This window comes from Roseovarius sp. PS-C2 (assembly GCF_018862045.1).
GTDB lineage: Bacteria > Pseudomonadota > Alphaproteobacteria > Rhodobacterales > Rhodobacteraceae > Roseovarius.
This window is the reverse complement of record NZ_JAHKSQ010000006.1, coordinates 173015-283166: the sequence shown is the minus strand read 5'-3', so window position 1 is coordinate 283166 and position 110152 is coordinate 173015. Positions and strand designations below refer to the sequence as shown.

Below are 110152 nucleotides of genomic sequence, written 5' to 3'. Positions count from 1 at the left end.
GGGCTGGACCCGTCGATCATGGGTGTCGGTCCGATCAATGCCAGCCGCAAGGCCCTGGAAAAGGCCGGCTGGAAGCCCGAGGACTTGGACCTGGTGGAAGCCAACGAAGCCTTTGCCGCGCAGGCCTGCGCCGTCAACAAGGACATGGGTTGGAACCCCGAGATCGTGAACGTGAACGGCGGCGCCATCGCCATCGGCCACCCGATCGGTGCCAGCGGCGCGCGCATCCTGAACACGCTGCTGTTCGAAATGAAACGTCGCGACGCCAAGAAGGGCCTTGCCACGCTGTGCATCGGCGGCGGCATGGGCGTGGCCATGTGCCTTGAGCGCGACTGAGCCATGCGAGCCTGAGCGAACATCATTGAAAGGCGCCATCGGGCGCCTTTCTTTTTGTCGCCGGATGCGGTGTATTTTAAAAAATAGCTGCGCTGCGGCAAATTCTTCGCGCAATAATATTGCGCATCTTGCGGATGAATAGTAACAGAGTTACCAACGCATACTTAGCCAGATTGGAGGATAACATGGCTCGAACAGCTCTCGTCACCGGCGGCTCGCGCGGAATCGGCGCGGCCATCTCGAAAGCACTCAAGGCCGAAGGCCACAACGTGGCCGCAACCTATGCCGGCAATGATGAGGCCGCCGCCAAGTTCACCGAAGAAACCGGCATCAAGACCTATAAATGGAATGTCGGCAGCTACGAGGAATCCAAGGCCGGCATCGCCAGGGTCGAAGAGGACCTGGGCCCGATCGACATCGTTGTCGCCAATGCAGGCATCACCCGCGACGCCCCCTTCCACAAGATGAGCCCCGAACAGTGGCACGAGGTGATCGACACCAACCTCACCGGCGTGTTCAACACCATTCACCCGATCTGGCCCGGTATGCGCGAACGCGGCTTTGGCCGGATCGTGGTGATCAGTTCGATCAACGGCCAGAAGGGTCAGTTCGCTCAGGTCAACTATGCCGCCACCAAGGCCGGCGATCTGGGTATCGTCAAGTCACTGGCACAGGAAGGCGCGGCCAAGGGCATTACGGCGAACGCCGTCTGCCCCGGCTATATCGCCACGGAAATGGTGATGGCCGTGCCGGAAAAGGTGCGCGAATCGATCATCGGCATGATTCCCGCTGGACGTCTGGGCGAACCCGAGGAAATCGCGCGCTGCGTGACATTCCTGAGTTCGGATGACGCGGGCTTTATCAACGGTTCGACCATCTCGGCCAACGGCGGGCAGTTCTTCGTCTGATCCCTGTTTCGGGTGGAACGACATGAAAAGGGCCGGTCCTGACGACCGGCCCTTTGATTTTTGCGGACCCCTTGCACCGATTGTCGGCAGGGTGTGCCGTAGCAGTGTGGAAACACAGCCGCATATCGTGAGTTCAGCTCACGGCTGTGGACCCGGACGATCATGGATCACAGCCATGATCGTCCTCATGATTCGACAAATGCGGCGAGTGTCTCGCGCGCAGTATGTTAAGCCTGCTCGCTCAGCTTTTCGATTTCTTCCTTGAGCCGCAGTTTCTGCTTTTTCAGTTCGGAGATATGCAGATCGTTAGACCCCGGCGCGCGCTGCGCCTCTTCAACCTGTTCCGAGAGGGCCTGATGTTTCTTCTTCAATTCCTCGACATGCGACGTCAAGCTCATGGGCAGTCTCCTCTCTGAATAATGTGAACGTGTCCAGTGCAGCATACTTTTACAATTCTGTCACGCTGCACACGCAACATAAGCTGATTTTTGCATGCGGTATTTGAGGTAAATCAGACCGGAAAAGGTAATGCCGCACCACGGCGCAGGATCGCGCCTGTGGCCGTGGTATAGTTTTCGCAATCCCGGTCATGTCTGCTGCCTTCGTGCAGAACCCAGCCATCGTGCATGCGAAACGCCGCGCGCCCGCCCTTTCGCCCGCGCAGCAAAATCAACCGTGCCGGCCTGCCGCGGCGGGGTATGAAGGGCAACACCTCGATGCTGCCAAGGTGGCGTTGCGCCTCTTGCAGCAGGTCAGGCAAGCGGTCGGGCCGCTGGATAAAGGTGACGTACCCCTTCGGCGCGGCGCGGCGCGCGGCGGCGCGAACCCAGTCGGACAGCGGCGTGACCTCGCCCAGGGCCCGTTCCCGCCCGGCGTCACTGGCCGCCGTGCTGGCATTCCTGTCGAAATAGGGCGGGTTGGCTATGACATGGGTGAACTGCTTTTGCAGCAAATCATCCGGCATTTGTGTCAGATCACCTGTCATAACCTGTAGCCCGATCCGGTTCTCGACTGCGTTGCGCCGCGCCAGATCGGCATAGGCGGGCTGCAATTCCAGCCCCGTCAGGTGCAGACCGTCGATCCGGCGGCCCAGACATAACGATGCCACCCCGGCCCCGCATCCCAGTTCCAGCACCGTGTCGCCCGCACGCGCCGGAACGCTGGCCGCCAGCAGCACGGGATCGACACCGGCGCGATACCCCTGGCGCGGCTGCCAGACCTGCAACTGCCCGCCAAGAAAGGCATCACGGGTCAGTTCCGCCTCGGGCCAGGTTCCCGGCTCACTCATTCAGGTCGATTCCGTTGTCGGTGAGAACGGTCGACGCCCGCTCGAAATCCGCCTCGGCCACCATCAGGCGGCGCGGGAATATCCCGATCGAGCCTTCGAGGATGCTCATATTTACGTCCATTTCAAAGCAGTCTATACCCTCGCCCTGAAGCAGGGCGTGGGCGAAGGCAATGATTGTCGGATCGTTCGTGCCAAGCAACTGTTTCATGAGGATGACATAAGGGCACCGGCGACGGTTTGTCGACCAGTGTGACGGGAGTGTGATGGGATTGGACCGCGCCGCAACGAAGCCGCACGAACAACTGGCCCGGCATCTTGCAAACGATCTGGAGTCTGTGAACGCCCTGATCCGGCAGCGTATGGCCTCGCGCCATGCCCCGCGCATCCCCGAGGTCACCGCCCATTTGGTCGAGGCCGGAGGCAAACGCCTGCGGCCCATGCTGACGCTGGCCAGTGCCGATCTGTGCGGCTATGACGGCGCGTTTCACGTTCATCTGGCGGCCACGGTCGAATTCATCCACACCGCCACGCTGTTGCATGACGACGTGGTGGACGAAAGCCAACAGCGCCGGGGACGGCCCACCGCGAACCTGTTGTGGGACAACAAATCCAGCGTTCTGGTCGGGGATTACCTGTTCGCCCGCGCCTTTCAGTTGATGGTCGAGCCCGGAAACCTGCGGGTGCTGGACATCCTGTCGAACGCCGCCGCCGTGATCGCCGAGGGCGAGGTTCTGCAACTGAGCGCGGCGCGCGACCTGAAAACCGACGAAAGCGTTTACCTGCAAGTGGTTCGCGGCAAAACGGCGGCGCTGTTTTCCGCCGCCACCGAAGTGGGCGGCGTGATCGCGCAGGCCCCCGAAGAGCAGGTCAAAGCCCTGTTCGACTATGGCGATGCCCTCGGGATCGCGTTCCAGATCGTCGATGACCTTCTGGATTATCAGGGGGACAGCAGCGCAACCGGCAAGAACGTGGGCGACGATTTCCGCGAACGCAAGCTGACCCTGCCGGTGATCAAGGCCGTCGCCGCCGCCGATGAAGACGAACGCGCATTCTGGAAGCGCACCATCGAAAAGGGCGATCAGCGCGACGGCGACCTGGAACATGCGCTCGACCTGCTGAACCGGCACGGCGCGCTTGAGGCGACGCGGCAGGATGCCCTGGCATGGAGCGCCAAGGCGAAAGCGGCCATGCAGGCGCTGCCCGAACATCCGGTGCGCCAGATGTTGATCGAACTTGCCGATTACGTGGTGGCGCGGGTCAGCTAGCGGCGTTCAACACCGTCGCGACCACCCACCAGGACGGATAGGCCTCTTGCAGGCGCCCTGCGGCGGAAAAGGCCGTTTCGGCATCTCCGTAGAGCCCGAAGCAGGTTCCGCCAGAGCCCGACATCCGGGTCAGCAGGCAACCGGGCGTCACTTTCAGCGTATCGAACACCTGGTTTATAACCGGTTGTGCGGCAATTGCCGGGGCCTCCAGATCGTTGCGCATCCCGGCCAGCCATTCGATAAAAGCGGCGGTTGACGTGAAATCCGGCAACGGATCGGGCATCGGCGGGTTCGTCCGCTCCGCCAAGCCCGCAAATACCTGTTGCGTCATCACCGGCAGGCCCGGATTGACCAGAACGGCGTGCAATTCGGGCAGGCCGGGCAGAGGTGTCACATCTTCCCCGACCCCGCGCATCCGCGCCGTGGATTGCTGAAGACAAACCGGCACGTCGGCCCCAAGGCGCAACAAATCGCCGGCGTCGGGCAGCGGTTGCCCTGTCAAACGGGCAAGCGCCGAAACGGTCGCCGCCGCATCGCTTGATCCACCGCCAAGTCCTGCGGCGGCAGGCAGGTGCTTGTCCAGATGGATATCCGCAGCCACGTCCATAAGCCGCGCGGCCTTCATCACCAGATTGCTCCGATCCGTGGGCACACCTGCCGCCATCGGACCGCCGACTGTCAAACTGGACTTTTCAGCGCGCGAAACCCGTACAGTATCGCCAATCCCGGCAAAAACGACCAATGAGTCGAGCGCGTGATAGCCATCGGCGCGCTGACCGGACACATGCAGCGTCAGGTTCACCTTTGCGGGTGCGAGAACCTCAATCGTTGTCATCGGCCACTTTCAAAGGCGGCGCGCCCTCTTCGGCAAGGACGCGATCCAACCCGACCTCGATCTTGCGGCGAATGCGGTCGGGCTCGATATCCGGCGAGGGATTTTCCTTGTCCACGAAGGACAAGGCGCGTTTCCACTGAAATTCGGCCTCGGTGTGACGCCCGACGGCCCACAGGACATCGCCCAGATGATCATTGACCACGGGATCCACCGGCATCAGCTCGGCAGCGCGTTCCATATGGCCGATGGCCTCGTCATAGCGGCCAAGGCGGTAGAGAACCCAGCCCAAGCTATCCACGATATAGCCGCTGTTGGGTTGCGAGGCGACGGCCTGTTCGATCAGCGACAGCGCCTCGTCCAGCTTGATCTGTTTCTCGACCAGAGAATATCCGAGGTAGTTCAGCACCTGCGGCTGTCCGGGATTGAGTTCGAGCGCCTTGCGGAAATCCGCCTCGGCCTCGGGCCAGTTGTCCAGGCGTTCGTGGCTGATCGCACGGGCGTAATGCACGAACCATTGTTCGGTTTCGCGTTCCGCATAGAGATCGAGCGCACGGTCATACGCGGCAACCGCCGCGTCAAACCGTTCCAGTTGCCGGTAAAGATCGGCCAGTGCGACATGAATCGCAGGCAGGTCGCCATGGGTTTGCGAAAGCTGGACCAGAACCTCGATGGCCGCATCCGTCTTGTCGGCGCGGCGCAGGGTTTCCGCACGGCCCATTTCGGCGGCGTGGAAGGACGGATCGTCACGCGGAACGCGGCGATAGGTTTCCGCCGCCAATTCCAGGCGGTCCAGACTTTCCAGCAATTCCGCGGACATGATGATCGCGTCCACGAAGCCGGGGTTCAGATACTCGGCCGCACGCGAATAGAGCAGCGTGTATTCCCCACCCGTGTCGGACATCAGCGCCCGCCCCAGCGAATAGAAAACCTCGGCCAAACCGTCCTTTGCGCTGCCGATCCGGGCGAAAGGCACCTGTTCGCCAGCCGCCAGACGGTCCCGCAACTGCGCGACCTCCGGGTCGAGATCGCCGCCGAACATCTCGTCGATCCGGGCAATGGCGTCGTCGTTGCGCTCGAGTTGGCTCAAGACTTCGGCCCAGGCCAGAATCCCTCGGCGGGTCTGCTGCAGCGGGCCTTCATCCCCATCGGAGAAAATGGCTTCGGCACCTTCGAAATCCCCGACCGAGGCCAAGGCAAGCGCCTTGTGATAGAGGGCGAAACTGCGCAAACCACGCTGATCGGCCACCTCATCGAACTTCTCGAGCGCGGTGCGCATGTCCCCCTTGCCCAGATAGGACCATGCGGCGATCAGACCATCGGCCAGCGGGCCCATCCCGCGCTCGTCTTCGATCCGGGTCAGCAGGGCATCGTAATCTTCCTGCACGGCGGATTCCGCGATCAGGGCCATATGCGAAATCTGGCTTTTCAGATCGTCCGCTTCCATCTTGTGAGCGATCGGGAGGGCGCGATCGAACTGACCAAGTGCCATATGGGCCACCACGGCGTTTTCAAGGATCGCCGGATTGGAGGGATCTTCGGTCAGGGCCTGGGTGAAATAACGTGCGGCGGCGGCGAAATCGTAATCGTAGCGCGCCTGCCGTGCCGCCAGGTATGATCCGACAGCCTCGTCCGCTACGGCAGGCAGCGGCAGAACCTGAACGAGTGCGGCAAGGAAAAGGGCGGAAAGGGGTTTGGATGTCACGGGGCCTGCCTCTGCTGGTGTGTTGGCGCAAACCTAGTATGCCCGCCCCCCCAAAGCAATGCGGGGCGGCCCAAAGACCGCCCCGCACGCCGCTTTTCGCGGATCGTTTACATATTCGGATAGTTCGGCCCGTCGCCGCCCTGCGGCGTGACCCAGTTGATATTCTGGCTGGGGTCCTTGATGTCGCAGGTCTTGCAGTGGACGCAGTTCTGGAAGTTGATCACGAACTTGGGTTCCTTGCCCTCTTCGCGCACCACTTCGTAAACCCCTGCCGGGCAATAGCGCTGCGCGGGTTCGTCGAACTTGGGCAGGTTCACGTCGATCGGAACACTGGGGTCCTTCAGTTGCAAATGACAGGGCTGGCTTTCTTCGTGGTTGGTCATCGAGAAGCTGACATTGGTCAGCCGGTCGAAGCTCAGCTTGCCGTCGGGTTTGGGGTAAGCGATGTCCTTGTGCTTGTCGGCGGGCTCGGTCGCCTCGGCGTCGGTCTTGCCGTGGCCGATGGTGCCCAGCAGGGAAAAACCGAGCGTATTGGTCCACATGTCGAACCCGCCAAGCGCCAGTGACGCCCCAAGGCCGAATTTCGACCATAGCGGTTTCACGTTGCGCACCTTTTTCAGGTCCTTGCCGATGGCGCCGTCGCGCACTTCGGTTTCGTAGTCGTTCAGCTCGTCGCTGCCCCGACCGGCCTCGAGCGCCTTGTGCGCAGCCTCGGCCGCCGCCTTGCCCGAAAGCATCGCGTTGTGGTTGCCCTTGATGCGCGGCACGTTGACCATGCCCACCGAACAGCCCAGCAGGGCCACGCCCGGCGCGACCATCTTGGGCATCGACTGAAACCCGCCTTCGGAAATCGCCCGCGCGCCATAGGCCACGCGCTTGCCGCCCTTCAGCAACTCGGCCACCATCGGGTGATGCTTGAACCGCTGGAATTCCATGTAGGGGTACAGGTGCGGGTTCTTGTAGTTCAGGTGAACCACGAAACCGACATAGACCTGATTGTTTTCAAGGTGATAGATGAACGACCCGCCCCCGGCATTCTTGCCAAGCGGCCAGCCCATCGTGTGGGAGACTTCGCCTTCGTTGTGCTTGGCCGGGTCGATTTCCCAGATTTCTTTCATGCCGATGCCGAATTTCTGCGGCTCTTTACCGGCGCTCAGGTCGTATTTGGCGATCACTTCCTTGGCGAGGCTGCCGCGCACGCCTTCGGACAGGAACACGTATTTGCCAAGCAGTTCCATGCCAGGCTCATAGGCCGGGCCGGGGGTGCCATCGGGGTTCTTGCCGAATTCGCCCGCCACGACGCCCTTGACCTCGCCGTTCTCGCCATAGACCAGTTCCGAACAGGCCATGCCGGGGAAGATTTCAACGCCCAGTGCCTCGGCCTGTTCGGCCATCCAGCGGCAGACATTGCCCATCGACACGATGTAATTGCCGTGGTTGTTCATCAGCGGCGGCATCGGCCAGTTGGGCACGCGGATCTTGCCGCCCTCGCCCAGCAGATAGAAATTGTCCTGCCGCACGGGCGTGTTCAGTGGCGCGCCTTTTTCCTTCCAGTCGGGGATCAGCGCATCCAGCCCGCAGGGGTCCAGAACCGCCCCCGAGAGGATATGCGCGCCGACCTCGCTGCCCTTTTCGAGAACGACCACTTCGCGCGAGGGGTCCAGCTGTTTCAGGCGGATCGCCGCGCTCAGGCCCGCAGGTCCGGCCCCCACGATCACCACATCGTATTCCATCGCTTCGCGCGTCATGTCGGACATGTTGAGCATCCTTTCTCAGGGCGTGGCTATTGTGTAACAAAGTTGCGGATGTGGTTAGCCTGCCCGCGCCGTGAAGGTCAATTGAAACACGACGTGAAACAGGGGCTAAAACGGCAATTTTCCACTTTCCGTGGCCGGATTGCGCGGCATTGCAGCATCCCCTATTGCAATATCGGCCCTGCTCGGGGCAATCTGGCGCGAACCTGAGGAATTCCTGACGGGGCGGCCCGCAACCGGCCCCGCAATAACAGTGGACAGACGTAATGGAAAAGATTCCGATGACCCGCATGGGCCACGCGGCGCTTGAGGCAGAGCTGAAACACCTCAAATCCGAGGAACGCCCGGCCATCATCCGCGCCATTTCCGAGGCCCGCGAACATGGGGATTTGTCCGAAAACGCCGAATATCATTCGGCCAAGGAAAAACAGTCGTTCATCGAGGGGCGCATCAAGGAGCTGGAAGGCGTGATCAGCCTGGCCGATGTCATTGACCCCGCCAAAATGAAAGGCCCGATCAAGTTCGGCGCGACCGTTACGCTGGTTGACGAGGATACCGACGAAGAGAAGACCTACCAGATCGTCGGCGAGTATGAGGCCGATATCGAAAACGGGCTGCTGAACATAAAATCGCCCATCGCCCGCGCCCTGATCGGCAAGGAAGAGGGCGACAGCGTCGAGGTGCGTACTCCCGGTGGCGAACGGTCCTACGAAGTGCTAAAGGTCGACTATATCTGACAGGTCAGCACACATGCCCGAGCGCAAGGATTCGCCCCCGACACCCCTGGGGATTTATGACCGCCCCGGCAACGAGCGGATCACCGTAATCGAATTGACCGCCCTGATCCTGTCCGCCTTGTGGCTTTTGGGCGCGGCAGTGTTCTTTGTGGTTCTCGACCCGACCAGCAGCGGCGCCGATGCCGGCGGCGCGCTGCGGTTCATCATGGTGATGCTGGCGGTGTTCCTGCCCGTCGGCATGATCTGGGTGGCGGCGACGGCAGCACGATCTTCGCGCGTGATGCGCGAAGAAAGCCAACGCCTGCAGACCGCCATCGATGCGATGCGCCAGACATATGTTGCACAGGCCCAGAGCCGATCCGGTACCGATGAGCCCTCGGTCACGCGCAAGCTGGATGAAATCGCGGCCGCCCAGAGAAAGGCGGAAACCGCGCTGGCGATGTTCACCTCGACGCGCGACGCCATCCCGCCGCAACTGCCGGTGCGGGTCGAACCGGTGCAGGCCGATGACAGCGACGATCAGGTGGTCTTGCCGCTTGGCACCCCGGCCGAGGACCTGAACCCGCCGCTGGAACGGGCGGATTTCGTGCGGGCCATGAATTTCCCCGAAACCGCCGACGACCGGGAAGGGTTTGCCGCGCTGCGCAAGGCGCTGAAGGACCGCAACAGCGCGCAGTTGATTCAGGCGGCGCAGGACGTTCTGACGCTGCTGTCGCATGACGGCATCTACATGGACGACCTGCGCCCCGACATGGCCCGCCCGGAACTGTGGCGCCGCTTTGCCGCGGGAGAACGCGGGCGGGCGATTGCCGCGCTTGGCGGGGTGCGGGACCGGTCGTCGCTGGCGTTGTCGGCGGCGCGGATGAAGCGGGACCCGATCTTTCGGGATGCAGCGCATCACTTCCTGCGATTGTTCGACCGGATGTTCGCGCAGTTCGCGGAGTCCGCCAGCGATGCGGAAATCTCGGAACTGTCCGACACCCGCACCGCCCGCGCCTTCATGCTTCTGGGCCGGGTGGCGGGCACTTTCGATTAACGAAATCCATTTATTTTCAATCACTTGACTTCAATCATTGCCCTGACCATCTTTCCCGGCCATGATGCCGACCTGAGGAGAATGTGACATGCGCAAGTTTCTGGTGGTGTTGGACGATAGCCGCGAATGTCTGAATGCGATGCGCTTTGCGGCGATGCGGGCGGCGCATACGCAGGCGGGGGTCGAGATTCTGGCGGTGATCCCGCCCGAGGAGTTCAATCACTGGATCGGTGTGGGCGACATCATGCGCGAAGAGGCGCGGGAGCGGATCGAGGCGCATTTCGAGGTGTTCGCGAAATGGATGCGCGACAAGCAGGGTGTTGATCCCGAACTGGTCATTCGCGAGGGCGAGGCCGTGTCCGAAATCATCGCGCAGGTGCAGGACGACCCGGCAATCGGCGTTCTGGTGCTGGGCGCGGGGACCGGGAAGAAGGGACCGGGACCGCTGGTGACACAGCTTTCGCGCAGCTCGGGGAGCCTGCCGATTCCGATCACCATCGTGCCCGGCGACCTGAGTAAGGAACGGCTGGAAGCCATCACCTGACCCGCCCCGCCGCGTTTCGTACGTTTTGTACGATGTGTACGCGGGTTTTGTACGAAAATCGGGCCATTTCCGGAAAGTTGCATCCATGATGGACGCATCGCCGCGCGGCGCGCGCCCGGTTTTCCCGCTGTTAACCCGCTGCGGGCAGGCTGACCGTCGTCATGCCAAAGGAGCGCCGATGTTCATCCGGATCAACAGCCGCAAACTGCGCGAAAACTGGGGTGCCTATCTGGATCACGTCATGGCGACCGGCGACCGCGTGATGATCACCCGCCACGGGCGCGAACAGGTGGCGCTGATCCCGGCAGGGGATTTGCACCGGCTGGAGGAGGTGGAACCCGAGACATCGGGCGAGGCCGATGGATGACCCTGATCACGAAACAGAAACCGGAGGCCGCCGCGCAATGCCATGCGGAGCGGGAGAGGCGGCGATTGGGGAGGTATCGAACCCATGCTTCGGTTCGCAACGATGATCGAGGGCCTGAATGGGGTCGAAGGGCTGTTTGAAGCCGGCCTTGCAGGCCCGACGATGGGGGAGGTGGTGTTTGGGTGGCGGGGTTAGAGGGCGGATGTGTGGAGTGAGGCCAAAGCGACCGAATGCTGCAGGGCGTATGAATGTCGGGTATCTCTGCATTTCCAATCTGGCGTCAGGTTTCTGGCGTGAGTCTCTTGAGCCAGTCTCGCAGCATCGTTTTGAACAGAGCAGGACGTTCCCAACTCAACGAATGCCCCGCAGTATCGAGTAGTCCGTAGGTGGCTCGCGGATAGGACTCAATCATCGCCATCGTGTCGGCATAGCCGGAAATCGAGTCCTGCCGGCCCGAAAGAACCAACGAAGGCTTGTCGAACCGCGATGCCAACATTTCGTCGTGATATGAAAGCAAGAACTTGTCTGTCACTCGCGCTTCCAGATTGACGTCGTGGAGGGCGGCGGCAGGCACCTTCGTTTGTCGGATTTTCTCGATGATTTCGGGCGTCTGGATCACCAATTTTTCCGCTCGACCTGTCACTGAAGACGGCTGACCGTTGAGCAAATCCGGTCGCGCAACGATAGGGCGGGCTTCGGGCTTTGGGGTCTGCGGGTCTGTTGGGAATCCCCCAGGAACAATCAGACAGAGGCCTGCGATCAGTTCCGGATCGCAATAAGCAAGGCCCTGCGCGATGTAGCTGCCACGCGATTCACCGATCACCGCGACGCGGTCGGAAATAGAACGCGCGAAATCAAGCACCCGACTTGCAACATCATCTTGTGACTGCACATCATTGAATCCGCTTGACTGCCCACATCCCGGCAAGTCCAAATAGACTCTGCGCCACCCATCCAAACCCTCAAAGCACGGTTCGACCGCATCAACCATGTGACGGTGGTCCAGCTTGCCTCCATGAAGGACAAGCAACGGAAAACCGGAGCCGAATTCAACATAATTCCAGTTAGCCATCGCAAATCTCCTGTCGATTCAAAGCTAGACTCTGGACAATTTGATGTCACGTCGCGAATCTTGGAGGCGAAATGGCTGCGAGGTCAGTTCGCTCATGGCGTCCGAATTGTCTGTCCAAGACTAACTGGTCGGTCAAAAAGCAGACCTTGGCGCAGCCGCAGCGAAGCTCGCTCCGTCCCGCACAACTGCCATCGGCACCATGTTCGGCCGTTGTCTGGATTGAACCCGCAGAGGTCTTTCCACTTGCGCGAAACAGCGCCGAAGGCGCCGCGCATCGCCGGGCCGCCTGCACGGGCTGGCGATTGGGTGAGGATGGTGCGCCGCTTTGATCTCTTTCGGATTTGGCAGGCATAAACCGCAAAGAATGGCCGTTTGATCGCCATCCCGCGGCCCGACGATGCGCGGCTTGCCTGACGACCACATCCTACCCCAGCAGGTACAGCCCGCCATAGAGCGTGGATGCGCCCAGGAAGATCGCCAGCAGCATGTTGCGCGTCACGATGCCCGCGATGATCGTGACCAGCGCCGCCGCCATGCGCGGCGCATCCGGCACGCCGCCCGTCGCCTCGGGCCAGACCACCAGCGGGGCCACCAGCCCCGGCAGAACCGCCACCGCCGTATAGCGCAGGTGCCGCAGAATCCACGGCGGCAGGGGTCGGTCTCCGATCAGCCCGAGAAAGGCAAAGCGCAGCGTGAAACTGCCCAGCCCAAGCAGGATCATCAGCAGCCACAATTCTCCCTTGTCGATCATGACCCGCTCCTTTCTGCCCGGCGGCTGTCGATCAGTTCCACCTGCGCCCCGGCCATCATGCCCAACAGCCCCGCCACCAGCAGGCCAAGGTTATAGGGCAGAAAGGCAAAGATCAGCGCCGTCGCCACCGAAACGAATCCCGCCGCGACATGGGCGCGGGTCCGCATCATCGGCCCGATCAGCGCGAGGAACATGATCGGAATTGCGAAATCCAGCGCGAAACTTTCCGGGATCGCCTGCCCCACCACCGCACCGACACCGGTGAACAGATACCACGGCGGACAGACCGGCGCGGCGACGCCGAAGAAATAAATCAGCCGCTGCTTCACCGTCCATTCGCGCCGCGCGTCGAATTTCAGGATCGAGCAGGCATAGGTCTGATCGACGATGAAATAGGCCGCCCAAGCGCGCTGTGCCAATGTTGCCTTGCCGAGGTAAGGCACCAGCGACGCCGAATACATCGCCATCCGCAGGTTCACCGCCAGCGCCGAAATCAGCACGATCAGCGTCGGCGCATCGTTGCGCATCAGCTCGATCGCCGTGAACTGCGCCGCGCCCGCGATCACCAGAAACGAAAACGCCACCGCCTCGACGACGTTCAGGCCCGCTTCGGCGGCGACGACCCCGAACAGGGTTGAAAACGGGACCATCACCAGAATGAACGGCGCACTGTCCCGAACACCCTGAAAGAAGATGGATTTCGAACTTTCCGTCGGCACGGCATCGTCCTAGATTGGTTGCAATGCCAACGGCCTAGACCGAACCCGCAGGAGATGCAATTGGCCACCACCGACGATCTGTCCGGCTACATCATCGCGCCCGATCCGAACGCCCCGCGCCTGACCCGCGCCGTCGATGGCGTCGATCACGAGGGCCGCCCCGCGCATATTTCCGTGGTCGAGGAACGCCCGCTGACCATTTTCCTCAACGGGCAGGAAATCGTCACCGCCATGACCATCGGCGATTACCCGGAATACCTGGCGCTCGGCTTCCTGCGCAATCAGGGCATGTTGCGCGCCGATGAAACCGTGCATCGCGTGGATTTCGACGAAGACCTCGAAACCGTCGTCGTGCGCACCGACGGGCAGACGACATACGAGGAAAAGCTCAGGAAAAAGACCCGCACCAGCGGCTGCGCCGTGGGCACGGTGTTCGGCGACATGATGGAGGGGCTGGAACAGGTCACGCTGCCCGATATGCAGGTGAAGACCTCGGACCTCTACGCGCTGGCTGCCACCATCAACCGCACGCCATCGCTCTATCTTCAGGCCGGGGCGATTCATGGCACCGTGCTGTGCGCGGGCAACCGCCCGCTGGTCTACATGGAGGACGTGGGCCGCCACAACGCCGTCGACAAGATCGCCGGATGGATGTTTTCCGAGGGCGTCGCGCCGGGTGACAAGCTACTTTACACCACCGGGCGGCTGACCTCGGAAATGGTGATCAAGACGGCGCTGATGGGCATTCCCGTTCTGGCCTCGCGCTCGGGGTTCACCGCATGGGGCGTCGAAATCGCGCGGCAGGTGGGGCTGACCCTGATCGGCCGGATGCGCGGCAAACGCTTTGTCTGCCTGTCCGGCGAAGAGCGCCTTTTGCGCGACATCGACCCGGCAAGTGTGCCAGACGAAGACAAGAAACACCGCCGCAAAGGCGCCCCGACATGAGCCGACCGCTTGGCGTGATCCTGGCCGGGGGGCAGGCCACCCGCATGGGCGGGGGCGACAAGGGGCTGTTGCCGCTTGGCGACGGCACGATCCTGTCCCATGTGATCGACCGGCTCGCGCCTCAGGTGGCGGGGCTTGCGCTCAACGCCAATGGCGACCCGGCGCGCTTCGACGGCCTGAACCTGCCCGTCCTGCCCGACAGCATCGCCGATTTCCCCGGCCCGCTGGCCGGTGTCCTCGCCGGGCTCGACTGGGCCGCCGCTCAGGGGGCCGAGACCATCGTCACCGTCGCCGCCGATACGCCGTTTTTCCCTTGTGACCTGGTCGCACGCCTGCTCGAGGTGGCGCAGGGCATGACCCACCCGCTGGTTCTGGCCGCCACCCCGCGCCCGGAAAACGAACGCACGAAATCGCTCAGCCGCTCGGGCCTGATCCGTCACCCCACCTTCGGCCTCTGGCCGGTGGCCCTGCGCGACGACCTGCGCGCCGCGCTGAACGACGGGCTGCGCAAGGTGGTGCTGTGGACCGACAAACACGATGGCCGCGAGGCCCTGTTCGAAGATCCCGGCGATCCTTTCTTCAACGTCAACACCCCCGAAGACCTGCAACAGGCGCGGGCCATGCGAAAGGACAGCGCATGAACGTCTACGGCGTCGTCGGCTGGAAGAACGCCGGCAAGACCGGGCTGATGGAACGCCTCGTGACCGAGATCACCGGGCGCGGGATCAGCGTATCCACCGTGAAACACGCCCATCACAGCTTTGACGTGGACCACCCCGGCAAGGACAGCCACCGCCACCGTATCGCCGGCGCGACCGAGGTATTGCTGGCCTCGCGCAACCGGTTCGCGCTGATGCATGAATTGCGCGACGAGGCCGAACCGGCGCTGAGCGCGCTGTTGCAGAAACTCGCCCCCGTCGATCTGGTGCTGATCGAAGGCTACAAGCGCGACAGCCATCCCAAGATCGAGGCCCACCGCGCCGTCACCGGCAACCCGCTGATCGCGCCCGGCGATGCCACCGTGCGCGCCGTGGCCAGCGACACACCGCTCGATCTGGACCGCCCCGTGTTCGACCTGAACGACACCGCGGCGATTGCCGATTTCATCCTGTCCGAGGTCGGGCTTTGACCCGGTTCGACCGCGTAGCCTTGCCCGCTTGCCCCGGCCCGCGCTGCGCGCCATGCTGGACATAACCGCACCCGAGGAGGGCTGGATCATGGGCCTTGGTCCCGAGGATACGCCGAACCGCGCCGCAGGCACTGACCGCCTGCAACCTCCGCCCCTGCGCGACGATTGTTTCGCCCTGCCCGCCGGGGTGGACTGGACCCCGGTGGACGACGCGCTGGCGCTCTTGCGCGACCGGCTGCACCCGGTGGTGGGCCGCGAGGTTCTGCCGCTCATGCAGGCGCAGGGCCGCGTTCTGGCCGAAAACGTGATCGCGCGCCGCTCAAATCCGCCGCAGCCCAACACGGCGGTCGATGGCTATGGCTTCGCTCATGGCACGCTGCCGCCGGGCGATCCGGTTCTGCCGCTGGTGCAGGGCCGCGCCGCCGCCGGGGTGCCCTTCGACGGGGCCGTGCCGCCCGCCCACGCCATCCGCGTGCTGACCGGCGCGGCGCTGCCCGATGGGGTCGATACCGTCATCCTTCAGGAAGACGTGACCGCGTCAGAAACCGAAATCGCCTTTCGCGCCGGCATCAGGCCCGGCGCCAACACCCGCAACGCGGGCGAAGACGTGGCGGAGGGCGACACGATCCTGAGCGCGGGCCGCACGCTGACGCCCGCCGATCTGGCGCTGGCCGCCGCCACCGGCCTGTCGGACCTGCCCGTGCATCACCGGCTGCGTGTCGCAGTGATCTCGACCGGCGATGAACTGGTCGAGCCGGGCAACCCCGCCGCACCGGGCCAGATCTTCGACGCCAACCGCCCGATGCTTCTGGCGCTGGCGCGGCAATTCGGGTTCGACACGCTCGACCTGGGCCGCATCCCCGACGATCGCGCGGCCCTGCGTGCGGCGTTCGATCGTGGCGCGCAACAGGCCGACCTTATGCTGACCTCCGGCGGCGCCTCCGCGGGCGACGAGGATCACGTCTCGGCCCTGCTGAACGAAACCGGCGCAATGGCCGAATGGCGCATCGCCGTCAAACCGGGCCGCCCGCTGGCCCTGGGGATGTGGGCCGGAACCCCGGTCTTCGGCCTGCCCGGCAACCCGGTGGCGGCGCTGGTCTGTACGCTGATCTTCGCCCGCCCCGCCATGGCCCGCCTTGCCGGGGCGGGCTGGCACCGCCCGCAGGGCTTCACCCTTCCCGCCGCCTTCACCAAGACCAAGAAACCGGGACGGCGCGAATACCTGCGCGCCCGCATCCGCGACGGCCGCGCCGAGGCGTTCAAATCCGAAGGCTCCGGGCGCATCAGCGGCCTCAGCTGGGCCGAAGGCCTGATCGAACTGCCCGACGGCCCGCTGGAGATCACCCCCGGCACCCCGGTCACCTTCCTGCCCTTCACCAGCTTTCTGTAAAAGGTCGGGCCCCTTCTTCTTGCCGGAAATATCCCGGGGGAGTCGCCGCGCAGCGCGCGACGGGGGCAGCGCCCCCGCATTGCTCAGACCCCGACGTAACGCTCCACGATCCCGTGATCCGCGCGCAGGGCGTCGGCCTCCATCACTTCGCCGTTGCGGCCATTCTCGATGAACGCCACCCGGTCGGCCACCGACAGCACCGCATCGACGCGCTGTTCCACCAGCAGCACCGCCACGCCCGCGTCGCGCATCTGCACGATCACCTGGCGGATCGCCTCGATCATCGAGGGCTGCAGGCCCTCGGTCGGCTCGTCCAGCAACAGCACCTTGGGCCGCAGGCACAGGGCGCGGGCGGTGGCCAGCATCTGTTGTTCGCCCCCCGACAGGGTCTGCGCGGGCTGCGTCATCCGTTCGCGCAGGCGCGGGAACAGCTCCAGCACCTCCTCCAGCGTGTCCCGCCCGGACCCGCGCGCACGCAACCCGATCTCAAGGTTCTGCGCCACGCTCAGCCCGGCAAACAGCCGCCGCCCCTGCGGCACGTATCCGATCCCGGCCTTCGGCACCTCATGGGCAGGCAGCCGGCCGATCTCCTGCCCGTCCAGCATCACGCGCCCCGCCATCAGCGGCAACAGCCCCATGATCGCCTTCATGCAGGTGGTCTTGCCCGCGCCGTTGCGGCCCAGCAAACAGACGATCTCGCCCGCCGCCACGTCCAGCGAAAAGCCCTGCAGCACCCGGCCCCCGCCATAGCCCGCGTCGATCCCCTCAAGCCTCAGCATCAGCCCGCCTCCGTGCCCAGATAGGCCGCCTGCACGGCGCGGTTTTCGTGAATCTCCTGCGGCGTGCCCTCGGCCAGAACCTCACCGAAATTCAGCACCGTCACCCGGTCGGCCACGTCCCAGACGACGCGCATGTTGTGCTCGATCAGCAAAACGGTGGTCTGGCCGCGCAAGCCCTCGATCAGCCCGGTAAAGCGTGTGATTTCCCCCTCGGACAAGCCTTGGGTCGGCTCGTCGAGGATCAGCAGGCGCGGGGCCTGCGCCAGCCCCATGGCGATTTCCAGCAGGCGCTGGTGCCCGTAGCTGAGGTTGCCCGCCTCTTCCCCGGCGCGCTCTTCCAGCCCCACCTGTTCCAGCGCCTCGCGCACGGCCCTGTCGACATCCCCGCCCGCCAGCCGCCGCCGCGCGGCCAGCGCCACGTTCTCGCGCACGCTCAGCCGTGCGAAAACCGAGGTGATCTGGAACGTATAGGCCATGCCCAGCCCGATCCGTTTATGCGCCGGCAGGGCGGTGATGTCGCGCCCGTCAAAAGCCACCGTGCCCGACGATGGCGCGATGCGCCCGCAGATCATGCCGACCAGCGTCGTCTTGCCCGCACCGTTGGGGCCGATCAATGCGCGCACCTCTCCCACCGTCAGGTCAAGGTCCACATCCGAGACCGCGACCAGCCCGTCGAAATGTTTCGACAGCCCGCGCGTGGACAACAGCGCGCTCATGGCAGCCCCCTCCAGACCCGGCGGCGCACCTCGCCCGCCAGCCCCTGCGGCGCGAACAGCGTCAAAGCCACCAGAACCACGCCTGCAATCAGCATATAGGCGGTGGTCACGCCGGAACTCAGGTCGATCAGGTAGAACATGAACAACGCGCCGATGAACGGGCCCAGCACCGTGCCCGCCCCGCCCAGCAACACCCAAAGCAGCGGGAAGATCGAATATTGCACGCTGGCGAAACTCGCCCCCGCATAGCCGAACAGCAGCCCATAGGCCGCCCCCGCCGCGGCCGAAATCGTTCCCGAGATCACCATCGCGCCCAGCTTGTGCACATAGGTGTCATAGCCGAGCATCTGCACGCGGTCCTCGTTTTCGCGGATCGCCACCAGAACCCGGCCAAAGGGCGCGCGCACCAGCCACAGGCTCAGGCTCAGGCAGATCGCGAACAGCCCGAAGGCGGCGAAATAGCGGTTCACCGGATCGCTCAGGTCGATCCCCCACAGAACCCGCTGCGCGGTCTGGATCACGAACCCCTCGTCGCCGCGCGTGTATTCCCCGAAATAGAGGATCGTCAGGTATCCGGCCTGCGCGAACATCAGCGTCACGATCATGAAGGCCACGCCGGTCGTGCGAAGCGCCAGCAGCGCCAGCGCACCCGATACCACCGCGCCCGCCACCACCCCGGCCAGCAGCGCCGGGGCCGGGGACAGCCCGCCATACTGGATGCCAAGCCCCATGCCATACATGCCAGCGGCAAAGAACAGGGCGTGCCCAAGGCTCAGCAGGCCGGTATAGCCGAACAGGATGTTGTAGCCGATGGCATAGCTGGCCAGCACCATGATCCGCGCCAGATTGCCGTGATGATAGGCGGGCAGGACAAACTGCGCCACGAACAGCACCGCCAGCAGCCCGCCATGCAGGGCAAGGATGCGCGCCGTCTGCCGGGTCATGGCGCGCGCGTCCCGAACAATCCGTTGGGCCGGAATACCAGCACCAGCCCGACCAGCAGCGTCGCGAGGATCTTCGCCAGCGTGGGCGAGAAGAACACCGAGATGATCCCGTCGCTCAGCCCGATCAGAATGGCGGCGACCACCGTGCCGGGCAACGATCCCAGCCCGCCGATGATCACGACGATGAACGACAGCAACAGCGGATCGGCCCCCATCAGGTAATGCGCCTGCTGGATCGGCACGATCAGCACGGCCGCCAGCGCCGCCAGCCCCGCGCCGATGCCGAAGACCAGCGCATAGACCTTTTCCACCGGGATGCCGAAGGCCAGCGCCATGTCGCGATCCGCCTGCGTGGCGCGCATCAACAGGCCGATGCGCGTGTGCGCCATCATCGCCCAGACCCCGCCCAGCACCGCCGCCGCCGCGCCGATCACCGCCAGCTTGTAGGTCGTGGTGGACAGCCCCCAGGGGTAATACATCTCCCAGCCGGTTTCGGTCCGCTCGATCCACGGCAGGGCGAGACGCTGGTTGAACGGGGCCTCGACGGGCCGGGCCTCGGGGCCATAGGTCATCAGGGTCAGTTGTTGCAGGATATAGAGCAGCCCGATGGTGGCGACGATGGTGCGCTCGGGGTCATAGTCCAGCCGCTTGAGGATCGTCATGTCGGCAGCGGCGGCAATCGCCCCCACCGCCAGCGGCGCGATCACCAGGGCGGCGGCAAAGCCCATCGCGGGATGCCCGCCGATACTGTTGGCCACCCACCACGCAATCACCGCGCCCAGCATGAAGAACTCGCCATGCGCGATGTTCACCACCCGCATCACGCCGAACACCAGCGACAGCCCGACAGCGGTCAGCGCCAGCACGGCGGCGGTGACCGCCCCTTCGAGGCTGGCGAGCAGGATATAAGGGCCCAGTTCCATATCGCGCCTAGGGATGCCCCGGTCCGCGCGTCAGGGCAAGGGCAAAGGCGGGTTGCGGACGGTTTGGCGCGGATCGTGCTGGAAAATCGCGCGGTTCGGAGGGGCCTTGCCTTTGCCCGGGCTCAAGGCGCGCCCTGCGCGCCGCCGGGCATCGCCCGACCGCCCTCCCGCGGTCGGGCAATGCCCGGCTCATAAGGTCGGCCTCTGCCTCCAGACAAACCCATGATGTTGCATACCCCGTCCCGGTCGGGTCAGCCGCCCTGCCGCAGCATGCGGAACGCCGCCGAGGCGCCCCAGCCCGCCGCAATCGCGATGGCCAGCGACATCAGCCCATAGGCCAGCGGCTGCTGGTGCGACAGGGTATAGAGCCAGCGTTCCAGCCCCACCTTGCGCACGTCGATCACGGTTTCGAACTGCGATATCACATTGCCGCCGCGCGTCAGGAAGATGCGCGTCTGGTATTCGCCCTCGGTCAGGTTCGCGGGCAGGCCGATCTCGGTCCGAAACAGGGTCTGTTCATCCAGCACGACCTCGCCTTCGAGCATCTGATAAGTGCCGTTGGCCTGCCGGATACGGATCAGCGCATCGGTAAAGGCCTGCGCATCCGCCACGTTGCCCGGTGCCCCGACCGAGCGGATCGCGCGCCCGATGCTCACCTTGTGGCGCAGGTCCTCGACATTCGACAGAACCTGCCGCATCGGCCCCGTCGTGGCCACCGCGTAGAAACTGGGGGCCGAGTCGATCCCCACCGCATCGGTATTGGCCCAGATGCCCAGAACCCGCTCCTTGCGGCGCACCACCAGCGGCTTGGACGGCCCGGCGATGGCGACGACCACGTCGAGCGGCTCTTCGGGGATGGGGGCCTCGCGCTTGATCGCTCCGAACACCAGAATTTCAGACCCCTCGAAGGTGGCGGTGATGCGCACCCGGTCGCTTGACAGGCCCAGAACCACCTCTTCGGCCCGCAGGGGCAGCGCGGCAAGACACAGGAAAAGGACCAGCCGCAGCATCTCAGCCGCCCCCGACTGCGGTGATGGAATACAGCTCGGACGGCTCGATCAGCAGATCAAGCGCCAGCTTGGAACACACGATCAGCACCATCAGCGCCAGCAGGACGCGCAACTGCTCGGCCTTCATGCGCATGCCGATCTGGGTGCCGAACTGCGCCCCGATCACGCCGCCCACCAACAGCATCACCGCCAGCGCGATATCGACGGTAAAGTTCGTCGTGGCATGCAGAAGCGTGGTAAAGCCGGTGACGAAAATGATCTGGAACAGCGAGGTGCCGACAACCACCTTGGTGGGCATGCCCAGCAGGTAGATCATCGCGGGCACCATGATGAACCCGCCGCCCACACCCATGATCGCGGCCAGAACCCCCACCGCGACCCCCACGATCAGCGGGGGGATCACGCTGATATACAGGCCGCTGGTGCGAAACCGCATCTTCATCGGCAGGCCATGCACCCAGTTGTGCTTCTTGCGCTTGGGCAGCGGGCCGCCCTTGCGGGCGCGGCGGATGGCGCGCAGGCTTTCGATCAGCATCATGGCGCCGATCACGCCAAGGAACACGACATAACACAGCGTCACCAGCAGATCGACCTGGCCCAGCGATTTCAGGTAGTTGAACACGAAAACGCCCGCGCCCGCGCCCAACAGGCCACCGACCAGAAGAACCGTTCCCATACGCAGATCGACCGTTTTCTTGCGCAAATGCGCCAGCAGCCCGGAAAAAGAGGCCGCCACGATCTGCGCCGCGCCAGTCGCCACGGCCACCGCCGGGGACACGCCGATAAAGAACAGCAGGGGGGTCATCAGGAACCCGCCGCCAACCCCGAACATGCCCGAAAGAACGCCCACCAGCCCCCCCAGCCCCAGCAAGAGGAAGGCATTGACCGAAACCTCGGCTATGGGCAGGTAGATTTGCATGGCTGTTCCTAGCCGCAGTTTCCGCCCGTTTGCAAGCCGCCTGCCATGCCAGAGCGGCTCAGGCCTGATCAAATCTTGTTATCTGGACTTATCTTTCGTGATTTCGGGATGGTCCGCCCTGCCGATGCAACGCCTTGCGCAGGATCAGGGCATCCGCCGCCGACCCGTTGGCGCGCGGATAATACCCCTCGCGCCGGGCGGCCTGTTCATAGCCCGCCTCCGCATAGAGCCCACGGGCGGCGGTGTTGTCTTCGGCCACCTCCAGAAAGACGGTGTCGGCCCCGCGCGCCACCGCTTCGGCCTCGAACAGAGTCAGCGTGCCGCGTCCCACGCCCTGACGGCGGGCCTCGGGATCGGTGGCGATGGTCAGCAACTCGGCCTCACCGGCAATCACCCGGCCCAGCGCAAAGCCCCGCGCATCGCCCACGGCAAACACAAGCGGGCTGTCCAGCAGACCGGCGAACTCCCCGGCGCTCCACGCCCGCCCCTGCCCGGCAAAGGCCCGGCCATGCAGGCGGGCCAGCGCCTCAGGCGTCATCCAGGATCACCGGCGGCGCATCGCGCGACGGGGCGGCATCGGCGGGTTTGACGTAAAGCGGCGCAGGGGCCTCATCGAGGCCGCCCTCCCGTTTCGCCGCCACCCGTGCAATCGCCTCGGCCAGTTTCACAGGTGCGGGGCGTTCGGCCAGTGGCAGGCCGAACCCGGCGATCTCTTCGGGTATGGCCAGACGGGGGGCCTCCCCCGCGGCCTGAACATAAGACATCCCGCGCGGGCCGGGGATGACGGGCAGATGCGGCCCTGGGGTCACATGGGCAATCGCCTCGAACCCCGACACGCCCAGCGCCGGGATTTCCAGCGCCAGCGCCAGACCGCGCGCCGCCGAAACCGAAATGCGGATGCCGGTGAAGTTGCCGGGGCCGGTGCCCACGCCGATCCGATCCAGATCGGCCCATGCCGCGCCGCCCTCGGCCAGCACCTCTTGAAGCAGCGGCATCAGCCGTTCGGCCTGCCCGCGGCCCATATCCTCGGCGCGGGCCGCCAGAATCCGGTCACCGCACAGCAAAGCGGCCGCGCAATGCGCGGCCGATGTATCGAATCCCAGAACCAAAGGCGCGTCACAGGCCAACGGGGCGCACCTCGGTCACCTCGGGGATATAGTGGCGCAACAGGTTCTCGATCCCCATCTTCAGCGTGATGGTGGACGAAGGGCAGCCCGCACAGGCCCCCTGCATGTGCAGGTAAACCACGCCCTTGTCGAAGCCGTGAAAGGTGATGTCGCCACCATCCTGCGCCACGGCGGGGCGCACGCGGGTGTCCAGCAATTCCTTGATCTGGCCGACGATCTCGGCATCCTCGCCGTCATGCTCGGCATGGCCCGAGGCCGCATCGGCCTCGCCCGTCATGATCGGCGCGCCGGATTGGTAATGCTCCATGATCGCGCCCAGAATGGCGGGCTTCATGTGATCCCACTCGGTGCTGTCGTCCTTGGTGACGGTGACGAAGTCATTGCCGAAGAACACGCCGGTCACGCCGGGCACTCCGAAAATCCGCTGCGCGAGCGGCGATTTTCCGGCCCCCTCGGCACTAGGGAAATCGGCGGTCCCGGCTTCGAGCACGGTCTGGCCGGGCAGGAATTTCAGCGTCGCGGGGTTCGGCGTGGATTCGGTCTGGATGAACATGGGCGGCCTTTCTCATCTGTCCCTTCGGATATGCGCGCCGCAACCCTGCCTGTCAAGGTTTGGAATGATTCTAAACTTCGGCAAGGTGGGACTGCAGGGGGCAGGGAGCTGGCCGGATTGGGGGTGTTTAAGGTTTCGGATACAGAGCCGCGCATCGTCGGGCCGCGGTGCGGCGATCAAACGGTCGTTCTTTGCGATTTATGCCTGCCAAATCCGAAAGAGGCCTGAACGGGGTGCCGTCCTCACCCAATCGCCAGCCCGTGCGGGCGGTCTGGCGATGCGCGGCGGCCTGCGGCCGCTGTTTCGCGCAGGGGGAAAACCTCTGCGGGTACAATCCAGATAACGGCCGGACATGGTGCCAAAGGCTGCTATGCGGGACAGAGAGAACATTGCCTTGCCCGGTCTCAAGGCGCGCCTTGCGCGCCGCCGGGCATCGCCCGACCGCCCCCCGGGCGGGCGATCCTGCATCGGTCGTCCCCCGAACCACCGTTGGATGTGACCTCACCATAAATCGCCATCGAAAGGCCGTCGGTCGCCCACCCGCGGCCGGGCAATGCCCGGCGCACAAATCCGCCGTCAGGCTCACAGCGGTCATTCACTCTGCGTCCCGCAAACATCCGCTGTCAGCCCCGGCGCAAACCGGGTTGCTGGCGATCCGCAAGCGATCATGATTTCGGAAAACGGGAGACCGGGACAGGATCAGCCGTCGGTCGCCTGTTTGGCGACGGCGGTATCCTGTTCGGCGGCGGCCTTGCGGTTTTGCGCGTAGCGGGTCGGGTCCCATTCCTCGAGGACCTTGGAATTGTCGTCGCTGTCATATTCGCGCAGGCGCTGTTCGCTCACGTTCGGCAAAGTGGCGAACTGTTCGGCCAGCTTGACCGGCGACCACGTGGCCGAGACGTTCTGCGGGAACACCTGCGACAGGATCGTCGAGGTCGACCGCGCGCATTGCGCCGGAGGCACCGCGCCATAGGATTGCGCCAGTTGCATCACCTGCTCCGCCGTTTGCGGCGACACGTCCAGTTTCTGCACCTGAACGTGATAGGTTTCGCGCGCATGATAGCGGGTATAGACATCCTCGACCGGGGGCGTGATGCCATAGACCACATCGTTTCGCTCGGGCAGGGTTTCGTGTTTGAAAGACCCGGCGGGATCGAAGATCACCCGCTGCGAGCCGTTGATCATCAGCGAGGAATGCGCGCCCGCGCCCGTCCTGTTGTTGATCATGGTGTAGAGCGTCAGGCGCGTGGGCCCGTCATGGCGATAGGCGGCGCGTTGCACCGCCTCGTCCGGGGCCCAGACGGATTGGCCGGTGCACCCGGCCAGAGAAACGGCGGCGCACAGCGCCAGAACCCAACCACGCATGCCTGCACCCCTTTAGTCCAAGATGAACAAACCGAAATTCGTTCAGCCGTTCACCAGCGCGATGAAGACCAGAAAGAAAAGGATGACAACGGACGACCATGTCACGGCTTTGACAAAGCCGCTGAAGGTTTTTTCCTGAACGTCGATATTCATTTCGCCATGCTTGTGGTCAGCCATGTTGTCCGTTCCCTCGTGTTCGCGCGCTCGGCGTCATCCTGAAAAGTCCGGGATTGGATAGCGCATATCCGGGGGGCTGTCACCCTCTTAGCTGCGCCCGGACCGTGGGGTTTCGATCAGCCTTGTTCGAGGTCCTGCACCAGCCGGAAACCGATGCGGCGCGGGGCCTCCTGTTCGGCCTGTTTGGGCAGGGCGCGCAACAGGACGCTGAGCTGGCTGACATGCTGCACGAGCTGGGTTTTCGCGCCGGTCGCGTCGGCGCCGTAGAAGGTCACGATATCGGGGTCGAAAAAACCCATCCCCTCGATCCGCAGCACCCCCGCATCGCCGCCGGTAAAGCCCATCGCGACCTCGTGTTCGTTATCGAGCGTTTCCTCGAAATTCCTGATGTAGAGAATCAGCCGCTCATAGGCCCATTCGGCGGGGCTTTTCTGATCGACGGGTTTGCGGCGCAACTCCTCGGGGACCTCATCGCAATCGCGCGCCTCCGGGTTGGCGTGAACCTCATGGCGGCGCGGCAGGGCGTCGGCCTCGTGTGCCTCGGCCGATGTGGCGATTTCGTCATCCATGGTCACTTATCCCTTCGACTGCCACAACCACGCACCATCCGCGCGGCGGGTGCGGGATATTTCGCCCGCCTGATGCAGATGATTGAGATGCGCGACCGCTTCGACAAGGGCCAATCCGTAGGAGTCGCCATCAATTTTCCGTTTGAACAGGGCCGGAAAGCACTCTGCCGCGGTTTTCGGGCGGTCCAGAAACGCGCGCAGGCGGTCCAGCGCGCCGTGGTGATTCTCGATCAGTTGCCGCATCCGCACCGGCAGGCCGGTGAAGGGCAGCCTGTGGCCGGGCAAAACGAGGTGGTCCTCATGCGCCAACCCGGCGAGGCGCGAGCAGGCCTCGAGCCATTCGGCCACCGGATCGGCCTCGGGCTCGGTGGGATAGACGCCGAGATTGGGGCTGATCGAGGCGATGATCTGATCGCCCGCGATCACGAGAGTGTCGTCGCGGCTCCAGAGCGTGAGATGTTCGGGGGCGTGACCGTTGCCGATATGCACGTCCCAGTCCCGCCCGCCCGCGCGGATCGTGTCGCCCTGCTGAACGCGGGTATAGCCCACCGGGATCGGATAGGAGGTATCGGCGAAATTATAGGGGCGCGCGGTTCTGCGGTTTTCGTAAATTTCGGGGTCCATGCCCGCGCTGCGCCAGAAGTCCAGCGCCTGACGGGTCGGGCGTTCCTCGACATCGAGGATCAGCATGCGCGCCAGCAGCCATGCGGTGCGGGTGGTGACCAGTTCGGCATTGAAACGCTCCATCAGCCAGCCCGCCATGCCGATATGATCGGGGTGGTGATGGGTCAGGATCACGCGGCCTACCGGCCTGCCCTGCAAGGGGCCGCTCAGCACCTTTTCCCACAGCGCGACCGCCTGGTTCGAGTGGATGCCGGTATCGACGATGGTCCAGCTATCGCCGTCGTCCAGCGCGTAGACATTCACATGATCCAGCGCCATCGGCAGCGGCAGGCGTATCCACAACACGCCCTGCGCCACCTCGATGGCATCGCCGTGATCGGGCGGGGTATCCCACGGGTAGCGCAGAATGCTTCCGGCGCCGTCCATCATGCCGACAGGTCCGCAGCTGTCAGCGCATAAAGATCATCCGCCCCGGCGGTGGCATGGGCCAGAAGCCCCTCGTGTTCGGGCAGGAGCCGGGTGATATAGAACCGCGCCAGACGGGTGCGCGGGCCGTCGCCGCCCTCGGCGATGGCCGCGGCCAGGTGATAATGCCCGCCCAGAACCCGCGCAAAGGCGCGCAGGAAGGGCACCGCCCCGGCGAAACGCTGGTTCAGGTCGGATTGCGCCAGCATCCAGTCGAGCCCCTCGCGCAGGGTTTCGGAGGCCTGCCAGACCGGCTCGGCCAGTTCGGGCAGTTTGGCGCGTGCGCCTTCGGCCTGTGCTTCGATCTCGTCGATCAGGGCGTGGGCGGCCTCGCCCCCGTCCATCAGCTTGCGCGCGGTGAAATCCATCGCCTGAATGCCGTTGGTGCCCTCGTAGATCGCGGTCACGCGCACGTCGCGCAGGTACTGGGCGGCGCCGGTTTCCTCGATATAGCCCATGCCGCCATGCACCTGCACCCCCAGATCGGACACGGCGATGCCGGTATCGGTGCCGAAGGCCTTGGCAATGGGCGTCAGGAACGCCGCACGCGCGGCCCAGTCCGCCGCGCCGGTGGCGGTTTGCATGTCGATGGCCACGGCGCAGGCCAGCGCGATCGAGCGCGCGGCATAGGTTTCGGCCTTCATGGTGGTCAGCATGCGGCGCACATCGGCATGGTCGATGATGGTGCCGGTGCCGTTCTCAACCGGGCTGCGGCCCTGTTTGCGTTCCTGCGCGTAGGCCAGCGCATGTTGCAGCGCGCCTTCGGCGGCGCCGATCCCCTGCCCGCCCACACCGAGACGGGCGTTGTTCATCATGGTGAACATGGCGCGCATGCCGTCATGTTCCTCGCCCACCAGCCAGCCGGTGGCGCCGTCATATTGCATCACGCAGGTCGGGCTGCCGTGAAGGCCGACCTTGTGTTCAAGGCTGACGACCGACAGATCGTTGGCCCGGCCCGGAGCGCCGTTTTCGTCGGGGATGTATTTCGGCACCAGAAACAGGCTGATTCCCTTGGTGCCGGGCTTGCCGTCGGGCAGGCGCGCCAGCACGAGGTGACAGACGTTTTCGGCAAAGTCGTTGTCGCCCCAACTGATGAAGATTTTCTGCCCGGTGATCGCATAGGTGCCGTCGCCATTGGGTTCCGCCTTGCTGCGCAATGCGCCCACGTCGGAGCCTGCCTGCGCCTCGGTCAGGTTCATGGTGCCGCACCATTCGCCGCTGACCAGCTTGGGCAGGTAGAGCTCCTTGATGGCGTCGCTGGCGTGGTGTTCCAGCGCCTCGATCTGGCCCTGGGTCATCAGCGGGTTGAGTTGCAGCGACAGGCAGGCGGCGCTCATCATTTCGTTGACGGCGGTGGTCAGGGTCATGGGCAGGCCCATGCCGCCATGCGCCGGATCGGCTCCGATCGAGACCCAGCCGCCCTCGGCGATGGCGCGGTAGCCTTCGGCAAAACCGGGCGAGGTGCGCACGACCCCGTTTTCCAGATGCGCCGGGTGCAGATCGCCGTTGCGTTGCAGCGGGTGCAGCACCTCTTCGCACATGCGGCCCGCTTCGGTCAGGATGGCCGAGGTCAGGTCGGGCGTGGTTTCGGAAAACCGGTCGGTGGCGGTGACCTGAGCCAATCCGACCACATGATCGAAGATGAACTGGTAATCCTCTACCGGGGCGCGATATGGCATCTGATTGCTCCTGATCTGTCACTTTGCCGGGCACGGCTTGGCAATGCCGCCGCGCCCCTATATGCCTTTCGTTCGATCCACAGACTAGTCAAAGATCGCCCACCAGCAACCGAAACGCCGCGTCAGAGCCATTTATGCCCGAAGCAACAGAACATCTTGCCGCCGATACGGAAGGCTATGCCCGCGCCGGGCAGCTTCTGCGCGAGGGCGGGCTGGTCGCGTTTCCGACGGAAACGGTTTACGGGCTGGGGGGCGATGCGCGCAACGACATGGCGGTGGCCGGGATTTTCGAGGCCAAGGGCAGGCCGCGCTTCAACCCCTTGATCGTGCATGTGGACAGCCCCGAAACCGCGCGGCGCTATGTCGAGTGGCCGGATACGGCGGACCGGCTGGCCAGCGCGTTCTGGCCCGGACCGTTGACTTTGGTGCTGCCGCTGCGCCCCGATGCGGGCCTGTCGCCGCTGGTGACGGCAGACCTGCCGACACTGGCGATCCGGGTGCCCGCGCATCCCGTGGCGCGGGCGCTGCTGCGCGCATTCGGCGGACCATTGGCCGGGCCATCGGCCAATCCGTCGGGGCGGATCAGCCCGACGACGGCAGCGCATGTGGCTGCCGGGCTGGACGGGCGCATTGCGGCGATTCTGGATGGCGGGGCCTGTGAGGTCGGGGTGGAATCGACCATTCTGGGCCTGGCGGACGGCCCTGCCCTGCTGCGCCCCGGCGGATTGCCGGTGGAGGCCATCGAAGCGGCGCTTGGCGGGCCGGTGGCGCGGCGCGGCGCGAACGATCCGCTGACGGCCCCCGGACAGATGACATCGCATTACGCGCCGGGAGCGCGGGTGCGGCTGGAGGCCTCCGAGGCCCGCGAAGGCGAGGTTCTGCTGGGGTTCGGCGCGGTGGAGTGCGATCTGAACCTGTCACCGGCGGGCGATCTGCGCGAGGCGGCGGCCAACCTGTTTCACCACCTGCATGCCCTGGATGCGACAGGAGCCAAGGGCATCGCCGTATCGCCGATTCCGCAAACCGGGCTGGGCCTTGCGATCAATGACCGCCTGCGCCGCGCGGCGGCCCCGCGCGACTGATCCGGGGATAGCGAAAGCCTGCGCAATCGCAGTCAGGTCACGCGGAATGAGGGGCGATGCCCCTCGGATTCCCCGGAATATTTCTCAACAGAAGAAAGCCGCGTCACTGACAGCGCTTTTCGGCCTCATCCAGCGCGGCGGTATAGCCCAGCAGCGAGAACGTGTCCTTTGTGGTCGTCCCGCGTGACGAGCGCGCGGTCAGCACCGCGTCGGCGCCCCGCTTCATGGCGGCGATGATCTTGGCATCGTCCGATGCATTGGCGGGCCACGCCCATTCGCCATCGGTAAAGAGTTCGAACTCGGTTCCGCTGATATTGACGTTGACGGTCGATCCGCCCGCGAACGGGTAGCCACCGGTAAAGGCCACCTGCCCCTTGACGCCCGCTTCGGGACGGAAGAACGTCATCAGCAGGATGTCCCCGCGCCGCACGGCCACGACGCGCCCGTCCTTCATGTTCACCGTTTCCGTGGGCGAAGACACCGCCCAGCATTCGCGCGGGTCCTTGTCTTCGAAAACGCTCCAGGCGGTTTCCGCGGCGACCTGATTGGTGCTTTCTTCCTGCGCCCAGGCGCCTGTGGCCACCAGAGCCAGAAGAGCGCCAGCACACCCGCGTGCAATTCGTGATACCATATGTCCAGCCTCCAAGCTGTCCTTAGCCTCAATCCTGCTGGCTGCGCGCCTCCGTTCGCGGGAGTTGTATATTGCGCCGCCATTTCGTACTCGACATAGCAATATTAGCCTGAAACAGGCGAGACATGAAAGACGCAATTGGCGGAAAACCGCACAGACCCGCCAACCGGAGGCCATATGACCAACGCTGTTCCCCTGACTGAAATCTGGCGCGGACCGATGGCCGAAAGCCTGCATCGCGGTCATGCCGTGATTTGCGACGATACCGGAGCGATTGTCGAGGCCTGGGGCGATCCGAAGGCCACGGTGCTTCCGCGCAGTTCGGCCAAGATGATTCAGGCGTTGCCGCTGGTGGAAAGCGGGGCCGCCGATGCCCGCGGATTGAGCAGCGAGCACCTGGCGCTGGCCTGTGCCTCGCATAACGGGGCGGCGATCCATACCGACCGGGTGCGCGCGTGGCTCGGCGATCTGAACCTGCAAGACGACGATTTCCGCTGCGGCGCGCATATGCCCAAGGACAAGACCGCGCGCCATGCGCTGATCAGGGCGGATGAGAAGCCCTGCCAGGTGCATAACAACTGCTCCGGCAAACATGCGGGTTTCCTGACGCTGACGCAGCACATGGGATGGGGACCCGAATACGTCGAGCCGACCCACCCGATGCAGCGGGCCTGCCTCGAGGCGTTCGAGGAAATGACGGGCGAAACCAGCCCCTGTTTCGGTATCGACGGTTGTTCGGCCCCGAACTTCGCCACGTCGATGCACGGCATGGCCCGCGCGATGGCCTCATTCGCCGCCGCGCGCGAGGGGCGCAACGCGCGTGACACGGCGGCGGTGCGGCTGTGGCAGGCGATGGTCGCCCATCCCGAACTGGTGGCCGGGGAAAAACGCGCCTGCACCGAACTGATGCGCGCCTGCAAGGAACCCGTCGCCCTGAAAACCGGGGCCGAGGCGTTTTTCATCGCCATTATTCCCGGCCGCAGACTGGGACTCGCGGTGAAGATCGAAGACGGCGCCACCCGCGCGGCGGAATGCACCATCGCGGCGCTTCTGGTGCAGTTGGGCGTGTTGGACGCCGATCATCCGGCAACCCGCAGATTCATGAACGCGCCAATCACCAACTGGCGGGGAATCGAAACCGGCATGATCAAACCGGCAAACGGGCTGTTGTAATCGCCGCGAGCGGCACGCGGCATCGTCCGGAGCAGTCGCCTTTTGCGAGTCTTTGCCGAAATGACGCATCGCTGAGCGCGAAATCCCGCCGGTTCCATGCCGGCCCGGACCAGCGGCAACCAAGCGCCGAGCCAAACCCGCGTTTTCAGCCTGTTTCCGCGGATTTTCGACGGTTTGATCGTCACATACAGACATCGGGACGCTTAGCCCCCACCTTCTGCGTCAGAGGGCACAACGACCCTCGTCAACACGAACCGGAAAAGGATGTTTCCAATGTTCAAGAAAATCACTGCCGCCACTTTCGCCACCGCTCTGATCGCACCGGGTTTCGCCCTGGCTCAGTCCGCGGATACCGATGGCGACGGCATGGTATCGATGTCGGAATTCCAGGCTGCCTATCCCGAGGCAAGCGCGGATGTGTTTTCGAGCGTCGACACAGACGCCGACGGCGCTCTGAGTGACGAAGAGATCGCCGCAGCCCAAGAGGCTGGCACGCTGCCCGAAGTGACCACGGACGGCTAACCCGAACCACCGGTCAGGGGCGCGCAGATGCCGCCCCCTGACACTTCCCCGCTGCGCCCGTATCGGAAACGATGCGGGCGTAGGCGTTTTCCGGGTTGCCAGCCGCGCGGGGATCGCCAATGATCGGCGCTGTTCTCAGGGCGGGGCGGAATTCCCCACCGGCGGTATGGGGCCAATCGCGCCCCGAGCCCGCGAGCGCCCCGGCCCGTGGCCGGGGGTCAGCAGACCTGGTGAGATTCCAGGGCCGACGGTCACAGTCCGGATGGAAGAGAACGCCGGGCCAGGCGGGGGTTCCCGTCTTTCCTGTCGTACTGCGCCTTGGGTGAGACGTGTCGATCAGGAAAGGAGCCCCACATGACACACACCCGCTATGCCTTTGTCAAAGCCAACTGGCACGCCGATATCGTGGATCGCGCGCTGGATGGGTTTTGCGAGTTGATCCCGCGCGAACAGGTCGATGTGTTCGACGTGCCCGGCGCGTTCGAAATGCCGCTGCTGGCGCGCGACCTGGCCATGACCGGACGTTACGGCGCGGTGGCCGCAGCGGCCTTTGTGGTGGATGGCGGGATTTACCGCCATGATTTCGTGGCGCAGGCCGTGGTGGACGGGCTGATGCGCGCCGGGCTGGACAGCGGCGTGCCCGTCCTGTCGGTGTCCCTGACCCCGCATCAGTATCAGGAAACCGCGCATCACGACGCGATCTACCGGGCGCATTTCGTCGAAAAGGGGCGCGAAGCCGCGCGTGCCGCGCTAAGCATCGGAAAAACACGCGCCGCGCTGGCCGCCTGAAACCCTGATGACAAACGGCCCCTGACAACAGGGGCCGTCAGACCGGCCTGTCAGGCCTTTTGCAGCATCCGGCCCAGAGGGCGCCCTCCCAGGATGTGGACATGCAGATGGGGCACCTCCTGCACACCGTGTTCCCCCGCGTTCGAGATCATGCGGAACCCGCCCTGTTCGACCCCCATCAGCCTGCACACCTCGCCGATGGCGCGGGTGTAGTCGGCGATTTCGGCATCGCTGGCCTCTTGCGCGAAATGGTCATAGCAAACCCAGGGCCCTTTCGGGATCACCAGCACATGCACCGGCGCCTGCGGCTGAATATCGTTGAAGGCAAGGCTGTGGTCGGTTTCCAGAACGGTATCGTTCGGAATCTCGCCGCGCAGGATCTTGGCAAAGATATTCTGGTCGTCATAGTCATAGGACATGGGCGCTGCTCCTCAATCGGCAAACAGGTGATCGGTTTGCGCCACCTCTAGCGCTTTCTCCGGCCCGACATCAAGAAACCGCGAGATCAGCCCGGCATGTTGTTCGGCATCGTCGCCTTCGCGCAGGATAATGTGATTCTCGAACTCGGCGTCGCGAATGCCGTCGCTTTCGAAATTGATGTCGCCCCGGATGGTCGGCAGCAGCCGTTCCAGCGTTTCGGGCGGGGTCTGTTCCCCGGCCAGCCCGACACGCATCGCGTGACCGGCAAGGTAATCGTCGGAAAACTGGCACTGGATTTCGAGGATCTTCGTGATCGACCGATCCCCGTTGAAATCGTGCAACAAATCCAGACTGGCCGGGTCGATACAGACGATCAGGCGATCCGTATCGTAATAATCGAACAGCATCCGCATCAGCGCCCGACGGTGGCGCGTCCGCTTGCCCAGCGTGGCCTGAATGCCGCCCAGATCGGGCAATGCCGTGTCTTCCTCGTTAAACAGGTATTCGATGGCGGGCACGTTCACGACCTGGCGCAGCTTGTCGAGCAGGCGCTTGGCGACATGCCATTTCTTGCACACCACGATCATCAGTTCGCGATCCCGGCCAAGGGTGCTTTCGGTTTCCCAGAACCGGCTGGCGAACCGCCGCCCGATCCGGCCCCGTCCGGTCAGGAACTTGAACAGGCTGCGCCCTTCGTTGGAGATTTTGAATTCGGCCTCGTCATCGGCATACAGCGCACCCAGCCGTGTCTTGAGCTCTTTCGCCTCGGGGCTGATCTTGCGGGCGAACAGGAAATCCTGACTGAGCAGCAGGTCGTAGTGATCGTTATAAAACGTCACCGGCATCCCGTAATCGGTGAACATCAGGAATGTCAGGGTCCGCGTGCGGATTTCATCGTCGGGCACGACATGGCGCACGAGGGTCTGGAAAAACGTCTCGTCGGGAATCCATGTGCTGCGGAAAAACCGCATGACATCGCGCCGCATGCGGGTGAAGTCCAGAATCCATTCGATGGTGCGGCGGCGCAGGCACCACCACTGACTGCCGATCTGCACCTGGATGTCGGCGGGAATCTCACGCGTCAGCCCCAGCCGTTTCTGCAATTCGAAACTGGCGTAGAACCGTTTGGATTGCGTGCGCTCGTTGAAGAAATGGCGGTAGATCAGCCGCTCTTCCTTCATGCCGGTCTTGATCCAGTCGCTGTCGAAGTAGTCGAAGCTTTCGATGAAATCGACATCGTTGGCATCGAGGAATTCATGCGCATAGGCCGCCGATTTGATCGCCGCGCAATCGCCGGACAGCATGTAGAAATGGGTGGCGCGGGGGAATTCCTCGACGGCGGCCTCGACCGCATAAAGCGTGGCCTGCACGAGGGACCACTCGCCCCAGCCGCATTTGATGCGCTTCCTGGCGAAGGTGACGTTGGGATTGTCGGCCAGCGCCTCGCGGATTTTGCGGTAATGCTCGGGCCGGGCGCGGGCGTCGAAGTGAATCGCCATGCAATCGCCTGCGGCCGTCAGCATGTTCGCCTGACCTATGATCGCGTCCGGATCCTTGTGACACAGCAATATGAACGCGATTTTCGCCATCTGGGAAACAATACACTGAAGGTTGCCAACACTGCCTACAGTGATAGACATCAATACGGATTGAATAAACAGGGTTTCTTTGCTTTTTTTAGCAGGTTAGTAACCATTTGCCCGGAATTTACGTGGCAATTCAGGCGGAGGCGGCGGGCATGGGATTTCCCGGAACATGGATGACCGAAAGTGAAAGCATGGTCTACAGGGTCGTGCCCAAATGCGCCTGTTCGACCATCGGTCAGATCATGTATTATTCGGATCATGGCAAGTTCTTCGACGGCGACATTCACGACGCCCAGGACGGGCTGCACAAATGGGCCCGCGACGAAAGCCAGCCCCTGATCCGGGCCAATGTCAAGACACACAGCTCCTACGCGTTCACCTGCGTGCGCAATCCCTATACCCGCATCCTGTCCAGCTTCTTTGACAAGATCTGCGGCATCCAGCGCAACGGAAAACGCTATCGCGGCAAGCTGGTGCCGCTCTTGATCCAGAAATACGGGATCGAAGTGGGCGGCGACGACGGCAAGCAGGAGTTCGACCAGATCCAGAGCTTCCGCCGATTCCTGCTGTTCGCCCGCGACACGATCCGATGGCGTCGCCCGATGGAGCCCGACATTCACTGGTCGGCCATGTCAGGGCATGTGTCCACCTTCATCGCCAATGGCGGCACCTATGACAGGATTTTCTGGACCGAACAGTTCAACGACGGCATGCAAGCGGTGCTGAACGCGATCGACACGCGCCACAAAGTCGATCTGGACACGATTCCGCGGTTCAACGAATCCGAAGGCCACGGCCCCAAGCGCGCGCATCCGGTCGAAGATTATTTCGACGACCTGTCGATGCATCTGGTCTATGAAATCTATCACCGCGATTTCAAGCTGTTCAAATACGACTTCGAAGACCCGTCGAACAAGATGCCGGTGGGCGAGATCGACCTTGACGAGGTGCATGCCAAACTGGGCGAATGACCCGTTGCGGGCCGGGAAGCGGGGGCGCTGCCCCCGACGTTGAAACCCTGCGGCTTTCAACGCCTCCCCCGGGGTATTTTTACCAAGAAAAAGCAGCTCACGCTTTGTTAACCCTGCTGTGACCAGAGTGGAGGTGCGGTACAGGCTGGGGAGCCGATGACCGCCCAAGGAAAAGCCGCCGCGCTTGTCCGGTTTGCATCGGCAGCGGTCCGAACGACGCCAGCAAGCAAGGCACGCTTTCACGGTGCGCCCTTTGCCCCCGACAGGGGCGGGGCGCACCTTTTTGGTTTTTTCTTGGTGAAAATACCCGAATCCGACCGATGCCGCTCGTGCTGTGGTTGGAGGTTCAGAGCAACCCTTCAGCCGCGAACATCGCCCTGACATCGGCCTCGGGGCGGGCGCCGTAATGGCCGATCACCTCGGCGGCGGCGATGCAGCCCATCCGCCCCGACACCGCCAGCGATTGCCCGGTCGCGAGCCCATAAAGGAACCCGGCGGCAAACTGATCGCCCGCGCCGGTGGTATCCAGCGGCGTCACCGCATCGACCGGAACGCTCACCGTTTCGTCGCCCTGCACGATCACCACGTCATGGCCCGAGCGGGTGCACACCACCAGCCCGCTGTCCGCCGCCGCCTGTTCCAGCGCCGCGCCCAGATCCTCGGTTTCATATAGCGAACGCCATTCGTGTTCGTTGCCCAGAACGAAATCCAGTTCTTGCACGAGGGTGCGGAAATCGTCGCGGTGGCGATCCACGCAGAACGGATCGGACAGGGAAATCCCCGCCTTGCCGCCCTTGGCCCGGCAAGCCCGCGCGGCGGCCTGAAACGCCTCTTTGCCCTTGGGCTTGTCGAAAAGATACCCCTCCAGAAACAGGAGTTCGGCGGCCCCGGCCACGTCGTCGTCCACGTCCTCGGGGCCCAGTTCGGCCGAAATGCCCAGATAGGTGTTCATCGAGCGCTCGCCATCGGGCGACACGAAGATCATCGAGCGCGATGTCGGCAGTTCGCCGTTCGGGACGGGCGCATTGACGAAATCGGTGCCGTCCTTGCCCATCGCCCCGGCATAGAACCGGCCCAGCACATCGTCATGCACCCGCCCGATAAAGCCGGTTTTCAGGCCCATCGCCCCCAGCCCGGCAATGGTGTTGGCGACCGACCCGCCGGGCATCTGGCGCGGGGTGTCCATCTGTTCATACAGAAACTCGCCGCGCTCCTGCTCGACCAGTTGCATCACGCCCTTGTCGATCCCCATGCGGGTCAGGAAACGGTCGTCGCATTGGCTGATGACATCGACGACGGCATTGCCGATGCCGACGGCCTGATACTTGGTCATATGGTCTTGTCCTCGAATTGGCACAGGTCACGGATGATGCATGTGGGGCACATCGGCTTGCGCGCCTTGCAGTGATAGCGGCCATGCAGGATCAGCCAGTGATGCGCATGCTGCTGGAAATCCACCGGCACGTTGTCTTCGATCGCGCGTTCCACGGCATCGACATTCTTGCCGGGGCAGATGCCGGTCCGGTTGCCGACGCGAAAGATATGGGTATCGACCGCCTGCGCGGGGTAATGCCACCACATGTTCAGCACCACATTGGCCGTCTTGCGGCCCACACCGGGCAGCGATTGCAGCGCGGCGCGTGAATTGGGCACCTCGCCACCGTACTCCTCGACCAGGATTTTCGACAGCTTGATGACGTTCTTCGCCTTGTTGCGATAAAGGCCGATGGTCTTGATATGTCCGATCAGCCCCTCTTCGCCCAGGTCCAGCATCTTTTGTGGGGTGTCCGCAATCTTGAACAGCTCGCGCGTGGCGCGGTTCACGCCCGCATCCGTCGCCTGCGCCGACAGCGCCACCGCCACGACCAGCGTATAGGCGTTGACATGTTCCAGCTCGCCCTTGGGTTCGGGCTCGGCCGCGTGAAAGCGGGTGAAAATCTCGCGGATCGTATGATAGTCAAGCTGCTTGGCCATGCCCGACCGTATGCCCCGAAAGCCCGCAATGCGCAATATTCGGGTCGCAGGGAAATCGCGGCGACCCTATTATCGGGGAAACCCGCAAGGAAACCCCATGACCGATACGTTTGAGCAGAGCTACCACTACAACGTCATGCGCCGCGCGCTCGACCTGATCGACGGTGCCGATACCCCCCTGACGCTCGAGGAACTGGCCCGCGACATGCAGATGAGCCCGGCGCATTTCCAGCGGCTGTTTTCGTCCTGGGTGGGGGTGTCTCCAAAACGGTATCAGCAATACCTGACGCTGGATCACGCCAAGGCGCTGCTGGCCGAGCGGCGTACGCTGCTGGAGGCCGCCGACGCCACGGGCCTGTCGGGCACGGGCCGCCTGCACGATCTGTTCCTGCGGTGGGAGGCCATGAGCCCCGGCGCCTATGCCCAGCGCGGCGCGGGGCTGACCATCCGCTATGGCTGGTTTGACAGCCCCTTCGGCGAGGTTCTGGCCATGGGCACCGACAAGGGGCTGTGCGGGCTGGCCTTTGCCGGGGAATGCGGGCGCGACGCGGCATGGGAAGACATGACAGGCCGCTGGCCCGAGGCGGATTTCGCCGAAAACCCCAATGCCATCGCCCCGTGGGTGGATGCGGCCTTTGCCGGTAAGGGTCAGGCCGCGCTGCACATGATCGGCGCGCCCTTCCAGATCAAGGTATGGGAGGCGCTGTTGCGCATCCCCACCGGCCATGTGACCACCTATTCCGATATCGCCCGCGCCATCGGCAACCCGAACGCCGTGCGCGCCGTGGGAACCGCGGTGGGGCGCAACCCGGTCAGTTTCCTGATCCCGTGCCACCGCGCCCTGCGCAAATCCGGGGGCCTGGGGGGCTATCACTGGGGCCTGCCCGTGAAACGTGCGATCCTGGCCTGGGAAAGCGCCCGGACCGACGCCTGAGCGTTCCCGGATATGCGCGGAAACTCGCCGACTTCCCCCGTGATTTATCTTGGGCTGCCGTTCGTTATTGAATAACCTGCGCCCAATCCCTTGCATTGAGGGGAAGGTATAAACACGAGGCGAACTCATGATCCGAGCGAAACATTCCGTTCTCTTTCTGGCCGGCGCATCGCTGCTGACGGCTGCGGCCTGCACCGATCCCGGCGCGGTCGGCACCACCGACCCCAATCAGAAAACCAAACAGGGCGCGCTGTTGGGCGGCGTTCTGGGGGCTGGCCTGGGGGCTATCGTCAGCGAAGACAAGGGCAAGGGCGCCCTGATCGGCGGCGCGCTTGGCGCGGCTGGCGGCGCGGTGTACGGCAACATGCTGGACAAGCAGGAGGCGGAACTGCGTCAGCAACTGGACAACGACCGGGTGCGCATCACCAATACCGGCGACCGCCTGATCGTGACCATGCCGCAGGACATCCTGTTCGATGTGGACAGCTCGACTGTACGACCCGGCCTGCGCGGCGATCTGATGACCGTGGCCAGCAGCCTGCGCGACTATCCCGATTCCACCGTTCAGGTGGTGGGCCACACCGACAACACGGGCGACGCGGCCTATAACCAGCGCCTGTCGGAACGCCGCGCCAATGCGGTGGCCGATGTGCTGATGGAGGGCGGCGTCTCCTATGGCCGTATCCAGACCTATGGCCGGGGCGAAAACCAGCCGGTCGCGGACAACCTGACCGAAGCGGGCAAGGCCCAGAACCGCCGTGTGGAGATCGTGATCCTGCCGAACGCGGCCTGATCGGCACCACGGATGCAATAAAAAACCCCGGCAGGAGCAACACCTGCCGGGGTTTTCTTTTCGATATGTCGGCGTTGGTCAGCTGGCTTCGATCATCTCGGCCTGCTTGACGATCACCTCGGCCTGCTTGATCGACGCGATATCGACCAGACGGCCCTTGTAGGTGGTCGCACCTTCGCCGCGCGCCTTGGCCTCGTCCATGGCCTGCAGGATTTCACGGGCTTCCTGAACGGCCTCGGCGGAGGGTGTGAACACCTCGTTGGCCAACGCGACCTGCTTGGGGTGGATCGCCCATTTGCCGACCATACCCAGCGTGGCCGAGCGCAGCGCCTGTGCGCGGAAACCGTCATCGTCCGAGAAATCGCCGAACGGGCCATCCACCGGCAGCAACCCGTGGGTGCGGCAGGCGGCGACGATGGCGGTCTGCGCCCAGTGCCACGGGTCGGACCAGTATTTCTCGCCCTCGCGGATCATGTAGTAGTTTTCCTGCGTCCCGCCGATGCCGGTGGTGGCCATGCCCATCGACGCGGCAAAGTCGGCGGCGCCAAGGCTCATGGCCTGCAGGCGCGGGCTGGCGGCGGCGATTTCCTCGACATGGGCGATACCGGCGGCGGATTCGATGATCACCTCGAAGCTGATCGGCTTGGTGCGGCCCTTGGCGGCCTCGATCGAGGTCACCAGCGCATCGACCGCATAGATGTCACCGGCACAGCCCACCTTGGGGATCATGATCTGGTCCAGCCGGTCGCCGGTTTGCTCCAGCAAATCGACGACATCGCGATACCAGAACGGCGAATCCAGCCCGTTGATGCGAACCGACAGGTACTTGTTGCCCCAATCCACGGTATTGATCGCCTCGATGGCCTGTTTGCGGGCCATGTCCTTGTCCGTCGGGGCGACGGAATCTTCGAGGTCGATATTGATGACGTCGGCGGCGCTGCCGGCCATCTTCTCGAACAGTTTGGCGTTCGAGGCCGGACCGAACAACTGACAGCGGTTCGGACGGGCGGGAGCGGGAGGTTGCAGGCGGAAACTCATTTTGCGTGGCCTCTTTTCAAAAGTTGCACGAAAGATCGCGTGATCGGTATATAATTACACACCCGCCCGCAACCCGCTTTTCTGCTCCGGGCACTCGAAATCGCCCCCCTCGCGCGCAACACGCCAACCGGGATTGCAGCTTCGGTCAAAGCGCAGGAATTTCTGCACAGGTGGTTTCGCTGCGACCATTTTGTCGCAAACGGGTGCGATCCATACCCGCCCGCATGGAAGCCTCGTGGCCATGAGACGCGCATTGATCGACAACTGGGCCCTGTTTCTCGGCATGCTCATGCTGATGGTGGGCAACGGGCTGCTGGTGACGCTCCTGACGATCCGGGGCAGCAGCCTGGGCTTTTCCGACTTTACCATTTCCGTGATGCAGGCCTGCTATCCGCTGGGGGCGCTGGCGGGCACAATCGCCACCCCGATCCTGATCGAGAAGGTCGGCCATATCCGGGTATTTTCGGCGCTGGCCTCGATGGTGTCGGCGGCGGCGATCATGCACTTGCTGACCACCGACCCGATAAGCTGGAGCCTGATGCGCCTTCTGACGGGGTTCTGCTTTCCCGGTCTTTACGTGATCACCGAAAGCTGGCTGAACGCCAAGGCGGAAAACCGCATCCGGGCGCAGGTTCTGTCGGTCTATTTCGTCATCCAGTCGGCAGGCCCCGCCATCGGAACGGCCATGGTCGGCCTTCCCGATCCGTCGGGCAGCATGCTGTTCGGCCTGACCTCGATCCTGCTGTCGGTGGCCATCGTGCCGCTGCTGCTGTCGGGCAACCGCGCGCCCGATTTCAACGCGCCGGAACGCATGCCGGTGAAAAAGCTCTATCGCGTCTCCCCGACCGCCGTTCTGGGAATCGTGATCATGTCGGCAGGGGTTTCGGCGTGGTACATCACGCTGCCGCTATATGCGCTGCAAGCCGGGTTCACGCAGGCGCAGGCCTCGGGGGCGCTGGTGGTCGCGATGATCGCATCGGCGGCGATGCAATATCCGGTGGGCTGGATTTCCGACAATATCGACCGCCGCCTCGTGGTGCTGGGCATGGCGGGGATCAGCGCGATCGCGGCGATCTGGATGGCCGTGGATACGGCCCCCTCGCATATCGTGGCGGGATTTGCCGTGATCGCGGCGACGACATTGCCGATCTATGCCATCCTTGCGGCCCATGCCAACGATCAGCTTCGCCCCGCTCAGGTGGTGCCCGCCAGCGGCACGATGGCCTTTCTTTTGCAGCTCGGGCAGGTGTTCGGCATCCTGATCGGGCCCAACATGCTGCGGCTGGCCGATGGGCGGGGGCTGCAACTGATGCTGGCCGGAATCGGCATCGTCGTGGTGCTGCTGGCCATCGCCCGCCGCGCCACCAGCGACGCCCCCGAAGACACTGGCGAACTGCTGCCCACCGGCGTCATCGGCATGCCCCAGCCCGGCATGCTGCAAGCCGAAGTCATGACCGAAGAAGCGGCCGGGCTTGAGGAAGAAGCGGCCGGGCTTGAGGAAGAACTTGCTCAAAAATAGATCAATCTCCGGAGAATCTTGCTCAGAATCCGGGAAAAGGCTGGATTTCAACAAGCACCTCGCGCACACCCCATAGGAAAATCCCGTGAACATTTTCCGAATCCCTGAAAGGTGCTGCCATGATCGAGACCCCTTATCTGCTGTTTCTGGGCGATGCCCCCGATATGCTGGCCGCCAAGGTGGCCATCGGTATCCGCGACTGGCGCCCCGAAAACGCCGTGGGGCAGTTCCGGCTGGAAGGCTGTGGCGCCGATCTGGGCCTGACCGACATGACCCTGGCCGAGGCCAAGGCCGCCGGTGCGAAGACGCTGGTGATCGGCGTGGCCAACCGTGGCGGCGTGATTTCCAAGGAATGGAAAAAGGTTCTGGTCACGGCCCTCGAGGAAGGCTTCGATCTGGCCGCCGGGCTGCACAACCTGCTGCGCGACGAACCCGATCTTGTCGCCGTGGCCGAGGCCACGGGCCGCGCCCTGCATGACGTGCGCGTTCCCGAGGTGGATTACCCCATCGCTGACGGCAAGAAACGGCGCGGCAAGCGCTGCCTGCCGGTCGGCACCGACTGCTCCGTCGGCAAGATGTACACCGCCATGGCGATGGAACGCGACATGCACGAGCGCGGGATGAAGGCCACCTTCCGCGCCACCGGCCAGACCGGCATCCTGATCACAGGCGACGGTGTGCCGCTCGATGCGGTGATTGCCGATTTCATGGCCGGATCGGTGGAGTGGCTGACCCCGGACAATGACGAAGATCACTGGGACCTGATCGAAGGTCAGGGCAGCCTGTTCCACGTCTCGTTTTCCGGCGTGACCATGGCGCTGATCCACGGCGGGCAGCCCGACGCGCTGATCCTGTGCCACGAACCCACCCGCGCCCATATGCGCGGCCTGCCGGAATACACCCTGCCCTCGCTCGAAGAGTTGCGCGACACCGCCCTGCCGCTGGCCCGCATCGCCAACCCGGCCTGCGTGGTCGCCGGTGTTTCGGTGAACACCCAGCACATGAGCGAGGATGAGGCCCGCGCCTATCTGGTCGAGGTCGAGGAACGCATGGGCCTGCCCGCGACCGACCCCTATCGTTTCGGCTCGGGCAAGCTGGTGGACGCGCTGGCCGCCCTGTGATCTGATCGCAGCGCCCGGAGGCGTCCGGTGGATGCCTCCGGCGGGGATATTTTGGGCAAGAAGAAGGGTGGGAGCGTGGAAATTTCAGTGACCCGCGATGTGTTCCGGCTGGCGCAGGTTTTTACCATCAGCCGTGGCTCGCGCAGCGAAGCACAGGTGCTGACCGTGCGGATCAAGGACGGGGACGTGACCGGCTGGGGCGAATGCGTGCCCTATGCCCGGTATGAGGAAACGCTGGACAGCGTGACCGCCCAGATCGAAAGCCTGCCCGCCCGGTTCGACCGGGCCGAATTGCAGGGGCTGCTGCCCGCCGGGGCCGCGCGCAACGCCGTGGATTGCGCCCTGTGGGATATCGAGGCAAAGCGCGCGGGCAAGCGTGTGTGGGAACTGGCCGGGCTGCCCGCCCCGGCCCCTGAAATCACCGCCTATACCCTGTCGCTGGACACGCCCGAAAAGATGCGCGAACAGGCCGCCCGGAACGCGCATCGTCCGCTGCTCAAGATCAAGCTGGGCACGCCCGACGACATGCCCCGCGTCGAAGCCGTACGAGCGGGCGCGCCGGATGCCCGCATCATCGTGGACGCCAATGAAGGCTGGAGCGCCGATGTCTATGCCGATCTGGCCCCGCATCTGGTGCGCCTTGGCGTCAGCCTTGTGGAACAGCCCCTGCCCGCAGGCGATGACGAGGCCCTGCGCGGGATCGAGCGCCCCCTGCCCGTCTGCGCCGACGAGGCCTGCCATGACCGCGACAGCCTGCCGGGGCTGCAGGGCAAGTATGACGTGATCAACATCAAGCTCGACAAGACCGGCGGCCTGACCGAGGCGCTGGCGCTGCGCGAGGCCGCGCTGGCGCAGGGCTACAAGGTGATGGTCGGCTGCATGGTGGGCAGCTCGCTGGCGATGGCGCCAGCGGTGCTGGTGGCGCAGGGCGCGATGGTGACAGACCTTGACGGCCCGCTTTTATTGGCCGAAGACCGCGAGAACGCTTTGACATTCGACGAGGCCGGGGTGCATCCGCCGACGGCCGATCTTTGGGGATAACGCCATGCGCACTGTTTACGTCAACGGAACCTACCTGCCGGAAACCGAAGCCACGGTTTCGATCTTTGACCGGGCCTTTCTGATGGCCGACGGAGTCTATGAAGTGACCAGCGTTCTGGGCGGCAAACTCATTGATTTCGAAGGACATTTGGCGCGGCTCGAACGCTCGCTGAATGAGCTGGACATCAAGAAGCCCGCGGTGTTCGACGACCTGCTGGAGATTCACCGCGAACTGGTGAAGGTCAACGGGATCGAGGACGGTCTGGTGTATCTTCAGGTGACGCGGGGCAGTGACGGGGACCGGGATTTCGCCTTTCCCGATCCCGAGACGACCGAGCCGACCGTGGTGCTGTTCACCCAGTCGAAACCCGGCCTCGCCAACAGCCCGCAGGCCGAAAAAGGGTTGAAAATCATAAGCATAGACGACATCCGCTGGGGCCGTCGCGACATCAAGACGGTGCAGCTTCTGTATCCGTCGATGGGCAAGATGATGGCCAAGAAGGCAGGGTGCGACGATGCCTGGCTGGTCGAGGACGGGCATGTGACCGAAGGCACCAGCAACAACGCCTATATCGTCAAGGACGGCAGGATCATCACCCGTCAGCTGAGCAACGATATCCTGCACGGCATCACCCGCGCCGCCGTTCTGCGGTTCGCGAAAGAGGCGCAAATGACTGTGGAAGAACGGTTTTTCACCGTCGACGAGGCGAAACAGGCCGACGAGGCATTCGTCACCTCGGCCAGCGCCTTCGTCATGCCGGTGGTGGAAATCGACGGGCAAAGCGTGGGTGAAGGCACGCCGGGGCCGGTCGCGAAACGGCTGCGCGAAATCTATCTGGAAGAGAGCCTGAAAGCCGCGATCTGAGACAGGCGCGTTTCGTACGTTTTGTACGAAGTGTACGCGGGTTTTGTACGAAAATCGGGGGGTGTGCGGAAATTTGCGTCCATCAGGGACGCAACCCCGCCCCCTTGCGTGCAGACGCCACCCATCCGGACGACGGGGTAAGGCAGTATTAACCCTTTGGCGGGAGGGTTGGGGTATTCGGTAGTCAAACGGAAGGTTTCGGGAATGGGTAGGATTGATGCATGCCATTCGGACAAGCCGCGCATCGCCAGACCGCGGGATGGCGATCAAACGGTCGTTCTTTGCGATTTATGCCTGCCAAATCCGAAAGAGGCCTGAACGGGGTGACGTCCTCACCGCATTCAATCCGGACAATGGTGCCGATGGCTGCTATGCGGACGAAGCTGCCGCTCACTAAGCCGCGCAACGTCGGGCCGCGGTGCGGCGATCCCCCCTTTGGTCGATGGCATTTTATGTCTGCCAAATCATGAAAAGATCGGAGCATGGTCCTTGCATCAGCCAAATCGCCGTGCCGGGGGGCGGCCCGGCGATGCGCGGCGGCCTGCGGCCGCTGTTTCGCGCGAGGAGAAGACCTCTGCGGGCACAATCCGGCCAATAGCCGGACATGGTGCCGAGGGCGGCTTTGCGGGACAAAGTGAGCTTTCGCCGTAGCAGTCCGAATGTCTGGATTATCCATTTATCCAGCGAAGTTGGGATCATTAAACAATCAAATTCGCTCTCTCGAATTCCTTAAGTGAGGCCAATACTGTTTAGTCGACTTCTTCCAACCAAATTGATCAGCATATTTACTTGTTGTTCAGACAACTCGAACGCTTCGTCCGCCGGATCGGAAGCAGAAACAAGTGTGGCCATTTTTGCTTTCAAAAGGTCACGTGCGACGCCGTTCTCGATAATTGCATGGACACCCTCATAGACGAAGGAACGGGGGATGAGCATTTTCGTAGAAAATGGCAATCCGTGCGCCGCTGCGCTTGCTACGAGAGCATAGGCACACCTTGCGGTTGGCCTCCTCGCATTTGGGTGTGGTGTGGTCGGAAGTATTCGCGACATTTGTCTTATCGGTTTTATGGGAACGCTTCCAACAGCGCCAATACCTTGTAAAAATTGGTTCAGCGTAGCGCGATCAGGATTGTTTTCCGGAGAGCCTGAAAGTGTTTTCGCATGCTTCTCAACCGAATAGGGTGAGGATCCAGAAGTTGAACCGATACCTCCTGCTAGATTCGTCAGCGTTCCGCCTTCATGTCTCCGCCCATGTTTCTGAATGAGATCAGCTTCCAACTTAAGGCAATCGAATTCCTCCGTCGCTTCGAACACTTTGACAATACGGTAATTTATCTGATCACCCTCGCGCATGACTTGACGAATTACATTGCACTTAAACGGGTTGCTTTCACCAATAGGGTGGTTCCGAACGGCTTCCATTTCATGCTCTACCGCACGACGATTGAGCCCCTTGCCAACGTAAAAAACCTCGCCGTTGGGACGGCACAGCTCGTAGACGTAATAGCGTCCGCTGACTGACAGTAAGAAAGCCTCAAGCTCCGAACGTCGGCCAAAAAATTCAGTCATTTTTCCAACATCCTTTTCATTGCTCTCGAAGTACATTCATAGAAAGGAGTAGAAAAGAAGTGTTTAGACGAAGCCGTCATTCGAACACAGTGCAGCACCAGACACTTTGGGCCTCCAAGCCGACCTTCAGAATTTCACGAAACGGCACACCCATCCGGCGGGTGCAGGCACATTGTTTGCCCTCTGGCGAGAGGGCAAACCGGGCCGGGGCGCAAGAGCAACCTACCCCTTGTCGCCCACGTTTTCCGCGAAGGCCTGTTTGAAATCGGCCTGTTTTTCGGCGCTGGCTTCGGTCTGGTATTTCGCTTTCCAGTCGTCATAGGGCATGCCGTAGAAGATTTCGCGCGCCTCGTCCTTGGTCATGTCGATGCCACGGTCGTTGGCGGCCTCCTGATACCAGCGCGACAGGCAGTTGCGGCAGAACCCGCCGAGGTTCATCAGGTCGATATTCTGCACGTCGGTGCGTTTTTCCATCAGGTGTTCGCGCAGGGCGCGGAAGGCGGCGGCTTCGAGTTCGGTCCGGGTCTGGTCGTCCATGGGGTCCTCCGTTCGGGTGCTGGTTACAAGGTGCGCTTGAGATAGGGCGGGTTCAAGTCCTGCACCCGCACCGAGAGGCTGCCGATATCGGGCAGGTGCGACTCCAGAACGTCCAGCACCTGCCGGGCCATTTCGGTTTGCGTGGCCTCGTCGCGTCCCGGCAGAAGATAGAGCGCGGCATGGGCGAAGGTCTGCGGCGTGACGCCTACGCGCGCAGCGGTGGCGGCAAAGCAGCGGGCGCGCACGGCTTGCGGCCCCGAGACGCTGGGATGCGCGGCGACGGCCTCGAACAGCGCGTCGCAGAGGGCCTGGAGATCGTGGCTGTGCTCCAGCCCGGCGGAATGTTCGATGACGATATGGGGCATGGGGGCTCCTTTGGCGGGTCAGACGCCGGCGGTGGCGGCGGCGCGTTCGAGAATCGGCGCAAGGCGCTGGCCCCAGGCCTGTTGATCGGCGGTGTCGCGGATCAGGTCGTTGCGCAACTCAAGCAGGGCGTTGGGCCGTTGATAGGCGATGGCGTGGCGGGCGATGGCATCGCCGGGCAGGTGGCCGCCGTAAGGTTCGTTGACGCCGATGCACAGGTCCTGTTCGGCGCGCAGGTGATCGACCATCGGATCGGTCAGGCGCGTATCGGCGGCGTGCAGCACGCCCACATGCCACGGGCGCGGCGGGCGGCCCTGCAATTGCGGGGTGAAACTGTGGACAGAGACAATCACCGTATCCGGGCGGCGGGCGGCCAGCTCGGCCAGCGCCGTGTGATAGGGCCGGTAACAGCGGTTGAGCCGGGTTTGCAGCTCGGCCTCATTGGCGTGGCGGTTGCCGGGGATGATCGTGCCGTCATAGAGTTTCATCAGCAGGGTCGGGTCGTCCTCGCCCCGGTTCGGGTCGATCACGAGGCGCGAGAAATTCGACAGGATCGCGGGCGCGTCCAGTTGCCGCGCCAGTTCGCGGGTCAGCCCCGCCGCGCCCACGTCATAGGCGATGTGGCGGGTCATGTCGGCCTCGGCCAGGCCCAGCGTGCCGCCGTTCACGAACTCGGGCACGGTGTTGGCCGCGTGGTCGCAGGTGATCAGGAAACGGGCGGGGCGATCGGCCCCTTCGATGAAATAGGGATGGTACGTCATGCGCCTGTGATGTCCTTTGTTCATCGTCTAGGACAGTTGAACGGGGAAGTGAATTGGGTAATAAGGAAAGCAACACCTGTTAGCGATAACACGGGCAGCGACCCCCGAGCAGGCGCCGCCTTTTGCGACAGCCCATTGACATAGCGGCCCGCTCGGACAAGACCGGGCCGGAACGACAAGAACAGGACATACCGGAATGAGACGCCACCGCAACGTCAAGATCGTCGCCACGCTTGGCCCGTCATCGTCGGATTACGACACGATCCGTGCCTTGCACGAGGCCGGGGCGGACGTGTTCCGCCTGAACATGAGCCACGGCATCCACGAGGAAATCGCCGAAAAGCACCGGATCATCCGCCAGATCGAGGATGAGCTGGACAGCACGATTTCCATTCTGGCCGATCTCCAGGGGCCGAAACTGCGCGTCGGCGTGTTCGCCAATGGCGAGGAAGAGCTCGAGGAGGGCGCGGCGTTCCGTCTGGATCTGGACGAGGCCGAGGGCGATGCCGGGCGCGTCTGCCTGCCCCATCCGGAAATCTTCGAGGCGCTGGAGCCGGGCGCGACCCTTCTGGTCAACGATGGCAAGATCCGCCTGAAGGTCACCGACTGCGGCAGGGATTTCGCGCAGACCGAGGTGATCAACGGCGGCACCATCTCCAACCGCAAGGGGGTGAACGTGCCCGACGTGGTGCTGCCGCTGGCCGCGCTGAGCGACAAGGACCGCGCCGATCTGGAATTCGTCTGCGACCTGGGGGTGGACTGGCTGGCGCTGAGTTTCGTGCAGCGCCCGCGCGACGTGGAAGAGGCGCGCGATCTGGCGGCGGGCCGGGCCGCGATCCTCAGCAAGATCGAGAAACCCTCGGCGGTGGAGCATTTCGAGGCGATCCTCGCGGCCTCGGACGGGATCATGGTGGCGCGCGGCGATCTGGGCGTGGAACTGCCGGTGCAGAACGTGCCGCCCATCCAGAAACGCCTTGTGCGCCGCTGCCGCTCCGCCGCCAAGCCGGTGATCGTGGCCACGCAGATGCTGGAATCGATGATCGAAAGCCCGATGCCCACCCGTGCCGAGGTGAGCGATGTGGCCACCGCGATCTACGAAGGCGCGGACGCGATCATGCTGTCGGCGGAATCGGCGGCGGGCGAGTACCCGGTCGAGGCCGTGACCACGATGGACAATGTCGCCCGCGAGGTCGAGGACGACCCGACCTATCGCGAGGTGATCGAGGCCTCGCGCCGGGCCGAGCGCAATTCGGTGGCCGACGGCATCGTCGCCGCCGCCCGCGAAATCGCGGAAACCACCGACATCAAGGCGATCTGCTGTTTCACCCAGTCGGGCACCACCGCCCTGCTGACCGCCCGCGAACGGCCCCGCGTGCCGATCATCGCCATGACCAACCTGCGCGGCACCGCGCGGCGGCTGGCGCTGACATGGGGGGTGAACTGCGTCATGACCGGCGAGTTGGAGCGATTCAAGCAGGCGGTTCTGAGCGCCGCGCGCGCCGCGCGCGAACAGGGCTATGCCGAACCGCTGGATCAGATCGTGGTGACGGCGGGCGTGCCCTTCAACGTGCCGGGCACCACCAACATCCTGCGCGTGGCGCCCTGTCAGGAAAGTTTGATTTATGCCAGCGAACCGGGATAAGCTGCTGTATCGTTATCAGTATCTAGCCGGAGGGTCTCAATGGATCCCGACTTGTCGCTTATCATCGGGTTGGTTCTGATCATCCTGTCCATTCCCTCGATCATGGCCGCCTTCAGCGAAGGGCACGCGCCGCGTGTCGCCTCGGTCGTGATCATCGCGGGCGGGGCGCTGATCGTCTGGGCGATGACCAGCAAACCGGGCGGGTATTCCCTTCTGGAAATCCCCGATATCTTCATGCAGGTCGTGGCGCGCTACCTGACATAGCGCCGGCCCGGCCGGTCGTGCCGGGCAATCCCCCATCGCGCCAGATTCCCCGTCATCCCCCCTTGCGAAATACGGACAGGCGGCGTATACGGCGCGCTCAGTCCCGTGCGTCCGGCCTGAGTGGCATGCCGAGTCGCACGTTCAACCGACCTAAAGAGGAGCCGGAAATGCCCAAGATGAAGACCAAGTCGAGCTGCAAGAAGCGGTTCAAGGTGACGGCCAACGGGAAGATCAAGACCGGACAGGCGGGCAAACGCCACGGTATGATCAAACGCACCACCAAGTTCATCCGTGATGCCCGCGGCACCACGGTCATGTCCGAGGCAGACGCCAAGATCGTCCGCCCGATGATGCCCTATTCCCGCTAAGGCCAAGGAGACCTGAGATATGTCACGCGTCAAAGGTGGAACCGTCACCCACGCCCGTCACAAGAAAATCACCAAGGCCGCCAAGGGTTACTATGGCCGCCGCAAGAACACCTTCAAGGTGGCCACGCAGGCCGTCGACAAGGCCAACCAGTACGCCACGCGCGACCGCAAGAACCGCAAGCGCAATTTCCGCGCGCTGTGGATTCAGCGGATCAACGCCGCCGTGCGCGCCCATGACGAAGCCCTGACCTATTCGCGCTTCGTCAACGGCCTGTCGCTGGCCGGTATCGAAGTCGACCGCAAGGTTCTGGCCGATCTGGCCGTGCGCGAACCGGCGGCCTTCGGCGCCATCGTCGATCAGGCAAAAAGCGCCCTGGCAAAATAAGCCAGTCGCTTTCGAGGGACAAAAAGAAGCGCCGCCGGGTCGTACCGGCGGCGTTTTTCGTTGTGGCCCGGCCCCTGAAATGGTCACCCCTCTGCCCTGTTTTCGGCACGATCCGGCGGCATGGTTTCCTTGGAAACCTGGCCCAAATGCGCCAGCCCCGGAGGAGTGACAGATGCAGGATACGGCAAAACAACCCGATTTGAGCGCGCTCAGTGAAAAGGCCCGCCGCCTTCTGGCCGCCCATGACCGCGAAGCCGGCACCGCCCGGACAGCCGCGCAAGGCTGAGCCTCTCCCTTGCGCTGAGACGCCAAGCGCTGTAACCCGCCCGTAACGCCAAACGGGTGAGACAGATGGACGATCTCAGAGACAAGTACCTGACCGCAATCGCCGATGCCGGAGACGAGGCCGCGCTGGAAGACCTGCGCGTGCAAGCCGTCGGCAAGAAGGGCGAAATCAGCCTGAAAATGCGCGAACTGGGCAAGATGACGCCGGAGGAACGGCAGGTCATGGGCCCGAAGCTGAACGCGCTCAAGGACGAGATCAACAGCGCATTGGGCGCCCGCAAGCAGGGGCTGGCCGATGCCGCGCTGGATGAGCGCCTGCGCACCGAGTGGCTGGATGTCACCCTGCCCGCGCGTCCGGGGCGCTCGGGCACGATCCACCCCGTTTCCCAGGTCACCGAAGAGGTCACCGCGATTTTCGCCGATATGGGATTCGCCGTGGCCGAGGGGCCGCAGGTGGAAAGCGACTGGCACAATTTCGACGCGCTGAACATTCCCGGCCACCACCCCGCGCGGGCCGAGATGGACACGTTCTACATGCACCGCGCCGAGGACGACGCGCGCCCGCCGCATGTGCTGCGCACCCATACCAGCCCGGTGCAGATCCGTTCGATGGAATTGCAGGGCGCGCCCTTGCGGGTGATCTGCCCCGGCCGCGTCTATCGCGCCGATTACGACCAGACCCACACGCCGATGTTCCACCAGATCGAGGGGCTGGCCGTGGACAAGGACATTTCCATGGCCAACCTGAAATGGGTGCTGGAAGAGTTCGTGAAGGCGTTCTTCGAGGTCGATGGTGTCGATCTGCGTTTCCGCGCGTCGCATTTCCCGTTCACCGAACCCTCTGCCGAGGTGGATATCCGCTGTAGCTGGGAAGGCGGCACGCTGAAAGTGGGCGAAGGCGACGACTGGCTGGAAATCCTTGGCAGCGGCATGGTGCACCCCAAGGTGCTGATGGCGGGCAATATCGACCCGGCGGCCTGGCAGGGCTTTGCCTTCGGCATGGGGATCGACCGGATCGCGATGCTGAAATACGGCATCCCCGACCTGCGCGCGTTCTTCGATTCCGACCTGCGCTGGCTGCGCCATTACGGCTTCAGCGCACTGGACGTGCCGACGATACGCGGCGGGCTGAGCCGGTAGGACGCGGGCGGAACCTTGAAAAGGTTCCGTTTCGTTTTCCTTTCAGGAAAACGGATGCGGCGGGTCTCTTGCCTGACCTGTGAGAACCGTCCAGTCTGGGGCGAACCGTATCGTCCCGGAGCGCCTCATGCATTTGTTTACCAACGAAGCCCGCCAGCGAAACGCCGAGACCCGCAAGGTCTATGCCGCTTACGAAATCGCCCATACGGCTGTCGATTTCGTGGCGGCGATCTGTTTTCTGATCGGCTCGATCCTGTTCCTGTGGCCGGTGTACGAAATCCCCGCCGTGTGGCTTTTCATCGTCGGGTCGATGTTTTTCTGCCTCAAGCCCACCCTGCGGCTGAGCCGTGAAATCCACCTGTGGCGCATGGGGCGGCTCGATACGCTGGCCGAACGCGCCGGCGATTGACGCCCCGTCGGGAAAGGACGCACGGATGCCCCGCAGCCTGATCATCGCCGCCGCCCAGTTCGCCAGCGCCATCGGCGATCTGGAGGCCAATTTCACCGAACATCACAAATGGATCGACGCGGCCAAGGCGCAAAAGGCCGACCTTCTGGTGTTTCCCGAACTCAGCATGGTCGGCCATTACGGCGCGGAAAACCTGCTGGACGTGACCATGAACAGCCGCGATGCGCGGCTGCTGGAGCTGTCGCGCGCCGCCGGGGACACGATCCTGATCGTCGGCTTTGTCGAGGAAGGCCCCGGCGCGCAGTTCTACAATGCGGCGGGCGTCTACAAGAACGGCAAGCTGGTTTACATCCACCGTAAGATCAACCTGCCCTCCTACGGCAAGCTGATCGAGACGAAATACTACGCGCAGGGCCGGTTTGTGGACACGCACGAGATCGACGCCGACTGGCGGCTGGGGCTGCTGATCTGCGCCGACCTGTGGAACCCGGCGCTGACGCATCTGGCGTTTCTGCATGGCGCGACGCTGCTGGTCGCGCCGATCAGTTCGGGGGTCGAGGCGGTGGGCGATGCCTTCGACAACCCCGCCGGATGGGGGACGACGATGCATTTCTATTCGATGATGTATGGCGCGCCCTCGGTGATGGTGAACCGGGTCGGCCCGGAACTGGACCTGAATTTCTGGGGCGGGTCGCGTATTCTGGACCCGTTCGGGCATCCGCTGGCCATTGCCGGGCAGGGCCCCGAACTGATTGCCGCCGAGGTGGACTATGGCGAGGTCCGGCGCGCGCGTGCGTTGCTGCCCACGGTGCGCGACAGCAATATCGCGCTGGTCGAGCGCGAAACCAACCGCCTGATCGAACGGCTGGGCGTGCCCGACATCATCCGCGACGAGGACTGAGGCGCACCCGGTGGCCGCTGCGGGGTTTTCCCTGTCCCGCAGATGGGCTAAACGCGGGATCAACCGTAGTTCTTGCTTGGATGACACCCGATGAAATTCACCCTGTCATGGCTGAAAGACCATCTCGAGACCGAGGCCAGCGTGGCCGAGATCGCCGAGGCGCTGACCGATCTGGGGCTGGAGGTCGAGGACATCTCGAACCCCGCCGAACGCCTGTCGGAGTTTACCATCGGCAAGGTGGTGAAGGCCGAGAAGCACCCCGATGCCGACAAGCTGAAGGTCTGTCAGGTCGAGACCGCGCAGGGCGAGACCCAGATCATTTGCGGCGCCCCCAACGCGCGCGAGGGGATCACCGTGGTGATCGCCAGCCCCGGCGTCTACGTTCCCGGCATCGACACCACCATTGGCGTGGGCAAGATCCGGGGCATCGAAAGCTATGGCATGATGTGTTCCGAGCGCGAGATGGAACTGTCGGAGGAACATGACGGCATCATCGAACTGCCCTCGGGCGAGGTGGGGCAGAAATTCACCGACTGGCTGGCCGAGAATGACCCGGCCAAGGTGGACCCGGTGATCGAGATTGCCATCACCCCCAACCGCCCCGATGCCCTGGGCGTGCGCGGTATCGCACTGGATCTGGCGGCGCGGGGGCTGGGCGTGATGAAACCCGCAGCACAGGAGCAGATCGAGGGGCAATTCCCCTGCCCGATCAGCGTGACGATTGACGAAGACACCCGCGATGCGGGCTGCGAAGTGTTCGCCGGGCGCGTGATCCGGGGGGTCGGGAACGGCCCCTCTCCGCAATGGTTGCAGGACCGCCTGCGCGCCATCGGGCTGCGGCCGATCTCGGCGCTGGTCGATATCACCAATTTCTTCACCTACGACCGCAACCGCCCGCTGCACGTTTTCGATGCCGACAAGGTGCAGGGCGATTTGCGCGTGCATCGCGCGCAGGGCGGCGAAACCCTGATCGGGCTGGACGAGAAAGAGTATACCTTCGCCCCCGGCATGGTGGTGATCTCCGACGATCAGGGGATCGAGAGCATCGGCGGCATCATGGGCGGGCTGGCCACGGGCTGCACCGGCGAAACGGTGAACGTGTTCCTCGAAGCCGCGGTCTGGGATCACGTTCAGATCGCCGCCACGGGCCGGGGCCTGAAGATCAATTCCGACGCGCGCTATCGCAACGAGCGCGGTATCGACCCGGCCTTCAACATGGAGGCCATCGACCTGGCCACGCAGATGATCCTCGACCTGTGCGGTGGCGAGCCGTCCTCGGTGATCGTCGCGGGCGAGGTGCCCGATGTCAGCCGCGCCTATCGTCTGGACCCGGCGCGCGTGCAGTCTCTGGTGGGCATGGACATCCCCGAGGCCGAACAGCGCCGGACGCTGACCGCGCTCGGCTTCGCGCTGGAAGGCGACATGGCCCATGTGCCAAGCTGGCGCCCCGACGTGATGGGCGAGGCCGACCTGGTGGAAGAGGTGGCGCGTGTCGCCTCGCTGACCAAGTTGCAGGGCAAGCCGCTGCCGCGCGCGCAGGTGGGCGTGCCCAAGCCGATCCTGTCACCGATGCAGAAGCGCGAACAGATCGCCCGCCGCACCAGTGCCGCACTGGGCTACAACGAATGCGTGACCTACAGCTTCATCGACAGCGCCAGCGCCACTTTGTTCGGCGGCGGCGATGACGCGACCATGCTGGCCAACCCGATCAGTTCCGAGATGAGCCATATGCGTCCCGATCTGTTGCCGGGCCTGTTGCAGGCCGCCGCGCGCAATCAGGCGCGCGGGCAGATGAACCTTGCGCTGTTCGAGGTGGGCCATGCCTTCCACGGGGGCGAGCCCGAAGAGCAGCATGTGCAGGTCAGCGGTCTTCTGGTGGGCCGCACCGGCCCCAAGGACGTGCATGGCGCGTCGCGCCCGGTGGACCTGTTCGACGCCAAGGCCGATGCCGAGGCGGTGCTGAACGCGCTTGGCGCCCCCGAAAAGGTGCAGATCCTGCGCGACGGTCCGGCATGGTTCCATCCCGGCCGCCACGGGCGCATCTGCCTTGGCCCCAAGAAGGTGCTGGGCATCTTCGGCGAGTTGCACCCCCGCGTGCTGGAGCAGATGGACGTGAAGGGCCCCGCCGTGGCCTTTACCCTGTTCCCGGCCGATATCCCGATGCCGCGCAAGAAAACCACCGGTCGCGGCGCGCTGGAACTGCGCGATTTGCAGGCGGTGGAGCGCGATTTCGCCTTTGTCGTGGATGAGGGCATCGAGGCGCTGACGCTGGTCAACGCCGCCGCCGGGGCCGACAAGGCGCTGATCGAGGACGTGCGCGTGTTCGACGAATTCATCGGCGGCAGCCTGGGCGAGGGCAAGAAATCGCTGGCCCTCACCGTGCGCCTGCAACCCACCGAAACGACGCTGAAAGAGGCCGATATCGAGGCCGTCAGCAAGAAGATCGTCGAAAAGGTGGAAAAGGCCACGGGCGGCACGCTGCGCGGATGATCCGCGTTCCCGGTTACTGCGGCGGCGGCATGACGCTGAGCATGTCGCCGTCGCCCCATGTGACGGCCTCGAAGCAAAGCTGCGCGCCGACACCGCCGCACCATCCGCCATCGCGCGCGATCAGAAGGATCGGCTGCGCGTCCCAATCGATGACGCGCCAGCCTTCGGCCTGAAAGCGCCAGCTGTCCTCGCCCACGACGGCATGCAGCATGCACCCGCCGCTGCCGCAATACATCGAGGCGGCGGAACTGCAGGCGAACCTGCTTTCGTCCACCACACGGTCCGGCACCCCGTCGCCCGTCAGGTCGATTTCGGTGACGGCATCGCCCGCGTCGAACCGGCCGTTCTCGTAATCGGTGCAAACCTCCCTAGCCGCGTCCAGGATGGCCGTGACCGGATCGGCGGCGAGGGCCGGAACAGCGGCCAAAGCGGCGGCGGCACAGGCGGGGACGATGTGGCGAACACCCATTTTCAAGCTCCTTCAGGCAATGATCGTGGCGCGGTCAGGGCACGATACTCCCCCTGCGGCGTCCTGCAAAACCCGAAATCCGCGCAGGACGGATGACGCCGCGACGATTGCGGGCTATGTATCGCGCAAACGCAAATCAGCAGATCAGGGGGTTCCATGACACTCAACGTCTATCTTTCCGGCGAGATTCATACCGACTGGCGCGAACGCATCATCGACGGCGCCAAGGGGCTGGACGTGAGGTTCAGCGGCCCGGTCACCGATCACGCCGCCAGCGACGATTGCGGCGTGGCGATCCTGGGGGCCGAGGACGACAAGTACTGGCACGATCACAAGGGCGCGATGGTCAATGCCATCCGCACCCGCAAGGGCATCGCCGAGGCCGACGTGGTCGTGGTGCGGTTCGGCGACAAGTACAAGCAATGGAACGCCGCCTTCGACGCGGGCTATGCCAGCGCGCTCGGCAAGTCGCTGATCGTCCTGCAACCGCCCGAGCACGACCACGCCCTGAAAGAGGTGAACGCCGCCGCGCTGGCCATGGCGCGCGAGCCCGAACAGGTGGTGCAGATCCTGCGCTATGTGCTGAACGGCGGCCTGCCCGGCTGAGACCAGCGGGGAAATTCCGCGTTCCTTTCCCATCATAAGTCTCGCTTTTCTGTGGAAAAGCGGCACAATATTTACGTGCGGGCTATTTGGCCCCGCACATAGGCAAGTGGAACCGGGACGAGGAAACGCAGATAATGATTCAGGAATTCAAGGACTTCATCGCCAAGGGCAATGTCATGGACATGGCCGTGGGCATCATCATCGGGGCGGCCTTTACCGCCATCGTCACATCGCTGGTGGGCGACCTGATCAATCCGATCATCAGCCTGTTCATGGGCGGCGTCGATTTCGCCGGTCAATATGTCCTGCTGGGCGATGGCGAATACGCCTCGATCGCCGACGCGGAAGAGGCCGGCGCGGCCGTCTTTGCATGGGGCCGGTTCATCATGGCGATCCTGAACTTCCTGATCATCGCCTTCGTGGTGTTCCTGCTGGTCAAGGCCGTCAACCGCGCCAAGGAAGCCACCGAGAAGAAAGAAGAGGAAGCCGCCGAGGAACCCGCAGGCCCGACCGAGCTGGACCTGCTGATGGAAATCCGCGACGCGCTGAAGAAGTAACCCGATCCTCGGATCACCACAGGGGCCTGCGCCTACGCGGGCCCTTTTCCTGTCCGGAGCCGCGATGCTTGCACGCGCCCCCTGTGCTGTGAGACAGGTCACAGAGACGCAAACCGCAATCGAAGGGTATGTTCGATATGGAAACTCTGCTGGAACAGGCGGGCAACTATGCGCCGCTGATCATCAACGCCGTCAAGGCGCTTGTCGTTCTGATCGTCGGCTGGATGGTCGCCGGTATCGTCAGCGGCGCGATCCGCCGCAAGGTCAATTCCAACCCCCGGATCGACGACACGCTGGGCAATTTCGTGGCTTCGATCATCAAATGGGTGATCCTGCTGGTCGTCCTGATCGCCATTCTGGGCCTGTTCGGGATCGAGGCGACCTCGCTGGTGGCCGTGCTGGGCGCCGCCACGCTGGCCATCGGCATGGCGCTGCAAGGCACGCTCAGCGATCTGGCCGCGGGCTTCATGCTGATCCTGTTCCGCCCCTACAAGCTGGGCCAGTATGTCGAGGTCGCGGGCACTGCCGGAACGGTGAAGGATATCAACCTGTTCATCACCGAACTGGCCACCCCCGACAACGTGCAGATCATCGTGCCCAACGGTCAGGCCTGGGGGTCGATCATCACCAACTTCTCGCATCACGACACGCGCCGCGTGGACCTGGCGTTCGGCATCGACTATGGCGATGACGCGGACAAGGCGATGGGCATCATCCTCGACCTGGCCCGCGCCGATACCCGCGTGCATGACGATCCCGAACCCTGGGTGCGGGTGACCAACCTGGGCGACAGCAGCGTCGACCTGACCGCACGCCTGTGGTGCGACGCGGCGGATTACTGGGACATCAAGTTCGAGATGACCAAGGCCGTGAAAGAGGCCTTCGACAAGAACGGTGTCTCGATCCCCTACCCCCATTCGGTGGAAATCCAGAAGGCAGGCTGATCTGTCTGCGACAGGACCAAGGGCTGATTCTTCGGCTCTTGGCGCCTGTCGCGCCGCGCCGTCCAGAATGTGCTATGCTTTGGGTATGGCCCATGAAACCGTCATCCTGAACAGCACCATCACCTGCCCGGACTGCGGGCATTCGGCGGATGAAACCATGCCCTCGGACTCCTGCCAGTGGTTTTACGAATGCCAGTCCTGCGGCGCACTGCTCAGGCCGATACCCGGCGATTGTTGCGTCTATTGCTCTTACGGCACACATCCCTGTCCGCCGGTTCAGGCCGGGTCCGGGTGCTGTGACTGAACCCCATCGAACCGGCCGCGTCGAACCCCGGTTCACCCGCGCCCGATATAAGGCATCGTGGTGGCCATCACCGTCATGAACTGCACATTGGCCTCGGGCGGCATCTGCGCCATATGCAGGACCGAGCGCGCCGCATCCCCCACATCCATCATCGGCATCAGTTCGGCCTCGGGGTTCTGCTCCAGCGCGCGGCGGTTCAGATCGTCCACCAGTTCGGTGCGGGCATTGCCGATGTCGATCTGCCCGCAGGCGATACCGAAGTCCCGCCCGTCCAGAGACAGGCTGCGCGTCAGGCCGGTGATCGCGTGTTTCGACGTGGTATAACATACCGAGCCGGGCCGCGGGTTATGCGCCGAGAGCGACCCGTTATTGATGATCCGCCCGCCCTGCGGCTGCTGGCGGCGCATCTGTCCAAAGGCCAGGCGCGCAGCGATGAACATGCCCCGGATATTGACGCCGATCACCTCGTCGAACGCCTCGACCGGGATTTCGTCGATCGGGCCGGCGGGGCCGAACATGCCGGCATTGTTGAACAACACGTCCAGCCGCCCCGCCATGCCGACGAACCGCTCAAAGACGCGCTCCATCGCGGCCGGGTCGGTCACGTCGGCGGGCAGAGCCTCGGCATTGGCGTAATCACCCGCCATTTCCTCAAGCCGCCCGGCACGGCGCGCCACCAGCCCCACGCGCCAGCCCGCGTTCAGGAATTCCAGCGCGGTCGCCCGCCCGATGCCCGAGCTTGCCCCGGTGATCAGGATGGATTTCATGCCTCGGCCTCCTCTTGCACTTCCAGTTCCAGCGGCACCGGCGCGGCGCGCAGGTCGTCCACCCTGAGCGGCCCGGTGGGTTTGGCCAGCCGGTTGCGCACCACCCAGTGCAGGCGTTCCTCGGCGCGGGTGATGGCGACATAGGCCAGCCGCTTCCACAGGGGTTGGCCCGCCTCGCTCCGGCCCATCCGGGCGGCGGCATAAAGATCGGGGGCGAACACCTGAACGTCGCGCCACTGTGAACCCTGCGCCTTGTGAATCGTCACAGCCGCCCCGTGCAGGAACGTCGCACCCATGCGGGCGGCGAAGGGGATGAACGGCTCTTCCTCGTCGGGTTTCTCGATCTTCACGATGCTGGCGGCACTGACGCGCGGGTCTTCGGCGCCGATCACATGCAGGCGGGAAAAGCCGGGTTTGTTGCCCGGCCCCAGATAGATCACCTGCGCGCCCTTGATCAGGCCGCGCGCTTCGAGGTCCTGCCGTTTGTTTCGATGCTTGAGCGGCAGTTCGATCCCGTCGCAAATCAGCGGCTCACCTTCCAGCAACGCATCCTCGGGCGCGCCATGCACCGCGCGAAAGGCGTTGATCAGGCGGATGCGCGTGGCGTTGCGCCAGACCAGAACGGGCGAGCGCGCCATCAGGTCCACCTCGACCCGCTGCGCCCATTGCACGCGCTCGTCGCGCTGCGCGGCCTGTTGCACCATGCGCTCGAAATCCTCGAAGCCCAGCGCCGGATCGGCCAGCGCATGCGCCAGATCGAGGATCGGGTTATCGGCATCCTGCCGGTGAATGCGGTGCAATTCCAGCCGCGCATTGTCAGGTAGCTTGTCGAACACCATCGAGCCCGACTGGTTCACCGGCGCAAGCTGCGCCGGATCGCCGAACAACAGAAGGTTGGGAAAAATCTCCTGCAAATCCTCGAACTGCCGGTCGTCCAGCATCGACGCCTCGTCCACCAGCCCGATATCCAGCGGCTCTTCGCGGCGTTTCCAGCCGGTGATGAAATCGCTGCCGCGCAATCCGGCGGCGGCCAACGCCCCCGGCACCGATTTGTTGGACTGGTAAAAGGCCAGCGCACGGTCCAGCGCCTCATCGGTCAGGCCCTCGATCTCGGGGCGCTCGCCGTTTCCGGCCAGCCATTCGGCGATCTTTTCGTATTCCGGGTCATAGACCGGCGTATAGAGGATGCGGTGAATGGTCGTGGCGGGCACGCCGCGCATCCGCAACACGCTGGCGGCCTTGTTGGTGGGCGCCAGAATGGCCAGCGTGCGCCGGTCGCGCCGCTTGCGCCCCTCCCAGTCGCCCGACACGATATCGACGCCCGCCTCCTCCATCGCGCGGGTCAGCGCCGCCAGCAGCAGCGTCTTGCCCGAACCGGCCTTGCCGGTTACTGCCATGACACTGGCCGCACCGTCGCGCGCGGGCAAAACCACGCCCTCATCCAGATCGACGCCCGCGGCGCGCAGCATCTCGGCGATGCGGTCATGGGCCTCGGCCTGATCGTGGGAAAATGTGAGCGCGCTCTGTTGCATGGCGCGACCCTATCCAAGCGCCCCGCCATGCACCAGAGCAGAACGCCCGGTCAGGCGCTCAAAGGCATCGGCATCGCATCGCCCAGACTGCGGCGGAACCACAGGTCCGACAGCGCGGGTGAGATGCCCGCGCGCTGCGCCACGCGCATCCGCGCCGCATCGGAAAACGCCCAAAGGCCCACGCTGATCCGGTCGCGCCCCGTGCCTGACTGCCCAGAACCTCGGGGGACGATCCGATATGGCGGTAGATCCGCACCATCCGCGCATCGAACACGCCCGCGAAATGCCTGATCCCGAAATGGCGCATGATCTCGCCCCCGCCCAGCATCAGCCCCGCCGCCACCCGCGACGGCGCCCCGCACGACAGGCAGAACCGGGTGCATTCCCAGATGTCCGGGCTGCACACCGACTGCCCGTTCAGCAGATGGCCAAAATGATCGTTGACCATCACAGGCCCCGTGGTCGGCAAAAACCGCATCGAGCCCTGATGCCGCCCGTCCGGCCCTTCCCAGATGACATAGAGCGGATCGAGCGCATCGTAGTCGTCCCGCTCGAACCCACCGGCATCCACCGTCACCTCCCAGCCCAGCCGGGTCTTGAACTGATCGGCCCGGTCGCGAAACATCCCGTCGCGCAGGCGCGCAAAGCGGTGCAAATCGGTTCCATAGATATAGCGCAGCATTCTGAACCCTCCGTTTGAGGACGGAAAGGTCAGGCAGGCAGGGTTAACCGGCCCCTGACGGGGCGGGCGCTGTTTTCACGGGATTTTAGTCAAATGCCACCCGTCCGGGGGCGTCAGATCACAATCAGCCCCCGGCTGAGCGCGCGCGCCACCGCATGAACCGTGTTCATCGCGCCCAGTTTGAAACGCGCGGATTCCACGTAGACGCGCAAGGTATGCTCGGAAATCGACAGGGTCTGCGCCACCTGCGCCCGGCTATACCCCATGGCCAGCAGGGTCATGGCATCCACCTCGCGCGGGGACAGCGGCTGCGCCGGTTCGGGCTTGCGGTCGGGCTCCAGCTCGAGCGCCTTTTGGTTGAAGTAATGCGCGATCAGGATCAGGTCGCGACGATGGGTCTCGGTAAAACGGGCCCAGGTTTCGTCGTCGCAATCATGGGTGACGGTGAACAGGGCGAACTGGCCGTTGGGGCCACGCAACGGCACCGAATAGCCCTGATTTCCCACGCCATGCGCAATGGCCTCGCGCAGGAAATCCCGCGCGGCCCTGCCCGACCAGTCGAGCCGCTTCCAGTCCACCGGGTGAAAATGCTGGTAACAGCCCTGAATGACCGGATCTATGCGCAGGAAATCCCGCTCCAGATACAGTTGCACCCAATCCTGCGCATAGGTGCCACAGCCATATTGATCGCCCGCGCCGCTGACCCAGTGATAGACCATGTGATCGACGCGGAAATGATCGCGAAAGGTCTCGATGACCTGTTGCAGATCGGAAAGTTCAGACGCGCCTTCCAACGCACGGAACATCCTGTCCATTTTGTCCGGCCGCGAAGGCAGGGCTGCGGTCATCCGCCGATGTTCCTTTCCCTTGGCGCACCAGATCCAGCGTGGCCACCAGCCGCGTATCGGCAAGCTTGTCGGCCAGCGCGGACATCCCGTTCTGATCGGCGAACCCTTTCAGATCGGACAGCACGTCGAGTATCCATTCATTTTGCATCGCCAGACTCCGCAGAACGGGTTAATGGAAGGTTAACACAACCATAGCACGAGCCCGGTTTTTTCGGAATTCACGCATTTCCACTCCCCAAAAATAGCGGGGGCAGGTCCGGCTAAGCCCCTGATCCCGTTACACCGGCCCAAAAACGGCAAAACGCCCGCGACCGGGCAATCCGATTCGCGGGCGTCGAACCTGTCTCCACGAGCGCGGACAGGTTACTTTCCGGCTTCCAGCACGTCCTCGACGGTGCGCAGCCCGGTCTTGGGCGACTGCACCAGAACGGCCATGTTGCCGGGTTTGTGCTGGTTCTTGTACATCTTCACATGCGCGTCCGGGATCTGATCCCACGGGAACACCTCGGACATGCACGGGTCGATCCGGCGCTCCACCATCAGGCGGTTGGCGGCGGCGGCCTGTTTCAGATGCGCGAAATGCGAGCCCTGCAAACGCTTCTGGTGCATCCAGACATACCGCACGTCAAAGGTGCAGTTGAAGCCGGTGGTGCCCGCGCAGATCACGACCATCCCGCCCTTCTTGCACACGAAACTGGACACCGGGAAGGTTGCCTCGCCGGGATGTTCGAACACGATATCCACGTTGTTGCCCTTGCCGGTGATGTCCCAGATCGCCTTGCCGAACTTGCGGACTTCCTTGAACCATGCGGCATATTCCGGCGTGTTGACCTTGGGCAGTTGCCCCCAGCAATTGAAATCCTTGCGGTTGATGACGCCCTTGGCGCCAAGGTCCATCACGAACTGGCGCTTGTCCTCTTCCGAGATCACGCCGATCGCATTGCCGCCCGCCGCGTTGATCAACTGGATCGCGAACGACCCCAGACCGCCCGACGCGCCCCAGACCAGCACGTTCTGGCCGGGCTTGAGCTCGTGCGGGTGATGGCCGAACAGCATCCGGTACGCGGTGGCCAGCGTCAGCGTGTAACAGGCCGACTCTTCCCATGTCAGGTGTTTGGGACGCGGCAGAAGCTGCTGCGCCTGCACGCGGGTGAACTGCGCAAACGACCCGTCCGGGGTTTCATAGCCCCAGATACGCTGGCTGGGCGAATACATCGGATCGCCGCCATTGCATTCCTCATCGTCGCCGTCGTCCTGGTTACAGTGAACCACGACCTCGTCGCCCACTTTCCAGGTCTTCACCTTGTCGCCCACGGCCCAGACGATGCCCGCGGCATCCGACCCGGCGATGTGATAATCGGCCCCGTGGCCGTCGAAGGGGCTGATCGGTTCGCCCAGACCGGCCCAGATACCGTTGTAATTGACGCCCGCCGCCATCACCAGGACCAGCACCTCGTGGCTGTCCAGAACGGGGGTGTCCACCACCTCGACCTGAAAGGATTTGTCGGGGGGGCCATGGCGATCGCGCCGGATGGCCCAGGCGTACATCTGCTTGGGCACATGGCCCAGCGGGGGCATTTCGCCGACCTCGTAAAGGTCCTTCTCGGGCGCGTCGTAGGGTGCGATCCCGGTATCGGTGTCCAGAGCCATTTTCAGCCTCCTAGTTGGTGTCTCTTGCCGCAACGCAGAATCGCGGCTCTGCCCTTGGGAATATAATTCAACGCGAAACAATGCAATGCCGAGAGGGCTGTTTTTGTAATTTTATGACCTCGCAATTGCAGAAATTAGGCACCATCCTTGCTGCGATTGCAAAAATGATGCGCAATCGAGCGCGCGTAATACGCCAGAACGGGCCGCTCTTCGGGCACCATGGCCACCTTGCCGCCCGCTTCGGTCACGATCTTGCGGCGGGTCAGGTTGCGCAGCCCCACCTCCACGGCATAGGCGATATCCTCGCGCGGCAGGTGCAGTACGGTCTGCGGAAGCTGCCCGACCATCGCGGCCAGCCGCGCCTCAAGGCCCTCGCGCGTCATCGGGGCGCCCTCTTCCTCCAGCGCCCGCGCCACCAGCGGCACGGGCAGCACCGGCACCTCCTGCCCGATCCGCTGCATCAGCAGATCGCCCAACACCTCGACCGGCGCACCGGGATGCGTGGCCTCGAACCCGGCCAGAGACACCGGCGCGCCGAAACTGACCGCGGCATAGCCATGCCGGTGATAGCGCCGCCGCAGCCACAGCCAGAGCTGTTTCACGATGAACCGCCCCACCACGCTGATCCGCGCCCGAAACCGCCGCTCGCCCGTCTGCCCGGCGGCCACAAGGATGCGATCCTCGAACACCCGGTCGTAATTCAGCGCCACGGGCACGAACACCACGTCACGCGCATCCTCCGCGCGGCCCTCGACGATATATTTCAGGATACCCAGCCTGGGCGGGGCCAGCCCGCCATCGAGGCTCAGCCCCCCTTCGGGGAACACCGCCTGCGCCACGCCGCCGTCGGTGGCCATACGCACATAGCGCGCCAGAACCCGGCGATACAGGTCGTTGCGCGATTTGCGGCGGATGAAATACGCCCCCATCGCCTTGATCAGCCGCGACAGCGGCCAGACCCGCGCCCATTCCCCCACCGCATAGGACAGCGCCGAGCGTTCGGCGGCCAGCCAGGTGACCAGAACGTAATCCATGTTCGAGCGGTGATTCATCACGAACACCACCGTCGCCTTGCGATCCACCCGCGCCAGCGCCTCTTCGTCGAAATGCGCCAGCCGCACCCGGTAGAGCGAGCGCGACAGCCATTTCGCCGCCCGGATCGCGACCCCGAAATAGGCCGTGGCCGAAAATCCCGGCACGATCTCGCGGGCATAGCGCTTGGCTTGCTCGAACGCCACGTTCTCGGGAATGCCTTCGGCCTTTGCGTGGTCGGCAATCGCCCGACTGACCTCGGGATCGTAGATCAGCCGCTGGATCATGTCGTGACGCCGGGCCAGCTTGAACGGCTCGATCGGGCGCTCCAGCCGCTCGTTCAGCCTGGCCACCGCGCGTTCCATCCGGCGGCGAAAGAACCAGCGCACCGACGGAAACAGGAAATGCGACGCGAATGTCACCGCCGCAAAGGCGACCAGAAGAATCAGCGCCCAAAGCGGCATTTCGATCATCTTGCCCATATTGACAGCAATACAGGGTTTGACGGCGCGGTAAATGACCCCATGCCGCAATGCAGCGAATTGACAGCGCCACATTATTCCAGATAAACACGCATTGACGTAACAAAATTGCGCATACTGATTCACGAGGCCCGCCCATGTCGCAGACGCAGAATGAAATCCAACGGGACCGCCCCTGGCTCATCCGCACCTATGCCGGCCACTCCACCGCCAAAGCCTCGAACGCGCTCTACCGCTCCAACCTCGCGCGCGGGCAAACCGGCCTGTCGGTGGCCTTCGACCTGCCCACGCAAACCGGCTATGACAGCGATCACGTTCTGGCGCGCGGCGAGGTCGGCAAGGTCGGCGTGCCGGTCTGCCATCTGGGCGATATGCGCACACTGTTCGACGACATTCCGCTGGAACAGATGAACACCTCGATGACGATCAACGCCACCGCGCCGTGGCTGCTGGCGCTTTACGTCGCCGTGGCCGAGGAACAGGGCGCCGATACCACCAAACTGCAAGGCACGGTGCAAAACGACCTGATCAAGGAATACCTGTCGCGCGGCACCTACATCTGTCCGCCCAAACCGTCGTTGAAACTGATCGGGGACGTGGCCGAATACTGCTACACCAATATTCCCAAATGGAACCCGATGAACGTGTGTTCCTATCACCTGCAAGAGGCCGGCGCGACGCCCGAGCAGGAACTGGCCTTTGCGCTGGCCACCGCCACCGCCGTTCTGGACGAGCTGAAGCCGCGTGTCCCGGCCGAGGATTTCCCGCGCCTCGTCGGGCGGATTTCGTTCTTTGTGAATGCGGGCATCCGGTTTGTCACCGAAATGTGCAAGATGCGCGCCTTCGTGGACCTCTGGGACGAGATTTGCGCCACCCGTTACGGCGTGGAAGACGCCAAATACCGCCGCTTCCGTTACGGCGTGCAGGTGAATTCCCTCGGCCTGACCGAACAGCAGCCCGAAAACAACGTCTACCGCATCCTGATCGAGATGCTGGCCGTGACCCTGTCGAAAAAGGCCCGCGCCCGCGCCGTGCAACTGCCTGCCTGGAACGAGGCATTGGGCCTGCCCCGCCCGTGGGATCAGCAATGGTCGATGCGAATGCAGCAGATTCTGGCCTATGAAACCGACCTTCTGGAATTCGACGACCTGTTCGACGGCAACCCGGCGGTCGATGCCAAGGTCGAAGCCCTCAAGGAGGGCGCGCGTCACGAGCTGGCCAATATCGACAGCATGGGCGGCGCGGTGGATGCCATCGAATACATGAAATCCCGGCTGGTCGATTCCAACGCCGACCGTCTCAACAGGATCGAGCGCAACGACACCGTCGTCGTCGGCGTCAACAAATGGACCGAGGGCGAACCCTCCCCCCTGATGGGCGAAGATGGCGGCATCATGGTCGTCGATCCGGCGGTCGAGGCCGAACAGATCGACCGCCTGAACGAATGGCGCGCCCAGCGCGACGATGCCGCGGTCAAGGAGGCGCTGGCGGAACTGCGCGCCGCCGCCTCCGAGGGGCGCAATGTCATGCCCGCGTCGATCAAGGCCGCCAGGGCCGGCGTCACCACCGGCGAATGGGCCGCGCAAATGCGCGCCGTGCATGGCGAATATCGCGGCCCCACCGGCGTGTCGGGCAGCCCCTCGAACAAGACCGAAGGTCTGGACGATATCCGCGATGCGGTGGACGCGGTCAGCGACAAGTTGGGCCGCCGGTTGAAATTCCTTGTCGGCAAGCCGGGGCTCGACGGCCATTCCAACGGCGCCGAACAGATCGCCTTCCGCGCCCGCGACTGCGGCATGGATATCAGCTATGAGGGCATCCGCCTGACCCCCGAGGAAATCGTCAGCGCGGCGATCGAGGATCAGGCCCATGTCGTCGGCCTGTCGATCCTGTCGGGCTCGCACATCCCGCTGGTCGAGGACCTGATGAAGCGGATGCGCGAGGCCGGGCTTGGCAACGTGCCGGTGATCGTCGGCGGCATCATCCCCGAAGACGACGCCAGACGCCTGCGCGACATGGGCGTCGCCCGCGTCTACACGCCCAAGGATTTCGAGCTGAACACCATCATGATGGACATCGTGACGCTCGCCGATCCAAGGGCCGTGGCCGCCGAGTAACTCGATCCGCGCCCCCTGCCCCTCCGCCATACGGCAACGGGCGAGACAGGAATCTTCGTTTGCGCGACTGGCCGAAAGATAGGCCAGCCGCGGTTCAACCGTGAGTCGGGCATCGTTTTGTGGTAGACTACGCCGCGACATCGCAATGCGGTGGGGCATCGGATGGTAGACGAAACGACGACATCACAACTGAAAAATACCTGGGAGATGGCAGCGCCCGGTTGGGCGAAATGGGAAAACACCATTGCCCAGGGGTTTTCTCAAGCCACCGGCCAGCTTCTCGATATGGCCGCGATTGAACCCGGAATGCAGGTTCTGGACATTGCCTGCGGGGCTGGCAGCCAAAGTATCGAAGCGGCCAGGCGCGTCGGGCCACAAGGCCGGGTGCTTGCCAGTGATATTTCAAGCAAAATGCTGGAACATGTGCGCCAGAATGCCCGCGACGCCGGTGTAGACAACATAGAAACCCATCCTGACGCCGCCGAGGATCTGGATGCGTCGCTTGGCCCGTTCGATGCTGCAATCTGCCGAATGGGCCTGATGCTGTTTCCCGCACCGCACAGGGCCCTGAACATTCTGGGGAAACTGTTGAACCCCGGCGCACGTTTTGCGGCGCTCGTTTTCACATCACCGGTGAACAGCCCCTTTCTGTCGCGACCAATGGCGATCCTGCTTCGACATGCCGGAAAGGCCCCTCCCGAGCCCGGCAGTCCTGGCTTGTTCGCCTTGGGTGGCAACGGTGTTTTGGAAACTCTCATGGAGGATTGCGGGTTTGAAGGCATTGAAACCCGTACTGTCCATGCCGACGTTTCCCTGCCAAGTGCAGACGACGCCATGCACCTGCTGCAAGAAGCCGCCGGGGCCTATCGCGCTGTCGTGGCCGACCTTGATGACACCGCGAAATCCAGGGCATGGGAAGAAGTCCGCGATTGCCTGACGCAATTCGACACGGGCGATCGCGTTGAGGCCCGGCTTGAGGCCATGATTTGTTCGGGTAAGACCCCAAGCTGAACCGATCAGGTGCAACGCGCCCCACCGAGAGCGCCACAAAACCGCGCAGGGGTAAAACAACCACCAAAGCGAAAGGCCCGGTCGCATGACCGGGCCTTTGCGCGTCGTTCCATCCGGGAGGGGGTTATTCGCCCTCTGCCGCGCCTTCGGCCTCGGCCTGCATTTCTTCCAGTTGCGCGATGATACGCTTGTTCAGGTCTTCGTCGTTCTGGGCGATGCCGCCGATGGCGCGGTATTCATCGGCACTCATGTTCTCGACCTCGTCGATGGCCGAGATGGCGGCGGCTTCGGCCTCGGCGATGATGTCCTGCCGCTGTTCCTGATCCTGCTCCTGCTGGATGCGCGGCATGTATTCCTGGCTGACGGCCTGCACGGCCATGACGGCATTGGCAAAGGCCTCGATCTGCGTATCGGTGATGCTTTCCGCAGTGATTTCGTCAGGGGCGCTGTCCTGCGCCACAAGCGGGGTCGCCAGCGCCAGCGCGACGGCGGTCAGGACGGGGGCGATCTTGGGTGTCAGGGTCAATCCATGTCTCCGTTTGCATTGCGTTGCCCGGCAAATGCGCCGGGCTGCCTGTCACGACATGGGGTATCGCGGCGCACGGTGCAAATGCCCTCAGCGGAAAAATGCCGGGACGGCGGCGGCATAATCGGCTGGCATGGGGCGGCAATTCGCGCCAAACTGCCCCGAACCCATGCACAAGGAGCCCGCCATGACCCTCACAATCCGCCCGCTTCAGGATCAGGACCAACCGGCATGGCGCGACCTGTGGAGGGCCTATCTGGAGTTCTACGAAACCAGCGTCCCCGACGAGGTCTATGAAACCACCTTCGCCCGCCTGATCGACCCCGACACCCCCCGCCAGCAGGCGTTTCTGGCACTGCAGGGCGACACCCCCGTAGGGCTGGTGCATTACATCTACCATCCCCATAACTGGCGGATCGAGGATGTCTGTTACCTTCAGGATCTCTACGCCGATCCGTCCGTGCGCGGCACCGGCGTGGGCCGCGCCCTGATCGAGGCGGTCTATCGCGCCGCCGACGCCAACGGCACGCCCTCGGTCTACTGGATGACACAGGATTTCAACGCACAGGCGCGCAAGCTCTACGATCGCATCGCCACCCTGACGCCCTTCATCAAGTACCAACGCTAAAGGCCCGCCCATGACCATCCATATCGGCGCCGCCCCCGGCGACATCGCCCCGACCGTCCTGATGCCCGGCGACCCGCTGCGCGCCAGATGGGCCGCCGAAACCTTTCTCGACGCCCCGCACTGCGTGACCGAGGTGCGCGGCATGCTGGGCTATACCGGCACATGGCGCGGCCACCCGGTGACCGTTCAGGGCAGCGGCATGGGCATGCCCAGCCTGTCGATCTACGCCAATGAACTGATCCGCGACTATGGCGTGACCACCCTGATCCGCATCGGATCCTGCGGCGCGATGCAGCCCCATGTCGCCCTGCGCGACGTGATCCTCGCCATGACGGCCAGTTCGATCAGCACCCCATCCTCCACCATCCTGCGCGAGGTGAATTTCGCCCCCTGTGCCGACTGGAGCCTTTTGCAGTCCGCCGCCGCCGCCGCGCGAGATCAGGGCGTCACCCCGCATATCGGCGGCATCTGGTCCACCGACACCTTCTATGACGAACGCCCCGACCTGACAGACCAGCTCACCCGCCACGGCACGCTGGCCGTGGAAATGGAAGCCGCCGAGCTTTACACGCTGGCTGCGCGCCACAAGGCCCGCGCGCTGGCGGTGCTGACTGTCAGCGACCATTTGCAAACCGGCGATGCCCTGCCAGCCGACCAGCGCGAAACCGGCTTTGCCGCGATGGTCGAAATCGCCCTTGCCGCAGCCTTCCCCGGCTGAACCGCCCCAAAATCACGGTTTCCATTCAGCCGCCTTTCGCGTTTAAATACGCCCGCATTCAAATGAGGTCAGACCATGCGCCCCGTCTTCGTCAACATCCGGTGCAAACCCGGCAAGTCCTATAAAATCGCCGAGGAAATCGCCCTGCGCGAAATCCACTCCGAACTCTATTCGACGTCCGGGCCGTTCGACCTGCTGCTCAAGCTCTACATCCCCGACGGCGAGGACGTGGGCAAATACATCAACGATCACCTGCTGGACATCGACGGCATCGAGCGCACGGAAACCACGCTCACCTTCAAGGCCTTCTGAGACACCGGCACAAAAAACGACACCAAGGGAGATACCAACACATGAAACTGACATCACTCGTGGCCGCCGCCTGCATGGCGCTGACCGGCACAGCCGCCCTGGCGCAGGACGCGCCGGTCAAGGTCGGCATGATCACCACATTGTCCGGCGGTGGGGCCGGGCTTGGCATCGACACGCGCGACGGCTTCCTGCTCGCCGCCAAGCTGGCGGGCAACGACAACCTCGACATCGTGGTCGAAGACGATCAGCGCAAGCCCGACATCGCCGTGCAACTGGCCGACAAGATGATCCAGTCCGAAAAGGTGGATGTGCTGACCGGCATCGTCTGGTCCAACCTCGCGATGGCCGTGGTGCCCGCCGCCACCGCACAGGGCAAGTTCTACCTGTCCACCAACGCCGCACCCTCGGCGCTGGCGGGCAAGGGCTGCAACCCGAACTATTTCTCGGTTTCCTACCAGAACGACAACCTGCACGAGGCCGCAGGCGCCTATGTCAAGGATGCGGGCTATACCAAGCCCTTCATCCTCGCCCCCAACTACCCGGCAGGCCAAGACAGCCTGACAGGCTTCAAGCGCCTCTACGGCGGTGAACTGGCGGGCGAGGTCTATACCAAGCTCGGCCAGACAGATTACGCCGCCGAGATCGCCCAGATCCGCGCCAGCGGCGCCGACAGCATCTTTTTCTTCCTGCCCGGCGGCATGGGGATTTCCTTCCTCAAGCAATATGCCGACAGCGGGCTTGACCTGCCGGTGGTCGGCCCGGCCTTCAGCTTTGATCAGGGCATCCTTCAGGCCGTGGGCGACGCGGCAATGGGCGTGAAGAACACCAGCCAGTGGAACAAGGATATCGACAACGCGGCCAACGCCACCTTCGTCGAAGAGTTCCAGAAGGAATACGGCCGCCTGCCCTCGCTTTATGCCGCGCAGGGGTATGACACCGCGAACCTGCTGCTCTCGGCGATGGCCAAGGCCGACGTTTCGGATGCCGATGCCTTCCGCGCCGCACTCAAGGCCGCCGAATTCGACAGCGTCCGGGGCGATTTCTCCTTCGCCGCCAACAATCACCCCATTCAGGACATTTATGTCCGTGAGGTGATCAAAGAGGGCGACGTGTTCACCAACAAGATCATCGGCACCGCGCTGGAGGACCACTCCAACGCCTATGTCGACGAGTGCAGCATGTGATCCGAGTCGGGCGGGCAGGCTTCGGCTTGCCCGCCCGCTTCGCGCCGTTTGTGCGTGTTGCGTCCATCATGGGCGCACATTTCCCCAAGACCCCCGATTTTCGTACAAAACCCGCGTACGCTTTGTACAAAACGTACGAAACGCCTAGTCTCCGGCAGCGACCAGAACGATCTCACCGTCCCAGACCTGTTTCAGCCGCTCCGCCGCCTGCCAGGACCGCAGGCCGGACCGGCACACCATCACCGCCCTTTGCCCGGTTTCCGGGTGCGGCCCATCCGGCCCGAACGCCTCGACCGGCAGGCGCAGCGCAGTTTCGCAGATCAACGGGGCCTCATCCTCGGCCCGCAAATCCACAATGAAATCAGTGTCTTGCATTGCTATCGGCGCAATAAATCCCGGCTGCCACTCCGGCTCGGGCGCCCCATCAAAGCGGAACCCGCCAAACCGCATCGCCCCCGCATCGCAGGTCACCATCTGCCCCAGCGGGCTGGGCTTCAGCCCCATCACCACGGCCATGACCATTTGCGCCTGAAGGCTGCCCAACAGCCCCACCACCGGGCCAAGCACCCCGTCTTCGGCGCAGTTCCCCATGCTTTGCGGCAATTCCGGGAAGATCGCCCGCAAACTTGGCGCATCACAGCAAAATCCACCTGCATATCCCGAAGTTTGCGTGACGGATGCACTGATCAATGGCACATTCGCAGCCTTGCAATGATCCGACAGGATATAGCTGACGGCGAAACTGTCCGCGCAATCGACCACAAGGTTAACACTTTCGCACAAATCAGCCGCATTTTCCGGGCCAAGCAGGGCTTCGACCGGCTCGATCCTGCACTCGGGGTTCAGCGCGCGCATGGCATCGGCAGCCGCACGCGCCTTGGGCCGGCCCAGATCGTGTTCGCGGAAAATCGTTTGCCTGTGTAGGTTTGACATCTCCACCCGGTCGCAATCGACCAGACGGATATACCCCACCCCGGCCCCGGCCAGATATTGCAGCACCGGCGCGGCCAGCCCTCCGGCTCCCACCACCAACAGGCGCGCGGCCTGTAAACGGCTCTGCCCGTCCATACCCACGCCCGGCACGGCCATCTGGCGGGCATAGCGGCTCATCTGGTGGCCTTCAGCCATTCGCACACCCGGTTTTCGGGGTCGTCGTTCCACGTGATATCCGTCACGACCGACACGATATCGGCCCCGGCCTCAAACGCGCCCGCCGCCCGCTCGACACTCATGCCGCCAATGGCGACCAGCGGCAGATCACCGATCAACCCCTTCCATTCATTGACTTTTTCCAGCCCCTGCCGATGCCATTTCATCTGCTTCAGCTTTGTCGGATAGACCGGCCCAAGCGCCACATAATCCGGGCTCAGCGCCAGCGCGCGGTCCAGTTCGTCCCGGTCATGGGTGCTGATCCCCAGCTTGATCCCGGCCCGGCGAATCGCCGCGATATCGGCCTCGTCCAGATCCTCCTGACCCAGATGAACCCAGTCACAGCCCGCATCAATCGCCACTTGCCAATAATCGTTTACAATCAATGCCGTAGCGTGTTTCCGGCACAAATCCCGCGCCTGCGCGACCTGATCCGCGACAATCTGCCCCGGCTGGTCCTTGATCCGCAACTGCACCAGCTTCACCCCCAACGGCAACATCCGGCGCAACCAGTCCACATCGTTGAAAATCGGATAGAAACGATCCAGCGTCATTCCAAAAATGCCTTTCCGATCAATGGGGTAGAGGGCGCCGCCATATCGCGCGGCTCCATCGGGTCGGCCTCATACGCCAGCCGCCCGGCCTCGACCGCACGGGCAAACCCCTCGGCCATCCCCGCCGGATCGCCCGCCTTGGCCACCGCCGTGTTCAGCAACACCGCATCAAACCCCATCTCCATCGCCTGCGCCGCCTGACTGGGCAGGCCAAGCCCCGCATCCACAACCATCGGCACATCGGGAAACTGCGCCCTAAGTATCCGTAATCCATAGATATTCGTCAGGCCCAACCCGGTTCCGATCGGCGCACCCCAGGGCATCAACACCTTGCACCCGACCTCCAGCAACCGCTCGGCCAGCACCAGATCCTCGGTGGTATAGGGGAACACCTCGAACCCCTCGTTGGTCAAAATCCGCGCCGCCTCGACCAGCCCGAAGGGATCGGGCTGCAAGGTATCGGCATGGCCGATCACTTCCAGCTTTATCCATTTGGTTTCAAACAGTTCGCGCGCCATCTGCGCCGTCGTCACCGCCTCGCGCACCGAATGACACCCGGCGGTATTGGGCAGAACCCGAACGCCCAACTGCGCCACCAGATCCCAGAATGCGGCCCCCGCCCGGTCGGCTCCGGCCTCACGCCGCACCGACACCGTCGCAATCCCCGCCCCGGACCGGCGAAACGCCTGCTCCAACACGGCAGGCGACGGGTATTGCGCCGTGCCCAACATCAGCCGTGAGGTCACTTCGGCTCCATAAAACGATACCATGACTTATCCCCCCTGCCGTGGCGCGACGATCTCCAGACGGTCGCCATCGCTCAACTCCATCTGGCTCCGCACCGTCACCGGCACGAAGGTTTCATTGACGGCGGTGGCCACCCTGGCCCCGCCATAGCCAAGCTCGTCCAGCACCTTGTCCAGCGTGCCGGAGGCGACTTCCCGGCCTTCACCGTTCACGTTGATCTTCATCCATCACCTCCGGTGTTTTCCCATCGAGAACCAGTTCCGCCACCATCCGTGCCAGCGCGGGGGCCAGCAAAAAACCGTGCCGGAACAACCCGTTGACGTAAATCGTATCATCCCGCCGCCGGATGCGCGGCAGGTTGTCGGGAAAGGCCGGGCGCGCATCGACGCCGATTTCCAGTATCTCGGCCTCGCCAAAAGCGGGGTGCAGCGCATAGGCCGCATTCAGCAATTCGGCCACCGACCGCAGGGTCGCGCGGCTGCGTTCGCCGCTTTCGATCTGGGTCGCCCCCAGCATGAACACCCCGACACCGCGCGGCACGATATAGAGCGGATGGCGCGGATGCAGCAGGCGCACGGGCCGAAGCAATGCGACATCCGGCGCGCGCAAGATCACCATTTCGCCTTTGACCCCGCGCAAATCCGTCAGCACATCCTGCGCCGCCAGCCCGCGACAGTCGATGGTCAGCCCGCCTTGCTCCGCATCAGCCGTAATCCCGACCCCGTTATGCTCCAACCGGTCGCGCAGATGCGTCAGGGCCGCGCGCGGCACGATATGCGCCTCGCCCCTGAAAAACAGGGCGCGGTCGAACCGCCCGTCAAGCTGCGGCTCGACCTCGGCCAGGGCATCGCGGTCCAGCAGGCTGTGCCGTTCCGTCCTTCGCGCGAAACGATCCAGCTCGGCCCGGTCCCGCCCAAGCGTGACCACGAGCGATCCCTTGCGATGCACCTCGACCCCGGCGCGCGCCCACCAATCGGCAGCCTCCTGCCCCAGCCTCACGACAGGCTCTTCGGCGGTTTCGCCTTCGCAGAACGGGGTCAACATGCCACCGGCCCACCATGAGCACGCATGCGGACCCGGCTGCGCCTGATGATCCACCAGCCGCACCTCTACGCCCCGCGCCGTCAGTTCCGTTGCCACGCACAGCCCGACAACCCCGGCCCCGATGATCGTGATCTCCTGCGTCATGACCACACCTCGTGAAAATGGTGAACCGGGCCGTGCCCCTGTCCGACATGCAGGCCATCGGCCGCCCGGATCGCCCCCTGCAGCCAGCCATGCGCGCGCGCCGTCGCCGCCCGCAGATCCAGCCCCGAGGCCAGCCCGGCCGCAATGGCCGAAGACATGCTGCATCCGGTCCCGTGGGTATTGCCGGTGTGGATACGCGGCGCCTCGATCCGTTCGACCCCATCGGCGGCGATCAGCAGATCGACACAGATATCGCCCGAGCCATGACCGCCCTTCATCAACACCGTCGTTGCACCCATCGCCCGCAGGGCCTGCCCTTGCGTCTCGGCATCCTGTGCCGTTTCTGCCACGCCGGTTTGCAACAGGCGCGCGGCCTCGGGCAGGTTCGGGGTCAGCACATCGGCACGCGGCAGCAGGTATTCGATCAGGGCCGCCACGGCCTCGTCCGCCAGAAGCGGATCGCCCGATTTCGCCACCATCACCGGATCGAGAACGACAGGACCGCCATAATCGCCAAGCGCCTCGGCGACGGCCCGGACAATCCCAGGCGTGCCCAGCATCCCGATCTTGACCGCACCGATCTCGATATCGTCCAGAACCGAGGCAATCTGCGCGCGCACCATCTTTTCGCTCACCGCCTCGACCGCCTGCACGCCTGTCGTGTTCTGCGCGGTGATACCGGTGATCGCGCTTGCGCCATAAACGCCAAGGGCGGAAAAACTTTTCAGGTCGGCCTGAATGCCCGCGCCGCCGCCACTGTCGGAACCGGCGATTGTCAGGGCCTTTGGGGGTGTCTGCATTGTCTCACTCCTGCGGCATCGGGGGCAGGAGACACAGGACGTCAAACTGATATGTCGGACCTTCGGTCATGCTCCGTTCCCTCCGCCGGCATTGTCCGGATCAGGTTCGATGGGTTGGCTGCGCCTCTCAGCCCCCTCACGGGGCACCCCAACGGATTGTGAATCAGAACGTAGTCCTTTGCCCGAGGGCGTTCAACCCGGCAAACGCATGTGCCGAAAGTCAACTCACCTGTTCCTTTCCCCCCTGCCGGGCCGTTGACCCTGCAGGGGCTGATATGGGAGAGCACCGACTACACCTTTTCGCCACGATTCCGCCCTGCAACGGCAGCCATACGGCCCGAACCGGGCGTTGGCGCACTATCGCCTTCAGCGCTCCATCGCGCCCTTCCCGTCAAGGATCTTTGCACGGAACTTCCTGATCCGGTTCAGTCTGGTCTCTGTTTTCCTGGCCGAATTAAGGTTGATAACATAGCTTTTTTGGCGCCCGCGCGTCAGCGCCTCGAAAGCCTCGGCAAGCTCCGTGTCCGCATCGAGCGCATCCACGAGTTCATCGGGTAACACCAGCTCCCTATCGTCCTTTGGAGGCTTCTTTCCCGTTTCCGCATAGTCCTTGGCCTCCTCCAGATAAGCGCCTATCACACCTTCCATCCTTTCCGGCCCATCACTGGCCGTAAACCTTATCATGTCGGGGTGTTGCGTGTTCGGACCCTGCTTTTCCAATACACCTTCGGGGTCTTTCATGAGCGCAGCATTGAAAAAGCTAAGGCGAAAGTCCTTTCTATGTGCGCCGATAATCACGATATTTCGCCCGGCATGCATATAGCAGGGATGGCCCCACTTGACCGTCTCACTCAGTTCAGCGGACAGGCAAATATCCCGCAACCTGGCAAGACCCTGCCCCCAGATCCTTGTCGAACAGCTCCCTGTTCCGAAGCGCTCGCAACGCCCGCAGCCCTTGGTAAAATAGTCGTCGATATCGGTGATCATCATGCGGCCCACAATAGCACTTTCTGGTAGATCACTTGAAGATACAGGCCCGGACCCTGAACGGACCTGCGGATTTTCGCTAAACCGCATGGCAGGCATAGATGCGGCCCTTGCCCTTTGGCGGCGTCCTACTCCGCCGCGCTTTGCAGGCTGGCCATCAGGTTGTGGAATTTCTCGCCCTGCACGGCGACATGGGCGCGCAACGCCTCGCCCGCCCCGGCGGCATCGCCCTGCACAAGCGCATCGACGATCCCCTCATGCTCGGCCATGGATTGCGCCATACGCCCGCGAAACCGCAATTGCTGCCGCCGGAACGGCTTGAGCCGTTTGTGCAGTTTGGCAGTTTCCTGTTCGAGGAATCTGTTACCCGATTGCTGATAGATGATTCGATGGAATCGCTCGTTTTCGGCGTAATATCCATCTGAGTCATGCGCCTCGACGGCAGCCTTGCAATTGGCGTTCGCACTGCGCAGTTCGTCCAGGGCCGCATCCGAAATCCGCATGGCGGCCAACCGCCCGCAAATGGCTTCGAGCTCGGCCATGACCTCGAACATCTCCATCAGTTCGACCGGGCCGGGCTGGCGCACGAATGCCCCGCGACGGGGGATCAACTCGACCAGCCCGGACAGGGCAAGGCGTTGAAAAGCCTCGCGAAGCGGCGTGCGGGACACGCCAAACTGCTCGGCCAGGCGCATCTCGTCCAGCCGGTCGCCATCCCGATACATGCCGGCGAAAATCAGTTCTTCCAGCTCTTCGGCAATGCTATCGGCGCGACGTGGTTCCATGAGGTTTTTGTACTAACAAGCCCGTCGGGATGCAAGATTTGTTATCTTGTATACAAAAATATTGACTTGCAAAACAATCCCCTCTTACTCTCTCCGGGACACCCGGTTCTGCCGGGGTCCATCTTTGGGAGGAGAAAAATGAAAACTTTCATGAAAACCGCCGTGGCTGCGGCGGCTCTGGCTGCAACCGGCACCCTGGCCAGCGCCACCGAACTGCGCCTGTCGCACCAGTGGTCCAATCAGGACGTCCGCCACAAGGTCGCACAGATCGTGGCCGACGAGGTCGCCGCCGCAGACGTGGATCTGGACATCAAGATTTTCGGATCGAAATCCCTGTTCAAGCCGCGCGAACAATACAAACCGCTCAGCCGTGGCCAGTTGGACATGACGGTTCTGCCGCTCAGCTATGCAGGTGGCCAGCAACCCGCCTACAACCTGACCCTGATGCCGGGCCTTGTGAAAAACCACGATCATGCCGCGCGCCTGTCCGAAAGCCCCTTCATGGAGGCGCTCGAGGCCAAGATGGCCGATGACGATGTGATGGTGCTGGTGCATGGGTATCTGGCCGGTGGCTTTGCCGGCAAGGACAAGTGCATCAAAAACCCCGAAGACGTGAACGGGCTGCAGATGCGCGCCGCAGGCAAGGCGTTCGAACAGATGCTGGCCGGTGCGGGCGCCTCGATTGCGTCGATGGCCTCGTCGGAAATCTACAACGCCATGCAAACCGGCGTTCTGGACGCGGCCAACACCTCGTCCTCGTCTTTCGTCAGCTATCGCATCTATGAACAGGTGGCATGCTATACGCCTGCCGGCGATATCGCGCTGTGGTTCATGTATCAGCCCCTGCTGATGAACAAGACCACCTTCGAGGGCCTGACCGAAGCACAGCAGAACGCCCTGCTGGAAGCCTCGAAAAAGGCCGAAGCCTTCTATCTCGAAGAAGCCAAGAAACAAGACGCCGCCTCGGTCGAGGTGTTCAGCGACGCAGGCGTGGAAATCGCCAAGATGTCGCCCGAGGATTTCGAAGCCTGGCGCACCCTGGCCAAGGAAACCTCCTACAAGGCCTTCGTCGAAGAAGTGCCTGACGGGCAGGCGCTTCTGGATATGGCGCTGGCCGTGGAATGACCGATCCGGGGCAGCGTTTTGCGCGCTGCCCCACACCCGATTTCACACAAATCAACGGAGGCAGCCATGGCCGGTCACAGCTCGGCAGTTACATCGCATACAGGCAACAACCCGTTCCTGCGTTTCGTCGCCGCCATATCGACCCTTGCAGGATGGTGTTCGGCGGCCATGATCGTGGCCGCGGTGGCGATCACCTGCCAGATGATCTTTATTCGCTTCGTCCTGAACGGATCGACCATCTGGCAAACCGAAGCCGTCATCTACCTGATGATCGCGGCCACCCTGATCGGGCTGCCCTATGTGCAGCGGTTGCGCGGCCATGTGAATGTCGACCTGTTTCCACTGACCCTGTCGCGACGCCCGCGTTTCGTGCTGGCGATCCTGACGCTGTCGCTGTCGATCCTGATTGTCGGGGTGATGCTGTTTTACGGCTACGAATACTGGCATTTCGCGTGGGATCGCGGCTGGCGCTCGGACACTGTCTGGGGTGTGCGCCTGTGGATTCCCTACCTGTCGCTGCCAATCGGATTCGCCCTGCTCTTGCTGCAACTGATCGCTGATTTCGTCGCCCTGATCACCGGCGTCGACAAACCCTTTGGACTGGAGAACGCCTGATGGACCCTCTGCTGCTTGGGGCACTGGTTGCCGTTGCAACGATCCTCGTTCTTTTCTCCGGCATTTCGGTCGCGATGGGCTTGCTGATCGTCTCGGCCGGGTTCCTGATCGTCTTCGACGGGCTGCGCTCGCTGGAACTGATGCCCGAAATCCTGTTCGGCAAGCTGGACAATTTCGCCCTGCTGTCGATCCCGATGTTCATCATCATGGGGGCGTCCATCGCCTCGACCCGCGCGGGCGCAGACCTGTACGAGGCGCTTGAACGCTGGCTGACACGCATTCCCGGCGGGCTGGTTATTTCTAACCTCGGTGCCTGTGCCCTGTTTGCCGCCATGTCGGGATCAAGCCCTGCAACCTGCGCGGCCATCGGCAAGATGGGTATCCCGGAAATGCGTAAACGCGGCTATCCCGATGGGGTCGCGGCTGGTTCGATCGCTGCCGGTGGAACATTGGGTATCCTCATCCCGCCGTCTGTCACGATGATCGTCTACGGCATCGCCACCGAAACCTCGATTGGCCGCCTGTTCCTGGCCGGTGTCATTCCCGGCCTGATGCTGGTCGGCCTGTTCATGGCCTGGTCGCTCTATTCGACATGGCGGTCGGGGTCGGCCTCTGTCCTCAGCGCGGGTGATTACACCTGGCGCCAGAAGTTCGAAATCCTGCCGCGCGTCCTTCCGTTCCTGCTGATCATCATCGGCGTGCTTTACGCCATGTATGGCGGGATCGCCACGCCGTCTGAAACCGCAGCCGTCGGCGCATTGCTGTGTCTCGTGATCGCGATGGTCATCTACAAGCTGTGGGATCCCCGCCAGTTGTGGGTCGTGCTGCGCGACAGCACCAAGGAATCGGTGATGATCCTGTTCATCATCGCTGCGGCGGGTGTGTTCAGCTACATGCTGTCCTCGCTGTTCATCACCCAGTCGATTGCCGAATGGATCGGCACGCTCGAGGTCAACCGCTGGATTCTGATGGGCGCGATCAACGTCTTCCTGCTGATCGCAGGGTTCTTCCTGCCGCCGGTCGCCGTCATCCTGATGGCCGCCCCGATCCTGCTGCCGATCATCACCACCGCCGGGTTCGATCCGATCTGGTTCGCCGTGGTGCTGACGATCAACATGGAAATCGGCCTGATCTCGCCGCCGGTCGGCCTGAACCTCTACGTGATCAACGGCATCGCGCCGGATATCTCGCTCAAGACGATCCTGACCGGGTCGCTGCCCTTCGTGGCCTGCATGATCCTCGCGATCATCCTGTTGTGCCTGTTCCCGGGCCTTGCCACATGGCTGCCCAATATGGTGATGGGAGCCGCCTGATGACCCTTCTGGCTGATGTCCTGTCCACGGTATTCGAGCGGCGCTACCGGCCCTTCGGCCTGAAAGGCGCCGAGACCAGACCGCTGGACGTGATGGCGAACGAACTGGTCGGCTCGTCCGGAGAAACCTCGGGGCTGGCGCTGGCCGAACGTATCCTGTCCGGCTTCGAAGCGATGTCGGACGACGAAAAGCTGGGCTTCTTCCGCCATCTGGCCAATGCCATGAACATCGATGCCGAGGCAGTTCGCACCGCCCTGGATGCCTATGAACAGGCCCCCTCCAAGGACAGCTACCGCGCCTTCATGGCCGCATCCGAACCCCGGCGGCAGGAACTGATCCGGCGGCTGAACGGGCTGCCCGGCGCGACCGGGGCGCTTGTGCGGATGCGGGCCGATCTGCTGCGGCTTGGCCGGGGCGAACCGGAACTCGAGGCGCTGGACCTTGATTTCAGGCACCTTTTCGCCTCGTGGTTCAATCGCGGGTTCCTGGTGCTGCGCCCGATCAACTGGGAAAGCCCGGCACATATTCTGGAAAAGATCATCGCCTACGAGGCCGTTCACGCCATCGACAGCTGGGATGACCTGCGCCGCCGGCTGGAACCGCGCGACCGCCGGTGTTTCGCCTTCTTTCACCCGGCCATGCCGGATGAGCCGCTGATCTTCGTCGAGGTCGCGCTGACCAAGGGCACCCCCGGCTCGATCCAAGGCCTGCTGGCCGAGGATCGCGACACCGCCCAGCCGGAAGACACCGACACCGCCGTGTTCTATTCGATCTCGAACTGCCAGAAAGGGCTGGCCAGCATCTCGTTCGGGAATTTCCTGATCAAGCAGGTTGCCTCGGACCTGGCCTCCGAGATGGGCAATCTCAAGACTTTCGTCACCCTGTCGCCCATTCCGGGGCTTGGCCCGTGGGCCGCCGAGCAGGCAATTGATCTGCCCATGGACGACCCTAAACAGATGCGCGCGCTGGCAGCGCATTACCTGATCAACGCCAAGCGCAAAGATGACCTGCCCTATGACCCTGTGGCGCGGTTTCACCTTGGCAACGGGGCGACCGTACATGCAGTTCATGCCAACGCGGATACATCCGACAAGGGGCGTGCCCAATCGGGTGGCGCGATGGTGAATTATCTGTATGACCTCGGGAAGGTCGCCCAGAACCACGAAGCATTCGTCACGACGCTCAAGGTCGTTGCCAGCTCCGACGTGAAATCAGCCGCGAATGCAGCCAATACAGGGCAGGCAAAGGAAAGGTAAAATCATGGCTAATCCCCTTTATGACCATCTGTTCGGAAACCATGCCGGCAAGGACACGCCGTTCCTGTATCTGCCTGACGGCACCACGCTCAGCCATGACGCCTTTTTGCAAAAGGCCGCACGGATCGCCAACGCCGTGACGGGGCTTGGCCTGAGCACCGGAGACCGCGTTGCCGTGCAGGTCGAAAAATCGCCCGAGGCGCTGGCACTGTATGCCGCCTGCGTGCAGGCCGGGCTGATCTTTCTGCCGCTCAACACCGCCTATACCGAAGACGAACTGGCCTATTTCATCGAGAACAGCGGCGCGTCCCTGATCGTGTGCGACGACAGCCGCCAATCCGGGCTGTCCGCGGTTGCCAGCCGCCTTGGCGCGCAGGTCGAAACACTGAATGCCGACGGCACGGGCTCACTGACCGACAAGGCCGGGGATTGCCCCGCCTCGTTCGACACCGTGGACCGCAAAACAGGCGACCTGGCCGCCTTCCTTTACACCTCGGGCACGACCGGGCGCTCGAAAGGCGCGATGCTGACGCAGGACAACCTTCTGTCGAACGCAGAGACGCTGGTGAAGGAATGGCGCTTCACATCCGATGACGTGCTGCTGCATGCCCTGCCGATTTTTCACACGCACGGGCTGTTCGTGGCGACGAACGTGACGCTGGCGGCCGGGGGCAGCATGATCTTCCTGCCCAAGTTCAATCTGGATCAGGTCATCGAATGGCTGCCGCGCGCCACCTCGATGATGGGCGTGCCCACCTTCTATACCCGTCTGCTGGACGATGCGCGTTTCACCCGCGATCTGGCGCAGCATATGCGCCTGTTCATTTCCGGCTCGGCCCCGTTGCTGGCGGAAACCCATGTGCAGTTCGAAAACCGCACCGGCCATCGCATTCTGGAACGCTACGGCATGACGGAAACCAACATGAACACCTCGAACCCTTACGAGGGCGAACGCCGCGCCGGAACCGTGGGCTTCCCCCTGCCAGGTGTCGAGTTGAAGGTCACCGACCCGGATAACGGCAATACGCTGCCGAATGGTGAAATCGGCCAGATCGAGGTCCGCGGCCCCAACGTGTTCAAGGGCTACTGGCAGATGCCCGAGAAAACCGCCGCCGAACTGCGCGAAGACGGGTTCTTCATCACCGGCGATCTGGGCAAGATCGACGAGGATGGCTATGTCCACATCGTGGGCCGCAACAAGGACCTGATCATCTCCGGCGGCTACAACATCTACCCCAAGGAAATCGAACTGGTGCTGGACGAACAGCCCGGCGTGCTGGAAAGCGCCGTGATCGGCGTGCCGCATCCCGATTTCGGGGAAACCGTGGTGGCGGTTCTGGTGGCGCAACCAGGGGCCACCCCCGACACCGCGGCGATCATGGAGAATGTCGGCCAATCGCTTGCACGGTTCAAACACCCCCGCAGCATCGAGGTGATCGACGAACTGCCGCGCAACACCATGGGCAAGGTCCAGAAGAACATCCTGCGCGAGCGCTACAAGGACATGTTCGCAACCGCCTGACCAAGATTGCCCATGCCCGGACCGGGCAAGCCTGACATGCGGTAACGCCGGGAAATTGCGCACCGCCTGTCGGGCATTTCCGTTCGGGAACATGGCCTATGGGCCGCGTTTCGCCCCATCTCCTTGCGGGCGTTCCAGCCGGCGCAAGACACCGTTTCGCATATCGGAACCGGCCCCGCACGTTTCAAGTTGCGGCTTGAAGCGATATGATAATCCTATGCCATACATCGAAAACATATATTTGCCCGATAGGTGCTATGCGCGCTATCCCTGATGGACCCCCACGCGACATATGAGCAGAGCATGAATTTCCCAGACGACGACTATCAAGATATCCGCGACGGCGTGCAGGCACTTTGTGCTCAGTTTCCCGCAGAATATCACCGTAAGATCGACGAAGAGCGCGGCTATCCCGAAGCCTTCGTCGACGCCCTGACGCGCGAAGGCTGGATGGCGGCCCTGATTCCCGAGGAATACGGCGGGTCCGGCCTTGGCCTGACCGAAGCCAGCGTCATCATGGAAGAGATCAACCGCGCGGGCGGCAACTCGGGCGCGTGCCACGGCCAGATGTACAACATGAACACACTGGTGCGCCACGGCTCCGAAGAGCAGCGCCAGCGTATCCTGCCCAAACTGGCCAGCGGCGAGCTGCGCCTGCAATCCATGGGCGTGACCGAACCGACCACCGGCACCGACACCACCAAGATCAAGACGACCGCCGTCAAGAAGGGCGACCGTTACGTGATCAACGGGCAGAAGGTCTGGATCAGCCGCGTGCAGCACTCCGACCTAATGATCCTGCTGGCCCGCACGACCCCGCTGGCCGAGGTCAAAAAGAAATCCGAAGGCCTGTCGATTTTCCTCGTCGACATCAAGGAGGCCATGAAAAACGGGATGGAGGTCAAACCCATCCTCAACATGGTCAACCACGAAACCAACGAGTTGTTCTTCGACAATCTGGAAATCCCCGAGGAAAACCTGATCGGCGAAGAGGGCAAGGGATTCAAATACATCCTGACCGGCCTGAACGCCGAACGCGCCCTGATCGCGGCGGAATGTATCGGGGATGGCTACTGGTTCACCGACAAGGTCACACAATACGTCAGCGAACGGCAGGTTTTCGGCCGCCCCATCGGCCAGAACCAGGGGGTGCAGTTCCCCATCGCCGAGGCCTTTATCGAAGTCGAGGCCGCGAACCTGATGCGCTACAAGGCCTGCGCGCTGTATGATGCCGGTCAGCCCTGCGGCGCCGAGGCCAACATGGCGAAATACCTGGCCGCAAAGGCCAGCTGGGACGCCGCCAATGCCTGTATCCAGTTCCACGGCGGATTCGGCTTTGCCTGCGAATACGATGTCGAACGCAAGTTCCGCGAGACACGGCTCTATCAGGTCGCCCCGATCTCGACCAACCTGATCCTGTCCTATGTGGCCGAGCATCTCCTCGGTATGCCGAGGTCGTTCTGATGCAGGCATTGGAAGGTCTCGAAGTCGTCGCCATCGAACAGGCCGTGGCAGCACCATTCGCCACCGGACGGTTGGCCGATGCCGGGGCGCATGTCACCAAGATCGAACGCCCCGAAGGCGATTTCGCCCGTGGATACGATGATGTAGCCCAGGGACAGTCGAGCTATTTCGTCTGGCTCAACCGCGGCAAGGACAGCGTGACGCTGGACCTCACCTCGGACGCCGGAAAACAGGCGCTCGAAGGGCTGTTGGCCAAGGCCGACGTGCTGATGCAGAACCTCAAGCCCGGCGCGCTGGCGCGGCTCGGTTTCGATCTGGAGCGTCTGCACCGCGATTATCCCCGGCTGATCTCCTGCTCGATCTCGGGCTATGGCGAAGACGGCCCGATGTCCGACCGCAAGGCGTATGACCTGCTGATTCAGGCCGAAAGCGGGCTGTGTTCGATCACCGGCGGCCCGTCCGAACCGGCACGGGTGGGTGTCTCGCTGGTCGATATCGCCACGGGCGCAACCGCCCATGCCGCGATTCTCGAGGCGCTGATCCGCCGCGGGATCACCGGACAGGGCGCGCGTATCTCGGTGTCGATGTTCGATGTCATGGCCGATTGGCTGACTGTTCCGTTGCTGAACCACGAAGGCGGCAACAGCCCCAAACGCATCGGCTTGGCCCATCCTTCCATCGCGCCCTACGGTGTATTCACGCCCAAATCCGGTGCCGACATCCTGATCTCGATCCAGAGCGACCGGGAATGGCGCATGCTGTGCAAGGATTTCATCGGAAACGCAGACCTCGGGACCGATCCGCGCTTTGCCACCAATGTCGAGCGGGTGAAAAACCGCGATGAGACCGACGCCATCGTCGCCGAGGCCTTTACCCGCTACGATGCCGAAACCGCCATCGACCTGCTGGAGAAATGCAAGATCGCCCTGGCCTCGGTCAACGACATGGCCGGGCTGTCGACCCATCCGCATCTGCGCCGCATCACCGTGGACAGCCCGAACGGCCCGGTGTCCTACCCGGCCCCCGGAGCGCTCTTTATCGGCGAGGATCGGACCTATGGCGCAATTCCGGCGCTGAACCCGCTGGAGGACTAGGCGATGACCCTCGACATCGATCATCTGCAAACCTGGATCGGCCGCGAACAAATCGACAGCGAAACCCTGTCGCCCACACTGGTGCGTCAGTTCAACGCCACGTTCGACCGCAGTTCCGACACGGATCAGGGGGGCAAGGCCCCGCTCCTGATCCATCTCTGCCTGGCCCAACCCATCGCGCCCATGTCCGAACTGGGCCGCGACGGTCACCCCGCCCTTGGCGGCTTCCTCCCGCCGGTGCCCCTGCCGCGCCGCATGTGGGCCGGCGGGGCCTTCACGTTCCACGGCGATATCCGGATCGGCGACGAGGTGACACGTCACTCGAAAATCACCGATGTCCAATTGAAAGAGGGGCGCTCGGGCGCGCTGTGCTTCGTCACGGTCCAGCACGAGGTCACCTCCGATGACCGCCATGTGCTGAGCGAACGTCAGGACATCGTCTACCGCGATATCCCCGCCGCTGCGCTGGGCAAGCCCAAGGCCGATCCCGCCCCCGCCGGGACCGGAGAGCATTCCCGCACCGTGAATCCGCATCCGACGCTGCTCTTCCGCTACTCTGCGCTCACCTTCAACGGCCACCGCATCCATTACGACAAGCCGTTCTGCATCGAGGACGAGGGATATCCCGGCCTCGTGGTGCACGGCCCGATGCAGGCCACGATGTTGTGCCAGATGGCCGCCGACCTGCACGGCGCCACGCCCGCGCGCTTCCGGTTCCGCAGCCTGTCGGCAATCTTTGACGATGCCGATTTCACGGTCAACGCCGAACCGCATGACAGCGGCCTGCGCCTGTGGACGGCCAAGGTGGGCGGCCCGCTGGCGATGGAAGCCTTCGCCGAATGGTAACCATCGGATCGCGCCGGGTTGTCCGGCCCGGCTGGACAGGCGATGCGATTCTGTGCTGCAGTTCGACGATGCCGACGCCCCGCGCGGCACATTAACCACGGATCGGACCCCGCATGAGCCAACGCCCCGCCCCCGAACATCGCGATGCCTTCGTGCATTTCTGCCCGATCAGCACACGCTGGATGGACAACGACGCCTATCTGCATGTCAACAACGTGGCCTATTACTCGTTCTTCGACACGGCAGTGAACGATTACCTGATCCAGGGCGGCGTTCTGGACATACGTCGCAGTACGGTAACCGGCCTGGTCGCCCAAAGCGAATGCAGCTACTTCAGCCCCGTCGCCTTTCCCGAAGCCATCGACGTAGGCCTGCGCGTGGCCCGCTTGGGCCGCAGCAGCGTGACCTATGAACTGGGCGTTTTTCAGAAAGAATCCGACACCGCCGCGGCGCAGGGCCGGTTCGTTCATGTCTATGTCGACCGCGAAACCAGCCGCCCGGTCGCCATCCCCGACAACATGCGCGCCCTGCTCGAGCCGCTGGTCATGCCCGCCGACAAACCCTGACCCATCACGATTGGACCCCTCCATGCCCCTGAGCCGGATCACCCTGCCGCTGTTTCTGCCCGCCACACGACTGGATCGCTTTGCCAAGGCACAGGGGGCCGGTGCGGATGCCGTCATCCTCGATCTCGAAGATGCCGTCGCCGAGGAGGACAAACACGCCGCGCGCAACGCATTGGCCGACCTGCCCGCACGCACCCCCGGCGACGTACCCGTGCTGATCCGCATCAATGCCACGGACAGCCCTTTTTTCACCGAAGACGCCGCCGCGATGAAGGGCCTGCCCATCGACGGGCTGATCCTGCCCAAGGCCGAAGACGCCGAAGCCTGCGCCGCCCTGTCCCGACAAACCGGCCTGCCGGTGATCGGGCTGATCGAAACCGCCCGCGGCCTTCGCAATGCCGAAGCCGTGGCCGGGGCCTGTGTGCGGCTGGCCTTCGGCTCCATCGACTATGCCGCCGACCTTGGCCTCGCCCATGAACGCGAGCCACTGCTCCATGCGCGATCCGAACTCGTTCTCGCCTCGCGTCTGGCAAACCGCCCCGCCCCGTGGGACGGGGTCACGCAAGGGATCAAGGACGAAACCGCCATCGAAACCGATTGCAAACACAGCGTCGCCATGGGCTTTGGCGGCAAGCTGATCATTCATCCTGCTCAGATCGCCCAGGCGCGACGCGGCTTTGCCCCTTCGCCGGACGAACTCGACTGGGCCAGACGCGTCACCGCCGCCGCCGCCGAAAACGCGGCCGCAATCAAGGTGGATGGTCAGATGATCGACGCCCCGGTGGTCAAGCGCGCCGAACAGATCCTTGCCCGCGCCGGAGGGACACAATGACCGACAAAATCACCGAAGATCACCTGATCGACAGCATCGCCGACGCGTTGCAATACGTTTCCTACTACCACACCCCGGATTTCATTCAGGCCATGTCCCGCGCCTACGAGACCGAGCAAAGCACCTCGGCCCGAAACGCGATGCGTCAGATCCTGTTGAATTCGCGCATGGCGGCCACCGGCCACCGCCCGATCTGTCAGGACACCGGCAGCGCCAACGTGTTTCTGAAAGTCGGCGTTCAGGCCCCCATCGACTGGCGCCGCTCCCCGCAAGAGCTGATCGACGAGGCCACGCGCCGCGCCTACAATTTCAAGGCCAACCCGTTGCGCGCCTCGATCGTCGCGGACCCATTGGGCAAACGCCGCAACACGCAGGACAACACGCCCGCCATGATCCAGACCGAGCTGGTGGCCGGTGACAAGGTTTCCGTCACCGTGTCGGCCAAAGGGGGCGGGTCGGAAAACAAGACCAAATTCACGGTTCTGAACCCGTCGGATTCGGTGGCGGACTGGGTGGTGGACACCGTGTCGAAACTCGGCGCGGGCTGGTGCCCGCCGGGGATCATCGGGCTTGGCGTCGGCGGCAGCGTCGACAAGGCGATGGCCATGGCCAAGGAATCCCTGAACGATCCCATCGACATGACCGAATTGCAGGCGCGTGGCCCGCAATCCGCAGAAGACGAATTGCGGCTGGACCTCTACGATAGGCTCAACGCCCTTGGCATCGGCGCGCAGGGGCTTGGCGGGCTGGTGACGGTTCTCGACGTGAAGGTGAACAGCTTTCCCACCCATGCCGCCTCGCTTCCCGTCGCGCTGATCCCCAATTGCGCCGCCACGCGGCACGTGCATTTCACGCTGGATGGCAGCGGCCCCGCGCAGCTCACCCCACCCGACCTGTCGCTTTGGCCCGATCTGGGCGATGCAAGCGTCGATGGGCGGCGGATCGACCTTGACGCGCTCGATGACGCCACGCTCGCGTCCCTGTCGCCGGGCGACACGCTCCTGCTGTCCGGGCGGCTCTATACCGGGCGGGACGCCGCCCACCGGCGGATGCTGGCCGAACTGGACCAGGGCAAGCCCCTGCCCGTCGATCTGAAGGGCCGCGCGATCTATTATGTCGGCCCGGTGGACGCCGTGGGGGACGAGGTGATCGGCCCCGCAGGCCCCACCACCTCGACACGGATGGACAAGTTCACCGGCCCCCTGCTGGCCGCCTCGGGGCTGAAACTCATGATCGGCAAGGCCGAACGCGGCCCCCAGGCGATCGAGGCCATCAAGGATCACGGTGCGGTCTACCTGATCGCCGTGGGCGGGGCGGCCTATCTCGTGTCCAAAGCCATCCAGAGCGCCCGCCCCGTCGCCTATCAGGATCTGGGGATGGAGGCGATCTACGAGATCGAGGTCAAGGATATGCCGGTCACCGTGGCGGTGGACACCAAGGGCGACTCCATCCATGACAGCGGCCCGCGCCAATGGGCGCGCACCCGTTAACCCCCTGAAACGAAAACAGGGCGCCCGCAACGGACGCCCTGTTTCAATTCGCGGAATAGTCCCGTTCAGACGGTGCGCCCGCCATCGACTTCAAGCACGACACCGGTGATGAAATCCGCCTCGTCCGAGCCAAGGTAAAGCGCGGCATTGGCGATGTCGCGCGGCTGCGACATGCGGCCCATCGGAATGGTCGCGATGAACTTCTCGCGGTTCTCGGGCGTATCGGGAACCCCCATGAACTGCTCCAGAAGCGCGGTCGCACCCATCACCGGCGCGATACAGTTCACGCGGATATTGTCGGGCGCCAGTTCCACCGCCAGCGAGCGGCTCATCAGGTTCACCGCGCCCTTGGACGAGTTGTACCACGTCAGGCCCGGACGCGGGCGGATACCGGCGGTCGAACCGACATTCAGCATCACGCCACCGCCGGACTTGCGCCACAGCGGAACGCAGACCTTGGTCATGTGAAAGATCGACACCACGTTGATGTCATAGATCTTGCGAAAGGTCTCTTCGTCGGTTTCCATCAGCGGGCGGTTGGGGTTGGTCCAGCCCGCATTGTTCACCACGATATCGAGCCCGCCAAAGGCTTCGACGGTCGCATCGACAGCGGCCTGAACCTGATCGCCCTTCGACACATCGCATGTCACCGCGATGGCGTTTTCGCCCAGTTCCTTGGCAACGGCCTTGGCACCCTCTTCATTCAGATCGACAACCGCCACCTTCGCGCCTTCGCGAATATAGGTTTCCGCAATCCCCTTGCCAAAGCCCGAGGCCGCGCCGGTGACGAGCGTGCGTTTTCCTTCAAGTCTCATAGTCTTGTTCCTTTTTGATTGTCGTTGCCCCGGCCCCGTTCAGGCGGGGCCGGTGACACACGGCAAGGGTCAGCCGTGATTGTTGATGATGGTCTTGATGTGCGAAAACTCGTGCAGCGCGGCAAAGCCCTTTTCGCGGCCATGACCGGATTTGCGGATACCGCCGAACGGCAGTTCCACCCCGCCCCCGGCGCCATAGCCGTTGATGAAGACCTGGCCGCAATGCATCGCTTTCGACACACGCTGCTGCCGCCCGCCGTCACGCGTCCAGATCGCGGCGACAAGCCCATAATCGGTATCGTTGGCAATCGAGATCGCCTCGGCCTCGTCCTCGAACGGAATGATGCACAGAACCGGGCCAAACACCTCTTCCTGCGCGATCTTCGCATGCGGATCGCACGGGCCGAAAATGGCGGGCGCAACGTAATAGCCGCCCTCGGGCGCGTCCTGACGCACGCTGCCGCGGGCCATCAGCGGCGCGTCAGCCTCTTCGATATAGGTTTCCACGCGCTTCTTCTGCTTGGCCGAAATCAGCGGCCCAAGCACCGCATCCTCGCCGGAATCCGACGCCGCAATATCCTTGAAACGCGCAGTCAGTTCGGCAACCACCTTGTCGTAAATCCCGCGCTGCAACAGAACGCGCGTGCCCGCCGAACAGGTCTGCCCGCCATTCTGGATCACGGCATTCACCAGCACCGGCAACGCGGCCTCCAGATCGGCGTCGTCAAACACGATCTGCGGCGATTTCCCACCCAGTTCCAACGTGCAACCGATGAAGTTCTTTGCGGCCGCCGTCTGGATGATGACCCCCACCTCGGGCGATCCGGTGAACGAGATGAAGTCGATCTTCTTGTTGTCGGCCAGCGCCTGACCGGCCACATTGCCGCGCCCCGTGACGATGTTGATCGCCCCGGCGGGGAAGCCCACCTCGATCGCCAGTTGCCCCATGCGCAGCGCGGTCATGCAGGCGTCTTCGGCGGGTTTCAGGACCGTCGCGTTGCCCATGGCCAGCGCCGGGGCAACCGACCGCCCGAACATCTGCGCGGGATAGTTCCACGGGATGATATGCCCGGTCACACCGTGGGGTTCGCGATGAACCTCGACATTGTAACCGCTGAGAAAGGGGATGACCTCGCCATGCACCTTGTCGGCGGCCCCGCCGTAGAATTCGAAATAGCGGGCCGTCACCTTCATATCGGCGCGCGCCTGGTTGATCGGCTTGCCGTTGTCACGGGTTTCGAGTTGCGCCAGGCCTTCCACGTTCTCCAGAATACGCTCGGACAGGCGGATCATCAGGCGGCCACGTTCGGCGGCGGTCAGCGTGGACCATTCGCCACCGTCATAGGCTGCGCGAGCTGCCGCCACGGCGGCGTCGATATCGGCCTCGTCGCTGTCGGCAATCTGTGCAAAGGGCAAGCCGTCGAGCGGCGACAAGACGTCCATCGTCTTGCCGGAAATCGCCGGCACCCATTCGTTGGCGATCAGGTTCAGCGGCTCGGGAATGACCAGTTTTGCATTTACGTCGGAGTCTTTCATGCGTTCGTTCCTTCAGGTTCAAGAGAGCCCTCTTCCACCTCGCCCCGTTCGATAACGAGCGTGCGGTCGGCAAAGCCGCGCAGCAGAGAGGGATTGGATTCTGTAATGATCAGGGTGACCGAACGGTCCGTATCGCGCAGGGTGCGCAGGGCTTCGGCATAGCGCAGCGCCAATGCCGGGGCCAGCCCCTGAAACGGTTCGTCCAGCATGATCAGCTTGGTGCCCAGCATCAGGGCACGGGCCAGCGCCACCATCTTGCCCTGCCCGCCGGATACGGTGCCGCCGGGACGTCCCGCCATCTCGCGCAGTTCGGGCAGGACCGTATAGGCACGCTCCAGCCGCTTCGCGGTTTCCGCGGCGCTCAGCCGCGCGGCCTGCGCCGGCAGCAGAATGTTTTCCTCCACCGTGAAGGCCGAGAAAAGCCGCCGGTCTTCCGGCGCATATCCGATCCCCAGACCGGGCCGTTTCGGCGGGTGCAAATCGGTGATCGGCTTGCCGTCGAACAGGATTTCCCCGCTGGCCTTGGTAAAGCCCATGATCGTGCGCAGCAGCGTCGTCTTGCCCGCGCCGTTCCGCCCGATCAGGGCCACGGTTTCGGCCGCGTCTATACTGAATGTCAGGTTCCGCAGGATCGGGATAATCCCGATCGAGGCATTCACATCACGCAATTCCAGCATCAGACCACCTCCCCGATCACGTCCCGGATCACGTCGGGATGCTCCAGAATTTCCGCGGGCGAGCCGCGCAACTGCACATTGCCGCTGTTCCACACGGCCACTTCGTCGGCATAGTTCTCGACGATGCCCATATCGTGCTCGACGAACACCGATGTGACATTGGCCTCCTTCAACGCACCGATCAGGATTTCCATGATCGAATGCTTCTCGGAAGACGCCACGCCCGAGGTCGGCTCGTCCATCAGCAACAACCGGGGCTTCAGCGCCAGGGCGACGGCAATGTCGATCAGCTTGCGCTGCCCTTCGGACAGTTCGACCACCAGCGTATCGGCCACATCCGCACAGCCCACCATGTCCAGCAGGTGCAGTATTTCCTTGCGCTCGGGAATCTGGTGCATGTCCAAAAACGGATTGCGCAGCTTGTCCCGCGCCGATACCGCGATCAGCAGGTTTTCCAGCGCCGTGTGCTCGGTGAACAACTGCGGAATCTGAAAGGCCCGCGCCACGCCGCGATCCACGATCTTGCGCGGCGGCAGGGGGGTCACGTCCTGCCCCTCGAACAACACCTGCCCGTTGCTGGGCTTGATCCAGCCCGTGCAGATGTTCAGGAAGGTCGTCTTGCCCGCACCGTTCGGTCCGATGATGGCCAGGTTCTTGCCCGCATGAATCTTGAGCGACACATTGTCAGCCGCAGTCACGCCACCGAACTTGATCACCAGATTGCGGGTTTCCAGAAGAACGTCACTCATTTCCGCGCTCCTTCCTTGTCCGAGCCACGCCGAAAGAGCGACTCGAGAATACCGATCAGCCCACCGGGCGCGAACAGGATGATGATCAACAGGAACCCGCCAAGGATCATCTGCCAGATGTCACCGGCATAGACCGAGGCATAGGTCCGCACCACCTCGTAGATCAGAGCCCCGAGGAAGGCGCCATGAACAGAACCCGCACCACCGAGAACCGCGATGAACACCATCTCTGCCGAGCGGACCCACCATACGTATTCCGGCGTCACAACACCCTGGGCCATGCCCATCATCACCCCGCCGACACCGCACAGCGCCGCCGACAGAAGATACCCCGACAACAGCGCCCGCCGGGGCGAGATGCCCAGGTATTCAAGCCGGGTTTCATTGGTCTTGATGGTCTGGAACAGCTGACCGATGGGCGATGCGAACCAGCGCTGCGTGAACCACCCCAGCGCCACCATCAGCACCACCACCGAATAATAGAGCATCAGCTCGAACTGGCCGTGAGACAGCACCTGCCCCAGAACCGTCGGGCGTTCGAACCGGATACCGTCGGCCCCGCCGGTGTAGTGATAGAATTTCTCGAGGATCGACCAGAAGATCATCGAAAACGCCAGGTTCAGCATCCCGAAGAAGATGCCGCGATAGCGCACCACGAACAGCCCCACGAAAAGCCCTGCCAGAATTGCCCCGATCACGCCGGCAACCAGCACGACAAAGAAATCCGCCGCCGGCATCGACGCCATCAGGAACGCCCCGGCATAGGCCGCGATCCCGAAATAAAGCGCATGACCGAACGAGACCTGACCGGCGCGCAACAGCACCGTCACGCCCAGCACGGCCAGCCCCTTGGCCATCGCGAAATTGAACAACAGCTGGATCGAAGGCGTCGTGAAGGGCACGGCGATAACCGCCAGAACCCCGATGACCCAGAGAAAGGTGAGAGGTGACTTCATGCTGGCCTTCGCCTTGGTTGAATGTGTTTTTGTGGTCATCCCGAGCCTCAGATCTTGCGTGCGGCCGGGCTGCCGAACAGCCCCTCGGGGCGCACCAGCAGAACCAGAACCATGATGAGATACGGCACCAGAACCGAGATTTCGGGATACAGGTACACCGCGAACGAACGTCCCAGCCCGATCATCAGCGCGGTCAGCGCCGCGCCTTCGATCTGGCCCAGCCCCGCCGTGGCGACCACGGCAAAGGACAGCACGATCATGTCAGCGCCCATACCGGGCAGGATCGAGGTTGTCGGCGATGCCAGCGCCCCGCCCAGACCGGCCAGAACCGCCCCGATCACGAAGGTGAACAGGAACACCTTGTCGGCGTCCACACCGATGGATTGCGCGGCCTCGCGGTCCTCGGTCGTGGCGGTGATCAGCTTGCCGGTGATCGTATGGCGCAGGAAAAACCGCATACCCAGCAACAGCACCACCGCGATCAGCGGCAGCAGGATCAGCTGATAGGCCGTGTAGGTCACACCAAAGATGCTGACATTGCCCAGAACCTGCAACGCGGAGGATTCGAAATAAGGCCGTGTTCCCCAGATAAGACGCTGCACGTCCTCGAGGATCATGAACACCGCGAATGTCACCAGCAATTGCAGCACTTCGGACTTGTCGTAGATCCGTCGCAGCAGGAAATATTCCAGCGGCCCACCGATCAGAATCCCGACCAGCACGGCCGATACGATCATCAATGGAAACGCAAAGACCGGCGCGAACCCGAGGGCAAGAAAGTAGCCGGTCAGGGAGACGGTGGCATAAGCCCCGATCGCATAGAGCGACCCGTGCGCCACGTTCAGTATTCGCATGACGCCAAAGATCAGGGTCAGCCCGAGCGCCACGATAAAGACCAGCGCGGCATAGGCGACACCGTCGAACAAGGCGAGGAGGAAAATCGCGAGATTCATGTGTTTATCCGGGAGTTATAATGGTGCGGAGAGGGCATCGAATGCCCTCTCCGACAGTTTCACAAGCGACGATCAGTTCTCGTAGGTATCGACGGTCACACTGTCGACAAAGCTTGCATCGAGGGTACCGACCCAGTCGATCGACTTCTGGCCGACCGGCGTGGTCAGTTCGTCGCCGTCGAAGATCATGATGTTTTCCATCGTGGCAAACGGGTAGTCCCCGGTTTGCATGCTGGTCCCCAGCAACTGATCTTCGATACCCTGGTTGTCCTCACGGATCGTCACTTCGCGCCCCAGGCCCTGGAAGCTCAGACCCTCCAGCGCGGCCAGAAGCTGATCTTCGCTCGGCCAGTCGACGCCGTTTTCCTCGATCGCCTTTTCATAGGCGGCCTTCAGTGCGGCAATGCCCTGGCTGGCGTGGAACACGGGGTAGACGCTGACCTCACCGGTCTTTTCCTCGTATTGCTTCATGAACGCCTTGAAGTCCTCGTCGTCACGGCGATCCGGATGCAGGAAGTAGTGATCACCCCGCCCGCCGACGATATGCCCTGCCGTCAGGGCCGAACCAAGACGCTCCAGCGACGATTCCGCCAGCGGCAGAACGAAGGTCGAGGTGTTCAGCAGCCCGCGCTGCGACGCCTGCTGCACGAAGGTATCCAGATCACCACCCCACGAGGTCGACAGGATCACGTCGGGGCGCAACGCCTGCAGACGCGAGATTTCGGTCGAGAAGTCGGGCGACCCGAATTTCGGGAAGAACTCGGCCACGACCTCGACATCGGGCTTCATCGCCTTCAGCGCGGTGCGGAAGATATCCCAGCTGTCCCGGCCCCAGGCATAGTCCTGGTTGACCACCGCGATGGTCTTGAAATCCGGGTGCGTCTTCAGAAGATACAGCACCGTGGACAGCATTTCGGGTGTCGCGTTGGCCTGCGTGCGGAAAACGTATTTATAGTCGTTTTCCTCGAAAATCCGCTGCGTGCCGCAATCCCACATCAGGTTCGGCACCTGCAGGTCTTCGGCCAGCGGCGCCAGCGTCTGGCAGTTGCCCGACGAAATCGCCGCCATCATCACTTCGACGCTGCCCGATTCCACCATGCGGCGATATTCCGAGGTCAGCGCCTCGGCACCTGCACCCTCGTCGATGAACGAAATGTTGATCGGCACACCGTTGATGCCGCCATCCGCATTGATGTTCTCGACAAGGATCTCGGCGGCATTCCGCGCCGGCACCCCAAAGACCGAGGCCGGGCCGGTCAGGAATGTGGTCATCCCGACATTCAGGCTCTCGGGCTTGTCCGCCGCACTGGCTGCCAGCGGCAGCGCAGCCGCGATCGTCGCGGCCACGACTCGTTTCACAAATTGGGTCTTCATCTGGTTTCCTCCCTTTAGGTGCGATCCATTAGCGGATCGCGATTGGATTGATAATCATCTGGACAGCCCCTTCGATGCGGGCCTGCCCCAGAACGAACAGGAACTCGTGTGCGCCATCGGCGGCCAGTTCACGCGTATCCATGTTTTCGAGAATGTAGATGCCGTTTTCGGGCTGCAGGATCTGGTGCGCCCGGAAGGCCTGCCCTTCTTTCTCGGCTGGCACGACTTCCATGCCCCACGTATCGGCGCCCACGGCCATCACGCCGATCTCGGCCAGATACTCGGCCCCGCTGACGCCAAGCCCCGGCTCGGCGGCGCCGAAGCGCTCGGGATCGGGATTCTCGCCGTCCAGCAACTCCATCCAGTTGGAATGGAACAGAACGACATCCCCCTCGCGCAACTCGACACCCTGCGCCGAGGCGGCCGCCTTGATGTCTTCATCGGTGTAGGCAACGCCCTCTTCGACCATGTCGGTGCCGAAATGCGCCGCCATGTTCAGCATGACCCCGCGCCCCACAAGACCCGGCAGATTGTCGAGCCCCAGTTCCGTCAGCCCCGAGGCCGGCGCGAAATCTTCATAGGTGCGCCCGCCGTAATAGACATGATCCACACCGGAATGGCCCAGCCCGTCGATTTGCGAGCCGATACCCAGCCATCCCATGAAAATGTCGTCATTATAGGTAAAATTGTTCTCACCCAGCCCGCTGTTGCCGTTCTGATTCGGCTGCAGGATCGTCACCGACAGGCTGCGCGGCGGAAAGGCCGGCGTATCGGGTCCGACCTTCATGCCAAGGCTGTAAACCTTGCCTTCGGTCACAAGGCCCGCCGCTCCCTTAACCCTTTCGGAAGTCATGAGATTCGCCGCGCCCAGCTGATCGTCGGCGCCCCATTTGCTGTCGGCCAAAGCCGAATTCGTACTGGCGGCAATGGCGCCACTGGTCAGGCAAACGGACAAAATAATCGCGGATTTCGAAAGAATGGATTCCATTATCAGGCCCCTCCCTTTGGCCTGCATGCGATCGTAGACCAAGAGCTAAAGCCTACGCCAATATCATAGCGCTATTCCAGTTATATGTTTTTGCTATTGCAGCGCATAATAATGCGGCACTATCCTATAACACTATTAAAGTGGAAATGTTTCGCTTTAGGCGCCCATAACGCACGATCCGTGCGGTTGGAATTCAGACTACGGGAGGACATGCCATGAAAATCCAGGCAGCTGTGCTGGAGCGCGAAAATATCGAACGCGACTTCGAAAAGAACAAGGCCCTGACCGTTCGCGATGTCGAACTGGACGAGCCGGGCCGCGGCGAGGTGCTGATCCGTGTCGCCGCCGCCGGGGTCTGTCATTCCGACCTGTCCGTGATCAACGGAACGCGCCCCCGCCCGGTGCCGATGGTGCTCGGGCACGAAGCCTCGGGCATCGTCGAACAGGTCGGCCCCGGCATCGACGATCTGGCCCCCGGCGATCATGTGGTATGCATCTTCGCCCCCGGCTGCGGCACCTGCCTGCCCTGTTCCGAAGGACGACCGGCCCTGTGCACCCGCGCCGCGAAACACCACGGCGTGGGCGAATTGATGACCGGCCATCGCCGCCTGTCGATGGACGGCAAGCCCGTGCACCATCATGTCGGCGTCTCTGCCTTCGCCACCCACGCCGTTCTCGCCCGTCAGTCACTGGTCAAGGTCGACGTGGATATTCCAACGCATATTTCCGCGCTGTTCTCCTGCGCCATGCTGACCGGCGCGGGCGCGGTCTTCAACACCGCCAGGGTCACACCCGGCAGCAAGGTTGCGGTTGTCGGCCTCGGCGGCGTCGGCCTCTCTGCGGTGCTGGGCGCGCAGGCGGCGGGGGCCGGGCAGATCGTGGTGATCGACCCGTTCGACTCCAAGCTGGAAACGGCAAAGGGCATGGGCGCAACCCATACCGTCAAGGCCGACGAACACACAACCGAAGCGGTCCGCGACCTGACCGGCGGCGGGGTGGATTACGCCATCGAACTGGCCGGATCGGTCAAGGCTTTGGAAACCGCCTATGACTGCACCTGCCGCGGCGGCACGACCGTCACCGCCGGGCTGCCGCACCCGGATGCGCGGATGCCCCTCAACGCCCTGAAACTGGTGGCCGAGGAACGTGCGCTCAAGGGCAGCTATATCGGCTCCTGCGTGCCGCAACGCGACCTGCCGCGCATGTTCTCGCTGCACCAGCAAGGCAAGCTTCCGGTCGAAAAGATGCTGACCCACCGCTTGCGGCTGGACCAGATCAACCTCGCCATGGATCAGCTCGACGACGGCACGGCCATCCGGCAGGTTATCGAGTTCGACTGACGGGCAGGCCGGACGATGGATATCAAGCACCTGCGCTATTTCCTTGCCGTCGCCGAGGCGCCGTCGATTTCGGCGGCGGCTCAGGCCATCGGCGTGGCGCAGCCCTCGCTGTCGCAACACCTGCACCGCATGGAAGAGGAACTTTCGGTCAAACTGGTCGAGCGCTCCGCACGCGGCACGGCATTGACCGACGAAGGCCGCATTCTCCTCGAACATGCGCGGGGGATTTGCAACAGTCTGGACCGCTGCATCGAAGACATGCGCGAACGCGGCGGCACCATAAGCGGACGGGTGGTTTTCGGAATGCCGCCATCCTGTTCGATGATCGTGTCCGTGCCCCTCGCCGAAACCGTGCGCCTCGAGATGCCCGAGGTCCGCCTGCGCGCCGTCGAAGCGATGAGCGGCTATCTCGAAAATTGGTTGCTCGACGGGACCGTGGATATTGGCTTTCTCTATGACCTGAAAAGCGGCGGCCAGCTGCGCGGCACCCATGTTCTGGACGAGGAACTGTTCTTCTATTCCGCCCCGGACGCCTGGCCGCTGGATACACCCCCGGGTACGCCTGTGCCGTTGCGGGCCCTGGAAAAGCTGGACATGGTGCTGCCCTCCAGCGGCTTGCGCAACCAGATCGAAGCCTATTGCAAACAACACGATGTGCGCCTGAACGTCGTGGTCGAGATGGACGCGATGACCCAGATCAAGGAACTGGTCGCGCGTGGCTCCGGCTACACCATTTTCGCGCCGGTCGCCGCGCAGGATTTCGTCGAACGCGGCGACCTGCTGCGCGCCCCGATCATCGAACCCACCATGACGCGCCCCGTCTATCTGGTGAAAAGCCCCGCCCGCGTCATGACACGCGCCTGCCACGCGGTGGAATCGATGACCCTCGACGTGGCCCGCGAACTGGTCCGCCGCGGGATCTGGGAGGGCAAACTGCAGAAAAGCCGCCCGCAAACCGGCAGACGGCGGTCCTGATCATCTCTTGCCTCGCCCGGAGTAAAGACCGCCCCGCCAACCGGCGGGGCGATCCGGCAGCCTGATCAGCCGTAAACCAGCCTTGGCAGCCATGTGATGATCTCGGGAAAGACCATGCACAGGACCAGCCCCACCACCTGCAACGCCAGGAACGGCAGCGCCGACTTGAAGATATCCGTCATCGGGATCGACTCGGGCGCAACCCCGCGCAGATAGAACAGCGCATAGCCAAAGGGCGGCGACAGGAAGCTCATCTGCATGTTCACCAGGTAAAGCACCCCGAACCACAGGACCAGATCCTCGGGATTGGACAGCCCGAAGGCCGCCGCGCCCAGCGCCTTGATGATCGGCACAAAGATCGGAACGCACAGCAGCAGGATACCGACCCAGTCCAGGAACATCCCCAGCACGACCAGCAGAACCTGCATCAGGATCAGGATACCCCACGGGCCGAATCCGGTGGCCGCCAGCGCATCCTGCACGAATTGCTGACCGCCCTCCAGCACGTAAAGCCCGACAAAGATCGTCGCACCGAACATGATCCAGATCACCATCGCCGACGCCTTGAGCGTGGTGGTGCAGGCCTCGCGCACCGTGGGCCAGTCCAGCTTGCGATGGATCGCCGCCACGATGAACGCCCCGAAGGTGCCGATCCCGGCAGCCTCAACCGGCGTCGCGACACCCGAAAAGATGATGCCCAGCACGACCACGACCAGCGTGATCGGCGCGGCCATCTTCCCGACCAGCTGAAGTTTCTCGACATTCGAAACCCGTTCTTCCACCGGAATGGCCGGGCCGAGCACCGGGTTCACGTAACAGCGCACCGACACGTAAAGGATATACATCCCCGACAACAGCAGGCCGGGAATGACCGCGCCGATGAACAGCTCGCCCACCGATTGCTCGGCCACCACCGCATAGATGATCGCCAGGATCGACGGCGGGATCAGGATACCCAGCGTCCCCCCCGCCATGATCGAGCCCATGGCGATCTTGGGGTCGTAATGACGCTTCAGCATCGCCGGCAGCGCGATGATGCCCATCGTCACCACCGCCGCCCCGATCACGCCGACCATCGCCGCAAGGATCGTCGAGGCGATGATCGTGGCCGAGGCCAGCCCGCCTTTGACGCCGCCCAGAACCTTGTAGATCACATCGAACATGTCGTTGATGATCCCGGCCCTTTCCAGCATCGCCGCCATGAATATGAACAACGGGATCGCCGATAGCTGATAGTTGGTCATCAACGGGAAAATCCGGCTGGGCACGATGTTCAGCGCCCGCGCATCCCCCAGTACGAACAGAAAGACACAGGCCAGACCGCCGGTCACGAAGGCCAGAGGCAACCCCGCCATCAGCAGCGCCAGCAACGAGCCGAACATGATGAGCGTCAGAAGCTCGATTCCAATATCAATACCCATGCTCAGTTCCCCCGCGCGATTTCACGGATGTCTTTCGACAGTTTCGAAATGCCTTGCAGCACCAACAACAGCCCCCCCATGACCATCACCCATTTCATCGGCCACAGCGGAACCTCCCATTCGTTGAAACTGATCTCGCCCCAGCGAATGTTGGGATCGGTCCACTGGTTCAGGCCAAAGCCCGAAACCATCTCGCCAAACCCGATCTGCCCGCGCGCCCAGTCGGACAGCACGGAATTGCCCGAAGGCACGGCAATCGCATCCATGGCGAAAATCCACGACGTCACCAGAAGCGTCCCCGCGAAGATGAAGAAAAAGACGGATGTCAGAAGATCGACCCACGCCTTGCGCGGCTTCGACAGCGGCGCATAGAAAATATCCACGCGCACATGGCTTTCGGTCAGCATCGCATAGGCCCCCGCGATCAGGTATTGCATCCCGAACATCAGGTACATCGCCTCATGCGCCCAGTTGGTGGGCGACCCGAAGACGTATCGCGCGATCACCTCGTAGTAATAGACGAATACGGCGATCACCGCCCAATAGGCCACGAATTCCCCACAGAACAGCGACAGCCGGTCGATCCAGTTCGTCGCGTAATCGGAATCGTGCTGCGGCCCCTCCTCGGCTTCGAGCGCCGCCAGCGCCTTTTCCGCCTCCGAGATTTCCTCATGCTCGGGGATCGTCGCATTGGCGCGCTTCACAAGGCCGGGGATCAGGACGAAATCAAGCGCCAGCAGCGCAAGGATCAGGTAGAACGCATTGCCTGCCGAACTGTCCCAGAAGGCCCGCCGGCTTTCCTCGGCGTCCCGCAGCGGCGTGAACTCCTCGACCGCGGCGCGCGCCTCTTCAAGACGCGCTTCGCCCTTCTCGATGGTGTCCTCGGCCCGCGTCAGGCGGCGCTCCGCGCTGCGCTGGCCAATGGAGCCCTCCTCGGCGGCCTCGAACGCCGCCCGCAGGTCGGCCAATCCCTCGCGCGCCTCGGCAACACGGCCTTCTTCGCGGCCAAGCGTGCGCTCGGCAACCCGAAGCTCGTTGGCATAGTTCGACACGATCGTCCGCGCCTCGTGCGTCTGGCTGTTCGCATACAGGATGAAAAGAAAGATCGGGATGAAAACCAGCCCGAGCATGCTTTTCAGGTAAAAGCGGTGCAGCCCGATGATCCCGCCGGTGACGGCGATCATATAGGCCAGTGGAATCGTATAGCGCTTTTGCGCGGGCTGCGGACGGCGCGAAAGCACCATCGCCACGATAGGAAACACGATCAATCCTACCCAATACAGCCAATGCGGCAGCGTAAAGCTGAGCCCCGGCATTTCTGTCCTCTTTCGATTGGAGTTGTGAACAAACCGCCCGGCGCATCGGCGCCGGGCGGCTATCAATCATAGTCGTCAGGCGCTCAGAGTTTCAGCTCAAGCCCCTCGGTCAGCGCCGGATCGACATATCCCAGCGACCCCGACATCATGTAATCCAGCTGGATCTTGAAGACCCGCGCGGCGTTCGGATCGCGGTTGGCATAGTCGAACCAGATCGGCACGGCCATTTCGGTCATCAGTTCGACGTCGTCCTGGCTCAGGCGCGTCACTTCGGTGCCGTCTGCCGCGAACTTGCCCCAGGCTTCCTGGTCGGCGGCCTGAATCGCGGCGTGGTGCATATCCGAATAGACATGGGTTTCCATTTCGACGAACTGCTGCATCGCCGGAGACAACGCATCCCATGCGGCCTGCCCCACGGTGATGTCCATGATGTCCACCGGCTGATACAGCGACATGAAGCCCGGCGGGCCCATGACGATGTAATCGGTCACCTGGCTGAAGCCCAGCGCATAGTTCACCGCCGGGCCGACATAGTCCGCCACGTCGATCGTGCCTTTTTCCAGCGCCGGGAAGATTTCCGAGCCGGGCAAAACCGTGGTTTCCGCGCCGATGGCGGTGAACACCTCGGCAACCATCCCGCCCGGCAGGCGCATCTTGCGGCCCGCGAAATCGTCGATCGAACGGATCGGCACCTTCGAGTGGATGATGTTCGGGCCGTGATGCACGGGACCGACGAAATGCAGGCCCTGCGCCGCATAAAGCTCGCGCGCGATATCAATGCCCCCGAGGCCATAGTAGAACACGTCGAATTCATGCGGGTTGCGAAGCCCCAGCGGAATCGATGTCAGAAAGGTCGCGGCGGGAATGATGCCTTGCGCATAGATCGTGAACGGGTTCACCGCTTCGAGCACGCCATTCTTGACGGCATCGAAAAGCTGGAAATCGCCCACGACGTCATTCGCGCCGAATGGCTGGAACGCCAGTTCGCCGCCCGTCTTCTCCTCGATTGTGGCGCACCAGTCCTTGAATACCTGAAGGCCCGCTCCTCCGGGCCAGCTCGTCTGGATTTTCCACGTCGTCGTCTGGCCCTGTGCCGTGGCAAGATGAGGGGCCGCAAGTGTTGCCGCGCCCGCACCCGCAAATGCCCGCAGGGCACCACGCCGGGTCGTGATCGTCTTGGTCATGATTCTCCTCCCATTTTTGACCGCGTGGCAGATCAGGAGTTGCACCAAACCCGCCACGGACCAAACGCAGCCTAACGCGAGATCGCGAAATTGGTTAGAAGTTTTTGCCGATTCTATACTTTTGGAGCAGTCGGGACAAAATTGACCTCCGTGACTCCCGCTCCGCTCACCGGGCAATCAGCCCCGATTCGAGCGCATCCACCCGCGCCGGGGCCGGGATGTGTCCATGATGTATGCAACCGTTCCGATTGGCCCGGAGTTTCGTACAAAACCCGCGTACACTTCGTACGTTTCGTACAAATTTCTCGCCCGATCCATCCGCCCGCCCAGGCCCGCGTCAGCCATCCGAACCGGCATGAAATGCGCGGTATACTCAGGAAACGGTCGCGATGATCTCCAGCATTTCGCGATGCAACTCCCGCGTCGCCGCCGCAATGACCCGCCCATCCGACTCAAGCGTCAAAGCCCTTCCCTGCCAGTCGGTTATGACACCTCCCGCCCCTTCGACCACCGGAACCAGGGCCATGTAATCATAGGGTTGCAGGTCCATTTCGAAAACGGCATCGACATGCCCCGAGGCCAACAACCCATAGGCATAACAATCCCCGCCAAAGCGCCGCATGCGCGCACGCCGCGACAACGCCTCGAAACACCGCGATCCGGTTTCGTCGAAAATATCCGGCGATGTGGTGTAAAAACGCGCATCGGCGAGTGACGCGCAACCGCTTGTTACACAACGAGAACTTCCGAAAGTTGTAGGCATGCCCACTTGCCCGGTCCAACATTCGCCCGTCGGAGGAATCGAGATGAGTCCCAGATCCGGTGTCCCCTCTTCGAGATGGGCGATAAGCGTTCCGAACGTGGGCATACCCGTCACAAAGCTTTTCGTCCCGTCAATCGGATCGACCACCCATATATGAGTACGATCCAGACCCTGCTGACCTTGCTCTTCGCCGTAAATTCCGTGATCGGGATATACCTGCGCGATTCGCTCCCGCATCGCCGCCTCGACAGCACGGTCGGCTATGGTCACCGGCGAAAGATCGTCCTTTTCCAGCACATCGAGTTCGGTGCGAAAATACTGCATCGAGATCGACCGGGCCAGATCCGCAAGCTCATGCGCGAACGCACAAAGCGCCTTGTCGTTTGAGGGGAGTGTCGTGTCTTGCATGGTTTTTCCTCAATTGGGGCAACCCCTTGCGCCTTTGTCACGCCCGGATGCAATTAGGCATAGACAAAACGCAAAAAAATGCAAGACTACACAAATACCCACGCAATCCGGTCCGGCCCCACGCCCGCCGGAAGGGTTGGAAACCATAAGAACGGCCCAAAGGCCGCTGCCTGCCCGCTCAATCCTGCGGGACCCGACAACAAGGAGAAGACAATGACCACACCTATTTCTGCTTCACGAATTACCGCGTCTCTTCTGGCGCTTGGCCTGGCGATGCCCGCTGCCGCCGGTGAGTTGACCATTTACACCGCACTGGAAGAGGAAGAACTGGCCGCCTACACCGAAGCCGCCCAAAAGGCCCTGCCGGATGTGGAACTGAACGTGCTGCGCCTGTCCACCGGCAAGCTCGGGGCGCGTATTCTGGCCGAGGCCGACAACCCACAGGCCGACCTGATCTGGGGCTGGGCCGTGACCGCGATGATGGACCCCCGCATTCTCGAAATGATGAGCTCCTATGAAGCGGCGGGCGTCGGTGTTCTGCCCGACCGGTTCCGCGACCCCGAAAACCGCTGGTTTGCGCCCATCGGCTATATGGGCGCCTTTTGCGTGAACAAACCCCGGCTCGAAGAAAAAGGCCTGCCCATGCCGACAAGCTGGGCCGATCTCGAGCAGGAAGGCTTCAAGGACGAAGTCCTGATGCCCGATCCGAATTCGTCCGGGACGGGGTATCTGCACGTCAACGCAGTGTTGCAATCCATGGGCGCAGAGGCCGGTTGGGCGCAGCTTGAGGCCGTCGATCCCAACATGGCGCAATATACCTCGTCTGGGTCGAAACCGTGCAAATCCGCCCGGATCGGCGAATATACGGTGGGTATCTCGCTGGCATTCACCGCGATGCAATCGATTCAGGAAGGCTATCCTCTGGCCATGGTCTTCCCCGAAGGCGGCGTCGGTTACGAGCTTGAGGCCAATGGCATCCTGTCCAGCACCGACAATGCCGGGGATGCGCAAAAGTTCCTCGACTGGACGATGTCGGACGAAGCCATCGCACTCTACGGTGAATACAAGGCACTGGTGACCGTGCCGGGCGTGGGCCAGTCCGAGGCCGCCGCCGCTGCTGGCCTGCCGGCGGACATCGGCACGGTTCTGGCCGATGTCGATTTCGACGCCTCGGCCAAAAGCCAGGTCGAGACCAAGAAAGAATGGCGCGAACGCTTCGGTCGCTAAGACCCGCAAGGCGCCTGGCGGCGGGGAAACCCGCCGTCATACCATCCTAACAGAATTCATTTCAGGTATCGGAAGATCCCAAATGTATCTTACCGTCGAGCATGCGACCAAAACTTTTGGCCCGTTCGTGGCCCTCGATGATGTATCCATCGCCATCGAGAAAGGCGAATTCGTCTGCCTTCTGGGGCCTTCCGGCTGTGGCAAGACCACGTTGTTGCGGATCATCGCGGGCCTGGCCGAAACCGACTCGGGTCTCGTCACCATCGAGGGGGAAACCCTGTCCAATCAACCCGCACGCAAACGCGGATTCGGCATTGTTTTTCAATCCTATTCGCTTTTCCCGAACATGACCGTGGCCGAGAATATCGGCTATGGTCTCAGGATCAGGGGCGCCGCAAACGATCAGATCGCCGCCAGGGTCCGTGAGCTTCTGGAACTGGTCAAACTGCCGCAACTGGCCGACAAGTTTCCCTCTCAACTTTCGGGCGGTCAGCAACAGCGCATCGCCCTGGCCCGCGCCATCGCCGTCGATCCGCGCGTTCTGTTGCTGGACGAGCCCCTTTCGGCGCTCGACGCGAAAGTGCGCGCCGATCTGCGCAGCGAAATCCGACAGCTTCAGCGAACTCTGGGCATTCCGACCCTGATGGTCACCCACGATCAGGAAGAGGCGCTTGCGCTGGCCGACAAGATCATCTGCATGAACCACGGCACCGTGGTGCAGGCAGGCACCCCCGAAGACCTGTATCACCGGCCCGAAACCCGTTTCGTGGCCGATTTCATGGGCACCAGCAATCTGATCGAAACCGGCGTGATCCGCCGGGTTCAGCCCGATCTGCTGCAAACACGGCCCGACGCACCGGATGCGGATTACATCGCCTGCATCCGTCCCGAACATATCGACCTGACGCCCGATGCCGATGGCACCGCAACCGTGCGCGAGATCAGCTTTCTGGGCAATCTCAAGCGCATCGAGTTGGATAGCCCGCTTGGCCCGCTTTTGGTGGAAACCCACGGCGCAGGCGGATTTCATCCCGGTGACAAGCTGACACTCGGGATCGCGCCGGAGCATTGCGTGTGGGTCCGGGACGACGTGACCGGGGCTGCGGCATGACCGACAAGACCCTGCCGCACGGCGCTGCGGGCGCACCCCCTGCCCGCTTCGATGGCGACAAAGCACTTGCACTGGTCTGTGTCGGCGTTCCCCTGATCGGGCTGGTGTTGTTCTTTCTCTATCCGATGGCCATCGTCTTCCTGCGCTCGATCACCACGATCGACGGGGAATACGGCCTGTCGAACTATGCCGAGGTTCTGGGATCGTCCGGTTTCTGGCGGGCGACACGCCACTCGATGATCATGGGCGGCGCAACGACACTACTCAGTGTCGTTCTGGGATTCATCATCGCGCACGGGCTTTATCGCTGCGCTTTTCGGGGCAAGCGGCTGATCCGGGCGGTGATCGTCCTGCCATTGCTGGCGCCATCTTTGGTGCAGGCGTTGGGGCTGATTTTCCTGCTGGGGCGCAATGGGGTGATCAACCAACTATTCGGCGTCGAGATGGAGATTTACGGGTTCTGGGGTCTGCTGATCGCCAATACCCTTTACGCCCTGCCGCAGGCCGTGATGATCATCGGTGCCGCACTGGTTCTGCTGGATGCGCGCACCTATGAGGCCGCCGAGGTCATGGGCGCATCACCCATGCGCCAGTTTCGCGACCTGACCCTGCCCGCCGCGCGTTTCGGCATCCTGAACGCGGCCTTCGTGGTGTTCATCATCACCATCACCGATTTCGGCAATGCCGCGGTGATCGGCGGGGATTACTCGGTTCTGGCCACCGAAATCTATTCTCAGGTGATCGGACAGCGGAACTTCAACATGGGCGCAGTCGTGGGCATCATGCTGCTGCTGCCCACTGTGGCGGCCTATTACATCGAACGCCGCGCGATGCGGCTTCAGGGACGGCACCCCGCCAACGCACAACGCTTCGTGCCTCGCTTCACCCCGGCACGCGATCTGCCCATGGCCGGGCTGAACCTGTTGATCTGCCTAGCGGTCCTGTCGGTGATCACCATCGTGTTCTACGCCAGTTTCGTGCGTCTCTGGCCCTACAACATGTCGCTGACGCTGAAACATTACGACATCACGCTGGCTGGTGGGTATTCATCCCTCTGGATCACGATCTGGATTTCGCTGGCCGCGGCGGCGGGGGGCACATTCCTGGTGTTCCTGCTGGCGGTCGGGTTGCGCCGCGCCCCGGCCATGCTGGCCCAGCCGTTGCAGGTTCTGGCAGCGATGCCTGCGGCGGTGCCGGGGATGGTGCTGGGTCTGGCCTATATCCTGACCTTCAATTCCACGGCGACGCCACTCTACCTGCTTTATGGAACAGCAGCCCTGATCGGGATCGTGAATTTCTATCACTACCATACACAGGCCTTCCTGACGGTGATGACCGGCTTTCGGCAATTGCCGTCGGCACTGGAAGAGGCGGCTGGCAGCCTTGGCGCGGGACTGGGACGCGTAGCCGTCAACATCATCGCGCCTTTCGTCGCGCCGATGCTGATCTCGGTGTT

The 110152-nt window shown here is 63.3% G+C and carries 117 protein-coding genes, 1 pseudogene and 2 riboswitches (2 of these 120 cut by a window edge); of the genes and pseudogenes, 56 read left to right on the top strand and 62 right to left on the bottom strand.

The genetic code is table 11. The features are described 5' to 3' along the window. Positions 1-336 carry the final stretch of an acetyl-CoA C-acetyltransferase gene (locus tag KPG71_RS13555; RefSeq protein WP_216338529.1) on the top strand. Its footprint begins 840 nt before the window's first position, so only the last 336 of its 1176 coding nucleotides appear in the window; its start codon lies off the left edge, out of view; it ends in the stop codon at positions 334-336. Between the two features lie 185 nt (positions 337-521). Then, positions 522-1244: an acetoacetyl-CoA reductase gene (phbB, locus tag KPG71_RS13550; protein ID WP_216338528.1), complete on the top strand. Its 723-nt coding sequence runs from the start codon at positions 522-524 to the stop codon at positions 1242-1244. Positions 1245-1471: 227 nt separating this feature from the next. On the opposite strand, the gene KPG71_RS13545 is transcribed toward phbB, so the two are convergent. The 3 genes from KPG71_RS13545 to KPG71_RS13535 all read right to left on the bottom strand — a co-directional run bounded on the left by KPG71_RS13545 (position 1472) and on the right by KPG71_RS13535 (position 2740). Then, positions 1472-1642, bottom strand: a complete 171-nt coding sequence (locus tag KPG71_RS13545) for a YdcH family protein (RefSeq protein WP_216338527.1) — start codon at positions 1640-1642, stop codon at positions 1472-1474. 113 nt (positions 1643-1755) lie between these two features. Then, positions 1756-2532, bottom strand: coding sequence for a tRNA1(Val) (adenine(37)-N6)-methyltransferase (locus KPG71_RS13540; RefSeq protein WP_216338526.1), 777 nt, complete (start codon positions 2530-2532; stop codon positions 1756-1758). Continuing rightward, entirely contained in the window at positions 2525-2740 is a 216-nt protein-coding gene (locus KPG71_RS13535; protein WP_216338525.1) for a DUF2007 domain-containing protein, read from the bottom strand. Before KPG71_RS13535 ends, KPG71_RS13540 begins: the two co-directional genes overlap by 8 nt. Positions 2741-2795: 55 nt before the next feature. Between KPG71_RS13535 and KPG71_RS13530 the strand changes: the two genes are divergently transcribed. Next, positions 2796-3797 carry a polyprenyl synthetase family protein gene (locus tag KPG71_RS13530; RefSeq protein WP_216338524.1) on the top strand — a complete coding sequence of 334 codons (1002 nt, stop codon included), beginning with the start codon at positions 2796-2798 and terminating at the stop codon, positions 3795-3797. Here KPG71_RS13530 and KPG71_RS13525 read toward each other — a convergent pair. The 3 genes from KPG71_RS13525 to KPG71_RS13515 form a co-directional block, all read right to left on the bottom strand. Next, the gene (locus KPG71_RS13525) at positions 3790-4632 is read right to left on the bottom strand and encodes a 4-(cytidine 5'-diphospho)-2-C-methyl-D-erythritol kinase (protein WP_216338523.1); all 843 of its coding nucleotides are present in this window, start codon (positions 4630-4632) and stop codon (positions 3790-3792) included. The genes KPG71_RS13530 and KPG71_RS13525 overlap by 8 nt on opposite strands. Then, a complete protein-coding gene (locus tag KPG71_RS13520) occupies positions 4619-6334 on the bottom strand; it encodes a tetratricopeptide repeat protein (protein WP_216338522.1) in 1716 nt (571 codons plus the stop codon). The genes KPG71_RS13525 and KPG71_RS13520 overlap by 14 nt, the downstream gene beginning before the upstream one ends. Positions 6335-6441: 107 nt before the next feature. Continuing rightward, complete coding sequence (locus tag KPG71_RS13515) at positions 6442-8091, bottom strand: electron transfer flavoprotein-ubiquinone oxidoreductase (protein ID WP_216338521.1); 1650 nt, start codon at positions 8089-8091, stop codon at positions 6442-6444. A gap of 263 nt (positions 8092-8354) precedes the next feature. Between KPG71_RS13515 and greA the strand changes: the two genes are divergently transcribed. The 4 genes from greA to KPG71_RS13495 all read left to right on the top strand — a co-directional run bounded on the left by greA (position 8355) and on the right by KPG71_RS13495 (position 10772). Further along, entirely contained in the window at positions 8355-8825 is a 471-nt protein-coding gene (gene greA, locus KPG71_RS13510) for a transcription elongation factor GreA (protein WP_216338520.1), read from the top strand. 13 nt (positions 8826-8838) lie between these two features. Beyond that, on the top strand, positions 8839-9861 hold the full coding sequence (locus KPG71_RS13505) for a hypothetical protein (protein ID WP_216338519.1): 1023 nt from the start codon (positions 8839-8841) through the stop codon (positions 9859-9861). An 88-nt stretch (positions 9862-9949) separates the two neighbouring features. Then, entirely contained in the window at positions 9950-10405 is a 456-nt protein-coding gene (locus KPG71_RS13500) for a universal stress protein (protein WP_073034150.1), read from the top strand. A gap of 85 nt (positions 10406-10490) precedes the next feature. Beyond that, positions 10491-10772: a type II toxin-antitoxin system Phd/YefM family antitoxin gene (locus KPG71_RS13495; RefSeq protein ID WP_216338518.1), complete on the top strand. Its 282-nt coding sequence runs from the start codon at positions 10491-10493 to the stop codon at positions 10770-10772. 280 nt (positions 10773-11052) lie between these two features. Here the strand turns inward: KPG71_RS13495 and KPG71_RS13490 are convergent, their stop codons facing one another. From KPG71_RS13490 to KPG71_RS13480, 3 genes are all read right to left on the bottom strand, one after another. After that, positions 11053-11844, bottom strand: coding sequence for an alpha/beta fold hydrolase (locus tag KPG71_RS13490; protein WP_216338517.1), 792 nt, complete (start codon positions 11842-11844; stop codon positions 11053-11055). A 424-nt stretch (positions 11845-12268) separates the two neighbouring features. Then, positions 12269-12595, bottom strand: a complete 327-nt coding sequence (locus KPG71_RS13485; protein ID WP_216338516.1) for an AzlD domain-containing protein — start codon at positions 12593-12595, stop codon at positions 12269-12271. Continuing rightward, positions 12592-13314, bottom strand: a complete 723-nt coding sequence (locus KPG71_RS13480; protein ID WP_216338515.1) for an AzlC family ABC transporter permease — start codon at positions 13312-13314, stop codon at positions 12592-12594. The genes KPG71_RS13485 and KPG71_RS13480 overlap by 4 nt, the downstream gene beginning before the upstream one ends. A gap of 54 nt (positions 13315-13368) precedes the next feature. On the opposite strand from KPG71_RS13480, the gene fdhD reads away from it, so the two are divergent. The 4 genes from fdhD to glp are packed head-to-tail and all read left to right on the top strand — an operon-like array spanning position 13369 to position 16778. Then, positions 13369-14259 (top strand): formate dehydrogenase accessory sulfurtransferase FdhD, encoded by an 891-nt coding sequence (fdhD, locus tag KPG71_RS13475; protein ID WP_216338514.1) that lies wholly within the window; start codon positions 13369-13371, stop codon positions 14257-14259. Then, the gene (mobA, locus tag KPG71_RS13470; RefSeq protein WP_216338513.1) at positions 14256-14900 is read left to right on the top strand and encodes a molybdenum cofactor guanylyltransferase MobA; all 645 of its coding nucleotides are present in this window, start codon (positions 14256-14258) and stop codon (positions 14898-14900) included. Before fdhD ends, mobA begins: the two co-directional genes overlap by 4 nt. Next, positions 14897-15388, top strand: coding sequence for a molybdopterin-guanine dinucleotide biosynthesis protein B (gene mobB / locus KPG71_RS13465; RefSeq protein WP_216338512.1), 492 nt, complete (start codon positions 14897-14899; stop codon positions 15386-15388). The genes mobA and mobB overlap by 4 nt, the downstream gene beginning before the upstream one ends. Positions 15389-15440: 52 nt before the next feature. After that, the gene (gene glp, locus KPG71_RS13460) at positions 15441-16778 is read left to right on the top strand and encodes a gephyrin-like molybdotransferase Glp (RefSeq protein ID WP_367397352.1); all 1338 of its coding nucleotides are present in this window, start codon (positions 15441-15443) and stop codon (positions 16776-16778) included. A gap of 83 nt (positions 16779-16861) precedes the next feature. On the opposite strand, the gene KPG71_RS13455 is transcribed toward glp, so the two are convergent. The 14 genes from KPG71_RS13455 to KPG71_RS13390 form a co-directional block, all read right to left on the bottom strand. After that, positions 16862-17557 (bottom strand): ABC transporter ATP-binding protein, encoded by a 696-nt coding sequence (locus KPG71_RS13455; protein WP_216338511.1) that lies wholly within the window; start codon positions 17555-17557, stop codon positions 16862-16864. Further along, positions 17557-18273 carry an ABC transporter ATP-binding protein gene (locus tag KPG71_RS13450; protein WP_216338510.1) on the bottom strand — a complete coding sequence of 239 codons (717 nt, stop codon included), beginning with the start codon at positions 18271-18273 and terminating at the stop codon, positions 17557-17559. The genes KPG71_RS13455 and KPG71_RS13450 overlap by 1 nt, the downstream gene beginning before the upstream one ends. Beyond that, on the bottom strand, positions 18270-19217 hold the full coding sequence (locus KPG71_RS13445) for a branched-chain amino acid ABC transporter permease (RefSeq protein ID WP_216338509.1): 948 nt from the start codon (positions 19215-19217) through the stop codon (positions 18270-18272). Before KPG71_RS13445 ends, KPG71_RS13450 begins: the two co-directional genes overlap by 4 nt. Continuing rightward, entirely contained in the window at positions 19214-20140 is a 927-nt protein-coding gene (locus KPG71_RS13440) for a branched-chain amino acid ABC transporter permease (RefSeq protein ID WP_216338508.1), read from the bottom strand. The genes KPG71_RS13445 and KPG71_RS13440 overlap by 4 nt, the downstream gene beginning before the upstream one ends. 251 nt (positions 20141-20391) lie before the next feature. Continuing rightward, positions 20392-21150: a TIGR02186 family protein gene (locus KPG71_RS13435; protein ID WP_216338507.1), complete on the bottom strand. Its 759-nt coding sequence runs from the start codon at positions 21148-21150 to the stop codon at positions 20392-20394. A gap of 1 nt (position 21151) precedes the next feature. Next, a complete protein-coding gene (locus tag KPG71_RS13430) occupies positions 21152-22069 on the bottom strand; it encodes a sulfite exporter TauE/SafE family protein (RefSeq protein WP_216338506.1) in 918 nt (305 codons plus the stop codon). 88 nt (positions 22070-22157) lie between these two features. Then, a complete protein-coding gene (locus KPG71_RS13425; RefSeq protein ID WP_216338505.1) occupies positions 22158-22607 on the bottom strand; it encodes a GNAT family N-acetyltransferase in 450 nt (149 codons plus the stop codon). Continuing rightward, a complete protein-coding gene (gene tsaB, locus KPG71_RS13420; protein ID WP_216338504.1) occupies positions 22597-23196 on the bottom strand; it encodes a tRNA (adenosine(37)-N6)-threonylcarbamoyltransferase complex dimerization subunit type 1 TsaB in 600 nt (199 codons plus the stop codon). Before tsaB ends, KPG71_RS13425 begins: the two co-directional genes overlap by 11 nt. Continuing rightward, complete coding sequence (locus KPG71_RS13415) at positions 23186-23749, bottom strand: NifU family protein (RefSeq protein WP_073034153.1); 564 nt, start codon at positions 23747-23749, stop codon at positions 23186-23188. The genes tsaB and KPG71_RS13415 overlap by 11 nt, the downstream gene beginning before the upstream one ends. A 699-nt stretch (positions 23750-24448) precedes the next feature. Next, the gene (locus KPG71_RS13410) at positions 24449-25114 is read right to left on the bottom strand and encodes a hypothetical protein (protein ID WP_216338503.1); all 666 of its coding nucleotides are present in this window, start codon (positions 25112-25114) and stop codon (positions 24449-24451) included. A gap of 42 nt (positions 25115-25156) precedes the next feature. Continuing rightward, positions 25157-25291: an aa3-type cytochrome c oxidase subunit IV gene (locus KPG71_RS13405; protein ID WP_216338502.1), complete on the bottom strand. Its 135-nt coding sequence runs from the start codon at positions 25289-25291 to the stop codon at positions 25157-25159. A gap of 116 nt (positions 25292-25407) precedes the next feature. Further along, entirely contained in the window at positions 25408-25860 is a 453-nt protein-coding gene (locus KPG71_RS13400; RefSeq protein ID WP_216338501.1) for a DUF6173 family protein, read from the bottom strand. Positions 25861-25866: 6 nt separating this feature from the next. Continuing rightward, entirely contained in the window at positions 25867-26910 is a 1044-nt protein-coding gene (locus KPG71_RS13395) for an MBL fold metallo-hydrolase (protein WP_216338619.1), read from the bottom strand. Next, on the bottom strand, positions 26910-28628 hold the full coding sequence (locus KPG71_RS13390; RefSeq protein ID WP_216338500.1) for an acyl-CoA dehydrogenase: 1719 nt from the start codon (positions 28626-28628) through the stop codon (positions 26910-26912). Before KPG71_RS13390 ends, KPG71_RS13395 begins: the two co-directional genes overlap by 1 nt. 134 nt (positions 28629-28762) lie before the next feature. Here KPG71_RS13390 and KPG71_RS13385 point away from each other — a divergent pair, with 134 nt between their 5' ends. Then, entirely contained in the window at positions 28763-29710 is a 948-nt protein-coding gene (locus KPG71_RS13385; RefSeq protein ID WP_216338499.1) for an L-threonylcarbamoyladenylate synthase, read from the top strand. A 103-nt stretch (positions 29711-29813) separates the two neighbouring features. Here the strand turns inward: KPG71_RS13385 and KPG71_RS13380 are convergent, their stop codons facing one another. Further along, entirely contained in the window at positions 29814-30341 is a 528-nt protein-coding gene (locus KPG71_RS13380) for an invasion associated locus B family protein (RefSeq protein WP_216338498.1), read from the bottom strand. Positions 30342-30518: 177 nt separating this feature from the next. Here KPG71_RS13380 and KPG71_RS13375 point away from each other — a divergent pair, with 177 nt between their 5' ends. From KPG71_RS13375 to KPG71_RS13365, 3 genes are all read left to right on the top strand, one after another. After that, positions 30519-31514: an asparaginase gene (locus KPG71_RS13375; RefSeq protein ID WP_216338497.1), complete on the top strand. Its 996-nt coding sequence runs from the start codon at positions 30519-30521 to the stop codon at positions 31512-31514. 273 nt (positions 31515-31787) lie between these two features. Continuing rightward, positions 31788-32036, top strand: a complete 249-nt coding sequence (locus KPG71_RS13370) for an EF-hand domain-containing protein (RefSeq protein ID WP_216338496.1) — start codon at positions 31788-31790, stop codon at positions 32034-32036. Between the two features lie 127 nt (positions 32037-32163). Beyond that, positions 32164-32314: riboswitch (FMN riboswitch) on the top strand. Between the two features lie 76 nt (positions 32315-32390). Continuing rightward, a complete protein-coding gene (locus tag KPG71_RS13365; protein WP_216338495.1) occupies positions 32391-32825 on the top strand; it encodes a 6,7-dimethyl-8-ribityllumazine synthase in 435 nt (144 codons plus the stop codon). Positions 32826-32875: 50 nt separating this feature from the next. Here the strand turns inward: KPG71_RS13365 and KPG71_RS13360 are convergent, their stop codons facing one another. Both KPG71_RS13360 and KPG71_RS13355 read right to left on the bottom strand, forming a co-directional pair. After that, the gene (locus KPG71_RS13360; protein ID WP_216338494.1) at positions 32876-33244 is read right to left on the bottom strand and encodes a histidine triad nucleotide-binding protein; all 369 of its coding nucleotides are present in this window, start codon (positions 33242-33244) and stop codon (positions 32876-32878) included. A gap of 12 nt (positions 33245-33256) precedes the next feature. Further along, complete coding sequence (locus KPG71_RS13355) at positions 33257-34834, bottom strand: DUF5928 domain-containing protein (protein WP_216338493.1); 1578 nt, start codon at positions 34832-34834, stop codon at positions 33257-33259. Positions 34835-34983: 149 nt separating this feature from the next. Here KPG71_RS13355 and KPG71_RS13350 point away from each other — a divergent pair, with 149 nt between their 5' ends. Continuing rightward, the gene (locus KPG71_RS13350; protein ID WP_216338618.1) at positions 34984-35802 is read left to right on the top strand and encodes a sulfotransferase family protein; all 819 of its coding nucleotides are present in this window, start codon (positions 34984-34986) and stop codon (positions 35800-35802) included. A gap of 346 nt (positions 35803-36148) precedes the next feature. On the opposite strand, the gene KPG71_RS13345 is transcribed toward KPG71_RS13350, so the two are convergent. Further along, the gene (locus tag KPG71_RS13345; protein WP_216338492.1) at positions 36149-37135 is read right to left on the bottom strand and encodes an adenosine kinase; all 987 of its coding nucleotides are present in this window, start codon (positions 37133-37135) and stop codon (positions 36149-36151) included. Then, complete coding sequence (gene nth / locus KPG71_RS13340) at positions 37132-37776, bottom strand: endonuclease III (RefSeq protein WP_216338491.1); 645 nt, start codon at positions 37774-37776, stop codon at positions 37132-37134. The genes KPG71_RS13345 and nth overlap by 4 nt, the downstream gene beginning before the upstream one ends. Positions 37777-37873: 97 nt before the next feature. Between nth and KPG71_RS13335 the strand changes: the two genes are divergently transcribed. Together KPG71_RS13335 and KPG71_RS13330 are read left to right on the top strand one after the other, a co-directional pair. Beyond that, positions 37874-38710, top strand: coding sequence for a bifunctional helix-turn-helix domain-containing protein/methylated-DNA--[protein]-cysteine S-methyltransferase (locus KPG71_RS13335; protein WP_216338490.1), 837 nt, complete (start codon positions 37874-37876; stop codon positions 38708-38710). Positions 38711-38837: 127 nt separating this feature from the next. Continuing rightward, complete coding sequence (locus tag KPG71_RS13330; RefSeq protein ID WP_216338489.1) at positions 38838-39503, top strand: OmpA family protein; 666 nt, start codon at positions 38838-38840, stop codon at positions 39501-39503. 78 nt (positions 39504-39581) lie between these two features. Here the strand turns inward: KPG71_RS13330 and KPG71_RS13325 are convergent, their stop codons facing one another. Next, entirely contained in the window at positions 39582-40541 is a 960-nt protein-coding gene (locus tag KPG71_RS13325) for an L-malyl-CoA/beta-methylmalyl-CoA lyase (RefSeq protein WP_216338488.1), read from the bottom strand. A 241-nt stretch (positions 40542-40782) separates the two neighbouring features. Here KPG71_RS13325 and KPG71_RS13320 point away from each other — a divergent pair, with 241 nt between their 5' ends. From KPG71_RS13320 to KPG71_RS13305, 4 genes are all read left to right on the top strand, one after another. Then, a complete protein-coding gene (locus KPG71_RS13320) occupies positions 40783-42060 on the top strand; it encodes an MFS transporter (protein ID WP_216338487.1) in 1278 nt (425 codons plus the stop codon). Positions 42061-42179: 119 nt separating this feature from the next. Next, positions 42180-43181 carry an N-acetyltransferase DgcN gene (gene dgcN, locus KPG71_RS13315; RefSeq protein WP_216338486.1) on the top strand — a complete coding sequence of 334 codons (1002 nt, stop codon included), beginning with the start codon at positions 42180-42182 and terminating at the stop codon, positions 43179-43181. Positions 43182-43256: 75 nt separating this feature from the next. Continuing rightward, entirely contained in the window at positions 43257-44222 is a 966-nt protein-coding gene (dgcA, locus tag KPG71_RS13310) for an N-acetyl-D-Glu racemase DgcA (protein WP_216338485.1), read from the top strand. A gap of 4 nt (positions 44223-44226) precedes the next feature. Continuing rightward, the gene (locus KPG71_RS13305; protein ID WP_216338484.1) at positions 44227-45087 is read left to right on the top strand and encodes a D-amino-acid transaminase; all 861 of its coding nucleotides are present in this window, start codon (positions 44227-44229) and stop codon (positions 45085-45087) included. A 729-nt stretch (positions 45088-45816) separates the two neighbouring features. Here KPG71_RS13305 and KPG71_RS13300 read toward each other — a convergent pair. From KPG71_RS13300 to KPG71_RS13285, 4 genes are all read right to left on the bottom strand, one after another. Then, positions 45817-46656, bottom strand: coding sequence for a GIY-YIG nuclease family protein (locus tag KPG71_RS13300; protein ID WP_216338483.1), 840 nt, complete (start codon positions 46654-46656; stop codon positions 45817-45819). A gap of 222 nt (positions 46657-46878) precedes the next feature. After that, a complete protein-coding gene (locus KPG71_RS13295; protein ID WP_073036981.1) occupies positions 46879-47193 on the bottom strand; it encodes a DUF1244 domain-containing protein in 315 nt (104 codons plus the stop codon). Positions 47194-47216: 23 nt separating this feature from the next. Next, positions 47217-47558 (bottom strand): 5-carboxymethyl-2-hydroxymuconate isomerase, encoded by a 342-nt coding sequence (locus tag KPG71_RS13290; RefSeq protein ID WP_216338482.1) that lies wholly within the window; start codon positions 47556-47558, stop codon positions 47217-47219. 18 nt (positions 47559-47576) lie between these two features. Further along, positions 47577-48317, bottom strand: a complete 741-nt coding sequence (locus KPG71_RS13285; RefSeq protein ID WP_216338481.1) for an N-formylglutamate amidohydrolase — start codon at positions 48315-48317, stop codon at positions 47577-47579. Positions 48318-48513: 196 nt separating this feature from the next. Between KPG71_RS13285 and pyk the strand changes: the two genes are divergently transcribed. From pyk to pheT, 8 genes are all read left to right on the top strand, one after another. Continuing rightward, the gene (gene pyk / locus KPG71_RS13280) at positions 48514-49959 is read left to right on the top strand and encodes a pyruvate kinase (protein ID WP_216338480.1); all 1446 of its coding nucleotides are present in this window, start codon (positions 48514-48516) and stop codon (positions 49957-49959) included. Positions 49960-49998: 39 nt separating this feature from the next. After that, positions 49999-50223, top strand: a complete 225-nt coding sequence (locus KPG71_RS13275) for a hypothetical protein (RefSeq protein ID WP_216338479.1) — start codon at positions 49999-50001, stop codon at positions 50221-50223. A gap of 167 nt (positions 50224-50390) precedes the next feature. Then, positions 50391-50591 (top strand): 50S ribosomal protein L35, encoded by a 201-nt coding sequence (gene rpmI, locus KPG71_RS13270; protein WP_216338478.1) that lies wholly within the window; start codon positions 50391-50393, stop codon positions 50589-50591. Between the two features lie 19 nt (positions 50592-50610). After that, on the top strand, positions 50611-50976 hold the full coding sequence (gene rplT, locus KPG71_RS13265; protein ID WP_073036994.1) for a 50S ribosomal protein L20: 366 nt from the start codon (positions 50611-50613) through the stop codon (positions 50974-50976). 351 nt (positions 50977-51327) lie between these two features. Further along, complete coding sequence (gene pheS / locus KPG71_RS13260; RefSeq protein WP_216338477.1) at positions 51328-52401, top strand: phenylalanine--tRNA ligase subunit alpha; 1074 nt, start codon at positions 51328-51330, stop codon at positions 52399-52401. 127 nt (positions 52402-52528) lie between these two features. Next, the gene (locus KPG71_RS13255; RefSeq protein WP_216338476.1) at positions 52529-52810 is read left to right on the top strand and encodes a YrhK family protein; all 282 of its coding nucleotides are present in this window, start codon (positions 52529-52531) and stop codon (positions 52808-52810) included. A gap of 25 nt (positions 52811-52835) precedes the next feature. Next, on the top strand, positions 52836-53711 hold the full coding sequence (locus KPG71_RS13250) for a nitrilase-related carbon-nitrogen hydrolase (RefSeq protein ID WP_216338475.1): 876 nt from the start codon (positions 52836-52838) through the stop codon (positions 53709-53711). 90 nt (positions 53712-53801) lie between these two features. Beyond that, positions 53802-56201, top strand: a complete 2400-nt coding sequence (gene pheT, locus KPG71_RS13245) for a phenylalanine--tRNA ligase subunit beta (RefSeq protein ID WP_216338474.1) — start codon at positions 53802-53804, stop codon at positions 56199-56201. 13 nt (positions 56202-56214) lie between these two features. Here the strand turns inward: pheT and KPG71_RS13240 are convergent, their stop codons facing one another. Further along, positions 56215-56670: a hypothetical protein gene (locus KPG71_RS13240; protein WP_216338473.1), complete on the bottom strand. Its 456-nt coding sequence runs from the start codon at positions 56668-56670 to the stop codon at positions 56215-56217. A gap of 156 nt (positions 56671-56826) precedes the next feature. Here KPG71_RS13240 and KPG71_RS13235 point away from each other — a divergent pair, with 156 nt between their 5' ends. The 4 genes from KPG71_RS13235 (at position 56827) to KPG71_RS13220 (ending at position 59081) form a co-directional block, all read left to right on the top strand. After that, complete coding sequence (locus KPG71_RS13235; RefSeq protein WP_216338472.1) at positions 56827-57276, top strand: YtoQ family protein; 450 nt, start codon at positions 56827-56829, stop codon at positions 57274-57276. Positions 57277-57410: 134 nt separating this feature from the next. Further along, positions 57411-57833, top strand: coding sequence for a large conductance mechanosensitive channel protein MscL (gene mscL, locus KPG71_RS13230; protein ID WP_216338471.1), 423 nt, complete (start codon positions 57411-57413; stop codon positions 57831-57833). Positions 57834-57970: 137 nt separating this feature from the next. Next, positions 57971-58777, top strand: a complete 807-nt coding sequence (locus KPG71_RS13225; RefSeq protein ID WP_216338470.1) for a mechanosensitive ion channel family protein — start codon at positions 57971-57973, stop codon at positions 58775-58777. Between the two features lie 67 nt (positions 58778-58844). Further along, positions 58845-59081 (top strand): GDCCVxC domain-containing (seleno)protein, encoded by a 237-nt coding sequence (locus KPG71_RS13220; RefSeq protein WP_253196260.1) that lies wholly within the window; start codon positions 58845-58847, stop codon positions 59079-59081. 32 nt (positions 59082-59113) lie between these two features. On the opposite strand, the gene KPG71_RS13215 is transcribed toward KPG71_RS13220, so the two are convergent. The 7 genes and pseudogenes from KPG71_RS13215 to KPG71_RS13185 form a co-directional block, all read right to left on the bottom strand. Beyond that, positions 59114-59848: an SDR family oxidoreductase gene (locus KPG71_RS13215; RefSeq protein WP_216338469.1), complete on the bottom strand. Its 735-nt coding sequence runs from the start codon at positions 59846-59848 to the stop codon at positions 59114-59116. Further along, a complete protein-coding gene (locus KPG71_RS13210; RefSeq protein WP_216338468.1) occupies positions 59845-61380 on the bottom strand; it encodes an ATP-dependent RecD-like DNA helicase in 1536 nt (511 codons plus the stop codon). Before KPG71_RS13210 ends, KPG71_RS13215 begins: the two co-directional genes overlap by 4 nt. 50 nt (positions 61381-61430) lie before the next feature. After that, a pseudogene (locus KPG71_RS13205) lies at positions 61431-62062 on the bottom strand (acyl-homoserine-lactone synthase). A gap of 113 nt (positions 62063-62175) precedes the next feature. Next, positions 62176-62877 (bottom strand): LuxR family transcriptional regulator, encoded by a 702-nt coding sequence (locus KPG71_RS13200; RefSeq protein WP_216338467.1) that lies wholly within the window; start codon positions 62875-62877, stop codon positions 62176-62178. Then, positions 62840-63058: a hypothetical protein gene (locus tag KPG71_RS13195; protein WP_216338466.1), complete on the bottom strand. Its 219-nt coding sequence runs from the start codon at positions 63056-63058 to the stop codon at positions 62840-62842. Before KPG71_RS13195 ends, KPG71_RS13200 begins: the two co-directional genes overlap by 38 nt. 215 nt (positions 63059-63273) lie before the next feature. After that, entirely contained in the window at positions 63274-64560 is a 1287-nt protein-coding gene (gene ccrA, locus KPG71_RS13190) for a crotonyl-CoA carboxylase/reductase (protein WP_216338465.1), read from the bottom strand. Between the two features lie 134 nt (positions 64561-64694). After that, entirely contained in the window at positions 64695-66074 is a 1380-nt protein-coding gene (locus KPG71_RS13185) for a 1-acyl-sn-glycerol-3-phosphate acyltransferase (protein WP_216338464.1), read from the bottom strand. A 137-nt stretch (positions 66075-66211) separates the two neighbouring features. Between KPG71_RS13185 and KPG71_RS13180 the strand changes: the two genes are divergently transcribed. Both KPG71_RS13180 and KPG71_RS13175 read left to right on the top strand, forming a co-directional pair. Next, on the top strand, positions 66212-68191 hold the full coding sequence (locus KPG71_RS13180; RefSeq protein ID WP_216338463.1) for a protein meaA: 1980 nt from the start codon (positions 66212-66214) through the stop codon (positions 68189-68191). Positions 68192-68398: 207 nt separating this feature from the next. Then, entirely contained in the window at positions 68399-69202 is an 804-nt protein-coding gene (locus KPG71_RS13175; protein ID WP_216338462.1) for a class I SAM-dependent methyltransferase, read from the top strand. Positions 69203-69326: 124 nt separating this feature from the next. Here KPG71_RS13175 and KPG71_RS13170 read toward each other — a convergent pair whose 3' ends face one another. Further along, entirely contained in the window at positions 69327-69728 is a 402-nt protein-coding gene (locus KPG71_RS13170; protein WP_216338461.1) for a DUF4168 domain-containing protein, read from the bottom strand. Between the two features lie 187 nt (positions 69729-69915). Between KPG71_RS13170 and KPG71_RS13165 the strand changes: the two genes are divergently transcribed. The 4 genes from KPG71_RS13165 (at position 69916) to KPG71_RS13150 (ending at position 72570) form a co-directional block, all read left to right on the top strand. Continuing rightward, positions 69916-70356, top strand: a complete 441-nt coding sequence (locus tag KPG71_RS13165; RefSeq protein WP_216338460.1) for a GNAT family N-acetyltransferase — start codon at positions 69916-69918, stop codon at positions 70354-70356. Between the two features lie 10 nt (positions 70357-70366). Next, complete coding sequence (gene deoD / locus KPG71_RS13160; protein WP_216338459.1) at positions 70367-71074, top strand: purine-nucleoside phosphorylase; 708 nt, start codon at positions 70367-70369, stop codon at positions 71072-71074. A 75-nt stretch (positions 71075-71149) separates the two neighbouring features. Next, entirely contained in the window at positions 71150-71386 is a 237-nt protein-coding gene (locus KPG71_RS13155; RefSeq protein WP_073036937.1) for an Lrp/AsnC ligand binding domain-containing protein, read from the top strand. Between the two features lie 41 nt (positions 71387-71427). Beyond that, positions 71428-72570, top strand: a complete 1143-nt coding sequence (locus tag KPG71_RS13150; protein ID WP_216338458.1) for an ABC transporter substrate-binding protein — start codon at positions 71428-71430, stop codon at positions 72568-72570. Positions 72571-72714: 144 nt separating this feature from the next. On the opposite strand, the gene KPG71_RS13145 is transcribed toward KPG71_RS13150, so the two are convergent. From KPG71_RS13145 to KPG71_RS13110, 8 genes are all read right to left on the bottom strand, one after another. Beyond that, complete coding sequence (locus KPG71_RS13145) at positions 72715-73698, bottom strand: HesA/MoeB/ThiF family protein (RefSeq protein ID WP_253196258.1); 984 nt, start codon at positions 73696-73698, stop codon at positions 72715-72717. Beyond that, on the bottom strand, positions 73677-74273 hold the full coding sequence (locus KPG71_RS13140; RefSeq protein WP_216338457.1) for a thiamine phosphate synthase: 597 nt from the start codon (positions 74271-74273) through the stop codon (positions 73677-73679). The genes KPG71_RS13145 and KPG71_RS13140 overlap by 22 nt, the downstream gene beginning before the upstream one ends. Continuing rightward, positions 74270-75043, bottom strand: coding sequence for a thiazole synthase (locus KPG71_RS13135; RefSeq protein ID WP_216338456.1), 774 nt, complete (start codon positions 75041-75043; stop codon positions 74270-74272). Before KPG71_RS13135 ends, KPG71_RS13140 begins: the two co-directional genes overlap by 4 nt. Positions 75044-75046: 3 nt before the next feature. Beyond that, positions 75047-75244, bottom strand: coding sequence for a sulfur carrier protein ThiS (gene thiS, locus KPG71_RS13130; protein ID WP_216338455.1), 198 nt, complete (start codon positions 75242-75244; stop codon positions 75047-75049). Then, positions 75222-76208, bottom strand: a complete 987-nt coding sequence (gene thiO, locus KPG71_RS13125) for a glycine oxidase ThiO (protein ID WP_216338454.1) — start codon at positions 76206-76208, stop codon at positions 75222-75224. The genes thiS and thiO overlap by 23 nt, the downstream gene beginning before the upstream one ends. Continuing rightward, the gene (thiD, locus tag KPG71_RS13120; protein ID WP_216338453.1) at positions 76205-77008 is read right to left on the bottom strand and encodes a bifunctional hydroxymethylpyrimidine kinase/phosphomethylpyrimidine kinase; all 804 of its coding nucleotides are present in this window, start codon (positions 77006-77008) and stop codon (positions 76205-76207) included. The genes thiO and thiD overlap by 4 nt, the downstream gene beginning before the upstream one ends. Before the next feature lie 60 nt (positions 77009-77068). Beyond that, positions 77069-77169, bottom strand: a riboswitch (TPP riboswitch). Positions 77170-77374: 205 nt separating this feature from the next. Further along, entirely contained in the window at positions 77375-77998 is a 624-nt protein-coding gene (locus KPG71_RS13115) for a YdeI family protein (RefSeq protein ID WP_216338452.1), read from the bottom strand. Between the two features lie 125 nt (positions 77999-78123). Next, a complete protein-coding gene (locus KPG71_RS13110) occupies positions 78124-78780 on the bottom strand; it encodes a GntR family transcriptional regulator (protein WP_216338451.1) in 657 nt (218 codons plus the stop codon). Positions 78781-78918: 138 nt separating this feature from the next. Between KPG71_RS13110 and dctP (KPG71_RS13105) the strand changes: the two genes are divergently transcribed. The 11 genes from dctP (KPG71_RS13105) (at position 78919) to KPG71_RS13055 (ending at position 90903) form a co-directional block, all read left to right on the top strand. Beyond that, positions 78919-79905, top strand: coding sequence for a TRAP transporter substrate-binding protein DctP (dctP, locus tag KPG71_RS13105; RefSeq protein WP_216338450.1), 987 nt, complete (start codon positions 78919-78921; stop codon positions 79903-79905). A gap of 66 nt (positions 79906-79971) precedes the next feature. Next, positions 79972-80520 carry a TRAP transporter small permease gene (locus tag KPG71_RS13100; protein ID WP_216338449.1) on the top strand — a complete coding sequence of 183 codons (549 nt, stop codon included), beginning with the start codon at positions 79972-79974 and terminating at the stop codon, positions 80518-80520. Next, positions 80520-81833: a TRAP transporter large permease gene (locus KPG71_RS13095; RefSeq protein ID WP_216338448.1), complete on the top strand. Its 1314-nt coding sequence runs from the start codon at positions 80520-80522 to the stop codon at positions 81831-81833. Before KPG71_RS13100 ends, KPG71_RS13095 begins: the two co-directional genes overlap by 1 nt. Then, positions 81833-83089 carry a malonyl-CoA decarboxylase family protein gene (locus KPG71_RS13090; protein ID WP_216338447.1) on the top strand — a complete coding sequence of 419 codons (1257 nt, stop codon included), beginning with the start codon at positions 81833-81835 and terminating at the stop codon, positions 83087-83089. Before KPG71_RS13095 ends, KPG71_RS13090 begins: the two co-directional genes overlap by 1 nt. A gap of 4 nt (positions 83090-83093) precedes the next feature. Then, a complete protein-coding gene (locus KPG71_RS13085) occupies positions 83094-84611 on the top strand; it encodes a malonyl-CoA synthase (protein WP_216338446.1) in 1518 nt (505 codons plus the stop codon). Positions 84612-84914: 303 nt separating this feature from the next. Beyond that, positions 84915-86075, top strand: a complete 1161-nt coding sequence (locus tag KPG71_RS13080) for an acyl-CoA dehydrogenase family protein (RefSeq protein WP_073036906.1) — start codon at positions 84915-84917, stop codon at positions 86073-86075. Further along, positions 86075-87169, top strand: a complete 1095-nt coding sequence (locus tag KPG71_RS13075) for a CaiB/BaiF CoA-transferase family protein (protein ID WP_216338445.1) — start codon at positions 86075-86077, stop codon at positions 87167-87169. The genes KPG71_RS13080 and KPG71_RS13075 overlap by 1 nt, the downstream gene beginning before the upstream one ends. A gap of 3 nt (positions 87170-87172) precedes the next feature. Continuing rightward, a complete protein-coding gene (locus KPG71_RS13070) occupies positions 87173-88015 on the top strand; it encodes a MaoC family dehydratase N-terminal domain-containing protein (RefSeq protein ID WP_216338444.1) in 843 nt (280 codons plus the stop codon). 113 nt (positions 88016-88128) lie between these two features. Continuing rightward, on the top strand, positions 88129-88581 hold the full coding sequence (locus tag KPG71_RS13065; protein ID WP_216338443.1) for a thioesterase family protein: 453 nt from the start codon (positions 88129-88131) through the stop codon (positions 88579-88581). A gap of 22 nt (positions 88582-88603) precedes the next feature. After that, positions 88604-89413, top strand: coding sequence for a CoA ester lyase (locus tag KPG71_RS13060; protein WP_216338442.1), 810 nt, complete (start codon positions 88604-88606; stop codon positions 89411-89413). After that, positions 89410-90903 (top strand): fumarate hydratase, encoded by a 1494-nt coding sequence (locus KPG71_RS13055; protein ID WP_216338441.1) that lies wholly within the window; start codon positions 89410-89412, stop codon positions 90901-90903. The genes KPG71_RS13060 and KPG71_RS13055 overlap by 4 nt, the downstream gene beginning before the upstream one ends. Positions 90904-90968: 65 nt before the next feature. Here KPG71_RS13055 and KPG71_RS13050 read toward each other — a convergent pair whose 3' ends face one another. From KPG71_RS13050 to KPG71_RS13015, 8 genes are all read right to left on the bottom strand, one after another. Then, positions 90969-91718 (bottom strand): SDR family oxidoreductase, encoded by a 750-nt coding sequence (locus KPG71_RS13050; protein WP_216338440.1) that lies wholly within the window; start codon positions 91716-91718, stop codon positions 90969-90971. Between the two features lie 69 nt (positions 91719-91787). Continuing rightward, positions 91788-93254, bottom strand: coding sequence for an aldehyde dehydrogenase family protein (locus KPG71_RS13045; protein ID WP_216338439.1), 1467 nt, complete (start codon positions 93252-93254; stop codon positions 91788-91790). After that, positions 93251-93931 carry an ABC transporter ATP-binding protein gene (locus KPG71_RS13040; protein WP_216338438.1) on the bottom strand — a complete coding sequence of 227 codons (681 nt, stop codon included), beginning with the start codon at positions 93929-93931 and terminating at the stop codon, positions 93251-93253. The genes KPG71_RS13045 and KPG71_RS13040 overlap by 4 nt, the downstream gene beginning before the upstream one ends. Next, positions 93931-94680 (bottom strand): ABC transporter ATP-binding protein, encoded by a 750-nt coding sequence (locus KPG71_RS13035; protein ID WP_216338437.1) that lies wholly within the window; start codon positions 94678-94680, stop codon positions 93931-93933. The genes KPG71_RS13040 and KPG71_RS13035 overlap by 1 nt, the downstream gene beginning before the upstream one ends. Further along, positions 94677-95636: a branched-chain amino acid ABC transporter permease gene (locus KPG71_RS13030; RefSeq protein WP_253196257.1), complete on the bottom strand. Its 960-nt coding sequence runs from the start codon at positions 95634-95636 to the stop codon at positions 94677-94679. The genes KPG71_RS13035 and KPG71_RS13030 overlap by 4 nt, the downstream gene beginning before the upstream one ends. Positions 95637-95683: 47 nt before the next feature. Beyond that, positions 95684-96589, bottom strand: coding sequence for a branched-chain amino acid ABC transporter permease (locus KPG71_RS13025; protein ID WP_216338435.1), 906 nt, complete (start codon positions 96587-96589; stop codon positions 95684-95686). A 72-nt stretch (positions 96590-96661) separates the two neighbouring features. Continuing rightward, positions 96662-97963 carry an ABC transporter substrate-binding protein gene (locus KPG71_RS13020; RefSeq protein ID WP_216338434.1) on the bottom strand — a complete coding sequence of 434 codons (1302 nt, stop codon included), beginning with the start codon at positions 97961-97963 and terminating at the stop codon, positions 96662-96664. Positions 97964-97991: 28 nt separating this feature from the next. Continuing rightward, the gene (locus tag KPG71_RS13015; protein WP_253196256.1) at positions 97992-98951 is read right to left on the bottom strand and encodes a cyclase family protein; all 960 of its coding nucleotides are present in this window, start codon (positions 98949-98951) and stop codon (positions 97992-97994) included. 215 nt (positions 98952-99166) lie between these two features. On the opposite strand from KPG71_RS13015, the gene KPG71_RS13010 reads away from it, so the two are divergent. Both KPG71_RS13010 and KPG71_RS13005 read left to right on the top strand, forming a co-directional pair. After that, positions 99167-100291, top strand: coding sequence for a zinc-dependent alcohol dehydrogenase family protein (locus tag KPG71_RS13010; protein WP_216338432.1), 1125 nt, complete (start codon positions 99167-99169; stop codon positions 100289-100291). Positions 100292-100306: 15 nt separating this feature from the next. Then, a complete protein-coding gene (locus KPG71_RS13005) occupies positions 100307-101266 on the top strand; it encodes a LysR family transcriptional regulator (protein ID WP_216338431.1) in 960 nt (319 codons plus the stop codon). Positions 101267-101331: 65 nt separating this feature from the next. On the opposite strand, the gene KPG71_RS13000 is transcribed toward KPG71_RS13005, so the two are convergent. The 4 genes from KPG71_RS13000 to hisN all read right to left on the bottom strand — a co-directional run bounded on the left by KPG71_RS13000 (position 101332) and on the right by hisN (position 106358). After that, positions 101332-102687, bottom strand: coding sequence for a TRAP transporter large permease subunit (locus tag KPG71_RS13000; protein WP_216338430.1), 1356 nt, complete (start codon positions 102685-102687; stop codon positions 101332-101334). 2 nt (positions 102688-102689) lie between these two features. Further along, entirely contained in the window at positions 102690-104003 is a 1314-nt protein-coding gene (locus tag KPG71_RS12995; RefSeq protein WP_216338429.1) for a TRAP transporter small permease subunit, read from the bottom strand. An 83-nt stretch (positions 104004-104086) separates the two neighbouring features. Further along, positions 104087-105187, bottom strand: coding sequence for a TRAP transporter substrate-binding protein DctP (dctP, locus tag KPG71_RS12990; RefSeq protein ID WP_216338428.1), 1101 nt, complete (start codon positions 105185-105187; stop codon positions 104087-104089). A 373-nt stretch (positions 105188-105560) separates the two neighbouring features. Continuing rightward, positions 105561-106358: a histidinol-phosphatase gene (hisN, locus tag KPG71_RS12985; RefSeq protein ID WP_216338427.1), complete on the bottom strand. Its 798-nt coding sequence runs from the start codon at positions 106356-106358 to the stop codon at positions 105561-105563. A 213-nt stretch (positions 106359-106571) separates the two neighbouring features. Here hisN and KPG71_RS12980 point away from each other — a divergent pair, with 213 nt between their 5' ends. The 3 genes from KPG71_RS12980 to KPG71_RS12970 form a co-directional block, all read left to right on the top strand. Next, on the top strand, positions 106572-107585 hold the full coding sequence (locus KPG71_RS12980; protein ID WP_216338426.1) for an ABC transporter substrate-binding protein: 1014 nt from the start codon (positions 106572-106574) through the stop codon (positions 107583-107585). A gap of 127 nt (positions 107586-107712) precedes the next feature. After that, entirely contained in the window at positions 107713-108696 is a 984-nt protein-coding gene (locus tag KPG71_RS12975) for an ABC transporter ATP-binding protein (protein ID WP_367397351.1), read from the top strand. After that, positions 108693-110152 carry the 5' portion of an ABC transporter permease subunit gene (locus KPG71_RS12970; RefSeq protein ID WP_216338424.1) on the top strand. It continues 232 nt past the right edge of the window, so the window shows 1460 of its 1692 coding nt (coding positions 1-1460); it begins with the start codon at positions 108693-108695; its stop codon lies beyond the right edge, outside the window. Before KPG71_RS12975 ends, KPG71_RS12970 begins: the two co-directional genes overlap by 4 nt.

Excerpts from the sequence above, each read along its gene's own strand:
- KPG71_RS13300 (WP_216338483.1), bottom strand. The coding sequence starts at position 46,656 with ATGACTGAATTTTTTGGCCGACGTTCGGAGCTTGAGGCTTTCTTACTG.
- thiS (WP_216338455.1), bottom strand. The coding sequence starts at position 75,244 with ATGAAGATCAACGTGAACGGTGAAGGCCGGGAAGTCGCCTCCGGCACG.
- rpmI (WP_216338478.1), top strand. The coding sequence starts at position 50,391 with ATGCCCAAGATGAAGACCAAGTCGAGCTGCAAGAAGCGGTTCAAGGTG.
- nth (WP_216338491.1), bottom strand. The coding sequence starts at position 37,776 with ATGGCCAAGCAGCTTGACTATCATACGATCCGCGAGATTTTCACCCGC.
- KPG71_RS13525 (WP_216338523.1), bottom strand. The coding sequence starts at position 4,632 with ATGACAACGATTGAGGTTCTCGCACCCGCAAAGGTGAACCTGACGCTG.
- KPG71_RS13535 (WP_216338525.1), bottom strand. The coding sequence starts at position 2,740 with ATGAAACAGTTGCTTGGCACGAACGATCCGACAATCATTGCCTTCGCC.
- KPG71_RS13440 (WP_216338508.1), bottom strand. The coding sequence starts at position 20,140 with ATGGAACTGGGCCCTTATATCCTGCTCGCCAGCCTCGAAGGGGCGGTC.
- KPG71_RS13080 (WP_073036906.1), top strand. The coding sequence starts at position 84,915 with ATGAATTTCCCAGACGACGACTATCAAGATATCCGCGACGGCGTGCAG.
- KPG71_RS13295 (WP_073036981.1), bottom strand. The coding sequence starts at position 47,193 with ATGGACGACCAGACCCGGACCGAACTCGAAGCCGCCGCCTTCCGCGCC.
- rplT (WP_073036994.1), top strand. The coding sequence starts at position 50,611 with ATGTCACGCGTCAAAGGTGGAACCGTCACCCACGCCCGTCACAAGAAA.
- KPG71_RS13545 (WP_216338527.1), bottom strand. The coding sequence starts at position 1,642 with ATGAGCTTGACGTCGCATGTCGAGGAATTGAAGAAGAAACATCAGGCC.
- KPG71_RS13290 (WP_216338482.1), bottom strand. The coding sequence starts at position 47,558 with ATGCCCCATATCGTCATCGAACATTCCGCCGGGCTGGAGCACAGCCAC.
- KPG71_RS13185 (WP_216338464.1), bottom strand. The coding sequence starts at position 66,074 with ATGGGCAAGATGATCGAAATGCCGCTTTGGGCGCTGATTCTTCTGGTC.
- KPG71_RS13540 (WP_216338526.1), bottom strand. The coding sequence starts at position 2,532 with ATGAGTGAGCCGGGAACCTGGCCCGAGGCGGAACTGACCCGTGATGCC.
- phbB (WP_216338528.1), top strand. The coding sequence starts at position 522 with ATGGCTCGAACAGCTCTCGTCACCGGCGGCTCGCGCGGAATCGGCGCG.
- KPG71_RS13210 (WP_216338468.1), bottom strand. The coding sequence starts at position 61,380 with ATGCAACAGAGCGCGCTCACATTTTCCCACGATCAGGCCGAGGCCCAT.
- KPG71_RS13020 (WP_216338434.1), bottom strand. The coding sequence starts at position 97,963 with ATGAAGACCCAATTTGTGAAACGAGTCGTGGCCGCGACGATCGCGGCT.
- KPG71_RS13455 (WP_216338511.1), bottom strand. The coding sequence starts at position 17,557 with ATGCTGAGGCTTGAGGGGATCGACGCGGGCTATGGCGGGGGCCGGGTG.
- glp (WP_367397352.1), top strand. The coding sequence starts at position 15,441 with ATGCTGGACATAACCGCACCCGAGGAGGGCTGGATCATGGGCCTTGGT.
- KPG71_RS13255 (WP_216338476.1), top strand. The coding sequence starts at position 52,529 with ATGCATTTGTTTACCAACGAAGCCCGCCAGCGAAACGCCGAGACCCGC.
- greA (WP_216338520.1), top strand. The coding sequence starts at position 8,355 with ATGGAAAAGATTCCGATGACCCGCATGGGCCACGCGGCGCTTGAGGCA.
- KPG71_RS13345 (WP_216338492.1), bottom strand. The coding sequence starts at position 37,135 with ATGACCAAGTATCAGGCCGTCGGCATCGGCAATGCCGTCGTCGATGTC.
- KPG71_RS13175 (WP_216338462.1), top strand. The coding sequence starts at position 68,399 with ATGGCAGCGCCCGGTTGGGCGAAATGGGAAAACACCATTGCCCAGGGG.
- KPG71_RS13500 (WP_073034150.1), top strand. The coding sequence starts at position 9,950 with ATGCGCAAGTTTCTGGTGGTGTTGGACGATAGCCGCGAATGTCTGAAT.
- KPG71_RS13400 (WP_216338501.1), bottom strand. The coding sequence starts at position 25,860 with ATGGATGACGAAATCGCCACATCGGCCGAGGCACACGAGGCCGACGCC.
- thiO (WP_216338454.1), bottom strand. The coding sequence starts at position 76,208 with ATGACGCAGGAGATCACGATCATCGGGGCCGGGGTTGTCGGGCTGTGC.
- KPG71_RS13355 (WP_216338493.1), bottom strand. The coding sequence starts at position 34,834 with ATGGCGAAAATCGCGTTCATATTGCTGTGTCACAAGGATCCGGACGCG.
- KPG71_RS13430 (WP_216338506.1), bottom strand. The coding sequence starts at position 22,069 with ATGCAAATCTACCTGCCCATAGCCGAGGTTTCGGTCAATGCCTTCCTC.
- KPG71_RS13110 (WP_216338451.1), bottom strand. The coding sequence starts at position 78,780 with ATGGAACCACGTCGCGCCGATAGCATTGCCGAAGAGCTGGAAGAACTG.
- KPG71_RS13070 (WP_216338444.1), top strand. The coding sequence starts at position 87,173 with ATGACCCTCGACATCGATCATCTGCAAACCTGGATCGGCCGCGAACAA.
- KPG71_RS13365 (WP_216338495.1), top strand. The coding sequence starts at position 32,391 with ATGACACACACCCGCTATGCCTTTGTCAAAGCCAACTGGCACGCCGAT.
- KPG71_RS13135 (WP_216338456.1), bottom strand. The coding sequence starts at position 75,043 with ATGGTATCGTTTTATGGAGCCGAAGTGACCTCACGGCTGATGTTGGGC.
- KPG71_RS13075 (WP_216338445.1), top strand. The coding sequence starts at position 86,075 with ATGCAGGCATTGGAAGGTCTCGAAGTCGTCGCCATCGAACAGGCCGTG.
- KPG71_RS13495 (WP_216338518.1), top strand. The coding sequence starts at position 10,491 with ATGATGGACGCATCGCCGCGCGGCGCGCGCCCGGTTTTCCCGCTGTTA.
- KPG71_RS13060 (WP_216338442.1), top strand. The coding sequence starts at position 88,604 with ATGCCCCTGAGCCGGATCACCCTGCCGCTGTTTCTGCCCGCCACACGA.
- dctP (WP_216338450.1), top strand. The coding sequence starts at position 78,919 with ATGAAAACTTTCATGAAAACCGCCGTGGCTGCGGCGGCTCTGGCTGCA.
- KPG71_RS13050 (WP_216338440.1), bottom strand. The coding sequence starts at position 91,718 with ATGAGACTTGAAGGAAAACGCACGCTCGTCACCGGCGCGGCCTCGGGC.
- KPG71_RS13220 (WP_253196260.1), top strand. The coding sequence starts at position 58,845 with ATGTGCTATGCTTTGGGTATGGCCCATGAAACCGTCATCCTGAACAGC.
- mobA (WP_216338513.1), top strand. The coding sequence starts at position 14,256 with ATGAGCCGACCGCTTGGCGTGATCCTGGCCGGGGGGCAGGCCACCCGC.
- KPG71_RS13450 (WP_216338510.1), bottom strand. The coding sequence starts at position 18,273 with ATGAGCGCGCTGTTGTCCACGCGCGGGCTGTCGAAACATTTCGACGGG.
- KPG71_RS13085 (WP_216338446.1), top strand. The coding sequence starts at position 83,094 with ATGGCTAATCCCCTTTATGACCATCTGTTCGGAAACCATGCCGGCAAG.
- KPG71_RS13425 (WP_216338505.1), bottom strand. The coding sequence starts at position 22,607 with ATGACGCCTGAGGCGCTGGCCCGCCTGCATGGCCGGGCCTTTGCCGGG.
- hisN (WP_216338427.1), bottom strand. The coding sequence starts at position 106,358 with ATGCAAGACACGACACTCCCCTCAAACGACAAGGCGCTTTGTGCGTTC.
- KPG71_RS13115 (WP_216338452.1), bottom strand. The coding sequence starts at position 77,998 with ATGATGATCACCGATATCGACGACTATTTTACCAAGGGCTGCGGGCGT.
- KPG71_RS13435 (WP_216338507.1), bottom strand. The coding sequence starts at position 21,150 with ATGCTGCGGCTGGTCCTTTTCCTGTGTCTTGCCGCGCTGCCCCTGCGG.
- KPG71_RS13025 (WP_216338435.1), bottom strand. The coding sequence starts at position 96,589 with ATGAATCTCGCGATTTTCCTCCTCGCCTTGTTCGACGGTGTCGCCTAT.
- KPG71_RS13390 (WP_216338500.1), bottom strand. The coding sequence starts at position 28,628 with ATGCCATATCGCGCCCCGGTAGAGGATTACCAGTTCATCTTCGATCAT.
- dctP (WP_216338428.1), bottom strand. The coding sequence starts at position 105,187 with ATGACCAAGACGATCACGACCCGGCGTGGTGCCCTGCGGGCATTTGCG.
- KPG71_RS13145 (WP_253196258.1), bottom strand. The coding sequence starts at position 73,698 with ATGGCTGAAGGCCACCAGATGAGCCGCTATGCCCGCCAGATGGCCGTG.
- thiD (WP_216338453.1), bottom strand. The coding sequence starts at position 77,008 with ATGCAGACACCCCCAAAGGCCCTGACAATCGCCGGTTCCGACAGTGGC.
- KPG71_RS13490 (WP_216338517.1), bottom strand. The coding sequence starts at position 11,844 with ATGGCTAACTGGAATTATGTTGAATTCGGCTCCGGTTTTCCGTTGCTT.
- KPG71_RS13040 (WP_216338438.1), bottom strand. The coding sequence starts at position 93,931 with ATGCTGGAATTGCGTGATGTGAATGCCTCGATCGGGATTATCCCGATC.
- KPG71_RS13530 (WP_216338524.1), top strand. The coding sequence starts at position 2,796 with ATGGGATTGGACCGCGCCGCAACGAAGCCGCACGAACAACTGGCCCGG.
- KPG71_RS13330 (WP_216338489.1), top strand. The coding sequence starts at position 38,838 with ATGATCCGAGCGAAACATTCCGTTCTCTTTCTGGCCGGCGCATCGCTG.
- KPG71_RS13055 (WP_216338441.1), top strand. The coding sequence starts at position 89,410 with ATGACCGACAAAATCACCGAAGATCACCTGATCGACAGCATCGCCGAC.
- KPG71_RS13305 (WP_216338484.1), top strand. The coding sequence starts at position 44,227 with ATGCGCACTGTTTACGTCAACGGAACCTACCTGCCGGAAACCGAAGCC.
- KPG71_RS13505 (WP_216338519.1), top strand. The coding sequence starts at position 8,839 with ATGCCCGAGCGCAAGGATTCGCCCCCGACACCCCTGGGGATTTATGAC.
- KPG71_RS13350 (WP_216338618.1), top strand. The coding sequence starts at position 34,984 with ATGGGATTTCCCGGAACATGGATGACCGAAAGTGAAAGCATGGTCTAC.
- KPG71_RS13405 (WP_216338502.1), bottom strand. The coding sequence starts at position 25,291 with ATGGCTGACCACAAGCATGGCGAAATGAATATCGACGTTCAGGAAAAA.
- KPG71_RS13015 (WP_253196256.1), bottom strand. The coding sequence starts at position 98,951 with ATGGAATCCATTCTTTCGAAATCCGCGATTATTTTGTCCGTTTGCCTG.
- KPG71_RS13485 (WP_216338516.1), bottom strand. The coding sequence starts at position 12,595 with ATGATCGACAAGGGAGAATTGTGGCTGCTGATGATCCTGCTTGGGCTG.
- KPG71_RS13005 (WP_216338431.1), top strand. The coding sequence starts at position 100,307 with ATGGATATCAAGCACCTGCGCTATTTCCTTGCCGTCGCCGAGGCGCCG.
- KPG71_RS13140 (WP_216338457.1), bottom strand. The coding sequence starts at position 74,273 with ATGACGCTGGATCGTTTCTATCCGATTTTCAACGATGTGGACTGGTTG.
- KPG71_RS13180 (WP_216338463.1), top strand. The coding sequence starts at position 66,212 with ATGTCGCAGACGCAGAATGAAATCCAACGGGACCGCCCCTGGCTCATC.
- pyk (WP_216338480.1), top strand. The coding sequence starts at position 48,514 with ATGAGACGCCACCGCAACGTCAAGATCGTCGCCACGCTTGGCCCGTCA.
- KPG71_RS13045 (WP_216338439.1), bottom strand. The coding sequence starts at position 93,254 with ATGAAAGACTCCGACGTAAATGCAAAACTGGTCATTCCCGAGCCGCTG.
- KPG71_RS13445 (WP_216338509.1), bottom strand. The coding sequence starts at position 19,217 with ATGACCCGGCAGACGGCGCGCATCCTTGCCCTGCATGGCGGGCTGCTG.
- KPG71_RS13155 (WP_073036937.1), top strand. The coding sequence starts at position 71,150 with ATGCGCCCCGTCTTCGTCAACATCCGGTGCAAACCCGGCAAGTCCTAT.
- mscL (WP_216338471.1), top strand. The coding sequence starts at position 57,411 with ATGATTCAGGAATTCAAGGACTTCATCGCCAAGGGCAATGTCATGGAC.
- KPG71_RS13410 (WP_216338503.1), bottom strand. The coding sequence starts at position 25,114 with ATGCGTGGTTGGGTTCTGGCGCTGTGCGCCGCCGTTTCTCTGGCCGGG.
- KPG71_RS13285 (WP_216338481.1), bottom strand. The coding sequence starts at position 48,317 with ATGACGTACCATCCCTATTTCATCGAAGGGGCCGATCGCCCCGCCCGT.
- KPG71_RS13380 (WP_216338498.1), bottom strand. The coding sequence starts at position 30,341 with ATGGTATCACGAATTGCACGCGGGTGTGCTGGCGCTCTTCTGGCTCTG.
- KPG71_RS13235 (WP_216338472.1), top strand. The coding sequence starts at position 56,827 with ATGACACTCAACGTCTATCTTTCCGGCGAGATTCATACCGACTGGCGC.
- KPG71_RS13035 (WP_216338437.1), bottom strand. The coding sequence starts at position 94,680 with ATGAGTGACGTTCTTCTGGAAACCCGCAATCTGGTGATCAAGTTCGGT.
- pheS (WP_216338477.1), top strand. The coding sequence starts at position 51,328 with ATGGACGATCTCAGAGACAAGTACCTGACCGCAATCGCCGATGCCGGA.
- KPG71_RS13215 (WP_216338469.1), bottom strand. The coding sequence starts at position 59,848 with ATGAAATCCATCCTGATCACCGGGGCAAGCTCGGGCATCGGGCGGGCG.
- KPG71_RS13000 (WP_216338430.1), bottom strand. The coding sequence starts at position 102,687 with ATGGGTATTGATATTGGAATCGAGCTTCTGACGCTCATCATGTTCGGC.
- fdhD (WP_216338514.1), top strand. The coding sequence starts at position 13,369 with ATGCAATTGGCCACCACCGACGATCTGTCCGGCTACATCATCGCGCCC.
- KPG71_RS13240 (WP_216338473.1), bottom strand. The coding sequence starts at position 56,670 with ATGGGTGTTCGCCACATCGTCCCCGCCTGTGCCGCCGCCGCTTTGGCC.
- ccrA (WP_216338465.1), bottom strand. The coding sequence starts at position 64,560 with ATGGCTCTGGACACCGATACCGGGATCGCACCCTACGACGCGCCCGAG.
- KPG71_RS13275 (WP_216338479.1), top strand. The coding sequence starts at position 49,999 with ATGGATCCCGACTTGTCGCTTATCATCGGGTTGGTTCTGATCATCCTG.
- KPG71_RS13090 (WP_216338447.1), top strand. The coding sequence starts at position 81,833 with ATGACCCTTCTGGCTGATGTCCTGTCCACGGTATTCGAGCGGCGCTAC.
- KPG71_RS13030 (WP_253196257.1), bottom strand. The coding sequence starts at position 95,636 with ATGAAGTCACCTCTCACCTTTCTCTGGGTCATCGGGGTTCTGGCGGTT.
- KPG71_RS13200 (WP_216338467.1), bottom strand. The coding sequence starts at position 62,877 with ATGGACAGGATGTTCCGTGCGTTGGAAGGCGCGTCTGAACTTTCCGAT.
- KPG71_RS13100 (WP_216338449.1), top strand. The coding sequence starts at position 79,972 with ATGGCCGGTCACAGCTCGGCAGTTACATCGCATACAGGCAACAACCCG.
- KPG71_RS13150 (WP_216338458.1), top strand. The coding sequence starts at position 71,428 with ATGAAACTGACATCACTCGTGGCCGCCGCCTGCATGGCGCTGACCGGC.
- KPG71_RS13225 (WP_216338470.1), top strand. The coding sequence starts at position 57,971 with ATGGAAACTCTGCTGGAACAGGCGGGCAACTATGCGCCGCTGATCATC.
- KPG71_RS13375 (WP_216338497.1), top strand. The coding sequence starts at position 30,519 with ATGACCAACGCTGTTCCCCTGACTGAAATCTGGCGCGGACCGATGGCC.
- KPG71_RS13065 (WP_216338443.1), top strand. The coding sequence starts at position 88,129 with ATGAGCCAACGCCCCGCCCCCGAACATCGCGATGCCTTCGTGCATTTC.
- KPG71_RS13250 (WP_216338475.1), top strand. The coding sequence starts at position 52,836 with ATGCCCCGCAGCCTGATCATCGCCGCCGCCCAGTTCGCCAGCGCCATC.
- KPG71_RS13320 (WP_216338487.1), top strand. The coding sequence starts at position 40,783 with ATGAGACGCGCATTGATCGACAACTGGGCCCTGTTTCTCGGCATGCTC.
- KPG71_RS13515 (WP_216338521.1), bottom strand. The coding sequence starts at position 8,091 with ATGTCCGACATGACGCGCGAAGCGATGGAATACGATGTGGTGATCGTG.
- KPG71_RS13165 (WP_216338460.1), top strand. The coding sequence starts at position 69,916 with ATGACCCTCACAATCCGCCCGCTTCAGGATCAGGACCAACCGGCATGG.
- KPG71_RS13195 (WP_216338466.1), bottom strand. The coding sequence starts at position 63,058 with ATGCAAAATGAATGGATACTCGACGTGCTGTCCGATCTGAAAGGGTTC.
- dgcN (WP_216338486.1), top strand. The coding sequence starts at position 42,180 with ATGATCGAGACCCCTTATCTGCTGTTTCTGGGCGATGCCCCCGATATG.
- deoD (WP_216338459.1), top strand. The coding sequence starts at position 70,367 with ATGACCATCCATATCGGCGCCGCCCCCGGCGACATCGCCCCGACCGTC.
- pheT (WP_216338474.1), top strand. The coding sequence starts at position 53,802 with ATGAAATTCACCCTGTCATGGCTGAAAGACCATCTCGAGACCGAGGCC.
- KPG71_RS13360 (WP_216338494.1), bottom strand. The coding sequence starts at position 33,244 with ATGTCCTATGACTATGACGACCAGAATATCTTTGCCAAGATCCTGCGC.
- KPG71_RS13395 (WP_216338619.1), bottom strand. The coding sequence starts at position 26,910 with ATGGACGGCGCCGGAAGCATTCTGCGCTACCCGTGGGATACCCCGCCC.
- KPG71_RS13370 (WP_216338496.1), top strand. The coding sequence starts at position 31,788 with ATGTTCAAGAAAATCACTGCCGCCACTTTCGCCACCGCTCTGATCGCA.
- KPG71_RS13385 (WP_216338499.1), top strand. The coding sequence starts at position 28,763 with ATGCCCGAAGCAACAGAACATCTTGCCGCCGATACGGAAGGCTATGCC.
- KPG71_RS13415 (WP_073034153.1), bottom strand. The coding sequence starts at position 23,749 with ATGTTCATCCAGACCGAATCCACGCCGAACCCCGCGACGCTGAAATTC.
- mobB (WP_216338512.1), top strand. The coding sequence starts at position 14,897 with ATGAACGTCTACGGCGTCGTCGGCTGGAAGAACGCCGGCAAGACCGGG.
- KPG71_RS12980 (WP_216338426.1), top strand. The coding sequence starts at position 106,572 with ATGACCACACCTATTTCTGCTTCACGAATTACCGCGTCTCTTCTGGCG.
- KPG71_RS13325 (WP_216338488.1), bottom strand. The coding sequence starts at position 40,541 with ATGAGTTTCCGCCTGCAACCTCCCGCTCCCGCCCGTCCGAACCGCTGT.
- KPG71_RS13010 (WP_216338432.1), top strand. The coding sequence starts at position 99,167 with ATGAAAATCCAGGCAGCTGTGCTGGAGCGCGAAAATATCGAACGCGAC.
- KPG71_RS12995 (WP_216338429.1), bottom strand. The coding sequence starts at position 104,003 with ATGCCGGGGCTCAGCTTTACGCTGCCGCATTGGCTGTATTGGGTAGGA.
- KPG71_RS13095 (WP_216338448.1), top strand. The coding sequence starts at position 80,520 with ATGGACCCTCTGCTGCTTGGGGCACTGGTTGCCGTTGCAACGATCCTC.
- KPG71_RS13335 (WP_216338490.1), top strand. The coding sequence starts at position 37,874 with ATGACCGATACGTTTGAGCAGAGCTACCACTACAACGTCATGCGCCGC.